General features: G+C 45.5%; 83 protein-coding genes, 19 tRNA genes, 1 rRNA gene, 1 pseudogene and 1 riboswitch (1 of these 105 only partly in view). Of the genes and pseudogenes, 83 read left to right on the top strand and 21 right to left on the bottom strand.

What is annotated here, in order from left to right:
• Positions 1-8: 8 nt before the first annotated feature.
• From P22_RS14105 to P22_RS14000, 22 genes are all read left to right on the top strand, one after another.
• A tRNA-Met gene (locus P22_RS14105) sits at positions 9-84 on the top strand.
• Positions 85-144: 60 nt separating this feature from the next.
• Positions 145-220, top strand: a tRNA-His gene (locus P22_RS14100).
• Between the two features lie 14 nt (positions 221-234).
• Positions 235-325, top strand: a tRNA-Ser gene (locus P22_RS14095).
• Between the two features lie 3 nt (positions 326-328).
• Positions 329-445: ribosomal RNA gene (rrf, locus tag P22_RS14090) — 5S ribosomal RNA — on the top strand.
• Positions 446-449: 4 nt separating this feature from the next.
• A tRNA-Asn gene (locus tag P22_RS14085) sits at positions 450-525 on the top strand.
• A gap of 1 nt (position 526) precedes the next feature.
• Positions 527-602 (top strand) — tRNA-Gln (locus P22_RS14080).
• A 4-nt stretch (positions 603-606) separates the two neighbouring features.
• Positions 607-682 (top strand) — tRNA-Lys (locus tag P22_RS14075).
• 3 nt (positions 683-685) lie between these two features.
• Positions 686-760, top strand: a tRNA-Glu gene (locus P22_RS14070).
• Positions 761-846: 86 nt separating this feature from the next.
• A tRNA-Val gene (locus tag P22_RS14065) sits at positions 847-922 on the top strand.
• Between the two features lie 17 nt (positions 923-939).
• Positions 940-1,015, top strand: a tRNA-Asp gene (locus P22_RS14060).
• A gap of 21 nt (positions 1,016-1,036) precedes the next feature.
• Positions 1,037-1,125, top strand: a tRNA-Ser gene (locus P22_RS14055).
• 6 nt (positions 1,126-1,131) lie between these two features.
• A tRNA-Ile gene (locus tag P22_RS14050) sits at positions 1,132-1,206 on the top strand.
• A 16-nt stretch (positions 1,207-1,222) separates the two neighbouring features.
• A tRNA-Phe gene (locus P22_RS14045) sits at positions 1,223-1,298 on the top strand.
• Between the two features lie 2 nt (positions 1,299-1,300).
• A tRNA-Thr gene (locus P22_RS14040) sits at positions 1,301-1,376 on the top strand.
• A gap of 12 nt (positions 1,377-1,388) precedes the next feature.
• Positions 1,389-1,473, top strand: a tRNA-Tyr gene (locus P22_RS14035).
• 8 nt (positions 1,474-1,481) lie between these two features.
• Positions 1,482-1,558: transfer RNA gene (locus tag P22_RS14030), tRNA-Met, on the top strand.
• Positions 1,559-1,567: 9 nt separating this feature from the next.
• Positions 1,568-1,641 (top strand) — tRNA-Gly (locus P22_RS14025).
• Positions 1,642-1,652: 11 nt separating this feature from the next.
• Positions 1,653-1,741 (top strand) — tRNA-Leu (locus tag P22_RS14020).
• Positions 1,742-1,754: 13 nt separating this feature from the next.
• Positions 1,755-1,837 (top strand) — tRNA-Leu (locus P22_RS14015).
• 3 nt (positions 1,838-1,840) lie between these two features.
• Positions 1,841-1,927, top strand: a tRNA-Leu gene (locus P22_RS14010).
• Between the two features lie 164 nt (positions 1,928-2,091).
• Positions 2,092-2,328 carry a hypothetical protein gene (locus P22_RS14005; RefSeq protein ID WP_054260873.1) on the top strand — a complete coding sequence of 79 codons (237 nt, stop codon included), beginning with the start codon at positions 2,092-2,094 and terminating at the stop codon, positions 2,326-2,328.
• 293 nt (positions 2,329-2,621) lie between these two features.
• Positions 2,622-2,834 (top strand): aspartyl-phosphate phosphatase Spo0E family protein, encoded by a 213-nt coding sequence (locus P22_RS14000; protein WP_054260872.1) that lies wholly within the window; start codon positions 2,622-2,624, stop codon positions 2,832-2,834.
• Between the two features lie 265 nt (positions 2,835-3,099).
• Here P22_RS14000 and P22_RS13995 read toward each other — a convergent pair whose 3' ends face one another.
• The gene (locus P22_RS13995) at positions 3,100-3,450 is read right to left on the bottom strand and encodes an ASCH domain-containing protein (RefSeq protein ID WP_054260871.1); all 351 of its coding nucleotides are present in this window, start codon (positions 3,448-3,450) and stop codon (positions 3,100-3,102) included.
• Positions 3,451-3,651: 201 nt separating this feature from the next.
• On the opposite strand from P22_RS13995, the gene P22_RS13990 reads away from it, so the two are divergent.
• Genes P22_RS13990 through P22_RS13975 form a run of 4 tightly spaced genes read left to right on the top strand, consistent with a single transcriptional unit; the run spans position 3,652 to position 7,548 of the window.
• On the top strand, positions 3,652-4,623 hold the full coding sequence (locus tag P22_RS13990) for an HlyD family secretion protein (RefSeq protein ID WP_054260870.1): 972 nt from the start codon (positions 3,652-3,654) through the stop codon (positions 4,621-4,623).
• Positions 4,620-5,525: an ABC transporter ATP-binding protein gene (locus P22_RS13985; protein WP_054260869.1), complete on the top strand. Its 906-nt coding sequence runs from the start codon at positions 4,620-4,622 to the stop codon at positions 5,523-5,525. Before P22_RS13990 ends, P22_RS13985 begins: the two co-directional genes overlap by 4 nt.
• Positions 5,522-6,427, top strand: coding sequence for an ABC transporter ATP-binding protein (locus P22_RS13980; protein WP_054260868.1), 906 nt, complete (start codon positions 5,522-5,524; stop codon positions 6,425-6,427). Before P22_RS13985 ends, P22_RS13980 begins: the two co-directional genes overlap by 4 nt.
• The gene (locus P22_RS13975) at positions 6,424-7,548 is read left to right on the top strand and encodes an ABC transporter permease (protein WP_054260867.1); all 1,125 of its coding nucleotides are present in this window, start codon (positions 6,424-6,426) and stop codon (positions 7,546-7,548) included. Before P22_RS13980 ends, P22_RS13975 begins: the two co-directional genes overlap by 4 nt.
• A gap of 59 nt (positions 7,549-7,607) precedes the next feature.
• Here the strand turns inward: P22_RS13975 and lepB are convergent, their stop codons facing one another.
• Entirely contained in the window at positions 7,608-8,171 is a 564-nt protein-coding gene (gene lepB, locus P22_RS13970; RefSeq protein ID WP_054260866.1) for a signal peptidase I, read from the bottom strand.
• A 433-nt stretch (positions 8,172-8,604) separates the two neighbouring features.
• Between lepB and P22_RS13965 the strand changes: the two genes are divergently transcribed.
• The 6 genes from P22_RS13965 (at position 8,605) to gluQRS (ending at position 13,806) form a co-directional block, all read left to right on the top strand.
• Positions 8,605-9,789: an aminotransferase-like domain-containing protein gene (locus P22_RS13965; RefSeq protein ID WP_054260865.1), complete on the top strand. Its 1,185-nt coding sequence runs from the start codon at positions 8,605-8,607 to the stop codon at positions 9,787-9,789.
• Between the two features lie 68 nt (positions 9,790-9,857).
• Entirely contained in the window at positions 9,858-10,574 is a 717-nt protein-coding gene (locus P22_RS13960) for an AzlC family ABC transporter permease (RefSeq protein ID WP_216598082.1), read from the top strand.
• Positions 10,561-10,905: a branched-chain amino acid transporter permease gene (locus P22_RS13955; protein ID WP_054260864.1), complete on the top strand. Its 345-nt coding sequence runs from the start codon at positions 10,561-10,563 to the stop codon at positions 10,903-10,905. The genes P22_RS13960 and P22_RS13955 overlap by 14 nt, the downstream gene beginning before the upstream one ends.
• A 97-nt stretch (positions 10,906-11,002) precedes the next feature.
• Positions 11,003-11,158: a hypothetical protein gene (locus P22_RS20600; protein WP_156318972.1), complete on the top strand. Its 156-nt coding sequence runs from the start codon at positions 11,003-11,005 to the stop codon at positions 11,156-11,158.
• Positions 11,159-11,438: 280 nt separating this feature from the next.
• Positions 11,439-12,827 carry an NAD(P)/FAD-dependent oxidoreductase gene (locus P22_RS13950; protein ID WP_054260863.1) on the top strand — a complete coding sequence of 463 codons (1,389 nt, stop codon included), beginning with the start codon at positions 11,439-11,441 and terminating at the stop codon, positions 12,825-12,827.
• 34 nt (positions 12,828-12,861) lie between these two features.
• On the top strand, positions 12,862-13,806 hold the full coding sequence (gene gluQRS / locus P22_RS13945; RefSeq protein WP_235814657.1) for a tRNA glutamyl-Q(34) synthetase GluQRS: 945 nt from the start codon (positions 12,862-12,864) through the stop codon (positions 13,804-13,806).
• 65 nt (positions 13,807-13,871) lie between these two features.
• On the opposite strand, the gene P22_RS13940 is transcribed toward gluQRS, so the two are convergent.
• Positions 13,872-14,417: an NADH peroxidase gene (locus tag P22_RS13940; RefSeq protein WP_054260861.1), complete on the bottom strand. Its 546-nt coding sequence runs from the start codon at positions 14,415-14,417 to the stop codon at positions 13,872-13,874.
• 430 nt (positions 14,418-14,847) lie between these two features.
• Here P22_RS13940 and P22_RS13935 point away from each other — a divergent pair, with 430 nt between their 5' ends.
• Together P22_RS13935 and P22_RS13930 are read left to right on the top strand one after the other, a co-directional pair.
• Positions 14,848-15,993 (top strand): ABC transporter substrate-binding protein, encoded by a 1,146-nt coding sequence (locus P22_RS13935; protein WP_054260860.1) that lies wholly within the window; start codon positions 14,848-14,850, stop codon positions 15,991-15,993.
• Between the two features lie 176 nt (positions 15,994-16,169).
• Complete coding sequence (locus P22_RS13930; protein ID WP_054260859.1) at positions 16,170-17,138, top strand: GntR family transcriptional regulator; 969 nt, start codon at positions 16,170-16,172, stop codon at positions 17,136-17,138.
• Positions 17,139-17,182: 44 nt separating this feature from the next.
• On the opposite strand, the gene P22_RS13925 is transcribed toward P22_RS13930, so the two are convergent.
• Positions 17,183-17,461 carry a hypothetical protein gene (locus P22_RS13925; RefSeq protein WP_054260858.1) on the bottom strand — a complete coding sequence of 93 codons (279 nt, stop codon included), beginning with the start codon at positions 17,459-17,461 and terminating at the stop codon, positions 17,183-17,185.
• A gap of 160 nt (positions 17,462-17,621) precedes the next feature.
• Between P22_RS13925 and cimA the strand changes: the two genes are divergently transcribed.
• Genes cimA through leuB form a run of 4 tightly spaced genes read left to right on the top strand, consistent with a single transcriptional unit; the run spans position 17,622 to position 22,104 of the window.
• Entirely contained in the window at positions 17,622-19,202 is a 1,581-nt protein-coding gene (gene cimA, locus P22_RS13920; RefSeq protein WP_054260857.1) for a citramalate synthase, read from the top strand.
• Between the two features lie 52 nt (positions 19,203-19,254).
• A complete protein-coding gene (gene leuC, locus P22_RS13915; protein WP_156318971.1) occupies positions 19,255-20,523 on the top strand; it encodes a 3-isopropylmalate dehydratase large subunit in 1,269 nt (422 codons plus the stop codon).
• Position 20,524: 1 nt separating this feature from the next.
• On the top strand, positions 20,525-21,031 hold the full coding sequence (gene leuD, locus P22_RS13910; RefSeq protein ID WP_054260856.1) for a 3-isopropylmalate dehydratase small subunit: 507 nt from the start codon (positions 20,525-20,527) through the stop codon (positions 21,029-21,031).
• Positions 21,031-22,104 carry a 3-isopropylmalate dehydrogenase gene (leuB, locus tag P22_RS13905; protein ID WP_054260855.1) on the top strand — a complete coding sequence of 358 codons (1,074 nt, stop codon included), beginning with the start codon at positions 21,031-21,033 and terminating at the stop codon, positions 22,102-22,104. Before leuD ends, leuB begins: the two co-directional genes overlap by 1 nt.
• A 126-nt stretch (positions 22,105-22,230) precedes the next feature.
• On the opposite strand, the gene P22_RS13900 is transcribed toward leuB, so the two are convergent.
• Positions 22,231-22,707 carry a hypothetical protein gene (locus tag P22_RS13900; RefSeq protein ID WP_054260854.1) on the bottom strand — a complete coding sequence of 159 codons (477 nt, stop codon included), beginning with the start codon at positions 22,705-22,707 and terminating at the stop codon, positions 22,231-22,233.
• Positions 22,708-23,125: 418 nt separating this feature from the next.
• Here P22_RS13900 and P22_RS13895 point away from each other — a divergent pair, with 418 nt between their 5' ends.
• From P22_RS13895 to deoC, 12 genes are all read left to right on the top strand, one after another.
• Entirely contained in the window at positions 23,126-24,499 is a 1,374-nt protein-coding gene (locus P22_RS13895; protein WP_054260853.1) for a hypothetical protein, read from the top strand.
• Positions 24,500-24,653: 154 nt separating this feature from the next.
• Entirely contained in the window at positions 24,654-24,887 is a 234-nt protein-coding gene (locus P22_RS13890; RefSeq protein ID WP_054260852.1) for a YkuS family protein, read from the top strand.
• Positions 24,888-25,221: 334 nt separating this feature from the next.
• Positions 25,222-26,409, top strand: a complete 1,188-nt coding sequence (locus P22_RS13885) for a M24 family metallopeptidase (RefSeq protein ID WP_054260851.1) — start codon at positions 25,222-25,224, stop codon at positions 26,407-26,409.
• Positions 26,410-26,513: 104 nt separating this feature from the next.
• Positions 26,514-26,696, top strand: a riboswitch (cobalamin riboswitch).
• A gap of 229 nt (positions 26,697-26,925) precedes the next feature.
• Entirely contained in the window at positions 26,926-28,050 is a 1,125-nt protein-coding gene (locus P22_RS13880) for a [Fe-Fe] hydrogenase large subunit C-terminal domain-containing protein (protein ID WP_054260850.1), read from the top strand.
• A 276-nt stretch (positions 28,051-28,326) separates the two neighbouring features.
• Positions 28,327-29,082 carry a MurR/RpiR family transcriptional regulator gene (locus tag P22_RS13875; RefSeq protein ID WP_054260849.1) on the top strand — a complete coding sequence of 252 codons (756 nt, stop codon included), beginning with the start codon at positions 28,327-28,329 and terminating at the stop codon, positions 29,080-29,082.
• Between the two features lie 149 nt (positions 29,083-29,231).
• The gene (locus P22_RS13870) at positions 29,232-30,089 is read left to right on the top strand and encodes a tagatose bisphosphate family class II aldolase (RefSeq protein ID WP_054260848.1); all 858 of its coding nucleotides are present in this window, start codon (positions 29,232-29,234) and stop codon (positions 30,087-30,089) included.
• Between the two features lie 17 nt (positions 30,090-30,106).
• Complete coding sequence (gene pfkB / locus P22_RS13865; protein WP_054260847.1) at positions 30,107-31,033, top strand: 1-phosphofructokinase; 927 nt, start codon at positions 30,107-30,109, stop codon at positions 31,031-31,033.
• Positions 31,030-32,412 carry a PTS fructose transporter subunit IIC gene (locus tag P22_RS13860; RefSeq protein ID WP_054260846.1) on the top strand — a complete coding sequence of 461 codons (1,383 nt, stop codon included), beginning with the start codon at positions 31,030-31,032 and terminating at the stop codon, positions 32,410-32,412. Before pfkB ends, P22_RS13860 begins: the two co-directional genes overlap by 4 nt.
• A complete protein-coding gene (locus tag P22_RS13855; RefSeq protein ID WP_054260845.1) occupies positions 32,412-32,852 on the top strand; it encodes a PTS sugar transporter subunit IIA in 441 nt (146 codons plus the stop codon). Before P22_RS13860 ends, P22_RS13855 begins: the two co-directional genes overlap by 1 nt.
• Positions 32,853-33,126: 274 nt before the next feature.
• Positions 33,127-34,080 (top strand): sugar-binding transcriptional regulator, encoded by a 954-nt coding sequence (locus P22_RS13850; RefSeq protein WP_054260844.1) that lies wholly within the window; start codon positions 33,127-33,129, stop codon positions 34,078-34,080.
• A gap of 314 nt (positions 34,081-34,394) precedes the next feature.
• Positions 34,395-35,444 (top strand): galactitol-1-phosphate 5-dehydrogenase, encoded by a 1,050-nt coding sequence (locus P22_RS13845; RefSeq protein WP_054260843.1) that lies wholly within the window; start codon positions 34,395-34,397, stop codon positions 35,442-35,444.
• A gap of 105 nt (positions 35,445-35,549) precedes the next feature.
• Positions 35,550-36,215 (top strand): deoxyribose-phosphate aldolase, encoded by a 666-nt coding sequence (deoC, locus tag P22_RS13840; RefSeq protein WP_373432680.1) that lies wholly within the window; start codon positions 35,550-35,552, stop codon positions 36,213-36,215.
• A gap of 169 nt (positions 36,216-36,384) precedes the next feature.
• Here deoC and P22_RS13835 read toward each other — a convergent pair whose 3' ends face one another.
• Together P22_RS13835 and P22_RS13830 are read right to left on the bottom strand one after the other, a co-directional pair.
• On the bottom strand, positions 36,385-37,815 hold the full coding sequence (locus P22_RS13835) for an MFS transporter (RefSeq protein ID WP_054260841.1): 1,431 nt from the start codon (positions 37,813-37,815) through the stop codon (positions 36,385-36,387).
• Between the two features lie 235 nt (positions 37,816-38,050).
• Complete coding sequence (locus P22_RS13830; protein ID WP_054260840.1) at positions 38,051-38,908, bottom strand: AraC family transcriptional regulator; 858 nt, start codon at positions 38,906-38,908, stop codon at positions 38,051-38,053.
• Between the two features lie 157 nt (positions 38,909-39,065).
• Here P22_RS13830 and P22_RS13825 point away from each other — a divergent pair, with 157 nt between their 5' ends.
• Entirely contained in the window at positions 39,066-40,253 is a 1,188-nt protein-coding gene (locus P22_RS13825) for an MFS transporter (protein ID WP_054260839.1), read from the top strand.
• A gap of 33 nt (positions 40,254-40,286) precedes the next feature.
• On the opposite strand, the gene P22_RS13820 is transcribed toward P22_RS13825, so the two are convergent.
• Positions 40,287-41,879 carry an oleate hydratase gene (locus P22_RS13820; protein WP_054260838.1) on the bottom strand — a complete coding sequence of 531 codons (1,593 nt, stop codon included), beginning with the start codon at positions 41,877-41,879 and terminating at the stop codon, positions 40,287-40,289.
• A 274-nt stretch (positions 41,880-42,153) separates the two neighbouring features.
• Between P22_RS13820 and P22_RS13815 the strand changes: the two genes are divergently transcribed.
• The 22 genes from P22_RS13815 to P22_RS13720 all read left to right on the top strand — a co-directional run bounded on the left by P22_RS13815 (position 42,154) and on the right by P22_RS13720 (position 60,871).
• Entirely contained in the window at positions 42,154-43,185 is a 1,032-nt protein-coding gene (locus P22_RS13815; protein WP_054260837.1) for an ROK family protein, read from the top strand.
• A 56-nt stretch (positions 43,186-43,241) separates the two neighbouring features.
• Positions 43,242-44,465, top strand: a complete 1,224-nt coding sequence (locus P22_RS13810) for an MFS transporter (protein ID WP_072169805.1) — start codon at positions 43,242-43,244, stop codon at positions 44,463-44,465.
• A 783-nt stretch (positions 44,466-45,248) separates the two neighbouring features.
• Positions 45,249-46,781, top strand: a complete 1,533-nt coding sequence (locus P22_RS13805) for a BglG family transcription antiterminator (RefSeq protein ID WP_054260836.1) — start codon at positions 45,249-45,251, stop codon at positions 46,779-46,781.
• 15 nt (positions 46,782-46,796) lie between these two features.
• Positions 46,797-47,252, top strand: coding sequence for a PTS sugar transporter subunit IIA (locus P22_RS20595; RefSeq protein WP_054260835.1), 456 nt, complete (start codon positions 46,797-46,799; stop codon positions 47,250-47,252).
• Between the two features lie 15 nt (positions 47,253-47,267).
• Entirely contained in the window at positions 47,268-47,579 is a 312-nt protein-coding gene (locus P22_RS20590; protein WP_054260834.1) for a PTS fructose transporter subunit IIB, read from the top strand.
• A 25-nt stretch (positions 47,580-47,604) separates the two neighbouring features.
• Positions 47,605-48,678 (top strand): PTS fructose transporter subunit IIC, encoded by a 1,074-nt coding sequence (locus P22_RS13790; RefSeq protein ID WP_054260833.1) that lies wholly within the window; start codon positions 47,605-47,607, stop codon positions 48,676-48,678.
• A 99-nt stretch (positions 48,679-48,777) separates the two neighbouring features.
• Positions 48,778-49,662, top strand: a complete 885-nt coding sequence (locus tag P22_RS13785; protein ID WP_054260832.1) for a ketose-bisphosphate aldolase — start codon at positions 48,778-48,780, stop codon at positions 49,660-49,662.
• Entirely contained in the window at positions 49,653-50,189 is a 537-nt protein-coding gene (locus P22_RS13780; RefSeq protein ID WP_054260831.1) for a D-lyxose/D-mannose family sugar isomerase, read from the top strand. The genes P22_RS13785 and P22_RS13780 overlap by 10 nt, the downstream gene beginning before the upstream one ends.
• Positions 50,190-50,303: 114 nt before the next feature.
• Positions 50,304-50,594 carry a cupin domain-containing protein gene (locus P22_RS20585; protein WP_216598081.1) on the top strand — a complete coding sequence of 97 codons (291 nt, stop codon included), beginning with the start codon at positions 50,304-50,306 and terminating at the stop codon, positions 50,592-50,594.
• A gap of 38 nt (positions 50,595-50,632) precedes the next feature.
• On the top strand, positions 50,633-50,794 hold the full coding sequence (locus P22_RS20580) for a hypothetical protein (RefSeq protein WP_156318968.1): 162 nt from the start codon (positions 50,633-50,635) through the stop codon (positions 50,792-50,794).
• Between the two features lie 265 nt (positions 50,795-51,059).
• The gene (locus tag P22_RS13770) at positions 51,060-53,009 is read left to right on the top strand and encodes a BglG family transcription antiterminator (RefSeq protein ID WP_235814655.1); all 1,950 of its coding nucleotides are present in this window, start codon (positions 51,060-51,062) and stop codon (positions 53,007-53,009) included.
• Between the two features lie 20 nt (positions 53,010-53,029).
• A complete protein-coding gene (locus P22_RS13765; RefSeq protein WP_054260828.1) occupies positions 53,030-53,485 on the top strand; it encodes a PTS sugar transporter subunit IIA in 456 nt (151 codons plus the stop codon).
• Positions 53,486-53,490: 5 nt separating this feature from the next.
• On the top strand, positions 53,491-53,778 hold the full coding sequence (locus tag P22_RS13760) for a PTS sugar transporter subunit IIB (protein ID WP_054260827.1): 288 nt from the start codon (positions 53,491-53,493) through the stop codon (positions 53,776-53,778).
• Positions 53,779-53,949: 171 nt separating this feature from the next.
• Positions 53,950-55,212, top strand: a complete 1,263-nt coding sequence (locus P22_RS13755; protein ID WP_054260826.1) for a PTS ascorbate transporter subunit IIC — start codon at positions 53,950-53,952, stop codon at positions 55,210-55,212.
• A gap of 54 nt (positions 55,213-55,266) precedes the next feature.
• Positions 55,267-55,881, top strand: a complete 615-nt coding sequence (locus tag P22_RS13750; RefSeq protein ID WP_156318967.1) for an SIS domain-containing protein — start codon at positions 55,267-55,269, stop codon at positions 55,879-55,881.
• 4 nt (positions 55,882-55,885) lie between these two features.
• The gene (dapA, locus tag P22_RS13745; RefSeq protein WP_054260824.1) at positions 55,886-56,776 is read left to right on the top strand and encodes a 4-hydroxy-tetrahydrodipicolinate synthase; all 891 of its coding nucleotides are present in this window, start codon (positions 55,886-55,888) and stop codon (positions 56,774-56,776) included.
• A 12-nt stretch (positions 56,777-56,788) separates the two neighbouring features.
• Positions 56,789-57,421, top strand: a complete 633-nt coding sequence (locus tag P22_RS13740) for a beta/alpha barrel domain-containing protein (protein WP_054260823.1) — start codon at positions 56,789-56,791, stop codon at positions 57,419-57,421.
• A 147-nt stretch (positions 57,422-57,568) separates the two neighbouring features.
• Complete coding sequence (locus tag P22_RS13735; RefSeq protein WP_082378501.1) at positions 57,569-58,297, top strand: AzlC family ABC transporter permease; 729 nt, start codon at positions 57,569-57,571, stop codon at positions 58,295-58,297.
• Positions 58,287-58,610 (top strand): AzlD domain-containing protein, encoded by a 324-nt coding sequence (locus P22_RS13730; RefSeq protein ID WP_054260822.1) that lies wholly within the window; start codon positions 58,287-58,289, stop codon positions 58,608-58,610. The genes P22_RS13735 and P22_RS13730 overlap by 11 nt, the downstream gene beginning before the upstream one ends.
• Before the next feature lie 35 nt (positions 58,611-58,645).
• A complete protein-coding gene (locus P22_RS20575) occupies positions 58,646-58,783 on the top strand; it encodes a hypothetical protein (protein ID WP_156318966.1) in 138 nt (45 codons plus the stop codon).
• Between the two features lie 112 nt (positions 58,784-58,895).
• Complete coding sequence (locus P22_RS13725) at positions 58,896-59,276, top strand: nuclear transport factor 2 family protein (RefSeq protein WP_054260821.1); 381 nt, start codon at positions 58,896-58,898, stop codon at positions 59,274-59,276.
• A gap of 158 nt (positions 59,277-59,434) precedes the next feature.
• Positions 59,435-60,871, top strand: coding sequence for an amino acid permease (locus tag P22_RS13720; RefSeq protein ID WP_054260820.1), 1,437 nt, complete (start codon positions 59,435-59,437; stop codon positions 60,869-60,871).
• 39 nt (positions 60,872-60,910) lie between these two features.
• Here the strand turns inward: P22_RS13720 and P22_RS13715 are convergent, their stop codons facing one another.
• The 3 genes from P22_RS13715 to P22_RS13700 all read right to left on the bottom strand — a co-directional run bounded on the left by P22_RS13715 (position 60,911) and on the right by P22_RS13700 (position 64,634).
• Complete coding sequence (locus tag P22_RS13715; protein ID WP_054260819.1) at positions 60,911-61,975, bottom strand: hypothetical protein; 1,065 nt, start codon at positions 61,973-61,975, stop codon at positions 60,911-60,913.
• A gap of 185 nt (positions 61,976-62,160) precedes the next feature.
• Positions 62,161-63,312, bottom strand: coding sequence for a glycerophosphodiester phosphodiesterase (locus P22_RS13705; RefSeq protein WP_054260817.1), 1,152 nt, complete (start codon positions 63,310-63,312; stop codon positions 62,161-62,163).
• A 422-nt stretch (positions 63,313-63,734) separates the two neighbouring features.
• A complete protein-coding gene (locus tag P22_RS13700) occupies positions 63,735-64,634 on the bottom strand; it encodes an epoxyqueuosine reductase (RefSeq protein ID WP_054260816.1) in 900 nt (299 codons plus the stop codon).
• Between the two features lie 349 nt (positions 64,635-64,983).
• Between P22_RS13700 and P22_RS13695 the strand changes: the two genes are divergently transcribed.
• Positions 64,984-65,451 (top strand): hypothetical protein, encoded by a 468-nt coding sequence (locus P22_RS13695; protein ID WP_156318963.1) that lies wholly within the window; start codon positions 64,984-64,986, stop codon positions 65,449-65,451.
• 116 nt (positions 65,452-65,567) lie between these two features.
• On the opposite strand, the gene ftsH is transcribed toward P22_RS13695, so the two are convergent.
• Positions 65,568-67,379: an ATP-dependent zinc metalloprotease FtsH gene (ftsH, locus tag P22_RS13690; protein WP_054260814.1), complete on the bottom strand. Its 1,812-nt coding sequence runs from the start codon at positions 67,377-67,379 to the stop codon at positions 65,568-65,570.
• 486 nt (positions 67,380-67,865) lie between these two features.
• On the opposite strand from ftsH, the gene P22_RS13685 reads away from it, so the two are divergent.
• A complete protein-coding gene (locus P22_RS13685) occupies positions 67,866-68,339 on the top strand; it encodes an HD domain-containing protein (RefSeq protein ID WP_054260813.1) in 474 nt (157 codons plus the stop codon).
• A 75-nt stretch (positions 68,340-68,414) separates the two neighbouring features.
• A pseudogene (locus tag P22_RS20125) lies at positions 68,415-68,600 on the top strand (BlaI/MecI/CopY family transcriptional regulator); the annotation flags it as partial.
• A 161-nt stretch (positions 68,601-68,761) separates the two neighbouring features.
• Here the strand turns inward: P22_RS20125 and P22_RS13680 are convergent.
• Positions 68,762-69,409: a trimeric intracellular cation channel family protein gene (locus tag P22_RS13680; protein ID WP_054260812.1), complete on the bottom strand. Its 648-nt coding sequence runs from the start codon at positions 69,407-69,409 to the stop codon at positions 68,762-68,764.
• Between the two features lie 323 nt (positions 69,410-69,732).
• Here P22_RS13680 and P22_RS13675 point away from each other — a divergent pair, with 323 nt between their 5' ends.
• From P22_RS13675 to P22_RS13665, 3 genes are all read left to right on the top strand, one after another.
• A complete protein-coding gene (locus P22_RS13675; RefSeq protein ID WP_235814654.1) occupies positions 69,733-70,443 on the top strand; it encodes a TetR/AcrR family transcriptional regulator in 711 nt (236 codons plus the stop codon).
• 148 nt (positions 70,444-70,591) lie between these two features.
• Complete coding sequence (locus P22_RS13670) at positions 70,592-71,071, top strand: Rossmann-fold NAD(P)-binding domain-containing protein (RefSeq protein WP_054260810.1); 480 nt, start codon at positions 70,592-70,594, stop codon at positions 71,069-71,071.
• Between the two features lie 160 nt (positions 71,072-71,231).
• On the top strand, positions 71,232-71,774 hold the full coding sequence (locus tag P22_RS13665; RefSeq protein ID WP_054260809.1) for a 3D domain-containing protein: 543 nt from the start codon (positions 71,232-71,234) through the stop codon (positions 71,772-71,774).
• Between the two features lie 355 nt (positions 71,775-72,129).
• Here the strand turns inward: P22_RS13665 and P22_RS13660 are convergent, their stop codons facing one another.
• Entirely contained in the window at positions 72,130-72,597 is a 468-nt protein-coding gene (locus tag P22_RS13660; RefSeq protein ID WP_082378497.1) for a cupin domain-containing protein, read from the bottom strand.
• A 224-nt stretch (positions 72,598-72,821) separates the two neighbouring features.
• On the opposite strand from P22_RS13660, the gene P22_RS13655 reads away from it, so the two are divergent.
• The 3 genes from P22_RS13655 to P22_RS13645 all read left to right on the top strand — a co-directional run bounded on the left by P22_RS13655 (position 72,822) and on the right by P22_RS13645 (position 75,082).
• Positions 72,822-73,082 (top strand): GlsB/YeaQ/YmgE family stress response membrane protein, encoded by a 261-nt coding sequence (locus tag P22_RS13655; protein WP_054260808.1) that lies wholly within the window; start codon positions 72,822-72,824, stop codon positions 73,080-73,082.
• Positions 73,083-73,858: 776 nt separating this feature from the next.
• On the top strand, positions 73,859-74,671 hold the full coding sequence (locus P22_RS13650; protein WP_054260807.1) for an amidohydrolase family protein: 813 nt from the start codon (positions 73,859-73,861) through the stop codon (positions 74,669-74,671).
• 78 nt (positions 74,672-74,749) lie between these two features.
• Positions 74,750-75,082, top strand: a complete 333-nt coding sequence (locus tag P22_RS13645; protein ID WP_216598080.1) for a nitrous oxide-stimulated promoter family protein — start codon at positions 74,750-74,752, stop codon at positions 75,080-75,082.
• 108 nt (positions 75,083-75,190) lie between these two features.
• On the opposite strand, the gene P22_RS13640 is transcribed toward P22_RS13645, so the two are convergent.
• Positions 75,191-75,892, bottom strand: coding sequence for a Bax inhibitor-1/YccA family protein (locus P22_RS13640; protein WP_054260805.1), 702 nt, complete (start codon positions 75,890-75,892; stop codon positions 75,191-75,193).
• A 355-nt stretch (positions 75,893-76,247) separates the two neighbouring features.
• Between P22_RS13640 and P22_RS13630 the strand changes: the two genes are divergently transcribed.
• On the top strand, positions 76,248-78,887 hold the full coding sequence (locus tag P22_RS13630; protein WP_054260803.1) for a phosphoenolpyruvate synthase: 2,640 nt from the start codon (positions 76,248-76,250) through the stop codon (positions 78,885-78,887).
• Between the two features lie 215 nt (positions 78,888-79,102).
• Here P22_RS13630 and P22_RS13625 read toward each other — a convergent pair whose 3' ends face one another.
• The 6 genes from P22_RS13625 to P22_RS13600 form a co-directional block, all read right to left on the bottom strand.
• On the bottom strand, positions 79,103-79,417 hold the full coding sequence (locus tag P22_RS13625; RefSeq protein WP_054260802.1) for a TrkA C-terminal domain-containing protein: 315 nt from the start codon (positions 79,415-79,417) through the stop codon (positions 79,103-79,105).
• Between the two features lie 107 nt (positions 79,418-79,524).
• Positions 79,525-82,626 carry an efflux RND transporter permease subunit gene (locus P22_RS13620; RefSeq protein ID WP_054260801.1) on the bottom strand — a complete coding sequence of 1,034 codons (3,102 nt, stop codon included), beginning with the start codon at positions 82,624-82,626 and terminating at the stop codon, positions 79,525-79,527.
• Positions 82,623-83,750 carry an efflux RND transporter periplasmic adaptor subunit gene (locus P22_RS13615; protein ID WP_054260800.1) on the bottom strand — a complete coding sequence of 376 codons (1,128 nt, stop codon included), beginning with the start codon at positions 83,748-83,750 and terminating at the stop codon, positions 82,623-82,625. Before P22_RS13615 ends, P22_RS13620 begins: the two co-directional genes overlap by 4 nt.
• Before the next feature lie 276 nt (positions 83,751-84,026).
• Positions 84,027-84,641 (bottom strand): TetR/AcrR family transcriptional regulator, encoded by a 615-nt coding sequence (locus P22_RS13610; RefSeq protein WP_054260799.1) that lies wholly within the window; start codon positions 84,639-84,641, stop codon positions 84,027-84,029.
• Positions 84,642-84,964: 323 nt separating this feature from the next.
• Positions 84,965-86,530, bottom strand: coding sequence for a DHA2 family efflux MFS transporter permease subunit (locus P22_RS13605; RefSeq protein WP_054260798.1), 1,566 nt, complete (start codon positions 86,528-86,530; stop codon positions 84,965-84,967).
• Positions 86,527-87,146: the 3' portion of an HlyD family secretion protein gene (locus P22_RS13600; RefSeq protein WP_054260797.1), read on the bottom strand. Its footprint extends 436 nt past the window's final position; only the last 620 of its 1,056 coding nucleotides appear in the window; its start codon lies off the right edge, out of view; its stop codon occupies positions 86,527-86,529. The genes P22_RS13605 and P22_RS13600 overlap by 4 nt, the downstream gene beginning before the upstream one ends.

Below are 87,146 nucleotides of genomic sequence, written 5' to 3'. Positions count from 1 at the left end.
TTGTTTATCGCGGGATGGAGCAGCTGGCAGCTCGTCGGGCTCATAACCCGAAGGTCGCAGGTTCAAGTCCTGCTCCCGCAACCATGCTAGTACAATGCCAAATGAGACTGTAGCCTCACTTGGCATTTCTAATCTTCATATATGGTGGCTGTGGTGAAGCGGTTAACACGGCGGATTGTGGCTCCGTTACCCGAGGGTTCGAATCCCTTCAGTCACCCCATTATTACTTTTTATGGAGCGATACTCAAGTGGCTGAAGAGGACGGTTTGCTAAATCGTTAGAGGGGGCAACCCCTGCCAGGGTTCAAATCCCTGTCGCTCCGCCATTATCCAGTGACGATAGCTGTGGGGTTCCACCTGTTCCCATACCGAACACAGTAGTTAAGCCCACATACGTCGAAAGTACTTGGCTGGAAACGGCCCGGGAGGATAGATAGTTGCTGGTTATATTCCTCGATAGCTCAGTTGGTAGAGCAATCGGCTGTTAACCGATCGGTCGTAGGTTCGAGTCCTACTCGAGGAGCCATAGGGGTGTAGCCAAGTCGGTAAGGCACGGGACTTTGACTCCCGCATGCGTTGGTTCGAGTCCAGCCACCCCTGCCATTATGATCCACTAGCTCAGTCGGTAGAGCACCTGACTTTTAATCAGGGTGTCCCGCGTTCGAGTCGCGGGTGGATCACCAAGCGGCCCGTTGGTCAAGCGGTTAAGACACCGCCCTTTCACGGCGGTATCGGGGGTTCGATTCCCCCACGGGTCACCATAAACAGAGAACCAGATTTTTAGGAGCGAAGCGACGCGAAAAACTGAGTGGAGCGTAGTGAAGAACCTCCTAATCATCTGTTAATTGGGCGATTAGCTCAGCTGGGAGAGCGCCTGCCTTACAAGCAGGATGTCGGCAGTTCGATCCTGTCATCGCCCACCATTTATATTTTTTGAAACGGCCCGGTGGTGTAGTGGTTAACATGCCGCCCTGTCACGGCGGAGATCGAGGGTTCAAGTCCCTTCCGGGTCGCCATTTTTGTATTGTTATATTGCAGGAGGAGTGTCCGAGCGGTTTAAGGAGCTGGTCTTGAAAACCAGTGATCCTGAAAGGGACCGTGAGTTCGAATCTCACCTCCTCCGCCATATCGCGGGCCTATAGCTCAGCGGTAGAGCAACCGGCTCATAACCGGTTGGTCCCTGGTTCGATCCCAGGTGGGCCCACCATAATATAGAATCCGATGCCTCGGTAGCTCAGTCGGTAGAGCAGAGGACTGAAAATCCTCGTGTCGACAGTTCGATTCTGTCCTGAGGCACCAGCGCTGGCGTAGCTCAATTGGTAGAGCAGCTGACTTGTAATCAGCAGGTTGGGGGTTCAATTCCTCTCGCCAGCTCCACATCTTTATAATGGAGGGATTCCCGAGTGGCTAAAGGGAGCAGACTGTAAATCTGCCGGCTCTGCCTTCGCTGGTTCGAATCCAGCTCCCTCCACCATAATTTACGGCGGCGTAGCTCAGTTGGCTAGAGCATGCGGTTCATACCCGCAGTGTCCGGGGTTCAAATCCCTGCGCCGCCACCAAAATAATCTGCGGGTGTAGCTCAATGGTAGAGCACTAGCCTTCCAAGCTAGCTACGAGGGTTCGATTCCCTTCACCCGCTCCATATATTGTTATGCCGGGGTGGTGGAACTGGCAGACACAAGGGACTTAAAATCCCTCGGGTGGTGACACCCGTACCGGTTCGATTCCGGTCCTCGGCACCAATCAATTTCATATGCGGGAGTGGCGGAATTGGCAGACGCACCAGACTTAGGATCTGGCGGGCAACCGTGGGGGTTCAAGTCCCTTCTCCCGCACCACACGCCGGAGTGACGTAATTGGCAGACGTAGCAGACTCAAAATCTGCCGGGGGCAACTCCGTGTCGGTTCGAGTCCGACCTCCGGCACCATTATGTATACGTAAAGACCGTAGCGATGGCTGCGGTTTTTTATTCATCTTTCTCATTCTTTTCGACCGGATTTTACCATTAGATTTTACTAAAGTTGAATCACACAGAAATAGTTGATGTATGATATAATGAAGTTATAGCAAACAGCAGAGGGAGGAGCCATTATGAAGCGGGCAACCTTTATACGCATTTTAAAAGGCATGAAGTTGGTTTCCAATAATGTAAGTGTTGTGGAAAACTTTAATAACAAAGCGCTGGTTACTGTCCGCGTTTCTGAGATGATTGGTGAGTCACATAAGCAAATCCGTTCTTTTCAGAAGGTACTTGCCCATTGTACTTATTACTGCATTCGTCCTGACGGTGATGGATTGACAATTACGTTAGAATTTCAATGGGAATGATGATACAGATCATAGAAAAAGGGCGAAAGCTCTTTTTTTTATGAATGCGCCGACAGCATAATTTGATGTTTTATTGGGATTTAGACTTTTATGCTTAATTTTATACTTATCTTGTCATCCTGGCGACAAGTTTTTTCAATGCGATATTCTCATCGTCTATATACGGCATAATTCCCGGATGCAGGGATAATTTCTGCAGATTATTCTTTATTCTAACAGTATAGGGAGAGGTCCTACAAGATGAGAAGGTTGATTGACAATATTTGTAAATAAAGATATAATGGATACTGTTATTGTTAAATAAAAAAGAAAGGATGATCGAAAGCAGCATGTTGTTTGATGAGATTGAGGAAGTACGTCGGGAAATGGTGAAAGCAGGAATGGAGAAAGGGTTGAGGCACCCTGATGTGTTAAGCGAAAGTCAGTATCTGGATAGTCTGATTGTTACATACTTAAAAGCGGCATTAGAAACTGCCTGCCACGGATTTTGCCCAACACAGGATTGATGCGCAGGCGGTTACAAATAAGGAAGGATGAATTCTTTATTGAAACAGTCATTTTTTGTGTGTTTGCATGATGCTAGGTGGAAAACAGGTTTTTGTTTAAGACTGTATGTTTCAAGGCGAATCAAGGGAGAGGAATCGTTTACAACGGATGGTTATATAACACAATAAAAGCCCGTGAGTAACATGTGATTACTCCGGGCTTTATTGCTGGCTGCACCGCTCCAAGACGATAGTATCATGGTGAATATTTTGGGTGATACAGAAATTATTCGTCAATAATTTCTGAAAAATAGATAACAGTAACCATGTCTTCCATGCTGATGGATTTTTGATACACCTTTTCAAAAAAGGCAACGAGTTCTTCTATAGAGCCAATTTCCGGATTTTGATGATCCAGGTCGTGGGTGGTTAGTTCGGAAATGGTTTTAGTGATGACTTTGTCAATAAATGCCGTATATAATTTGCGTTTCGATTGAAACGGCTTGCCGATTGTAATCCAGACAACCGAGTTTTCTAAATATACGTCACTTACATCTCCCAAACGGACAGTACAGTTTTTTTTGCGGTCAATCAGTAATTTTTTATGGTTGGGCGACTGAAAGTTAAGTGCAAACATAGTATTTCTCCTTTATGGTGAAATTTCAATAATTGGTAAGGCTATATTTTTATTATATGACATTTTTTCTGGTTTATCAAAGGGAATTGGAAAGTTGCTGCAATCTATAGACAGTAGTAAGGGGTACGTGGTATTATTTAATCAAACGATTAAATAATACCACGTAGTTGATAAAATCTTAGGATAGGGGATGCTTGAGGTATGAATCGAAAACTTATTGCCGGTGTCGCTATTCTGGCACTTTTGATCGGTATTGCCGGATATAAGCTGTTCAACAAAAAGGAATACGGGATAACGGCTACCGGAACTATTGAAGTAACCCGGGCGGATATTACTCCTAAGACCAGCGGTTATCTTACCGAACTGAATCTCAAAGAAGGGGACTGGCTTAAAGCCGGCGATGTGGTGGCACGGATTTCCCGTGACGATTTAAAAGCTCAGTTATTGCGCGACGAAGCCGCCTTGGATAAAGCCGAAGCGGAACTGAAAGATTTGGAAAAAGGAGCCCGCAATCAGGAACGAATGCAGGCAGAAGCCGATTTAGCCGCAGCGCAGTCGGTATTTGACAAAGCGAAAAATGACTTGACACGCTATACGGTTTTATATCGTCAGGGAGCTATTGCTGCTCAACAACTGGATAGCGTCCGGTCTGCTTATGAAGTGGCTTATAATTCGCTGATTGCTGCCGAGGCAAAAAAAAGTATCATTACCGAAGGCAACCGGCCGGATGAGATCCAGGCACAACGGGAAGAGGTAAAACGGACCAAAGCCATTGTGGAGGCCAGTAAGTCATTGCTGGCCGATACCGAGATCAGCAGCCCTTTATCCGGACTGGTTTTAACTAAAAATTTTGAGCAGGGCGAGTATATTAATGCCGGAGCGGCAATCGCAACCGTGGCAGACATGAATGACTGCTGGGTAAAGGTGTATATTCCTTCAACACAGCTGGCAGCCATCAAGGTAGGACAGGCGGCCGGCGTAAAAATTGATGCCTTTCCCGAGCAAGTATTTCCCGGAGTGATTAAAGAAATTAGTGACTCTGCCGAATTTAATCCCCGGCAGAGTATCACGCAGCGTGAACGGGCTAACCTGGTTTTTGCCGTGAAGGTCCGTATTGATAATTCGCAGGGGCTCCTGAAACCGGGTATGCCTGCCGATGTGGTCATACCATGATTGAATTAAGCAACGTCTCAAAGTCCTTTCAAAAGAGAACGGCTGTTTATAACTTGTCGCTTAAGGTGAACCGGGGGGATATTTTTGGGCTGGTTGGACCGGATGGCGCCGGAAAAACGACCGTGATTCGAATGATTACCGGTGTTTTAGCACCCACCGCAGGAAAGATTTTCGTTCTGGGACAGGAAAATCTGGGGCAAAGCAAGCCGTATATTGGCTATGTACCGCAGCGGTTTAGTTTATATGGCGATTTATCGGTGATGGAGAATATTAAACTGATGGGTGCGCTGTATGGCGCTTCAAGCAAACAGACAGTCGTTTTGGCGGAAGAGCTTCTGCGGATGACAAAATTAGCACCTTTCGCAAACCGTCTGGCAGCCAATTTGTCCGGAGGAATGAAGCAAAAACTGGCTTTAGCTGCCGGACTTATGCACCGGCCGCAATTGCTTTTTTTAGATGAACCGACAACCGGTGTTGATCCGGTGTCCCGCCGGGAGTTTTGGCAGGTATTGTACCGGCTGAATCAGGAAGGAACGACGATTTTTGTCTCTACGCCGTATATGGATGAAGCCGAGTTATGCACCCGCATTGCCTTTATGAATGAGGGGCAGATAACGGCTGCAGATACGCCGCAGGGACTGAAAGCTCAATATCCCTACCGGATTATTGAACTACGCGCTGCCAGTAAGGAAGTAAAAAAATATCTGACTGGAATCGACATTTACGATATTAATTCTTTTGGCGATAAATATCATATTGCGGTGGAAGACTATGCGGTTGCTGCAACAGCCATCCGGCAAAGGCTGGAACATGCCGGAGTTGCTATCGAAAGCTTGAAGGAGATCAAACCGATGCTGGAGGATGTGTTTGTCACTCTGGCTAGTAAAGGAGATTCGTTATGAACGCTGTAGTAACCCGCAATCTAACGAAGAAATTTGGGACTTTTACGGCAGTTGATGACCTGAATTTGGCCATAAGGACCGGCAGTATTTATGGCTTTTTGGGTCCGAATGGTTCGGGAAAATCGACAACCATCAAGATGCTCTGCGGTATTCTGGAACCGACGGCCGGTTATGGTGAGATTTTGGGAATGGATTTACGCCGGAACCGTGAGGCTGTCAAGAAACAGCTTGGGTACATGTCGCAGAAATTTAGTTTATATGACGATTTAACGGTGTGGGAAAATCTTACTTTTTATGCCGGCTTATATAGTCTGCCAGAAGCTGTCAAGCAAAAACGCGTGTATGAGATGCTTGATATGGCCGGCCTTCAGGAGCGTAAAAATGAACTGACCGCAAATTTGTCCGGCGGCTGGAAGCAGCGCCTGGCCTTGGGTTGTTCCATATTGCATAAGCCGTCCATTTTGTTTTTAGATGAGCCGACAGGCGGCGTTGATCCTAAGTCCCGGCGCCTGTTTTGGGATATTATCTATCAACTGGCAGTGGAAGGCACCACCATTATGGTCACAACCCATTTTATGGACGAAGCGGAACATTGTGACCGGATCGGTTTTATTTTTGAGGGCAATCTGATAGCCGACGACAGTCCACAGCGGCTCAAACAGGCAATTCCCGGCCTGCTGCTGGAAATACCGGCAGAAGACCCTATGAATTTTATGCGGCAATTGACCGATGCTAACCTGGCCTGTATGGATATGTATCCCTACGGCCTATCGGTTCATGTGCTGGTTGCCGAGGCGGATATTGGCCTATATAGAAACTATCCTTACACTGTAATTACACCCTCACTGGAAGATGTATTTGTGTATTACGTGCAATCAAGACGCAGGGGGATGGTGGAATGAAGCGACTCTGGGCCCTTTTGATCAAAGAGTTTATTCAAATGCGGCGCGACCGGATTACTTTTGCCATGATGGTGGGACTGCCGGTTATTCAGCTCTTGGTATTTGGTTTTGCGATAAACACGGATGTAAAGCATTTGTCCACTATCGTGTTTGATCAGTCGAGGCAGCAGGAAGGCCGGGATTTATTGGCTGAATTTACTGCCAGTGAATATTTTGACATTAACTATGTGGCCAGCAGCTATCAGCAAGTGAATGATGCGATTGAGGCGGGCAAGGCCAAAGTCGGTATTATCCTCCCGCCTGATTTCAGCCAAAACATAAATCATGGCCGCAGTGCCGCGGTACAGGTTATTGTCGATGCTTCGGATTCTATGTCCGCTTCTTCGGCAATTAGTACCGCACAAATGATCGGGCAGTTAAAATCGCAGGAAATCCTACTGAAAAAGCTGGAGAACAGTGGCATAAAAAAATTTGAGCAGCCTTATGATATCAGAATACGTCCCTGGTATAACCCCGATTTTGTGTCTGCTTTTTATATGGTACCGGGTATTTTGGGCACCATCCTTACCATGACGATGGTTATGATTACCTCGATGGCGATTGTCCGGGAACGGGAGCAGGGTACACTGGAACAACTGATTGTTACTCCGATGAGATCCTATGAATTGATGCTGGGAAAGATCATCCCTTATATTTTTGTAGGGTATGTGCAGGCGACTTTGTCGCTGATTATGGGAGTTTTAGTATTTGACCTGCCGCTGCAGGGCAGCATAGGGTTGTTGTATGCTCTAACCACCCTATTCATCATTGCTTCACTGGCCTTAGGGGTTTTAATTTCCACTGTAGCCAAAACACAAATGCAGGCGATGCAGATGTCTTTTTTTATCTTTTTGCCGAGTATACTGCTGTCGGGATTTATGTTTCCCCGGGAGGCTATGCCCAAACTTTTTTACTGGCTGGGCAATGTCCTGCCGTTAACCTTCTATCTGGAAATTATGCGCGGTATTGTTTTAAAAGGTATCGGGCTTGAATTTCTTTGGACTCAGACACTGGCATTGATCACCTTTATTGTCGTAGTGCTTACGCTTAGTATTATTAAGTTTCAAAAGAAGATGGCCTAGAATCAGAACAAAGCCCTGCAAACAGCTGATGAAGGCTGCTTGCAGGGCTTAGACCCATTTTATATTCCGAAAATCATAGTGCCGAGAATGTGGCTGCGGGGAATACTGCCGATTACCCGGCTGTCACTGCTGTTGTTGCGGTTGTCGCCCAGGACAAAGACATGGTCGTCCGGTATCTTAATTTGGCGGTCCGGCAGATTGCGCATCGGCTCTTTAATGTACGGTTCCTCCAGAAGAGTGCCGTTGCGGTAGATTTGCCCTTGCTTAAATTCCAGTACATCGCCGGGTTCGCCAATAATCCGCTTTACCCATACGGTATGTGACGGCTGTTTGCCGGTCAGGACATTGACCCAGTTCATCAGCGGATCGGTCAGGTCGTCACGCCAGCCTCGTTCGCGGAAAACCCGGCTGTCGATAGTTACAATTTCACCGTATTCCGGCATACGTCCCAGCGTATGCGAAAGTTTGGACAAAAAAATACGCTGACCGTCGTGCAAGGTCGGGTCCATTGACTGCCCAACGACGAGAGAAGGTTGAAACAGAAAAATGTTTATGAATAAGGCCAGAGCCAGGGCGATTATAATGCTGTAGATCCATTCGCCAATTTCGTTTAGTAACTGCATACATATCCTCCTGATAAAATCATCCAAAATTAGTCTATCATATAGGAACCAAGAGTTCAACTGATGTAATTGGGATGCAATGTGCCAAGGTGCCGGCCGGTGCCTAGCGTTACAACGGGTCACGACAGAGGTGAGGTTTGCTGCAGCACCATTTACCAGGGCGGCCGTCCAGCGGCTAGCGGGTATTGCAAAATACAAATACCGGGTGAAGTAAAAAGAACGCCTTTGGCTGCAGAGACGGAGGCGATTAGGACAGGTTAGGATTGCTTCCAGGGGGGACAGAGCGGTTCCTTTGTAGGTATCCAAAAATCTGAAAAACAGCCGGAATTGGATATTTACAGTACTCTCAGGGATGTGTATGATAGGAAAAATAAATGTAAAGCCTTAATGGCTTACAAAGTACATGGGTACGGATGAAGTGGAGTGATTGGTTATGACAGTGGCTTTTGCAAGGCGTATGGAGAAAATCAGGGCATCGGAAATACGGGAAATTTTAAAAATAACCCAACAGTGCGAAATGATTTCCTTTGCAGGGGGATTACCGGCCCCGGAATTGTTTCCGGTTGAGGAACTGAAACAGGTGGCCGTCAGAGTGCTGCAGGAAGCCGGCAGCAAAGCCCTGCAGTATTCCACCACGGAGGGTTATCCGCCATTACGCCGGCAGATAGCCGCACGGATAAACCGTAAATTTGGCACCGGAGTGGAGAGCGACAATATTCTCATTACCAGCGGTTCACAGCAGGCGCTGGATTTTTCCGGCAAGCTGTTTTTGGATGAAGGGGATGTGGTGCTGTGTGAAAGTCCGACATATCTTGCCGCACTCAGTGCCTTTAAAGCCTATCTCCCCCGTTTTATTGCCGTGCCGACCGATGAGGACGGTATGATCCCCGGAGCACTGGCGGAAATTTTGCGTACTACTCCCAGGGTAAAGTTGCTTTATGTAATTCCGGATTTTCAAAACCCTACCGGGCGTACCTGGTCGCTGGAGCGGCGCAAAGCTTTAATTGAACTGGTTAATCAGTATGAAATTCCGGTTATTGAGGATAATCCTTACGGCGAATTACGTTTTGAAAATGAGATATTGCCTTCCTTGAAATCACTGGACAGTAAAGGTCTGGTGATTTTCACCAGCACCTTTTCCAAAACGTTCTGTCCGGGAATGCGTATTGGCTGGATCGCTGCCGACAGGCGTTATATCGAGAAATATGTATTAATCAAGCAGGGGGCGGATTTGCATACATCTTCGATCAGTCAAATGGAATTATCGAGGTACTTGGATTTGTATGATTTTGAAGCCAATATTCAAAACATTATTACCGTCTACCGGCAGCGACGCAATGCCATGCTGGCGGCACTAGATGAGAACCTGGCCGGTATCATAAACTACACCCGGCCGCAGGGCGGTTTATTTCTGTGGGTGGAACTGCCAAAGCATATCACCGCCGTGAAGCTTTTGACAGAATGTTTAAAACGGCAGGTTGCCTTTGTGCCAGGTGACTCTTTCTTTCCCAATGGCGGGGTGGAACATACCCTGCGCTTAAATTATTCCAATATGCCGGAAGAGAAGATTCGTACCGGAATTATTCGGCTGGCCGACGCCGTTAAAGAGTATATGTAGAAAAATGCAGCGTGATTATTTATAATTAGGAGTAGTAGTGTGCTATGAAATGCAAGGGAGACCAGGATATGATGAATCGGTTAAAACAGCAGCTGGATATGGCTGCCTTACATGTAGCGGCGAAAGCGACCGCTCCTGTTTTTTTTGGCTACATGGCGATTGGCATCGCTTTTGGCCTACTGCTTAACAATGCGGGATATTCGTGGGTTATTGCCTTACTCATGAGTACCCTTGTTTACGCCGGGGCGGCACAGTTTATTGCCGTAGGCTTTTTTGTCAGCGACGCCAGTTTCCTAGAGATTGCCACAGTTACCTTTTTAGTCAATTTCCGGCATATGGTCTATGGCCTGTCGTTGTTCAGCCAATTCAACCTGACCGGCAGACTAAAGCCTTACATGATATTTTCCCTGACCGATGAGACGTATGCGTTGCTAACCGGTTTGAAAGAGCCGCAGGAAGTCGATAGGGGACGTTTTTATTTTTATATTTCATTGCTCAACCATTGCTATTGGATAGCAGGCAGCGTTATCGGTGCGGTAGCCGGCAGCTTTATGACGATAAATACCACAGGGCTGGATTTTTCTTTGACCGCCTTGTTTATTGTGTTGCTTTTTGAGCAGTTTACCAGTTACTCCACCAAAATTCCTTTTGCCATTGGCGGAGCTTGCGCCCTATTGTCTTTAGTGATTATCGGCAAAAGCAATATGCTGTTGGCGGCGATTATTTTGTCCATTGGTTTGTTATTAATTTTTAAAGGAAGGATTACGCAGCATGAGTCTGACTAATGTATTAGTGGCCATAGTGATTATAGCTTTCATCACTATGGTTACCCGTTATTTCCCCTTTTTGTTTTTTAGCGCCAAACAGCCGCCGGAGGTACTCCTATTTATCGGTAAATATATTCCTCCGGTGATTATCACGATTCTGGTATTGTATTGCCTGAAAGATATCCAGTGGGGGGGCATACCACACGGCCTTAACGAAGTGTTAGCCGTTATGGCCGTGCTGCTTCTGCATAGCTGGAAACGGAATCCCCTGCTTAGTATTTTTGGCCCAACAGTTTTGTATATGATTTTACTGCAAACCGGAGCAATGGAAAAGGTCTTCTTTTCCTAAGCGGCATTGCAAAAGACGACAACATTTGATAATAATTGCACCGGAGAAAAATTCACAAAGTCCGGCAAAGCATGGAAAAACAACCGGCATATGAGTTATGGGTTTTTTGCTGCAGCAGTTGGCCGGTGTCTCAGCCAATGATTTTGGGGTTGTGCTTTCCGGTCTAGTGAGGCAGTACCCGGAAGTGGATTCCTTAGATATTATGGATATAGAGGGCACTCAGGTTACCGGCAGCGTTTTGCGCCGACTTTGATCCCCGGGATGATGGGTAGGAGTGAAGCTGTGGTAAGTTATAAGCTGTTAAAAGAAGGAGCCATGGATTATGGATTCTTTTTTGCTTTGCAGGGGGAATAGCTCTCATGCATAGCCACGGACTTCCATGTTATAATAGAGAAGTATGAAAAACTGATTTTTATATCTGGATTGGCAATCCGTTAAAAATATAACCTGTCAAAAAAAGCTATACAAGCTTTTTAGGATACAGTATAATAACTTTTGGTTTGCTTATTGATGAGTGAAATGAGGGAAAACAAATGACTGCTAACTATGATGTAGCCATTATTGGCGGTGGACCGGCAGGTATCTTTGCGGCATATGAACTGACAAAAATGAAGCCGGATTTGCGCGTGGTCATGATTGAAGAAGGAAACGATATTTATACCCGGAAGTGTCCGATTGCGGAAAAGAAAGTGGCGAACTGTATTCACTGCAAGTCCTGCGGCATCATGCGCGGTTTTGGCGGTGCCGGGGCATTTTCCGATGGTAAGTATAATTTTACGACAGAGTTTGGCGGCTGGCTGAATGAATACCTGGCCGATCAAGAGGTATTGGCGTTAATTGATTATGTAGATGAAATCAATCTGCAGTATGGGGCTCCCGCCGAATACTTTTCCACTGAGCACAGCAGTATTGGGATAAAAGCTCTGGCTTATGATTTGCATTTGCTGAATGCTAAAGTAAGGCACCTGGGTACGGAAAATAACCTGCAGATATTAAAAACCATATATGAAGTGTTAAAAGACCGGGTTAGGTTAATTTTTAACCGTCATGTAGCGGCGATTTTGCCTGAAGGCAATCGCCAGGGGTTTACTCTTGAGCTAGAGAATGACCAGCCGGTATATTGCGACTATCTGATAGCCGCTCCCGGCAGAGCGGGGTCGGAATGGTTTTCCGGACAGTGCAAAGACTTAAAGCTGCCGTTGTTTAACAATCAGGTGGATGTCGGCGTGCGGGTGGAAATTCCGGCGGAGATTTTTCAGCATATTACGGATGAGGTTTATGAAGCGAAACTGGTATACCGGACTAAGCAATACGGTGATTTGGTCCGTACCTTCTGCATGAATCCCAAGGGATATGTGGTTGCTGAAAATACGGACGGCATTGTAACCGCTAACGGGCACAGCTACCGGGATGAAAAACTGCACAGTAAAAACACCAACTTTGCCTTGCTGGTAAGCAACCGCTTTACCGAACCGTTTAACGAGCCGCATCAGTATGGCAAACGGATTGCTTCTTTTTCCAATATGCTGGGCGGCGGTGTGCTGGTACAGCGATTTGGCGATTTGATAAAAGGCCGCCGGACCAATGAGCACCGTCTGGCACAAAGCTTTACCACGCCAACCCTGCAGGCCGTACCCGGTGATTTGAGCTTGGTGTTACCCAAACGTCATCTGGACAATATCATTGAAATGATTTATGCCCTGGATAAAATAGCACCGGGCATGGCCAATGATGATACGCTGCTGTATGGTGTGGAAGTGAAGTTTTATAGTTCGCGCCTGAAACTGACTTCGGAGCTGGAAACCGAAATTCCCAACATGTTTGCCATCGGGGACGGGGCTGGTGTAACCCGCGGCCTTTCGCAGGCCAGTGCCAGCGGTGTGCATGTGGCCAGAGCCATTATTAGCCGGTTGAGTAAATAAGGTTTGCTATGGATTTTCAAAGAGGGTGAATGCAGTGGGAAATACACTACGCGGACGGTTCGCTCCCAGTCCGACCGGCCATATGCATCTGGGCAATGCCTGGACGGCGCTGTTAGCCTGGCTTCAGGTGAGGTCGGCGGGCGGGACGATGGTGCTGCGGATGGAGGATCTGGATCCGGACCGGTCACGTCCTGCCTATGCTGCTGCGCTGCAGGTAGACCTTCGATGGCTGGGACTGGACTGGGATGAAGGACCGGATGCCGGTGGCGATTACGGACCCTACTGCCAAAGCGTCCGGTCGGAGTTTTACCAGGAAGCCTTTGAACGCCTGGCGGCAGCCGGGCGGACGTATCCTTGTTATTGTACCCGGGCTGAACTGGCAGCTGCTGCGCCCCATGCTTCCGACGGGGAGCAGCGCTATCCGGGAACCTGCCGCAACAGGAAAGTCAGCCGTACGGATCGTAAGCCGGCGATGCGCCTGCTGGTTCCTCCGGGCAGTATTTCCTATAGCGATTTATTATATGGGGAAATACAGCAGAATATTGAACAGTCTGTCGGGGATTTTGTCCTGCGGCGTTCGGACGGTGTTTACGCTTATCAACTGGCGGTGGTGGTTGATGATGCCGCCATGCATATTACGCATGTGCTAAGGGGCAACGATTTAATTGCTTCGACTCCGCGGCAGTTATTACTTTACCGGCTTTTGAGTCTTAAACAGCCGGTTTTCACCCATGTCCCCTTATTGCTTGGACAGGATGGTAGCCGGTTGTCAAAACGTCACGGGGATCTCTCTTTAACCATTTTAAGGCGCCGCGGCATTCGCCCGGAGCAGATTGTCGGTTATCTGGCCTGTCAGGCAGGACTTATCCCGGAATATAGTGCTGTTGAGGCAAAAGAGTTGATTGCTTGTTTTGATATCTCACGACTGGCGAAAAAACCGGTCGTTATCCCCGGGAATATTACGGAGATTTTAGCGTAAACGGGCATAAAAAGAGAGAACTGGCTATGGAAAAACCAGTTCTCTTTTTTATGTCAGACTGTCTCTTATTTGAAATATCTGTCCAATAATCCCTTGAAAGCTGCACCATGACGAGCTTCGTCCTTACACATTTCGTGTACGGTGTCATGGATGGCATCCAGATTGAGCTGTTTTGCTTTTTTCGCCAGATCCAGTTTACCCTGAGTGGCGCCGTATTCGGCTTCAACACGTAATTCAAGATTTTTCTTAGTGGAAGGGAAAACGACCTCACCCAGTAATTCGGCAAATTTTGCGGCATGTTCGGCCTCTTCAAAGGCAATGCGTTTATAAGCTTCCGCTACTTCCGGGAATCCTTCGCGGTCGGCCTGGCGGCTCATAGCGAGATACATGCCGACCTCTGTACATTCACCCATAAAGTTCATCTTGAGACCTTCGACGATCTCGGCGTCCACACCGGCAGCGACACCGATACGGTGTTCATCGGGCCAGGACAGACCTGCTGCCGATTTTTCAATGAATTTGGAGGCAGGAGCCTTACATTGCGGACAGGATTCCGGCGCAGAGTCTCCTTCATGAACATAACCACAGATAGAACATACAAATTTTTTCATTTAGATAATCTCTCCTTTTTAATAATAATTATTATTTAATGGCACAAATATATAATACAAATAAATAAAGGAAATGTCAAGACTAATTTTACCAAACTAGGGAAGTTTGCCATGGTAAAAGGGAATGACGTAAAAATTATGCTTGTTTTTGCCGTACATGGATATATATTTTCAAAGAAGAGATGGCGAAGCTGGATGAAATGCTAAGTACCGTGGACAAGGACTGTCTATAAGGATACAGTAAAACAGCCATACAAAAAATGCAGGAAATATGGAGCAAAATATTAAAAAAATATATACAATAGTCAAGCTTTATGGTAAAATCGAAGAAAGAAAAAATCATAGGTAAAAAGAAAAGCGATGACGCTGAGGGAAATGTATATTTCCCTTGGCGTTTTTTGTTTTTCGAAAATAATGAGGGAGGATATTTATGCTAAAAAAATTATTGTATGTGTCCCTGTTGGGGGCTGCGCTCCTGGTTTCCGGTTGCAGTGGTACCGACTCCAAAGAAATTAAAATCGGCGGCAATCTGGAAATGACAGGAAATACAGCAAGCTACGGGCAGTCCATGGCCAATGGTATCAAACTGGCTTTTAAAGAAGTGAATGCTGCAGGCGGTGTTTTGGGCAAACAGATTAGCTTTATTGTTGCCGATAACAAATCCGAACCTTCTGAATCGGCCAATGCGGTAACCAAATTGGTAACTCAGGATAAAGTAGCACTGGTACTTGGTGCCGGAGCCAGTTCCAATACCCTCGCTGGTGCACAGATCGCGGCAGACAATAAAGTGCCGTTTATCACTCCTTTCTCCACCAATCCCAAAGTAACGGTGGACAACGGGAAGGTAAATGAATACGCTTTCCGTACTTGTTTTATTGATCCTTTTCAGGGAACAGTTATGGCATCATTTGCAGCCGATACGTTAAAGGCTAAAACCGCTGCCGTATATATTGACAACAGTTCCGATTATTCCAAAGGCTTGGCTCAGTTCTTTGAAGAAAGTTTTACCAAAAAGGGCGGACAGATTATCTCCAAAGAAGCTTATTTGCAAAAAGACCAGGATTTTAAGGCTACTTTGACAAAAATAAAAGCAGCTAATCCGGATGTTGTATTCGTTCCCGGCTATTATGAGGAAGCAGGTAAAATTATAAAACAGGCGCGTGAACTGGGTATCACTGTACCGATTATCGGCGGTGACGGCTGGGATTCCACGAAATTAGCGGATATTGCCGGTGCCGAGGCATTGACTAATACCTTCTTCTCCAATCATTATGCGGCCGACGATAAGAGCCCCCGCATTGCAAAATTCATTGAAGCTTATAAAGCCGAATATGGTCAAATTCCGGATGCACCTGCTGTTCTGGGGTATGACGCAGCCTATATGGCCGTTGATGCGATTAAACGGGCTAACAGTGCCGACCCGGTTAAAATCAAAGATGCAATAGCGCAAATTAAAGATTTGGAACTGGTTACCGGTAAAATTACACTGGATGAAAACCACAATCCGGTGAAGAGCGCCGTAGTTATTGAAATGAAAGACGGTAAACAGACTTATAAAACAACCATTAACCCTTAATAAGGAATCAAGATGCTAGGGTGTAATGGAATTTAAAAATGCCGTACCTGGCTGCATGCCGGGACGGCATTTTCTATTTTGGGCATTGACGCTGCCCGGTGATCCTGGTATTATTGTAATAGAGTACTAGAAAACTAGTTATCTGATTATTATGGTTTATTCTAGGAGAATGGGCAATGATGGAGTTTCGAATAAATAAGGCTTCTGAATTTCCGATTTATCAGCAGCTGAAAGAACAAATTAAGTATTTTATTCTGGGGGCCGAACTGGCCCATGGTGACAGGCTGCCTTCGCCCAAGGATCTGGCGGCGGTGCTTTGCATCAACCGGAACACGGTTATCGCTGCGTATAAAGAGCTGGAGAGCGAAGGACTTATTGAGATGAAACATGGGCAGGGAACTTATGTGGCCGAAGAAATTCCCCGGATCCCTGATGTACAAAGACGGCAGGCGCTGCTTAATTTAGCGCAGGAAACCATTCAGCGTGCCCGGGAGCTGGGATTTAGTGCCGAGGACTTATTTACTGTTGTTTTCGGCCAGGCAATTCTGGGCTTTGATCAGCAGAACGGCTTTGATAAGATCGTATTTGTTGAATGCAACCGCCATGACATTGAATACTACAGTCAGGAACTGGAACGTGAGATTGGCATAGCGGTGGAAGGTTGTCTGCTGGCCGATTTAAACACCAGAGCGGGCAGCGAAGCCAGCGGAGGGTTCGGTTTTGCTGTTACCACCTTTAGTCATGTAGAAGCGGTAAAAAGTATTTTAGAACCTTACGGAAAAGAAGTGATTGCCGTAATGGCGGTACCGCAAATTAAGACGCTGTTCCAGATTGGACAGTTAGAGCAAGGCACTCGTGTCGGCCTGGTTTGTGCCACGGAAGAGGGGGCACAGCGGATGGAGACCTCCCTGAAATCAGCCGGACTGACCAATGTGGTGCTGCGGCACGCCGGCTTAAATCATGAACCGTCTTTGCGTGAGCTGCTGCAGTCTGTCGATGTGGTAGTCAGTTCACGGGCGGTGATTGACCGGATTCGTACGATGGTGCCGGAGAAAATCCGGGTGCTGGAATATATTAATGCCCTTGACCAGGCAGGAATCAGCATGATCAAGCAATACCTTGCACCCCAGGTTGTGCAGCCATAGACGGAGAAAAGACCAAAAACGGTAAAAGGCTTTTCCGGATTATTTCAGTCTTCTAATAAAAGGGGATCAAATAGTTCTTCATCTTTTTCCCATGATTTTACAATGGTGCAAGCCGTTCGATAATCAAAGCCCATTCCCATTAAATAACTCATAAGACCCACTTCGATTATTACGTGTTTGGGGTCGTATTCGTCCAGGTCTTTGATACCACGGGCTATAACCGGGCGGATTTGCAGCAGCAGTAAGTAGGCGCTGTTAAGCTGGCTGGTAGGTGTGACCGAAATAACGGTCGTCTGACGGGCGGACTTGAATAACCTTGGCATACGGATAGAAAGCCTCCTTTATTTGTCATTTATTATATTGTATGATGGTATAGTTTTTATGTGAACATCGAACGGTATAACGGAACAAGCGGGGATATTGTATAATAAACCATTAAAGCCGGTGTAGCGATATACACAGCGATTGGCAGGAGGTGAATGTATGTCCGATAAGACAATACATATATTTGACAGTACGCTGCGCGATGGGTCGCAGGCGCTGGGGATTTCCTTCAGTGTGAATGACAAACTGAAAATTGCGGCTAAGCTGGATGAAATCGGCGTGAGTTATATCGAAGCCGGCAATCCCGGTTCAAACCGCAAGGATCTGGAGTTTTTTGCTGCCGCCCGGAAGGAACTGAAATTAAAACATGCCAAACTTTGCGCTTTTGGCAGTACCCGCCGTCCCGGAATCCGGGCTGACGAGGATGTCAATCTTAAGGCGCTTGTCAGTTCGGGAACCATGGTCACGGCTATTTTCGGTAAGACCTGGGATTTCCATGTGACCGATATTATTAAAACCTCGCTGGAGGAAAACCTGTCCATGATCAGCGACAGTATCCGGTATCTAAAGTCGCTGGGCAAAGAAGTTATCTTTGATGCCGAACATTTTTTTGACGGCTACAAACATAATCAAAAGTATGCTTTAGAAGTGCTGCAGGCCGCACAGGAGGCAGGTGCCGACTGGCTGGTACTCTGCGACACCAATGGCGGTACGCTTCCCCTCGAGATGTATTCGATTGTTGGCGGTTTAGTCTCCCGATATCGATTTTCCAATCTGGGCATTCACTGTCATAATGATTCGGGAACAGGAGTTGCTAATTCCCTGCTGGCGGTCCAGGCCGGAGCCCGTCAGGTTCAGGGAACTTTCAACGGACTTGGCGAACGGTGCGGTAATGCCAATTTAAGCACCATTATTGCTGATTTGACGCTTAAGCTGGGATATTCGTGTATTCCCGCTGAAAAGCTGAAGCATATCACGGCGGCCTGCCGCTATATCAGCGAAGTCAGCAATGTCGTTCCATATGAGCGCGATCCCTATGTCGGTCATTGCGCGTTTGCCCATAAAGGCGGTATGCATATTGATGCTGTCAATAAAAATAGCACTTCTTTTGAGCATGTTCCCCCGGAAGCGGTGGGAAACGAACGGCGGATTTTATTATCCGAGGTATCCGGGCGCAGCACCCTGATGGCGATTATCCGCAGCATTGCCCCGCATATTACGCGGGATTCGGCGGAAACACAGCGTATTCTGGATAAGCTGAAAGATAAGGAATATCACGGCTATCAATTTGAAGGTGCGGAGCACAGTTTGGAATTGCTGGCCCGTAAAGAACTTGGGCTGTTTAAACATTCCTTTGAGCTTTTGGACTATAAAGTCATTATCGAAAAGGGCAATGGCAGCGGCAAGAGCCCGTCACTGGCCTTTATTAAAATCAGGGTGGACGATATGGTGGAAGAGGTCGGCGTATCGGACGAAATCGGTCCGGTTAATGCTCTCGACAAAGCGCTCCGGCGGGCACTGCATAAATTTTATGAATCCATTTCACAAATGCATTTATCTGACTATAAGGTCCGGGTCATTGACAGCGATAGTGCAACACAGGCCAAGGTACGGGTTATGATTGAATCCACCGACGGCGTGTCAAGCTGGTCGACGGTTGGCGTATCGACCAATATTATTGACGCCAGCCTGCAGGCGCTGATTGATTCCGTTGAATATAAATTATTAAATAAACAATAGCTTTTACGTGATGACGGTTTACCGGACGAGTAATGATAAGGGGGATTCATCCATGGGAAAACCAATGACAATGACTCAAAAGATTTTTGCGTCAGCTGCCGGACTTGACTATGTGGAGGCAGGACAACTGATCAGTGCCAAACTGGATTTGGTGCTGGGGAACGATGTCACCACACCGGTAGCTATTAAGGCGTTTAACGAAATGAAAGCCGCCACTGTTTTTGATAAAGATAAAGTGGCGCTGGTGCCGGACCATTTTACGCCGAACAAGGATATCAAGTCGGCAGAACACGCCAAAATGGTACGTGAGTTTGCTCATAAGCACGAAATTACCAATTATTTTGAAGTAGGGGAAATGGGCATCGAACACTGTCTGCTGCCGGAAAAAGGGCTGGCTATTCCTGGCGATGTTATTATCGGCGCGGACTCCCATACTTGTACTTACGGAGCCCTGGGCGCCTTTTCTACCGGTGTCGGCAGTACCGATATGGCCGGCGGCATGGCCACCGGGTATGCCTGGTTTAAAGTTCCCGATGCCATACAGTTTGTATTGAAAGGAAAACCATCCAAATGGGTAAGCGGCAAGGACGTCATCCTGCACATCATTGGCATGATCGGTGTTGACGGAGCGCTGTACCAGTCAATGGAGTTTAGCGGTGAAGGAGTAGCGGCGCTTTCACTGGATGACCGTTTTACCATTGCCAATATGGCCATTGAAGCCGGTGCCAAAAACGGCATTTTCCCGGTGGATGAAAAGACGCTGGAATACGTTAAGGGCCGTACCACCAGAACGCCAAGGATTTTTGCAGCCGATGCCGATGCCAAGTACAGCCGGGTAATTGAGATTGATCTGAGCACCTTAAAACCGACGGTCGCCTTTCCTCATTTACCGGAGAATACCCGGACGATTGATCAAGTCGGCGATGTAGCTATCGATCAGGTGGTAATCGGTTCTTGCACCAACGGACGTATGGATGATTTGCGCATTGCGGCTTCCATCCTAAAAGGCAAAAAAGTCAAAAAGGGTGTGCGGTTGATTATATTCCCCGGTACGCAGGACATTTTCATCCAGGCAATGGAAGAAGGTTTGGCGAAGATTTTTGTCGAAGCCGGCGGTGTGTTTAGTACCCCTACCTGCGGTCCCTGTCTGGGCGGCCATATGGGCATTTTAGCGGAAGGTGAACGGGCTTTGGCTACGACCAACCGGAATTTTGTCGGTCGAATGGGGCATCCCAACAGTGAAGTCTACCTGTCCAGCCCGGCGGTGGCGGCGGCTTCGGCGGTTGCCGGAAAAATAGTATCCCCAGAGGAGGTAATGTAAGATGAAAGCGGTGGGTGACGTTTTAAAATATGGTGATAATATTGATACCGATGTCATTATTCCGGCCCGGTATCTGAACTCTTCCGATCCGGCCGATTTGGCGAAACACTGCATGGAAGACCTGGATGTTGATTTTCTTAAAAAATTGAAAAAAGGAGATATTGTCGTCGGCGGACGTAATTTCGGCTGCGGTTCCTCCCGGGAACATGCTCCGATTTCCATTAAGGCCGCCGGTGTTTCCTGCGTAATCGCCAAAAGCTTTGCCCGTATTTTTTATCGTAATTCCATTAATATCGGGTTTCCTATTCTGGAATGCGAAGAAGCGGTTAATGATGCGGCAACCGGACATAAGCTGGAAGTGGATTTTAAAACAGGCGTAATAAAAAACCTTACGCTGGGCAAGGAGTATAAGTCCCAGCCTTTCCCGGAATTCATGATCAATATTATGGATAACGACGGTCTGGTTAACTGCGTAAGAGAGAATAAAGTGGCTTGGGGGAAAAATTAATGAAAGAATATGACATTGCCGTAATCCCCGGCGACGGTATTGGTGTGGAAGTAACTGCCGTAGCGCTTAAGGTCATGGAAAAAGTGGCGGCTAAACATGATGTAAAACTAAACTTCACCGAGGTGCTGGCAGGCGGCTGCGCTATTGACAAATACGGTGAACCCCTTCCGGCTGCAACGCTGGAAACCTGTCAGCATTCCGATGCCGTCCTGCTGGGGGCGGTAGGCGGTCCCAAGTGGGATAATCTTGGCGGCAATCAGCGTCCGGAAAAAGCTCTTTTAGGGCTGCGCAGCGGCCTTGGCCTGTATGCGAATCTGCGACCGGTAAAAATTTATGATGCCCTAAAGGGTGCTTCACCGCTGAAAGATTCGATTATCGCCCAGGGCGTGGACGTGCTGATCGTTCGGGAATTAACGGGCGGCATTTACTTTGGCGACCGCGGACGCACGACTGTGGACGGCTATGCTACCGCTTATGACAGTGAAGTGTACAATGAATTTGAAATTGCCCGGATTGCCAAAAATGCTTTTGAGGCTGCTCTTTTGCGCCGCAAAAAAGTTACGCTGGTCGATAAAGCCAACATCCTGGAGTCCTCCAGACTTTGGCGCGAAGTGGTTGTCAAAGTGGCGAAACATTATCCCACTGTCGAGTTAAACTATATGTATGTGGATAATGCGGCTATGCAGCTGGTTAAAAATCCGGCACAATTCGATGTTATTGTTACCAGCAATATGTTTGGCGATATTTTATCCGACGAAGCGTCCATGATTACCGGTTCCATCGGCATGCTGGCTTCCTCCAGCGTACGTGAGGACAGCTTTGGCATGTATGAGCCTATCCACGGCTCGGCACCTGATATTGCCGGACAGGATCTGGCAAACCCGCTGGCGCAAATTTTGTCGGCAGCCATGCTGTTTGAGTTTTCGCTCGGTCTAAGTGCTGCGGCCCGCGAGATTGAAACTGCCGTGGAAAGTGTATTGAAACGGGGCTATCGAACCGGTGATATCTGGACCCAGGGGACGGAAAAAGTGGGGACAAAACGGATGGGTGAACTGGTACTGGCAGCGTTATAAAAGAATATTGCGGGCAATTAACTTTTCTCCTCTTGGAGAGACAGGTTGAAGACAAATATGCACTTTACGCTTGGCGTAAAGTGCATATTTGTCTTCAACCTGAAATCCACAGATACCGGGATTTCTCTATGATCTATAAATTTTAAATTTATTTGTTTCGGGATGCCAATTATCTTCTCCTATGTAAATTTTGTCTGAAGAAATTCTTTGCCCATCCATAAACAGTTCAAATTGAACTTTTTTGCCATCGGCCACGTCAAAATCGAAACCGTCTACCCCGTTGGCAGTATTAAACCGAAACTCGATTTTATTCTTAAAAGGGTTGACCAGCTTAAATGTATCCTTCTTTTCTAATCGCGTTTTGTTGATGTCTGTAAATTGGCCGTTTGTTTGTATGATTCCTCTGAAGACATGTGTTCCTCCCTTGGCAGTTGTCCGGAGATGAATTCCATTCTTGTCCTGCCAAATAAAATAGCCCTGGTTTTTGGCCGCTTCCAATGCCCTTGGTTTACCGAAATCAGGAGACCATGACGCAGCAAAAACGCTTCCCGTAAATACCAGCATAAACAGTGCAACCATGACAAGAATAAAACTTTTCTTCATACTTCACCTAACCTTCCTCTTTGATGATTTCAGTTTAGAGGGAAATCATGACAAATTTATGACAGGTAAGGGAAAATGATCTCCGGTTGGTTATAAATTGGGGGTTAGCTGTGTAAAGCCTGCCGGGGAGGACAAACAGCCTGCGGGATTAAAATTTCGCAGGCTGTTTGTTATTACAATTAAAGGTCGGCAAGTCAAACTAAAACATTGATTTTTCATGCTGATAGGTATGGCACGTTGCTTTAAATTGTACTGAGCCGGATTATGAATAAACAAAATACATTTATTGTAAAAAATATAAAAATTTAGAAGGATAAACGTGTTTTTATAGAATCATATAAATAAGGAGGTTATTGTAATTTTTGTATGAAGATAATACGGACCAAATTAGGTCAGCAATTACAAAGGAGGCAAGAGCATGGATATTTCCAACCTTTCAAGTTGTATAGAGGATGTCAGAAAGGCGGTGCTTACCAATTTGCAGGCTCCGAATGCCCCGACCGATTACGATCAATTGCGGGGCCGGTTGGAAGCTGCAAAAGACAAATTTCCAGCCCTTTATAAAAATGCGGTGGTAGAACCTTTTAGCCAAACCCTGACTAAATTAGGGAGGAGCGGTTTTACGAGGATACTTTTAATGGACCGGCAACAGACCGGAATTGCCCGGCTAATGCTGGATATTGCCCAGGCCATTCTGGAACGGGGAGAAGAGTACAATAGTTTAGCTACGAGTGCATTTCAGGAAGTTGTCAGTGATTTATATGATGGTTTCTTAAGTGCCGAGGACCGGGTTGGGGTCAAAGCTCCTGATTTGAGTACAGTCCCGGCCCTTGTAAAGTGGGGGGCACCGGAGAATGGACCATATACGTGGCCGGTGGATGCCACTGCTTCTTTTGGTCTGGAAACGGCTATTGTAAGCATACCTCCTGTTCATGCGGAATCAGGGCTTTTGGCTTGGGCTTGTATTCCCCATGAAGTTTGCGGACATGATGTTCTCCACGCGGATATTGGATTGACCGATGAATTGGCAAATGCGGTTAAAAATACATTAATCCAAAATAACATTAGCGCCGATTTAGCTGAATATTGGTCGTCGCGGATTGATGAGACTGCCTCGGATGTTTTAGGCATTCTGAATCTAGGTCCTGCGGCGGCGATAGGCCTCATAGGGTATATCCGAGGGATGGATGCAGCCTATACCGGCAAGGCACAGCTGCGTAATGTAGGTCCAGCAGGAGATACTCATCCTGCCGATATTCTCAGGGGGTATTTGGGAGCCTATGCGACAGGCCTGCTCATTTTTGATCAGGCCAAAGAATGGGAAAGAGTCATTGAAGCCGAAACGAATAAAGACTTATCTGCCATCCAGTTGGCAGGAAAAGCTATTGACAACGAGATAGCAAAACAGTCGGCAAAAATTGTTGCCGGCACCATCATGCAAACTAAGCTGGAAAGCCTTGAAAATCATAGCCTTGATCAGATTCAAAATTGGAGAAATACAGATGAAGCCATTTCAGTTTACTTACGTACAATATTAAAAACTGCCGAATCATTGACCGAAGAATATAAATCAGGTTTCTACGCCGCCCACGTAGTTGCTGCCGCCGTTACCGAATCGCTTACCGGCGGGGCTGACATTGATACTATTTTCAAACGAATGGTTTCCCTGTTAAAAGTAATGCACGACACCAATCCTGCATGGGGACCATTATTGGTAAAGCATCCGGGCAATATTACGAGACATTTTCTTTATTATCCAACGAAAGAGATAGCTGCCGTCCGGAAAAATTAATGAGGTTTTTACAGCTCGGACTTACTTAGCAATTTCTTAAAATAAATCTAAATCTGTAAAAATCCAGCCCGGCGAATAGCGGGCTGGGATTTTTTTTACCATGAAGGGGAACTATATGACTAAACTGTAAGCAAACTAAAAGGGAGGCATTTTCGTGGCAAAGATAGTTGCTGTAGAAGATAATTTGTCAACCATTAAGCAGGCACTTAAAAACAAAGGATATACCGTAGTAAGTCCAAACAGTAAAGAGAATATTTTAGCGTGTGTCGTAATGGGGATGGATAGTAATCTTATGGATATTCAAAATACCGTGAATAAGGCCCCGGTGATTGATGCAGCCGGCATGACACCAGATCAAGTCGTGTCCCGTGTGGAGGCGCTTCACTGACGGCTGGAAGCCCAAAACTGAGTATTTATGACCGAGAAAGATAAAGAAAAAATGGCAGGTTAGCATAAAAAACCCGCTTCGGAAATCCGGAGCGGGTTTTTATGCTATGCAGTTCGGCTATATTCTTCAATAACTTAATTAAAACCGTAGTGAACTGTCCTCACTTACTGGGATTTTCATCCGCAGATGAGAAAATGGCCCCTTTAGGATAAGGGGGTTGTTTTTCTTTTCGATATATATAACTGCTTTTTGTAAAACAGAAAGTATAATGGTAAAATATTACTAGGGGTTTTTTGAAACTTTTTGTTGGAAAATCAGGAAAGGGCGTTGCAGCATGCAGTATACACCAAAAGAGGAACTGGACATAAGAATACAGCATTTTCAGGGAAAAATATCCAGGAAGGAAGTAGACGGAGCCATTATTTTATTAAACAGTGATTTATTTTATTTTACTGGAACGGTGCAAAGTTCGTTTTTGTATATACCGGCCAGTGGTGAGCCGGTACTCATGATAAAAAAGAGTTTACAGCGGGGAAAAGACGAATCGTCGCTGCAACAGATTGTTCCGGTTAAACATCCGCGCGAAATACCGGACATATTGGCGGCATTTGGTCATACGGTCTTTAAACGCATAGGACTGGAGCTGGATGTATTGCCGTTTAATCTTTATCTAACCTATAAAAAAATATTTCCGCAGGCAGAGCTGATTGATATTTCACCGGCCATTAAGGAAACCCGCGCTATAAAATCACCTTATGAACTGGAACTGCTCCGCAGCGCATTGTACGTCATGGACCAGGCCTTCCAAACCGTACCTTCCTTTTTACGGGAGGGCATGGCCGAGATTGAAGTTGCTGCTTTATTTGAAGCGGAATTGCGCAGGAGGGGTTATTCGGGATGTTGCAGAATGCGGGCTTTTAATCAGGAATTCTTCTATGGCAATGTGTGCAGCGGCAGCAGTGGCTTTGCGCCAAGTTATTTTGACGGACCGGTGGGTGGTTCGGGAGTGGCGGTGGCAAATCCTCAAGGGGCCGGATGGAAAAAAATAAACCGCAATGAACCGGTTTATCTGGATTACACCTGCATTATTCAAGGGTACACAGGTGACCAGTCCCGGATGTTCTGTATAGGCGAACTGACTCCCCGTATGACGAAGGCGTTTGCGGATGCCGTGAAGATTCAGGAGGAAGTAGTGAAAAGAATGAAACCGGGAATTCCGGCGGAGGAACCCTACTTGTTGGCTCTGACCCTGGCTGAAGAAATGGGTTATAAAGATTATTTCATGGGCTACAAACAAAATCAGGTGAAATTTCTCGGCCATGGCATTGGCGTGGAATTAGATGAGTGGCCTGTTTTTGCCAAGGGGATGAAAACTCCGGTCCAGCCGGGAATGACTTTTGCGCTGGAGCCTAAGTTTGTGTTCCCCGAAGGCGCCGTCGGTACGGAAAATAGCTTTGTCATGACAGAAAACGGGCCCGAATATTTAAGTATAACGCCTGAAGTCATTACCTATTTGCCCTGAGGAACGGCCGACAAAATGGCACTTAATACCTGGGTAGGGTGTATCTAAATAAGAACATATTGATGTTAAAGTCAAAGTCAGGAGAAAACTTTAATAATTTCATAATTTCAAACTACGTTATAGGTGCCCTTCAGGGCTTAATAGGGAAGTCCGGTGCAAAACCGGCACGGTCCCGCCACTGTAATGGGGAGCAAATCCAGGGTATGCCACTGGAATAATAATTCCGGGAAGGTTTGGAGGCACTATGATCCAGAGTCAGGAGAACTGCCTATAGGACAATCACCGTTTGACCTGCGATCGATGGGGAGGGGATTTGCGCAGTTTTTTCTGTGTTGTTCATCCCGGCATATGTCATTGTGCCGGGCTTTTTAGCTATACAGCGCCTTTCGTTGATGTGGGGCGCTGTTTGTGCATCCGGCGCGGGTACGGTTAGGAACAGAAGAGTAGAAACAGGATTTTTCTGTTTACGGCAGGGAAGGATATAGCAAGATGAGACAGTAAAGGAGTGTCAGCAGGATGATCACGTTTAGAGAGTTGTACAACAAAATAGTCGAAGAATCATGGCAGGAAGGAGCCAGCCGTGCGGAAGAATATGGAGCTGAGTTTGACAAAAGTCAGCTTAACTGTCTGTTTAATCCGGAAAAACATCCGGTAGCCGGTGAGATAGCGCAATGTATTCAAAAAAGCAGGGAAGGCAGCGTAAAGATTTCGAAAGATGTGCTAGCCTGCATGGAAACGCTTGCCGTGAAACAGGCTTTAGCTTATGTGCTGATTGCCCCTTCCTTTCTGGGACAATTTGACGAACAGGTGACACCGGGCATGCTGCGTAATGCCTTTAGAGAACTGGGTTTTGACGGTATGGTAGAGGTGGCTGTTTTTGCCGATATTCTCACGATAAAAGAAGCACTGGAGTTTGACAAAAATATTATTACCGAGAAAGACTATCAGTTGACCAGCTGCTGCTGCCCGATGTGGATCGGGATGATCCGCAGGGTGTACAGCGATTTGATGCCCCATGTCCCGGCAACCGTATCACCCATGATTGCGGCGGGCCGTACGGTTAAAATTCTGCACCCGGGGGCTGTAACCGTTTTTTTAGGTCCCTGCATCGCTAAAAAGAAGGAAGCGAGAGAACCGGATCTGAAAGGGGCGATTGACCATGTGCTGACCTTTCAGGAGGCAAAAGAATTGTTTGAACTGCTCCGGGTGGATTTAACAACTTACGCCGATCGTGAAAAAGAAAACTCGTCCAGGGCAGGGCGGATTTATGCCAGAGCCGGCGGTGTCAGCGATGCTGTTCAAAGTACGCTTCAGCGACTGAATCCGCACCGGAAGATTACCATTAAAACAAGAATGGCGGACGGGGTGGCCAACTGCAAAGAAATGATGAATGAATTGGTACAGGGAAAGGTAGCGGCCAACTTTTTTGAGGGAATGGGCTGCGGCGGCGGTTGTGTAGGAGGACCTAAAGTAATTCTTGATAAGGAAATGGCAAAAATCAACGTGAATGAATATGCGGGAAAAGCTATTTATAGGACCCCGATAGAGAATCCCTATGTCATTGAATTGTTGCATAGGCTGGGTTTTGATACACCGGAGAGTTTGCTGGAAGATAATGAGTTTTTTACCAGGAAATTTTAATTCATAGGGCTGTGCTTGATTGTATCAGGAGGTAACGGGAAGTACGGCTGCAGCCCATCAGCCAGTTGAGGTTTATCTATGCTTAAAGAGTCCATGCAAAGTGTAATGTATTAGATTTTGTAAAAAAATTGCGTAAATTTCCGGTATTTTGTAGGAGTCATTTACAGTCGCAGCGAAATAGTAACTCATCTTTCTATACTATAATAGAAAGCGGAAAGCTACTGCTACGTTTGTTAGGCAATTTACAAACAGATGGATGAGAAAGGGCTAGAGTAAATGATTATCAAAATAGAAGGGGACGTGCTGGAAAATCTATCGAAAACAGAACGGCAGATTGTGCAGTTTATTAATGAACATGAGCATGATCTGGCGAATATGTCTATTGTGGATATTGCTTTTGAAACTTTTTCTTCACCTTCTACCGTATCCAGAGCCATCCGGAAATGTGGGATTAACGGTTTTAACGAACTTAGGTACAAGCTGACCATGCCCGGCAAAAACAGAGAATTGATCAGTATCAATGAAATTATGAACAAATCCTTGATTGAAGCAACTGAAGTATTGCAACGAATTTCATTAACCAATGTATTGGCGGTAGTAAATGAAATCCGTGCAGCAAAAGACCAGAAGATATATATCTTTTCACGGGGACTTACCGAGCAGGTGGTAAAGGAATTCAGCCTTAAACTGGAGCTTTTGAATTATGATATTACCCAGACCGGTGATCCCAATATTATTGTGAACCTGAGCAAAAGATTGAGAAAAAATCAGCTGGTGATTATCGTTTCGCTGAACGGACAGACGCAGGAACTGATTGAAGCGGCGAAAAATGCCTATTTAACAGGAGCTAAAACCATCGTGATCTGTTGTTCGGATAAAAGCCCGCTGTTACAGTATGCATATCGTTATCTGGTGGGTTACCGCTATGAAAAAATATCGATTAAAGATTTTGAAGTAACATCAAGGGTGCCTTTGTTTATTATATCGAGAATTCTTGTTGATTATCTCGTCGAACAGGAAAACATGAAATAACCAAATCGACGATGTTGTATAGGATAAAAACGAATACTCCGTGTAAAAACGTGAAAATCGATTTGCGAAAAGCGAAAAGATTTTCATGTTTTTTTATTTTAAGATGAAAGTGTAAAAAGTAAAAATTAAAAAAGAAAAGAGGAATACGGATGAATCCACTTTTGTCGAGCAGGCAAATGCTTAAAGACGCGCAAACCTATCGATATGCGGTTCCGGCATTTAATATTCACAATATGGAAACCATGCAGGTGGTTGCCGATGTTGCCAAAGCCATGCATTCCCCCCTGATCATTGCGGTTACACCATCAACGCTTGACTACGCCCGCCCCAAATATATTGTAGCCATGGCATCAGCGGCTGCAGCCTATACGGATACACCGGTAGCCATCCATCTGGATCATTTTGAAGAGGTTGGCAAAATAAAGGAAGCCATTCAGGAAGGGTTCCGGTCCTGTATGATTGATGCCTCGAAAGAACCCTTTGAAAAAAATATTGAAATCGTAAAAGAAGTGGTTGCCTATGCGCACCGTTATGATGTGACGGTGGAAGCAGAATTGGGAAAGCTGGTAGGCGCGGAAGATGATTTGGTTGTAGCTGAGCAGGAGGCGGCCTATACCAATCCCGCCGATGCCGTGGATTTCGTAGCAGCTACCGGGATTGATTCTTTGGCGGTGGCGATTGGCACCGCGCATGGCCTGTATAGGGGAAAACCAAAGCTTGATTTCAACAGGCTCAGGGAAATACGGAAAAAGGTAGATATACCCCTGGTTTTGCACGGTGCTTCCGATGTGCCGGACGAATTGGTGGAAAAAGCAATTTCGTTGGGCATTTGTAAAGTTAACATTGCAACGGATTTGAAAATTCCGTTTTCGAATGCATTAAAAAACTTTTTTGCAGAAAATCCCCTGGCAAGTGATCCCAGAAAATATATGACACCAGGGAAAAAAGCGATGCAGGAAATTGTTGAGCATAAAATTCGTGTATGCAAAAGTCATAACAGGTATTGAAAGCATGGTGGGCAGGGATGATCTATACATTAACTACCAATCCGGCCATTGATATGAATTTAACCGGACAAGACATCAAAAGGAATCAGGTAAACCGCACAACCAATACGGTGTATTCACCTAATGGAAAAGGAATAAATGTGGCGCTGGTATTGCAGCATTTTGGCGTAGCAGCAACCGCTTTAGGCTTTTTCGGCGGATTTACCGGCCAATACATTATTGACCGGTTAGCGGAGCGCAATTTGCCGGTTAAACCTATTCGGGTAGACGATATTACGCGGGTTAATGTTTTTGTTAATGACGGCACGGATGAGTATAAATTTGTCAATAGCGGGTCTTTTGTTCCGGAAAGCAAACAAAGGGAGCTATTATTCCAATTGCAGAACCTCGGCGATTGTACATATCTGGTAATTAGCGGCAGCCTGCCGCGGGGTATTTCTGAAAAGTACTATGAAGAAATTTTACGCGTATGCCGGCACAAAGACATTCAAGTGATTTTGGACATTAGTTCAAAAAAACTAAAGGATTTATTACAATATCGGCCGCTGTTGATCAAACCCAACGATGAGGAGATACAAAACATATTTGGCCTGGATGTCCGCTCGGATGGCGAGGCTCTAACCGTAATGAAGCTTCTGAAACAGCAGGGGGCACAACATGTTTTGTTGACGTTAGGTGCCCGGGGCTCGTATTTTAGTGATGGCGAAGCTTTGTATTGGTGCAGTGCGCAGAAGGTAAAGTTATTGAGTTCCGCTTGTGCCGGAGATGCCGCACTGGGAGCATTTTTAAGCGAGTGGCTGGCAGGCGGGGAAATAGAAAATGCCTTAAAGAAATCGGCGGCTACAGGCGCCAATGTGGCTGAGAGTGAAGGCCTGGGAGACTTCTCATCCGTTTATAACTATATAAAAAATATAGTAGTGCGAAAGGTGGGCGAATTATCGTGAAAAAACTTTTGGCAGTTACAGGCTGTCCGACAGGAATTGCACATACCTTTATGGCGGCAGAAGCACTAAAATCTGCAGCCCAGGAAATGGGCGTGCAGATCAAGGTGGAAACCAATGGGGCAATCGGAGCGGAAGATGCGCTGACACCGGAGGAAATCAAAGAAGCCGATTGCATTATTGTTGCCTGCGATAAGAAAGTGGATATGGAACGCTTTAATGGCAAGCCTGTCATAGAAGTGCCGGTAGCACAGGGGATACGGAAAGCTAAGGAGCTTGTTCAAAAAGCGGTATCGGGGCAAGTTCCCGTTCGGAAAGGAGCCCTTAAAGACAGCGGTATAAAAATTAAGTTCGAGGAAAAAAGCGGGATTGGGCATGAAATCTATAAACATCTGATGAACGGTGTGTCCCATATGATTCCGTTTGTTGTGGCCGGCGGAGTGTTGATTGCCGTCTCCTTCTTATGGGGAATTTATTCGTTTGATCCCAATTCGCAGCAGTATAATCCAACGGCGGCGCTGTTAAAACAAGTGGGCGGATATTCTATGGGACTGATGGTTCCCATTCTTACCGCTTATATTGCCCAGTCCATTGCCGATCGTCCCGGCCTTGTTGCCGGTTTTGTGGCAGGAACAATTGCTGCTGCCACGGGTTCCGGTTTCCTTGGCGGGATTATCGGCGGATTTTTGGCAGGGTATGCCGCACTTTTTTTGATCAGATCGTTGTCTGGACTGTCTAAACAACTGGAAGGTCTTAAATCTATTTTTTTAGTGCCGTTGGTGAGTGTTGCCTTTGTGGGTACGATTATGTATCTGCTGGCGGGCCCTGTTGCTGCTATTAATAATTATATGATGCATTTTCTGGCGAATCTGCAGAATTCCAATCCGATACTATTAGGCATTGTCATTGGGTGTATGAGTGCCTTTGACATGGGGGGACCGGTGAATAAAGCAGCTTATGTTACAGGCACACTGCTGCTGGGACAGGGAAACTACTACTTTATGGCAGGTGTATCGGCAGCCTGCATTACACCGCCCATCCTTATCGCACTGACTACCACCTTATTTAAAAATAAGTTTACCAAGGATGAACGGGCCGCAGGTGCTGTTAACTATATTCTTGGTGCTACGCATATCACCGAAGGCGCTATTCCATTCGCCGCGAAATCCCCATTGACCGTTTTACCGATTTTGATGTTAGGCTCTTCCCTGTCCGCAGTTATGACCTATATGATGAAGATTCAGGTTCCGGCCCCTCATGGCGGGTTCTTGATTTTGGCACTTGTAGATAAGCCGATTGCCTGGGTATTTTGTATATTCACAGGATCTCTGATCGGTGCTTTGATCTATGGATTTACGAGAAAAAAGGTGGAAGACAACTGATGGAACTATTCAAAGAAGATACAATCTGTCTGGATTTAAAGGCGCAGAATAAAGCGGAAGTCATAGGAAAAATGGTTAATATGCTGGATAAAGCAGGGGTATTGAACGATAAGAAAGCCTATGAACTGGCTGTTTGGGCCAGAGAAGAAAAAACAACGACAGGGATTGGTTTTGGCATTGCGATTCCACACGCAAAAACCAATGCTGTTAAAGAACCAAGGGTAGCTATTGCAATTGTCAAGGATGGTGTAGATTATCAAAGTGAGGACGGCAGTCTGGCTTATTTAATTTTTATGATCGCGGCCTGTGATGGTGAAGATGATTTGCATTTAAGGGTTTTGGCCCGGCTATCACGCAAATTAATCGACCCGGTATTCCGCAGCAAATTGCTGCATGCCTCAGATAAACAGGAAATCATGATCTATTTGAAGCAAACGTGAAAAGAGATTTTTGTGGTACCCACAAAGGAGAATCAATACTGTCCGGAAAATCAAAGCAATAAGTAAATGAGTAATGGCAGGAAGAAATAAAGCTGCCAGCTATACATACTAAAGACTGCGGCAATGTTCGCAGTCTTTAGTAATTGCCCGATACTCCGGTCCGCTGCAGGATATTTTACAGTGGCAAAGGAAATAGTGTACAATAGAAATACATGGAGTTTGAAATAAGTATTTGTTTGATGAAATTTAATTTCATTCCGGGAAGAGGTATTGTATGTCGAACGATGAGTTTAAATTGCTGGTAAGAGTCACCAAAAAATATTACCTTTTAGACATGAAACAGGATGAAATTGCCCAAACAGAAAACATTTCAAAATCAACGGTTTCCAGACTTCTAGCCAAAGCCAAGGAGTTAGGCTATGTTAAAATAAACCTGGACTTTCCGGTGTTGGCAGTGGAAGCTTTGGAGAAAGAGTTAAAAGATATGTTTAACTTGAAACATATTTTTATCGCGGAGTCATTTTCCAAGGATGAAAGGCTGATATTATCCAGTGTTTCGGATGGCTTGTCCAGGTATCTGAATACAATCATTGCCGATGGCGATTTAATCGGTGTGTCCTGGGGCGAAACCATGACCTATATGTCGGAAAACTTAAAGCTTTCTCCAAAAAAAGGGGTAAAGATTGTCCAGCTAAACGGTGGCGTGGCCCGCAGAAATATATCGACACTAAGCGAACGGATTCTTATCAATTTTGCTGATAACTATAACGCGATGAGCTATTTTCTGAATGTCCCTTCGTTTGTGGATAATTCGGAGATTGCCAAAACCATTATGCAGGACTCCAAGATCAAAGAAGTATTGGATTTAGCTGAAGCCGCAGATACGGTGATTTTTGGTATCGGTTATATCAATAAACATTCTATTCTGGTCAGAGCGGGCTATTTTTCGGAAGAAGACTATGAAAACCTCCGGGCAGAAGGATTTGTCGGCGACATCTGTTCCCGCTATATCCGGGAAGACGGATCACATGCCACAGGCGAGCTGTATAATCGGGTCATTGGTATCAGCCTGGAGTCAATAACCAAAAAGGAAAATAGCATTGGAGTAGTCATTGGTGCGGAAAAAGCAAAAGTGACGCTGGCTGCTCTGAAAGGCGGTTATGTGAATTCGTTATTTACAGACGAGGTTACAGCACGGGAAATAGTCAGTCTGTATAAGCGGGAATAATCAGTGATGAACGGGCCAAGATCATAATGCAGAATCCAGGCAAGCCGGAGGCATCAGGTGTAATGTCTCCGGCTTATTTTTTATGGCGTTTATTATTACAAAATTACCTGTAAATCCAAACCATTTTACATTGACAAAAGGAAGGGTGAAGATTATAATGGGCTTGAAATTAATGCCGTGTTAATTGAAATTAATTTCAATTAACTGTTTGCGAAAGGAGATGAAAAATAATCATAGTGAAACGGCCAAAACGGAGTTGAAGAATAGCAAGTTGCAGAAAACGGTAAACTGCTCGGATAAAGGGGGATGATGTGATGAAAGCAGTCCGGCTGTTTGCGGTTAAGGACCTGAGAGTCATGGAAGTTGAAAAACCATGTCCAAAACCGGACGAGGTCTTATTAAAAATTCATGCGGTGGGCGTGTGTGGGTCCGATATACCGCGCATTAATAAGAAGGGGCCTCATGTATTGCCGATTATTCCCGGACATGAGTTCGCCGGTGAGGTTGTCGAGACAGGCAGTGCGGTTTCCGGGTGGAAGATTGCTGATAAGGCTGCTGTTGCGCCGTTGATTCCCTGCCATCAATGTGCCTGCTGCCAAGAAGGTTTGTATTCCCTATGCGAAGACTATAAGTATTACGGTTCAAGGAATAATGGGGCCTTTGCTGAGTATTTGGCTGTTAAGGCTGAAAATATGATCAAGCTTGATGAGAAAATTCCCTGTGACTGGGGAGCAACTATCGATCCTGCGGCTAATGCCATTCATGCTTTTTTACGGGGCGGTATTACTGATAAGGATACTCTGACCGTGTTTGGAATGGGCGGAATCGGCTTATTTGCCGTTCAATACGCTAAAGCTATTGGCATTACAGCCATCATTGCCGTTGACGTTAATGACCAAAAACTGGAGGCGGCCAAAGAATGCGGGGCCGATTATATAGTGAATGCCAGCAAAGAAGCTGTTGCCGCCAGGGTAAAAGAGCTTACGAATGGTGAGGGAACGTCTGCTGTTGTCGAAATGTCCGGATCGGCGGTCGCACAAATGCAGGCCGTAATGGTTGCCCGTAAAATGGGAAGGATTGTATATCTCGGCATCAGTAATTCCGAACTTACGTATTCCAAAGAGGCTGTGGATACCATTTTGCGAAGGCAACTCTCGGTTATCGGCAGCTGGAATTCTTTCTCCAGCCCGTTTCCCGGACGGGAATGGCGGGAAGCGGCTGGTTTTATGGCCCGGGGCCAGTTTAACCCGGATAAAATCATAACACACCGGTTAAGTCTTGATGAGATCCCGGAAACATTCCGGAAAATAGATGAAGAACCGTTCTATTTTAATAAAATTATCTTTTATCCTCATGGTACATAATTAACAATATATCCCAATTTGGAAAATACAAAAGCCTATGAAAAACCATTCGAAGAATATCTGCATCTGTATCAAGCATTGAAAACAGTATAAAAGAAAGAGGGAATCCGCGTGGTTACTCACATTAATAAATACATAGATCATACTTTGCTTAAGGCCGAAGCAACGGAAAGCCAAATCATAGCGCTGTGTAAAGAAGCCGAAAGCCATCATTTTATGTCAGTGTGTGTAAACCCCTATTGGGTAAAAAAGGCAGCGGAAAGTCTTGCCGGTTCTGATGTCAAGGTATGTACGGTTATTGGTTTTCCCTTGGGTGCTGCAGCGACTGAAATCAAAATGGCTGAAACAAAACAGGCGATCGAGGACGGGGCGGACGAAGTTGATATGGTCATCAATATCGGGGAATTGAAAGGCGGCAATAAGCGGGCCGTCCGGGAGGATATTCAGTCGGTCGTAGCATCGGCCGGGGGGCGGGCTCTTGTTAAAGTAATTATTGAAACCGCGTTGCTTACCGATGAAGAAAAAATCAGAGCCTGCGAGCTGGCAAAAGAGGCTGGTGCTGATTTTGTTAAAACTTCGACAGGATTTTCAACAGGCGGTGCCACAATAGCCGACGTAGCCTTGATGCGTAAAACAGTAGGCCCACAAGTGGGGGTCAAGGCCAGTGGCGGAGTAAAAAGCCGGGAAGATGCGCTCAAATTTATTGAGGCAGGGGCAACACGGCTTGGCTCTTCAAATGGTGTGGCTATCGTCGAAAGCCTAAAGCCATAAATTCCGGAACAGGCAAGTATCACCTGGGTAAGGCACCTCGGGCTCGGATGTGATGATGCCAGTCTTTCAGAGCTGTCAAAGGGATAAGACAAAGCTTTAATAAATAATTGAAAATTGACCCCAAAACGAACGAGGTGCCTTTTCTTCCTGCCGTAATTCAAACGGTAGATCACTGTTGCCGCCGCCGGCAACCCGTAGGGAAAATATTTACGTTCTGCTTTCCGCGTGACCAGCAGACGACAGCACCAAGCAGGCCAAGCATTGCCGCTACCAGATAGGTATTGTGCAAAGCGACGGGGAAACGGGCAGTACTGTTAAGATAGGAATATCTAGCCAGTTGAATACTGAACACAGCTCCGCTGACGGCGACTCCCATGACCTGCCCGATATTACGCATTAAGGCCAACATGCCCGAGGCGACTCCAATCTGGTTTTTAGGAACGCTTTCCATGATGGCATTGTTATTGGGTGCAAGAAATAAACCGGTACCGATTCCAACCAGGGCTAGGCCGGCAGCAATGGTCAAATAACTGAAATTTTCCGTGTAACTGAGAATCATGATGCCGGTGCAGATTACCGCCATTCCCAGGGAGGTTAACAGCCGTGAGCCGAGACGGTCGGAGAGCGTTCCGGCTACCGGTGAGGTCAGCAGCATGGTTAAAGGGAAAATACTCATCAAATAACCCGATATGTTTGCCGGTAATGCTAAAAAGGTTACCAGATAAAAGGGCATGAGAAAGGTGACCGAATACTGGGTGAGATAGTTAATCATAGCGGAAAAATTACTCGATAAAAAGACACGGTTACGGAAGAGGTTAAAATTAAACATGGGGTATTGGCATTTGATTTCAATGTAAGCGAATAGCAGCAAAGAAAAGGCTGCGGTGAAAAATAAGCCTAAAATGATGGACGAACTCCATCCCCAGGCCTGCCCGTGGCTTAAGGCAAGCAAAAAAGTGCTAAGAGCAATAAAAATAGTGACTGCCCCGCCGAAATCGAATTTTTGCGGTTTTTTAACTTTATGAGGTAATATTTTCCATGACCAAAAGGTGCCAAGAATGCCAATAGGAATATTAATGATGAATATGGATTGCCAACCGTAAGTTTGGACCAAAAAACCGCCCAAGGCCGGACCGGTCGCAAGACCAAGTGAGACAAACATGGCGTTAAGCCCAATAGCTTTGCCTCTTTCTGAAGGCGGGAAGGTATCGGCAATAATCGCCTGCACGACGGCTAAAATTGCCCCGGCCCCAAGGGCCTGCAGGGCGCGTGCGGCTATAAGCATCCAGATATTTACCGCAAGACTGTTAAACAGCGAGGCTATGGTAAAGACGGCAAAACCACTGACAAAAACCGGGCGGTGGCCATACATATCGCCAATTTTTCCGTAAGTTAGCAATAAACTGCTAATCAGCAGCAGATAAACCATTACGACCCATTCGACATTGTTAAGTGTTGTATGGAAGTAGGTGGTAATTTCCGGCATAGCAATATTCACTATACTGGCATCAAGTGTCGACATAAATACGCCGAGAATGGTAGTCGAATGAATCAGCCACTTACGCACAACCGGATTATCAGTAGCTAAATGACATAGCATAAAAACATCCTTCTCTCTATGATTGATAGGCAAATAACAACACATGCCCTATAGTATATGAATGGCCGCCCTTCATGTTCTACTTATCATAACGGAAGGAAATCCCCTACTAATCAAGCTGATGAGGGCATAGCCTTTAAAAGCAAACAAATATCCCCGCTTTCCTTAATGAGGGCTGGCGGTTTCTAAGCAAAGTCGCTAAAGAAAAATAAAATAAGCCGGAGATTTGGACAGGTTAGCTAAGGGTATTTTCTTTTTGTACGGCTGAGGGTGAGATATTTTTATACTTTCTGAACAGACGGCTAAAATAATTGCTGTCGTTAAAGCCGATCGTCAGGGCAATTTCGCTGATAGGATAATGCTGCTGCAATAATTTTACCGCCGCTTCAATGCGCAAATGATTTACATATTCAATGGGCGGCATGCCGGTAATGCTTTTAAACAGCCGGCACAAATGATAAGGGCTCATATTCGCCATGGCGGCAAGTTCTTTAAGCGTGATTCTCTGGTCATAATGTTCTTCGATATAGGTTAATACCGGACGCAGCCGATGGTGCCGCCTGTTTTTAATCTCACCCTGGACCGGGACGGCATGATGCCGCAGGAGTAAAACAAGTATGCGGTACAGACCGGCTTTAATCCACAGCTCATAACCCGGACTTTTTTGCTCATATTCCCGGATCAGGTCCAGAAACTGATTGGTGATGTTGTCATCATGGATCTTATTTTGAAAACGGAGGCGGTTTTGCAGCAAGGGGGTCATATATTTGGTCTGACATAAATCTTCTTTAGAACTTAGAAGGAAGGCAAGATCAATAATGATATAAAACTCGACAAGATGGTTACAGCAGTTCTCGACATAATGCATGTCATTGCAATGGATAACAATCAGATCACCTGCAGCCACAGGAAGGGGCTGGGAATTGCAGTGGATGACGGCAGTTCCCTTCTCTATATAGAAAATCATGAATTCCTCATGCCAATGCTTCTTTAAAATAGGTCCTGGCGCATGATATTCCATGCGCCTTATTTTTATGGGAAAGTCCTTTTTAATTTCCTGATCAATCATTTGGCCATTGCCGGCAATAATCATGATACATTCTCCTTAAAAATATCAATATCATGCTAAAACAAAACAATATCATTCATGAAATAATTCTGCTTATCTATTATAATGATATAGGATGATATGTTTTTGATCAATATTATCCTACTATAACAGTGGTAGACAGAAATTGGGAGTGAGTGGATTGTTTCGTGCTGTAAAAAGTGTTCCATATTCCATCTGGTTGATTACATGCGCACATGCCGTGACGGATTTATCATCAGGTGCATTATTTGTGGCCTTGCCTTTTTTTAAAGTGAAATTTGGTTTAAGTTATGCGGAATTAACGGCTATCGTGCTTTTGCAAAACCTGACTTCTTCCGTCAGCCAGCCGATCTTCGGTTATTTAAGCGACCGGAAATCGCGGCCATGGTGGATTCCTCTGGGGTGTTTTATAAGCGGGGCGATGTTGTTGGGTTCCCTGCTGGTACCGTCTTATTCATTGGTATTGCTGTGTACGGCGGTCAGCGGGCTCGGCAGTGCTGTTTTTCATCCTGAAGGGGCAAAAATGGTCAATTGGCTTAGTGGCAGGTCCAAGGGCAAGGGGGCCAGTTTATTTGCCGCCGGCGGCAATATAGGGTTTGCCCTGGGGTCTTTGTTTTTGGGAGCCCTGCTGGCAGGAGATACGGCTATTCTTTATCTGTTTGCGCTGCCTAACGTCGCGATCGGCATTTTGCTGCTTTGGACTTTGGACCGGTTTAGCCGTCTGCCGCAGCAAAAAGAAAACGGCACAGGAAAAGCCGAAATTGCAGTTAGTCTGAACCTGCCGCTGCTGGCTCTGCTCGGAATGGTGCTTACACGGGCGACGGTCAATTCCGGGATCAGCACCTTTGTCCCTTTGTATTATACCTCGTTTCTGCATGGCAGTTCTGCTTATGGCGCCTCTTTATTGACGGTCTATTTAGCTGCCGGGGCTGCAGGTACGCTGCTGGGGGGACCGTTAAGCGACCGTTATGGCAGCAAAAAAGTTATGTTATACTCGATTTTACCGGTTGCCGCACTATTGTATCTTTTTAAAATACTGGGCGGTGTTTGGACATTTATCCTTTTAGCGATTATCAGTATTTTGCTGGCGGCCACCTTTACCAGCAGCCTGGTGATGGCGCAGAAAATGATGCCGGGCAATATCGGCATGGCTTCGGGGCTAACGCTGGGATTCAGTATTGGTTTGGGGGCCATGGGAGTTCTGGCGCTTGGCCATGTTGCGGACAGTGCGGGGCTGTCCTGGGTGTTTAGTCTGCTGGCTGTTTTGCCGGTAATCGGTTTTCTGCTTACCCTATTTGTACGGGAGCCCGAAGATCTTCCGGAAAAACATCCTGTTCCCGAAGTCTGAATAAAAGCAGTTTACTTGCCGGGATGTTGTCACTTAACGATAGGAGGCAGTTAATGCCTTCAACAGGACGCGGATATCATACTGATAAGGACTTACGGGGATAACCTTTTTATTCAGCCCAAGCAGGGAATAAACAGCGATCCTGGCAGTTCGGACGGAATACTCCTCCGTAAATACCATATCCTCCGGCACTTCCGCAAACTGGCCGATGAAAGCAAGGTTGGTTGACCCTTTGGGCACGATTTCCGGCCGGTCCCCTTTGGCACGGGGTTGGAACATGGAAATAATATAAGGCAGCATACAGGGGATTACGTTAACTACGGTTTCCATAATTTCCTGTATTTCTTCTGTAAAATCCAGATGGTGCAGGAGTTCAATAAGAATTTCCCTTCCGGTGCAGTCGCGCATCGGTTTTTCTACATAATTGCCCTTTCGACCGGTATACAGGCCATATCCCCAGAAAATGGTAATATCCTCCGGCTGGGTTTTAAAGTGGGGCTGGGCCGCCACTACAATGGACATAAGCCAGTTAGAATCCCGAAAGGTCATCAAAGCGCCGCTGCCCGGCTTATTACGTGAAAACTTTTCAATCATTTTGAGCAGTTTATTACCTTTCAGGGTAACCGTAAAGGATTCCCAGTTGGTTTCTTCGGGGTTGCCGAAAAATTTCCTCGGATTCCCCAGGCCGGCTTTTTTGGCAGCGATTTTCTCCCAGAGCACACCTGAAATAGGATTCTCCACAGCCAGTGCCGCAGGAGTATTCAGACTGCCTAAGCGGGAATTATCCGTCATACAGCCATTGGTCACAATGCATAAATCATCTTGGTTTAGTTGGAGAATACCCGGTTTCCCCTCCGTTTCATAGCGTATGGCCGTGACGGTGATGCCCTCGCCCTTTTTAAAATCCAGATCGGTTACGGTGCAGGTCAAGTTAAAGTCGACATGAAACCGTTCCAGGTAGGCCTTTAAGGGCAGGATGATAGATTCATACTGGTTATACCGCGTTCTTGTTACTCCCTCCAGTGTATGGATCCGGGAGTATTCAAAAATCATCCGCTGCATATAGCGTTTGAACTCAATTAGACTGGACCATGTTTGGAAGGCGAAGGTTGTCTGCCACATGTACCAAAAGTTTGTTTCGAAAAAGTGCGGTGTTTTGATAAACCAGTCGGAAATCCGGAGGTTGTCCAGTTTTTCTTCAGGGATAACCATCAGCCTAAACAGCGCCATACGGTCGGCGTCGTTAAAACCCATAGATAAAACATCAATCACTTCATGATCTTTATTAATCAGTCTGGCATTGGCATGCGTGGGATGGGTCCGGTCAAAAGCCAGAATTTCGTCGGTTACGCTCATGTTTTCAAAATCCAGGGAAGGGATAGAGGAAAGCAGTTCCCATAAATTTTCGTAAGTTTCCTCGTTGAGCATTCTCCCGCCACGGGCGACAAAGCCGGTCGTGGCGTTTCCCGCAGCATCGTTGCTGCCCCCTAAGACCGGCATTCCTTCCAAGATATGAATATTTTTACCGGGAAAGGCACAGTCTCTGACAAGATAAGCCGCACCCGCCAGAGAACCTAAGCCGCCTCCAACAAAATAGATTTGTGTGTTTTCATATGTTTTTTCCACTGTAGGATACCTCCATGATTTATTCAATTATATATATAGAATAGAGTTGCCCAAAGAAAGGTTAGATTATGATAATATTGGCGAGTGATGAGGAGTAGGTTAAAAGCTGCATTCTGGGTCGATAACAATTCCCCAAAGGCTTTGTCATAGAGAACGAGGTTTTTTTTTGTCCATTTCCGGATATTGGAAATATAACTGTTGACAAGAAATAAAATAACATGGTAGTATTAATAATACTTTTAATAAGTGGTATTGAAAATTGAGGGGGTATGGTATGCTTCCAATAGTGAATAATACGATGAGAGTAAAGCAGGTCAATGTTGAACTTGTTAAAACTGCTTTGAAAGCTTTGAAATTTGGGACTAAATCAACTATAGCTAATGCAACAGGGTTAAGTGTAGCAACTTGCGGCAACATTCTAAATGAGCTTTTGGAACGTGGCGAGGTTATAGAAACTGATTTAGAGCAGTCTAGTGGCGGACGCCCGGCACGACGGTTTATGTATAACGCAAATTATTCTTATATTGCTTGTATTTATGTGAGTAATGAGGGAGGAGTCTATAGAACAGTTTATGCTGTTACCAATTTAACCGGTGAGACTATTGAAAAAAACTCTTCGGAAGTAGAAATGATTAACTATGAAGCCATAGATAACCTAATTGAAAAACTAATTTACAGATACGAAAATATCAAGGCTATTGGTATTGGCATACCAGGGATTGTACATAAAGGGGTAATTGGTGCCGGTGATATTAAAGAGTTGGTAAATATTCCATTGGCTGCCCGGTTAAAAGCTAAATATAATCTACAAATTACCGTTGAGAATGATGTGAACTTAACCGCCTATGGTTTCTACCAAAAACAGCACCATGAGGAAGATAAAACGGTTGCGGTTGTCATGTTTCCCCAGGGCAACTGTTCGGGTGCAGGTATCATTGTCGACGGGCGAATTATCAGGGGCAATACAAACTTTGCGGGCGAAGTGTCCTATTTGCCATTGGATTATTCCCGTGAAGAGCAAGTCAAGCAAACCAAAAATCCGGAGGCTTTCTTCCCTCTTATAGTGAAAACAATTGCTTCTATTATCGCTGTCATTAATCCGGCAACAATCGTAGTAACAGGAGGCTTAATCCGATTCGATATGCTGGAGGGGATTTCCAAGGGCTGCGAGACGATCATACCTCATGAACATATGCCACAGATTCTTATTGAAGAGAATATGCAGGAGGATTATATCAATGGCTTGATTTCGATTACTTTGGAAAGTCTGACCTGTGATATTCAACTGATAGAAAAAAGGCTGTAAGAAATTCTACTGTAATGAGAGTTAGATATTTTAATTCAGGATGGGTAGGGGGTTACATGAATAAAATGAGTAAGACTCTTCCGGTTCAGCCTGCTTTGAGCAAAAACGGGTCTACATTGCGCTTAGATGACTGTCCGGTTTCTAAGCATCCAGTACCGGGGCTTTGGGAACAAATGTCCACACGGGCAGCCTTTTTTATTGCCGGGTTCGGAATTTCGGCATGGGCTCCCCTGGTTCCCTATGCGAAGGAGCGCCTTGGAGTTGATGAGGCTGCTCTGGGACTTCTGTTGCTGTGCCTGGGGGCCGGTTCGATTATGATCATGCCTTTCGCCGGTGCGCTGGCAGCGCGCTTTGGCTGCCGTCTGATGATTTGGGTTGCCAGCCTGTTTATATGTATTTCTTTACCCTTTCTTACCATCGCTGCAAGCGTTCCCGCAACCGTGATTGTGCTGCTGATTTTTGGTGCTGCAATTGGCATGGTTGATGTGGTGGTCAATATCCAGGCCGTAATTGTCGAAAAAGCCAGTGGCAGGGCAATGATGTCCGGATTTCATGGGCTGTGGAGTGTTGGCGGTTTTGCTGGGGCAGGTAGTATGAGTGGCCTTCTTGGGGTTGGAGTATCACCATTAATGGCAGTACTATGTATCGTAGTAATAATTGCAGGCCTTTTGTTGTTTTTTGGACGGTACTTGCTGCCCTACGGGAGTGAAGAAAAGAATGGATCATTGTTTGTTCTTCCTAAGGGAATCGTCCTTTTCATAGGCTTTTTATGTTTCATAGTCTTTCTGGCAGAAGGATCCATGCTGGATTGGAGCGCTGTATTTTTGACCTCGCTGCGCGGGGTTGAGTTTTCTCATGCAGGACTTGGCTATTCTTTATTTTCAGTTGCGATGATGATCGGCAGATTAACCGGTGATCGCGTTGTTTCCAAATTCGGCGGAAAGAAGGTGGTTCTTTTTGGAGGAATAGGCGCGGCCTTAGGGATTGCCGTTGCCATAGTCATTCCAACCTGGACCGCAGCGCTTATTGGTTTTGGGCTGCTCGGGCTGGGATCGTCCAATATTGTGCCGGTACTGTATTCCGCACTAGGCCGGCAGAAACTCATGCCGGCAAACTTGGCAGTATCAGCTGTCTCTACCCTTGGCTATTCCGGTGTTTTGGCGGGACCGGCGCTTATCGGACTGATTGCCCATACCACGAATCTCTCCTTCGCTTTTTTGGTTGTCGCCGCAATGCTGCTCATCGTGGCAACCAGTTCGCATGTCGCGGCGGAATCATAACGGCTGCAAGTTCGGCAACTCACTTGCGTGTATCGAAAGAAAACCAAGCGCTGAAGTCACAACATGAGCGTAGCGCTTGGTTTTTATAGTTATTTTTTTAACAGCTTCCTTAGAAGATATGTCAGACGGGCAAAGCAAGGATCATATCAAACCATTGGGAACCGCCGTGGGCTGAGGCTGAGATTCCGTTATTGATGTAACTGAAAGATTCATAGTACGGGACCAGGCTTTTCTTAAAGGTCAATACGAAATGAATTTTGCCCGCGAGGTGGCCAGTAAAATCATATTTATGGATGACGGCGTTATTCTCAGCGAAGGTTCGCCGCAGCAGGTCTTTGCAACGGATAATATCAGAATATAATCATTTACGGCTCAGTTTGGACAACGATAAAAAGTACGAATACTATTTTCCGGGCTTTCAGAGTTTTACTCTGAAAGCTTTTTTTTGGAAAGGAAAGAGCTGCTGCCCGCATGCTGAACGAATCCGGAAAGCAGCTCGTATGTTTACGCCATGAGAGGAGATGGGGACCTTATCTGTCTTCTCCTTAATTCATTCCCAAGGAAGTATTGGCTTCCTGCCGAAGTTCCCTGGATAATTTTCATCATGAATTTATGCTAATTCATTTCGCTGTGTTTTGTAAGCTGGTTTATCTTTTTTCTTTCTACCATATACAGTTTTTATCAAGGCTGAAGTACTAGAATGTCTGTTTTTTGTGGACATCGTTTAGTATTTTCGTAATTATCAGATTTTGTTATGATGAATTCGACAAGGAGGATACCGAAGTGGAGGGTTTGACAAAGCGAGAAAAAGAAATTCTGCTCATTTTAGCAAAAGCAACAGAGTATGTATCGGCTGATTCTATCGCAGGGCAGCTAAATGTATCAAAGAAAACGATATATCGTAATCTTCACTCACTGGAACAAAAATTGTCCGAGAAGAACGTGTTATCCAAGCAACCGGGAAAGGGCTACAAGGTACGGCAGGTTGAATTTATTCATACTTTTGCCGATACTCTTCCGGAGCATGGACTGCTTGACATGAGTCTTGCCGAACGCAGGCAGCATCTTCTAACCTTTTTGCTTTTGCAGGCGCCGAAAAACACCTCGATTAACCAATTGTCCGATTTATACTACCTCAGTAGCGCTTCTATTGTAAATGATTTAAATATTATTGAAGGTGCGTTACGGGAATATCAGTTGGCACTCATACGTTCGCGGCAGGGAACACATGTGGAGGGAACGGAAGAAAATATTCGTAAGATGCTCATGAAATTATTGAGCGATTCTCTTGAACATGGTGACTATTTAACGGCGGAATCGGTTTCCGATGATTTGCACCAAAAAACATATGCTGGTCTTTACAAAGGATTTTCTAGTAAAGATATTTACTTTGTAAAGCAGATTCTGTCAGAGGGGGAGGTCATTCTCAAAGGTAATATCAAAGAACCGTATTATATTAATATCTTTACTCATGTATTGATTTTGATTAAAAGATTGACCAATCGGACGCATTATGAAACAACAAAACCACCTAAGGGAAGCTTCAAAAATCAAACGGCGTATTTGGCGGCACGCAGAATGATGGAACACATAGCAGGTTATGTAAATAAAAAAGTACCGGAAATTGAAATTTTTTATATTTATCGTTATCTTATTTCTTCCGGCATAGAAAATGGCGCTCCCCGTGAGATTGTGATTACTGAATCCCCGGAAAAAGAGTTCGTATGGTGGCTCATAGCCCATGTATCGAAAAAGGTCTACGTTGACTTTACGCAGGACTTGAATTTACAGCAGAGCCTGTTTTTGCACATCCAGCCGCTCACCAAGCGCCTTGCCTATGATATTTCTATAGCCAATCCGCTTTTGGAAGATATAAAGAAAGAATTTCCAGCTATATTTGGCGCAGTCCGGCAAAGTGTTCACGAACAGGAAATCATGCCGAATTTTCAATCGCTGACCGATGATGAAATAGGATACATCACAGTGTACTTTCAGGCGTCACTGGAAAATCAGATGCAAAGGCAACGGGTACTTATTGTCTGCTCCAGCGGTGCAGGAACCTCGCATCTTTTAGGTGCACGTGTCAAACGGGCATTTTCTGACTGGGAGATTGTCGATATCGTATCGGCAAACCGTCTGGCTGCCATCAGGGATATGGATGCGATTGATTTTATATTAACCACGGTGCATTTGGAACCACAGGAGGTTCCGTGCATTTTGGTGAGTGCGCTGTTTAGCGAATTAGACATTTTAAAAGTGAAAAATGTTTTGCTGAATGAACATAAGCCGAAACTGCAGAATGTACTTTCAATTTAACAAGGAGTGGACATCATGGGACTGGAAAAAATTTTGAATGAAAACTTGATCAATCTTGACTTGCAGGCGAAAAACAAGGATGAAGCCATCCGGGAATTAACGGCCATGCTTCAAAGGGAAGGAAAGCTCAGCGATGCGGGACAGTTTATCAGGGATGTCTATAAACGGGAAGCAGAAGGTCGGACTGGTTTGGGAAACCATATTGCAATCCCCCATGGCAAGTCAATGGCCGTACTATCGACAGCCGTTGCGATTGGCAGAACTTCGCATGCACTGGAATGGGAGAGCCTCGATGATAAACCGGTACATTTCATCATTCTCTTTGCCGTACGCAATGTGGATGAAACTACGGTGCACCTCAAACTGTTGGCAAAAGTGGCGGCAGCGTTGGCCGATGAGGATAACTTGCAAAAGTTATTGCGATCGAATGATAAAAAAGAAGTCATAAAAACCATGTCAAAAGAGGAGTAAGAAAGGTGGAGTATTATGAAAATTGTAGGAGTGGCAGCCTGTGTAGCAGGAATAGCGCATACGTATATCGCTAAAGAAAAGCTAATTAAGGCCGCAGAAAAAGCAGGACACCAGATTCACATGGAAACCCAGGGACAGATTGGTACGGAAGATGAATTGACGCCGGAAAGCATTAAAGATGCGGATGTGGTTGTGTTGGCTATTGACGTATCCATTAAAAACAGAGACCGTTTTAAAGGGAAAAAAGTGATAGAGGTCCCTACGGAGGTAGTTATTCATTCGCCCAGTGGTTTAATCAAGCAAATCGAAAAAGTGGTTGCTGGTTAGTAAATTTACATTGGAGGTGTAAATCATGGATTTACAAATCAGAAGACATATCATGACGGCGATTTCCTATTTGATCCCTTTTGTATGCTGTGCCGGTATGTTGATGGTGGCCGGAAATATCTTCGGAGGTCAATTTATTAAGGATTTCAGTGGAAACATCCGTATTGCTGATGTGTTGCTGCAATTAGGGGCTGACGGTTTAGGCTTGCTGCCGGTATTTATCGCTACTTTTCTTGCGTATTCCATTGCGGAACGTTCAGGTATTGTGCCGGGGTTTCTGCTGGGAGTTATCTGCAAACAGTATGGTTATGGCTTTTTAGGTGGCTTATTAGCCGGTTTTCTGGTTGGCTATATGGTGAACTGGTTAAAGAAAGTAATAAAAGTTCCCAACTGGGCAGAAGGGCTGGTACCTCAATTAATTCTACCGTTTTGTTCGACTCTCACTATTGCGTTGGTGATGAAGTACATTGTCGGTATTCCCATCATTGAGCTACAACAAGGTATAAATAACTTGCTTACCAGCTTGCAAGGCGGTTCGGTCATTTTGCTGGGTATTGTAGTTGGCATACTTTCGGCTGTCGACTATGGCGGGCCGATTAACAAAGTCGTATTCGTATTCACGCTTAATCTTTTGGCCGAAGGCGTAGGGACACCGATAGCCGCACTTATATCCGCCTCGATGATTGCACCTTTGGGTTTAACAATAGGTTACTTTTTAAGCATACTGCTGAAACGGGACTTGTATTCCAAAGATGAAGTCAACTCTCTGAAAACAGCATTTCTTATGGGATGCTGCCAGATTACGGAAGGATCCTATCCCATCATCTTGAATGATTTACTGCGCATTACAATATGTACGGCTGTTGGTGCAGCAGTTAATGGTGCTTTAGTCTTCTATTGGGATTGTTCTTCTAAAATTCCCTGGGGTGGCTTTTTTACGCTGCCGGGTCAGAATCATCCGGAATTATGGACATTAAGCCTGCTGATAGGATCATTAGTATTTGCCATACTTTGCGTATTCTTAAAAAGAAAGCCTGCTCAAGAAGCAGAGAATGAGGAAAAAGAATTAGACCTGTCCAGCCTTAAGATTTCTGGCTGAGAGGAATGATAATAATTAAAAGTGTATTTGATATTCTGTATTTTGTATTACATATGGTATCACTAGAGGCTGTGTATATTCAATTGGGAGGGTGTCTATATGTTAGTTACGATGCAAGAATTACTGAAAGTAGCGCAAAAAGAAAAGTTTGCCGTGGGAGCATTTAATGTTTCGTCCAGCGCTTTGCTGAAAGCGGTTGCCGATGAAGCGGAAGCCGCCAACTCGCCGGCTATTATTGCCATCCATCCAGATGAATTGAAGTTTATTACGGATGAATTTATGGCCTATGTGTTGGAACGCGTGGAGAAAAGTCCGGTACCGTTTGTCGTGCATCTGGATCACGGCAGTTCTTTTGAAGATATCATCCATGCCATTCAGGTAGGATTTAACTCGGTTATGATTGATGGATCGTGTCTTTCTTATGAAGAAAATATCGTGCTGACCCGGAAAGTCGTGGAAACCGCTCATGCGGTCAATGTGGCGGTTGAAGGGGAACTGGGGACTATCGGAAATACCGGAACTTCCATAGAAGGCGGCGTTAGCAAAATTACGTATACCGATCCGGTACAAGCGAAAGATTTTGTTGAAAAAACCGGAGTGGATTCTCTGGCGGTTGCGATCGGAACGGCACATGGAATTTATCCTAAAGGAGTAGCACCCGAATTACAAATGAATATCTTGCAGGAAATAACAGCGAAACTGGATGTGCCGATTGTCCTGCACGGCGGGTCCGCTAACCCGGATAGAGAAATTGCCGAGGCAGTAAAACTTGGTGTACAAAAAATTAACATTTCCAGTGACATTAAATTTGCTTTTTATCAAGAATGCCGAAGAGTTTTGTCAGAACAAAAATGGTGGGAACCGAACCAGATTTATCCTACCTGTCTCGAAGCAACGAAAAAAGTAGTTCGCTTCAAGATGAATTTATTTGATTCCATTGGTAAAGCAGACTGCTATGTAAGGAGGGGAAATAAGTGCTTGTAGATGATAAGCTAAGAGATGAAGTGGAAGGCATGTTTGAAAAAGCACACATTGTGTTAACTAATAAGGAAAAAAGAAAAATGGAATACACCGATTTTGGCATGGGCAATGTGTATGAAGAAGGCATGGAAATTGTTATTTATATCAATACGGACCGGTATTGCGCCAAAGATCTGGTGTTATTACCGCATCAAACCTGTCTGGAACACCGGCATCCAACGCGACCGGATGGAACACCGGGCAAGATGGAAACCTTTCGGTGCCGGTATGGAAAAGTATTTCTCTATGTAGAAGGAGAAGCAACGGAAGCGATTCAAGGTAAAGTTCCGGAAAAAAATAAGCAATGGTATACGGTAATGCATGAAATCGTACTCAATCCTGGGGAACAATATACCATTCAGCCCAATACACGCCATTGGTTTCAGGCTGGAGCTGAAGGAGCCATTGTAAGTGAATTCTCTTCCCCTAGCGATGATGCAACTGATATTTATACTAATCCGTATATGAAACGCACACCGGCTGACCGTTAGGCCTATGAGAGGGATCTGATGTTTGGTTGTAGGAGGAGCTTAGCGTGTATCCTTTAAAATTTGAACCTATTTATAAAGAACTGATCTGGGGAGGGCAGGCCCTGGCAAGGCTGTTTGGCAGAAAACTGCCCTCCCCGCAGGTCGGGGAAAGCTGGGAAATCAGTACATCCACAGGGGATGAGCCGCATCAGCAACGGAAGCTGGCGCGGGAAAACCCTGCAGGAAGGCATCGAACAGCAGCCGGAAAGCATGTTAGGCAAAGCCTGTGCGGAAGCCTGGTATGTAGTACAGGCGGAGCCGGGAGCGGAAATCATCTACGGACTGGCCGCAGCGGTCAGCCGGGAGGAACTTTTACAGGCGGTTGCCGGCGGGAAAATGGAAGCCGTAGTGCGCCGTGGCAGGTAACCCAAGGGACACGGGACTACCCGGAAGGCTGCTTTCTGGTGTACTGCGTTTTACGGGGAAAGGGACAGGTGACGGGTAATGGAGTGGGGACTCCGGTGCAGGCCGGTGACACGGTTTTAGTACCGGCAGGCTTGGAAGCGGTCGACCTTAGGGGGGAGCTTGATTTGCTGCGGATTTGGCAAAAAGCAGAGGGCTATTGATCCTGACAGGTGTTGCAGTTGGTTTTACAAAAAGAGAACAGGGACATGCTATTGTTCCTGAATAAAAGATGGAACTATTGAACAAGTCGATTTTCATCGATATAGGCAATAGTTCCATTTTTTTTGTCGAATAAATTTGTAAAAAGGCGGTCAGGCATGGAAATTTGCAGGTCTTAATATATACTTCCGCAGGCTGCGGAAGTTAAATGTCTAGGTGAAATCCTGAGATGACCATATAATGAACTTGTAGCAAGCGAGGTGTAAAGTGTTGGAGATTCAAAACAAAAGGGTTTTAAAAATACTCGAACTGTTTGATACGGAAAAAAAAGTACTTGATAGTGCCAGTATGGCGGCTTTAATTGGTGTGAGTTCAAGAACGATCCGCAATGATATTAAAGAGTGCAATGCCCTGCTTAAGGGACAGGGAGCGGAAATCCGGCCGGAACCCGGTGTCGGGTATATGATGAAAATCCATGATGAGGATCGTTATGCGGCGTTTAGAAAGGTACAGGGTGGAGAAGGCGGGAAAGTCTGGCTAAAGAACCCTATCATTCCTTCTGATCACAATGACAGGATTTCCTTTATTATAGCGGAAATTCTGCTGAACTCTTTACACCAGAGGGGCGTCACGGAGTCGGAGTTGGCTGATGAACTCTTCATTAGTCTTTCGACATTAAAGAAATACATGAAAGACATCAAAAAAAGCTTGCGCCGGTTCAGTATGGAAATTACAACTGACCGCATAAAGGGTATTGGCATTAAAGGAGATGAAGCCCAAATCCGTTATTGTATGTCGGAATATATTTTTAACAGCAACGAATTAGTCGATTTGACCCAAAACGGGTTTTACCGCCATGTCTTTTCACTGGAGGAAATTAATAAAGTACAACAAATTATGCTTGAGGTTATTCAAAAATACAATATCCCCCTGACCGATATTGCTTTCAAGAATTTATTGGTGCACCTTATGATTACGCTGAAACGGGCAGACAGTAAAAATACGACAGAATACAGCCGCGAAGAGATGACCAATTTAGAAGAATCAGCCTACTTTGCCGTAGCGCAGGAAGTGATAGCTGTGATTTTGAACCGGCTACATATTAATATCACCAATGAGGTTTATTATTTGACACAACATTTTATATCCAGCAAGAAACTGGATCATGAAGAAGATACGCAGGTTAAACGGGAATACCGGATACTGGTTGACAGTATTTTGACAAAAATTCAAGCGGATATTGGAATTGATTTGTCGGAAGATGAAGAATTAATTTCCGGATTAATGATCCATTTAGGAGCGGCCGTTAACCGCTTAAAATTTAATATGAATATTCGCAATGAGATTCTGGCTCCTATTAAAAAAAATTACCCGTTGGCCTTTGAGATGGCGGTGATTGCCAGTGAAGTACTGGCAAAACAGGAAAAACTGCAAACCAATGAAAACGAAATGGGTTTTCTGGCCATTCATTTCGGCGCAGCCATGGAACGGTACAAGGGTAATGCAAAGGCGGCGATGACAGCAATCATCGCCTGCGGAACCGGTCTCTCCACCGCGATGTTTGTGAAGAGTAAATTGCAAAGAAAATTTGGCAGGCAGCTGCAGATTGTGAAGGTCAGTCCGCTTTATGAAATAACAGAAGAATCAGTTAACAATGTTGATTTTATCTTTACGACCGTTCCAATCCGGGGAATCCAGTCAGAAAAGATTATCCAGGTGGAGCCGATTTTGACGAAAGAGGATCTTGGCAGAATAGAAACAATCATTATGGGAAAAGGAGCAGAATATCATGAGCATTTTTTTCGCAAAGATTTATTTTTCCCAAAGTTAAAAGCAAATACCAGGATGGACGTCCTGGAAAAATTGACGGATGTGATGCTGAAAAAGGGATATATCGATCAAATCGGAAAAAAATCGGTATTTGTGAGAGAAAAGATGGCGTCAACGGAACTGGGAAGTTTGATTGCCATTCCCCATGCGCTGGAAAATCATGGCGAAGAAGCGGTCATTGCTGTGGCTGTACTGGAAAAGCCGATTCATTGGGATAAAGAAAAGGTACAGGTTGTGTTTCTCCTGAGTATTCCGAAAAGTAAATGCCGGGCATGGGAACCGGTTTTTGAGAGATTATACCGGCATTTTATCAGCGACTTTGGTATACATACGTTGATTAAAAATCCAAAATTTGAAGTGTTGATGGAAAAACTAGAACAATACTAGAAGAGGGAGCTAAACACAGGATGTTAGAAGATTTAACCAGCGAAGAACTTGTCTGCCTGAATATCGATGCAAAAGACTGGGAAGATGCAATCCGTAAAGCTGCAGGCGTATTGCTAAAAAATGGAAAAATTAAACCATCCTACATTGAGGCGATCATAGAGACGGTTAAAGAAAGCGGACCGTATATTGTCATCACGAAACATGTTGCCCTGCCGCATGCACGGTCTGAGGCCGGTGCACTTAAAAGCGCCATCGGAATTGCGACACTTAAACAGCCGGTTGCCTTTGGGAACAGGGAAAACGACCCGGTCAAATATTTGTTTTGCCTGAGTGCCAGGGATAGTGACAGTCATATCAGCGCTTTAGCAGATTTGATGGCGCTATTGGAGCGCAAAGATTTTTATGAATTGCTGGATCATACGACAGAAGCGTTTGAGGTCATTCAATATATTAAAAATTTACAAAAAGAAGGGTGAAGAAAATGTCATTTAAAGGATTGGTTGCCTGCCGGGCAGGCGTAGGATCAAGTCTGATGCTGAAGATTAAATTAAATCAGGTGATCACTGAAAACAAACTGCCGATTACCATTGAGCACGGCTCGCTTGATTCCATAGTGGGCTTTAACGGCGGAATCATCATTACGTTGAGCGATGTTGCCAAAGAATTGGAAGCAAAGAATTTGCCACAGAAAATCATTGGTATTGACAATATTATGAACAAGGCGGAAATTCTGGCCAAATTGAATGCTTTTCTGGCCGAGGCCAGGTAGGACTGGAAGAACACCTGTGCTAGAAGAAAATTGGTTTGTAACAGCCGGATGCCGGCCTGGGAGTAAGCTTGTTAAGTGTAACAGCTTTTGAAGGCTGCTAATTTACAAAAGGTAAATAAAATTAGAAAGGTATGTTAATAAAAAGTTTTCATAATGTGGGAGGCAGAAGTCATGGACTTTATCGTTAGTTTATTGAGTAATCCGGCGATGATGCTGGGTTTGGTCGCTCTTATTGGATTGCTTGCGCAGAAAAAATCGGGAACAGAGGTATTTACCGGAGCAGCTAAGACAGCTATTGGTTTTCTGATTTTTGGTATTGGGGCCGGAACGATGACCGGAGCATTAAAAAATTTCAATGAAATGTTTCAGAAGGGGTTCCATATCTCGGGTGTCATTACATCACCGGAAGCGGCTACCGCTCTGGCCCAAGGTACATATGGCTTTGTAACGTCATCCATCTTGATTTCGGGATTCATTATGAACCTTGTGTTTGCACGCATTACAAGATTTAAAAATGTTTTTTTTACTGGCGGGCATAGCTTGTTTTTTGCCTGTGTATTGGGTCTGATTTTAAAATTTTATGGTTTTAGTGACACTGTTGCGATTCTGACAGGCGGTATTATTTTAGGCTTCTGCTCTGCTTTTTTACCACAGCTTTGTCAGCCGTTTATGCGTAAGATGACCGGCCATGATGAGCAGGCCATCGGCCATTTCAACATGCTGGGTTATGCTTTATCCGGTTATATTGGCAAATTGTTCTTTGCCAAATGGGGTGATCAAACTACAGAAGATATTAAATTTCCGGCATGGCTGTCCTTTTTCCGCGACTTTTTGATGGGCTGCGCAGTGGTAATGTTGTTATTGTTTTATAGTTCGGCTTTGGCAGCAGGTCCGCAGATTGTTTCGAAATTGGCCGGATCGACACATTGGCTGGTATTTCCGGCATTGCAGGCGCTTTGGTTTACAGCCGGAATGTCGGTTCTGATGACAGGTGTGCGGATGTTCTTAGGTGAAATTACGGCGGCATTTGTTGCTATTTCGGAAAAATTTATCCCCGGCTCCCGTCCGGCTTTGGATGTGCCGACCGTATTCCCCTACGCGCCGACGGCGGTCATCGTCGGGTTTCTTTGCTCTTATGCGGCAGGTTTGATTGCCATCGTCACAATGGTCGTTTTTAAATTCCCGGTTGTCATTATTCCGGCTGCACATATCTGCTTCTTCTCCGGCGGTACGGCAGGCGTTTTTGGCAATGCCTATGGCGGCTGGAGAGGAGCCATGCTTGGTTCCTTTGTCGTTGGGTTATTGCTGGCTTTCCTTCCTTGTGTATTATATCCGTTATTTGGCGAGATGGGAGTGCTGGGGTCAACCTTCCCGAATGTTGATTATAATATTGTCGGGATGATCCTCAATAATATACTGGGTAGTTTTCATTAAATTGTGTTCAATATAAAAATACGCGTGAAAGCAGGTTGTTTTAAGGGGGTAGGTATGATGACTGGAAGCGGTAAGGAAGCGCTGCAGAAGTATGTGATGATTTCTATGAATGAGGTTGACACGTTTATTAAGCGGCTGGATATAGAAAGTATTGAAGCGGTTAAACAATTAATAATCGATGCTGAGAAAAATAAAAATCGCGTTCACGTAACAGGGATAGGAAAGCCTGGGCATGTGGCAGGGTATATCGCCGCTTTATTATCATCAACGGGAACGGCAGCGTATGAATTGGATGGAACGGAAGCGGTTCACGGATCTTCGGGACAGGTTGCTGCCGGGGATGTGGTTATTGTCATCAGTAACAGCGGTGAGACAAATGAACTGCGGGTTACCGTAAACGCATTGAAGAATAACGGCGCTAAGATTATTGCCGTAACAGGCAACAAAGAGTCCTGGCTGGCAAGACAGGGAGATGCGACCTTGTTTGCCGGCGTGACTCAGGAAGGCGACGCGCTTAATAAGCCGCCGCGTACATCGATTTTAACCGAAATCATTGTGCTGCAATGTTTGAGTGTGCTGCTGCAATACGAAAAAAATTTGGATGTGAAACAATATGTGAAATGGCATCCGGCCGGAGCCATTGGGAAGTCAATATGCGAAGGAATGTGAGAGTATGAAGGTAAAAGGCATGATTACGGCGATGGTGACTCCGTTTGACGGACAGCAACGCATCAATCGGCAGGCAACAAAGCAGCTGGTAGATAAACTCATCCTGAAGGGTGTAGATGGAATTTTCATTTTAGGAACTAATGGAGAATTTCATGTGATGACCGATGATGAAAAGGTGGAATTTGCTCAAGTCGTTGTTAAAGCAGTTGACAAACGTGTACCTGTTTATGCAGGGACCGGCGGCAACAGTACAACGCAGGTAGTTGAATTATCTAAACGTATGGAAACAACAGGAGTGGATGCTTTATCCGTTATCACTCCATTTTTGGTGCCGATAAAACAGAGCGAGTTAGTAGAGCATTACAAACGGATTGCTGCCAATGTGAATTTACCGGTGCTGCTCTATAACATTCCTAAGAATACGGGGATTAATATAGAGCCGGAGAGTGTGCAGGAATTAGCCAAAGTGGATAATATTATCGGTATTAAGGATAGCAGCGGGGATATTCACAACCTGGAAGCTTATGTTCATTTGAGCCGGGGAATGAATTTTAGCGTTTTATCGGGCTCGGATTCACTGATACTGAAAGCGCTTCAAGCAGGTGCGGCCGGTGCCATTGCAGCCACCAGTAACTTATTGGCGGATATTGATATTGCCATCTACCGCTATTTTATGGAGGGAAACTTGGAGAGTGCGCAAAAAAAACAGGGCGAAATCGAAGCCTTGCGGGCAGTTTTAAAGCTGGGGACAGTTCCGTCGATGATTAAGCGGGCTGTGACTTTGGCGGGTATTGATGTGGGGGCAGCACGTTATCCTGTGAGTAAAACAACACCGGAAATTGATGAAAAAATTAAAAAAATGCTGGCATATTATCAGCTCCGGCATTCGGGATAAGGGGGTATTGGCATGTTAAAACCCAGTATATTGAACCATATTGAAGCGACAGGAGCGATGGCGATTGTCAGAACCGAGACGGTTGAGCGGGGGATTGAAATTGCGGAAGGCTGTCTGGCTGGCGGTGTGGATGTTATGGAGATCAGTTATACACTGCCGAATGCCAGCGACGTAATTCGTGCCTTAATCGAGACATTCGGGGATAAACTGATTGCCGGAGCAGGAACGGTATTGGACGGAGAAACAGCCCGCCTGGCCATTATTGCCGGCGCCAAATTTGTGATTGCACCAAACTTTAGCAAGGAAGTGGCGCGCGTATGTAATCGATATATGATTCCGTATATGCCGGGATGCACCTCCGTTACGGAAGCCGTTAAAGCGTTGGAAGCAGGTGCTTCTATGATCAAAGCCTTTCCCATTTCTAATTTTTATGGGCCAAAGCTGATTAGTATATTCAAGACACCGATACCGTACATGCCGATTTTGGCAAGCGGTGGAGTTACCGTTGCTAATATTCCGGAATGGATACGTGCGGGTTGTGAATGTCTTGGTGTTGGTGGTTTACTGATGAAAGGTACTAAGGAAGAAATCATGGAAAATGCAAAACAGATTCGTATGCAAATTGATAAGACGAGAAAAAAATAGTACGGTTTTGATGAGCTATTTGGATATATCCATTCTGGGGAAACGATATTAATATCCAATTTTATTATTGTCGACAGCAAATTGGATATTTACGCTGTTTTTTATTTTCGCTAAGATTGTAGGAAGGAACAAAATGAGGTGGCGAAAATGGAGAACGGATGGAATATTGATAAACCGGAGAGCCTAGCGTGGGCTGATGTGATGCAGGGAATTCTCGAAAGTATACCCATATTGCTTGGCGTAATACCTTTTGGAATAGCCTGTGGCATAATGGGCTTGAGTGCAGGGTTGACCGCACTGGAAGTTGTACTCATGTCTATGCTGGTTTTTGCCGGGGCGTCCCAGTTTGTTAGTATCACTATGCTGGCGCAGGGAGTTACGAATGCGGGATTGATTGCGTTAACCACGCTGTTAATTAATTTGCGGCATTTGCTGATGGGAGCATCGCTTGCGCCATATATCAATAAGCTGCCTGCTGCATTGCAGGCATTGCTGGCTTTCGGTTTGGTCGACGAAACGTACGCCATTACCATTACCAAGTCACAGCGGGATGGATATAAGCCAGGATATCAACTAGGCAGTAATCTTACGGCTTATTGTTTTTGGGTGTTCTCCACGATCATCGGGGCGGTATTAAGTAGTTATATTGCCGATCCCTTAGCGTGGGGGCTGGATTTTGCTATGCCGGTAACTTTTCTGGCATTGTTGGTTCCAAGGATTCTCGATAGAAAGGGTTTTTCGGTATTTTGCGTTTCGGCTCTTGCGGCCGTACTGGGCACTGCATTTTTACCTGGGAAATGGTATATCATCATCGCCTGTCTGGTAGCGGGTTTGGTCGGAGGTTTGCTGGAAGCAGGTGAAAACGATGCGGCCTGATATGGTTATCCTTATTCTTGCTATGGCAGCAGTAACCTACTTTACCCGAGCCGGAGCTTTTGCCATACTTCATCGTACCGGGATTCCCGTATGGCTCGAAAGATGGTTAAAACATATACCCACCGCAGTGTTGACGGCCTTAATTATGCCGGCCCTGTTGTTGCCTAGGGGTGTCATTGATATAAGCTGGCAAAATCATTATCTGATGGCGGGCCTTTTGGCAGCCTATGTGGCTTTCAAGACCAACAATGCGTTGCTGACTATGGCATGGGGGATGTCTGCCATGTTTATTATGCGCTGGAGCGGATTTTAGTGTTAGAATGAAATAAAGCCAAGGAGGATTGCGCCATGTCCATTTTTCCGGAGCCAATACTAAAGTTGCCGGAAGCGGATATCCCATTACAGGGAATACGGGCATATCTATCTCAGGGAGATAACCACCAGATAAAAAAGCATCTGCTGCTGAAGGAAGAAACTCCTGCCTGATTTGCTGGATTTGGCAGGAGTTTTGTGTATTTTATGGAAAATAAAGTAATAATCATATGTTGGTGGAAGATGATCATAGGGTAATCATTAAAAGACGAAGAAGGTGTTAACCGTGGAGCGTCAAACAGCGTATCAGCTAATACTGGCTTATAATGAAGCTTGGGTTAATAATGATGCAGAAAGCGTATTGGCTTGTCTTACTGACGAGTGTGTTATTATCGAATCCCACGGACCGACCTATAGGGGTAAGAAAAATGTAAAAAGGTGGTTGGATGAATGGCTTGCAGAAAAAAGTACGGTGGATAAATGGGAGATTTTATCGTTTACCTATGAAGATAACCGTGCTTTTTACGAATGGGATTTTGCCTGTACTGTTAAAGGCACAGCATATCACTTAAGAGGAGTCAGCAAGGTTGTTTTTCGTGCAGGAAAAATGGAAAGAATTCATGAATATCGCATGACCCGGCCTGCCTATGAGGTTTTTACTAAATAACAGAACTGGTTCATCAATATCTTAATGGGTGAGAAGCGAAAGAACCGTCCCTGAATAACCTTTAGAAAAGTGGAGATACTAAATTGAACGGGTTGCAGTAAGTACAATGTCTACGCTTATAGAATGAGAGATAATAGGGTTCTACCAGGGAGGATGAAATGGATAAGGGATTATCAGCATGGCAGTTGACCATGATGGCACTGGGAACAGTTTTTGGCGGTTCCTTTTTTCTAGGTTCAGCCGTAACCGTTAAAACTGCGGGGCCGGCTATTGTACTTGCCTATCTATTAGCCGGGGTACTGGTTTATATTATTTTGTTTTCCCTATCGGAAATGACCGTAGCCGATCCGGCACCGGGTTCGTTTCGTACTTTTGCTCAAAGAATTTATGGGGAGGGGGTAGGTTTCGTAGTAGGCTGGGTGTATTGGACAGGCCTTGTTCTGGCCATGTCCAGCGAAGCGACGGCTGCCGCCATCCTGCTAAAGACCTGGCTGCCGGGGATTTCCATCGCCATTGCCGGATCAGCTATTATTATTACCGTCACCTTACTGAACTTACTTGGCGCTGAACACTTGAGCAAGCTGGAAAGCGGCTTGGCAGTGGTGAAAGTTTTCTCCATTATCGGCTTTATCCTGTTGGCTTTCAGCCTGATAGGAGGTTTTGTACAAGGGGTACCTGCAATTGGAATATCCGTTCTTGCAGCAGAACCTTGGCTTCCGGCAGGGCTTGGCGGGCTGGCCGGCAGTATGCTCATTGTCGTGTTGACCTTTGCCGGTTTTGAAATCATCGGCTTGGCGGCACCTGAGAGCAGTAACCCCAGGCGGACGGTCCCCCGGGCTATCCGTTATACCGTCGGGGCTTTAGTCGGATTGTATCTGCTGGCTTTTCTATCCCTGTTGCTGCTGATCCCCACTACGGCACTGTCAGAAAATGAAAGCCCCCTGGTGGCTGCTTTGGCAAGATGGGGGCTGACCTGGGCGGGAACCGTTATGAATGTTGTACTGATCATTGCGATCCTATCGACTATGCTTGCGGCCATGTTTGGCCTTGGACGGATGGTCCGGTCGCTGGCAACCGACGGGCATGCACCCTTATGGATTAAGGATGAAGGAAACATCCCTCGCCGCGGGATTTTATTTTCCGGTGCAGGCATGCTTGCCGGTATGACCCTGGGGTTTGTGCTGCCTCAAACGGTATACCTCTTTCTTATCAGCTCCGGCGGTTTTTCGCTGCTATTTTCTTATAGCGTTATCCTGGCCACCCACTATAAGTTCCGCAAAGCCTGCGGCTGTCCGCCGGCAGGACAGTGCCAGCTGCCCGGATACCCCTATACATCCTGGCTGGCTATTGTGAGTTGCGGCGCTGTTATCGTAAGTATGCCGCTTGTCCCCGGACAAGGAGCCGGACTGCTGGCAGGTTTGATACTGGTGGCTCTCTATACCGCAGTTTTCTTTGTCCGGACCCGGCTTGGTAAAACGGCTAAGGCTCAGCAGAATATGCAAGCATCGGCGGTGTTGAGACCGCAGTTTGAAATGGCGGAAGAGTTGCAGCCCAAAACCGGGGAAGACAATGAACACAAGGGACCGGAGCCCTGACTCGCATGGCAGCCTGAGCTGTAAAGCCTCAACCCGATATTATCGTTTCGGTTTCGGAGCCGTTGTTTTGCCTTCCTTTGGTTTAGCCGAGGAGAGGCTAATCCTTGGTTTAATCGTCTTTGGCTTAGGTAACGGTGTCGCACCGGATTTTTTAATAGCGGACTTTTTATCCGTTGATTTAACCTTTTCCGATGGAATGGATGATGGTTCGACATTAGGTTTTACGTGAACTGGCGGCGTATTATCCGGCTCACTGGCAGGCTTATATATTGGAGGCTTAATTTGGATTGCGTTAGCCAGGGCTGCCCGTTCCTGTAAGCGCGGATTGCCTGTCAGCAAAGCTACCTGCGAATGTGGATGGGCCCGTACCATTTCGAAATAGGAGGCAATCAGTGCATCATAATCATTAGTTAAGTCGAGCCACGGCAGTGTTTCCGGCGATTTTTTTTGAGTACCGTCAGCTAAATAAACGATGCTGTGATCAGTAATTTTTATTCCTTCCATTATATTACCCAGCTTGGCATATTGCAGAATTTCCGTTTTGATGTTGCCATGAGCTTTTTGTGTATTTGATTTATCAATTTCCTTTAATATTGTGGATAATATGATGATTTTAAATTTAGTTATCTCATTAAATTCCCATGAGTCAATTTTTGGACAGTCCGTTAAAGTTTGCATATCAGGGATAAGCAAGCAGTAATCCTCCGTTACCTGGTAGGCTGCAGAGATTAAATTAGCTTGCAAGTCTATCTCATATACAGCGTTTTTAAAATAGTCTTCTTTGTCCATTTTAAAGAGAAATCCGGTTTGTTTGATCACACTTAGTACTCTTTGGGCGGATGATTCCAGCATGTCCTGTTGAGATTTAGACAGGTCATTTCTTAAAAAACGTACTAAGCTGATGAAGCAATGATAATCATTACGCAACTGGTCTTGTAGTTCCCGTCCGTTGTCGTTTAATTCTTCCCAGCGGTAATCACCGGTCATGGACATGATGATCCTTGAGAAATTCCAGCGTGCAATTTCAGAATATCCCATGAGGGTATGTAATAAATTCTTTATTGTTGAAGCTTTCAAATTCATCATCTGGATTATAGTTTGCAAATCCTTACTCTCCTTTCCGGCAGTTATATATTTTCATAATTATACTCCTTGAATATTTAATTATCGTTTTAAAATAAAAAAACTCAAAACAAAATAGAATAAATAAAAACAGCAGCATGGTCTCTATATCGGGACCATACTGCTGTTTTCCTTTAACCATGCGGTGAACTACATTGCAGATCAATTTATTCCGCCGAATCTCCGCCTTTATGTAGTTTTTTGCCTTCTCCTGCAGCAATGCCGGTATCGGTGTGATAGGGGCTGTGGCTGTTGATTGTCGGTTCCGCCACGGGAATGCCTCTCTGAATAAGAAGCTCGCGAAGAATCCAGGGTTTATCGGTAATGAGGCCGTCGACGCCCATGTCAATCAGCATGTTCATTTTATCAGGACTATTTACCGTCCAGGGCACCACTTTCATACCCAGCTCATGGGCTTCGCTGACTAATTCATTGGACAGTTCCTCCCAATAAGGAGATACGACATCGGCCCCAATGGCCTTGGCCGCTTTCACATAATCGCCTTTGAAATCATCAATATCAAGACCGGCCATCCACGGGGAAGCTCCCGGTTCGCCGACCTGGCGGCAGACGCTGTCGCGGCCCCAGGATGGCTGCTCGCAGGTCAAAGCTACCAGGGTGATCTTAGGGTCTAACTTATTTATTTCTTTCAGCGTTCTCCAGTCGAAAGACTGAACCATGACTCGATTTTCCATGTGATATTTTTTTACAATTTCATAAACCTTTTTGGCAAACACAGCGGGAGCCGGATTGTTTTTCGCTTCGGCAAATGCGGGATCGGGATAGGATTTTGTTTCAATATTAAACATGACCTTGTCATTCCCATAGGCAGCTGCTAACTCGAATACTTCTTCCAGTGTGGGCATTTTGGTTCCGGGGACGGCTATTTGGGTTTTACCATGACTTTCGTAATAATCGCCGGCGGCCGGATTCATGGTTCCCAGATCAAATTGCTTAACCTGGGCCAGTGTCATGGTCCGGATATCATATTTGCCGGATTCGACGTATTTCCCGTCAGGACCTTTGGCTAAATGTTTGTTCATAGACGAATTGTGGCTAATCACAATTCGACCGTCCCTGGTCATTTGCATATCCATTTCCAAAGTGGTTACCCCTAATTCCATAGCATAGGCAAAGGAAATTAGCGTGTTTTCCGGGCGGGCGTCCCGTCCGCCGCGATGTGCTTCCAGATCGAAGATTTGGGGAAGAGGTTTGGCATACGTAACGCGAATATCATTCATAGTAGCCCCCGATACCAATAGGGTAGTTGTTAAACCTGCCATGATAAAACATTTCAAGAATCTCCCTGCCTTATTCATACAAATCCCCCTTGTAAGTCATTCTATGTAATTCGGAATGATTTTATTATATATTGGAAAATAAAGGGATTTGTTAACGTCATATTATGATTAGATTAAATGTATAATCACAAAAATCAGATCATATTTCTACCGTTTTTTTCAATTCTGAAATTACCTTATCTTTTGGTAAGGAAGGTACGGTAGCACCGCCAATGATTATTTCTTGAGCAAGCCGTCTCCCGGATCCTGCAGCTTACCAATGGATTGAAAAGGGTAAATTACGATTCTAATCGCTTTACATTCTTGTATATTACTGTTTATTTATTTGATCTAATGCCCATTTGGCAACCTGTCGCACGTTATCGTGGGGATCTGCAAGGGCCTGGTGGAAATATGTCTGGTATTTCAGTAAATTCTCATTAGCCATAGCCCGTATGGCATTATATTTCCAGTGTGCTATATCCTGCTTGCCAAGATACCAGAAAACGGGGCTGGATTTTTTCCAGATAGGTTGCCTCGTCCATGGAAAATACGGCTTCGAGAGTGAGCAAATCCGGCAGAGGGAAGGGATCAGGAAAATAGCCGCTGTTTCCCTGCCAGGTTTTCCTGTTTACCGGGCAGACGTTTTGACAGATATCACAGCCATATAGCCAAGTTCCCATTTTAGGCAGTACGTTTTCCGGCGGAAAAAAACCGGGTGTAAACGACAGGTAGGCAATGCAGTTAGTCGCGTCCATGGTTAACGGTGCCGACAAGGCATCAGTGGGACAGGCTTTAACGCACTTAGCGCAGCCTTCCGGACAGGAATAGCGGGTGCTATCGTTAGGCGTTTCGTAGTCCAGCGGTTTGTCGATAACCCAAGTGTCAATCCAGTTCCAGGACCCGTGATCCGTATACACGAAGTTGTTGTTACGGAATTTTCCGAGTCCGGCACGAACCGCTGACCAGCGGGCCGGTACCACATTCTGGGCTGTCCGGAACCCAAGCTCCTGTAAGAACTGTTCAAAGGCAACGTAACCGGCATGTTCCTTAGCATAAGGTAATCTGCCGTCAACCAGGTAGGTCCTGCCGATCAGACGGTCCAGGCCATCAGGTATCCTGTATTTATCATACCGTCGCAGGCAGACAATAATGGATTGTGCCCAATCGATATTTTCTTTCGGGTCAACTAATCTTCTTAAACGGTTGTAAAACCGGCCTGAATGCGGAAACAGGTTGCTTCGCGTGTCAAGTTGAGTCAAAAATTCATGGAATTTTACGGCTGCAATGATCCCGCAGGAGTCGTAGCCTAACGCTTTTGCCTTGGCCTTAATTTTCGCTTCGGTACTTTCCGTTTTCATAACCCCCTTGCTATTTTTAATAGAGGTAACTACACCAAAGTACTTTAAGAACGGGGAGAATCGATCTGATAATTAGCATCTTGCAACTCGAACATTATTAAAGGAGTTTAGCTTATCAGCAGGAATTTCCTGCTAAATTATGGTATTAATTTGAAAGGAGTTTTCCAGGCCATTTGAGAAATAACGAAACCGTTGTCAAGATACCTGACTGGATCACTGCAAAACAAACTGCTGCGCAAAGCCGGCGGTACGGTTAAGAATTTTTGGGAAAAGTACGATAAATAAGCTAGAGATGCTAAATTTTTGGAAAGAAAGTGGGGATTGTATGGATTTGCAGGGAGTTTCGGCAATGGTGAAAAATCAGACTGCCTATGATGGGGGACAGAGCCAGTCTTCTGCGGAAACAGACAGCAGCAGTGGCGGCTGGAAGTATATGACTGTCAAAGAGGGCGGTCGAGTATATACTTATTTGGTGATCGGTAAAAATATGAGAGTTTTGATTGGTGAGAGTTCTGAGGAAACGGATAATAAAGACAAGAAATCGGCAGACGGAAAAGATAATGCTGCCGGCGGAGCGGAGCAGGCAAATACGTCCGCCGGTAATGACTTTTCAGGCAGCGCGGACAGTTTTGCCATAAACGGGCAAAAAGAAAAAAATGGTGTCAAAACTGATTTCCTTATGGATACCAGCATGTTTGCGTTAACAGGTTATTATCAGGAAAAAATGCGGGAAACCATCAAACAGTTAAGCAATTCGATTGGCGATGGTTCGAAAGGGGCCGTAACTGTCGATATCGAAGAGCAAGCGGGAAAATAAAAACAGGATACCAGTCTTTCCGTCTATTTTTCGAAACGATGTGTGTAGCCTGGCAATCAGAGTGGATTGATTGCCAAGAAGCGAAAGAACCGTCCCTTTGGCGCGGGTCCAGGATGTTATGATTGCATAGAGTGCACCATAGCTGACAGCTGGTCGCCGGAAATTGCCTCCTTATCTTTAAGAAAGCGAGCGACTTCATGCAGCACCGGCAGATGTTCGGTTAAAATGGTTAGAGCGGTTTTTTGCGCTTCCGCCACCAGCCGTTGAATTTCCTCGTCAATATTGGCAACCGTAACCGGGCTTAAATCTTCCCGGCTTACAATTGCACTTTGCAGGTAAGCGCCGGTGATGGCGGCATAACGGACCGGCCCCAGTTTTTGTGACATACCAAACTCTGTGACCATCCGCCGCGCCATTTCCGTAGCCCGTTCTAAGTCATTGGCTGCTCCGGTGGAGGCTTCCTGAAAAATGAGCAGCTCCGCAGCCCGTCCTCCCAGCATGACGGCCATCCGGGCCTTAAGCTCATTCTCACCGATTAAGTACCGGTCTTCTTCCGGCATTTGCATGGTATATCCCAGTGCGCCTTTGGCCGTGGGAATGATGCTGATTTTATGGACCGGGTCTGTCCCGGGAAGGTAGTAAGCAATAAGCGCATGACCGACTTCATGATACGAAACCTTAGTCCGGATATCCTCGGAAAGAGGGGTTTTCCGCTGCAATCCGGCCACCACCCGCTCAATGGCCAGATCAAAATCCGCCATGGAAAGAAGCGAGGCACCCCGCCGGATTGCCAGCAGGGAAGCTTCATTAGCAATATTCGCCAGCTCGGCTCCGGAAAAACCTGCCGTTATTTTTGCCAGCCGTTCAATATCGACATCACTGTCCAGCGGCATCTGGCGGGTATGAATGCGAAGAATTTCAAGCCGGCCGGGTTCCGTAGGCAGGGTGACCTGAATCTGGCGGTCGAAGCGTCCGGGCCGTATGAGCGCCGGGTCCAGAATCTCCGGACGGTTGGTTGCCGCCATAATAACTACACCGGAGTTAGGTTTAAAACCATCCATCTCGGCCAGCAGCTGATTCAGGGTATTTTCCTGTTCGCTATGTCCTCCGATTCGCCCTGCACTGGTACGGGCCTGCCCAATAGCGTCAATTTCATCAATAAAGATAATGCAGGGTGCTTTTTTCTGGGCCTGCTGGAACAGGTCGCGTACCCTGGCAGCGCCAACTCCAACAAACATTTCTACAAAACTGGAGCCGGTCAGAAAGAAAAAAGGAACTCCCGCTTCTCCCGCGGTTGCTTTGGCTAACAAGGTTTTCCCCGTCCCGGGTGATCCGGCCAGCAGGACTCCTTTAGGGAGCCGGGCCCCCATCCGGCTGAATTTTTCCGGGTTTTTCAGATACTCGATGATTTCCCGCAGTTCCACTTCCGCTTCGCCTGCACCGCCGACATCACTGAATTTAACACCAATCATTTCACCTTGAATCTCATGGGCCTTGCTTTTGCCCAGGGACATGGCACTTGGACCGCCTCCCATGCGTTTAAACAGAAAATACCATATCAGCAGCAGCGGCAGCAGCGGCATCAGCCACCCCAGCAAAGTGGAAAACAAGCCCTGGGTGGCTGCCTGTGCCGAAAAATCTACCCCGGCAGCCGCCAGGCGGTTAATTAATTCAGGATCATTAACCGACACGGTATTGCCCATGGTTTCTTTTTGTCCCTCAGCAGCTTTCAAAGTAAAAATGATACGGTCGCCGTTTAGAACAACCTTGCTTATCCTATTTTCATTTAAATTTTGTAAAAAGGTACTATAACTCACTTCCGTTTCGCGGATAATAAACGGTTTGTAAACAAGATCGTTAAAAATCCAGGTGACCAGCAGGGCGATGATAAAAAACCAGGTGGAAAAATTTCGTTGCTTTTTGTCCATGCTATCCTTCCTCATATGCTTATACCTTTTCTTCGTGGTTATTATCATTACCATTTATCCTGAATTTATTATAGCGGGAGACTGCCGGACGGCGGCAGAAGTGGCCTGGTTTTTAGAATGAGTATGCTGCAGGATTTTTTATGATTGGAAAGAAATAAAGGCTTTTAAAGAGGAACGGTAATGAGGTGTTCTTGACAATATTTTATAAACTACATATAGGAGAGAAAAGCTGAAATAACCCTTGATCCGGTCTGGAGATGTTATATTGAAGGTAGCCAAAATTATTCTGGGAAGATCCGTATGTAACGCAATTGGAAGTAAACATAACAAGTGTTGACGGTGACTATGCCACCGTTGGAAGAGGAAAAGAGCAAACTGAGATTTATTTAAAGTAAGGGACTGGTATAATATTCTCAGGAATCAATAGATTCAATACTTTATCAGTAGGGGAGAGTGGTTTGTTTGAATAGTGTAGCAGGCAGCATAATGAATCAGCTGATAGCCTACTTTCAGGGAGATGTCAGAAGGATCAATCACGCACTTAAGGTGTATGGCTTGGCAAAAAGCATTGCGGAAATGGAGAAACTGCCGGCGGCAACACAGGAAGTTCTGGAAGCGGCAGCTATCTTGCATGATATCGGCATTAAAAACAGCGAACAAAAATACAACTCTGCTGCCGGCACCTACCAGGAACTCGAAGGTCCGCCGGTAGCAAAAGCTTTGCTACGGGAACTCAATCTGCCGGTAGAGATCATTGATCGAGTCTGTTTTCTCATCGGGCATCATCATACCTATTCAAAGATTGAAGGTGTGGATTTTCAAATATTGGTTGAGGCAGATTTTTTGGTCAATATTTTTGAAGACGGCATAAAGAAGGAACAGATAAAAGTCATACGGGATAAATACTTTAAGACTGCTGCGGGAAAAGCCTTGTTGGACAGTATGTACCTTAATGATTAATAGGTAAATAAGAAAAGATCAGCTCACCCGGCTACTGATAAAGGCCGGGCGGGCTGAGCGTTTAATAAGGATGGCCGGACATACATTTATTACCCTCTTGTTGCCGAAAATGATTGTGTAAAAGCAGAAAGCCAGTTTTTTTTAGAAAAGGTATTTTCCGGTTCGCTAAATGTGATGTTTGCTAATTTTCTTGAGGAGAAAAATTTATCAGCTGCCGAAATAGAGAAATTAAAACGTATCCTTGAGCAAAAGCAAAAATAAAGGATGAGCAGGCAGGCCGGAAAATAGATTACATGTCAACGGTAGCCGGCATGATGGGTATGGATGATTATTCTATTGGGGTAAACAGGCCTTTATTTATCCGGATAGTATGACTGCAGCCTGATCCCATCTAGGCCGTGCTTTGCGGATAAATTATAAAATTAACTACCCAATTTCCGGTTACCGGATACCGGCTTTTCCGAATCTATGCCAAGAACCGGAAAGTTCCATCCATATTTAATGCAGCAGAGCCGCAGGCCTGTTGTGACTCCAAAGCAAAGATATAAAGGAATAGAACCGGCAAAGTACATCTGGGAATAATAAAGGACCATGGCCCCCATGATGGTAGTGATTGCATAAACCTCCTGACGGAATACATAGGGAATTTCCTTGACCAGCACGTCGCGGATAACGCTTCCGCCGATTCCTGTAATGACGGCAACGGTAGTTATAATAAATACAGAATCCAGGTTGTGTTGAATCGCCAGCTTGGCGCTGGTAGCCGTAAAGGCGCCTAGACCGATGGCATCGAATATTTGAATCGTATGTTTATATTGCTCTAACCAGCGGTAGGTGAAAAAAACCCCGATAGTCACCACCGAACTAATAATGAAAAAAGTAGGGTCCCGAAATGTCAACGGCGGCGTATTGCCAATAATAACATCCCTCAATACTCCACCGCCGATCGCTGTTGTTATGGCCAATACTAATACGCCGAAGACATCTAACCGTTTTTGTATCCCGGTTAATGCACCGGAAACGGCAAAAGCCACTATTCCCATAATCTCAAACACATTCCACGCTGTCATGTTTTTTTCTGCCTCTCCTCGCATATCCTCTTACATTCCTTCGCTATTTTATCATAAATTTCAACAAAATGCTGCCGAAAAAGAAAAAACAGTTGTTATGTCCAATATGGCAAGAAATTCAGGTAAATAGAATAAATAAACCGAGAGTGGGGAAACGGATTCCCCCAGGTCTGACCTTCCGAAAGGACAATAAGGAGGGCGGTTAATCCCAGTCCAAATGAGAGTATCCCCTGCCAGTCCGTTGTCGTGGGAGTATCCGTATCTTCTAAACCAATAACTGCAAAAGGTACAGCTACGAAAAATAAATATTTCAGAGGGAGCTCGTGATAGTTGTCCTTGACGGTTACCAAAATATTCCTTATAATTTGAATAAGTCAGTTCATGGAGTGATCGTTATGGCGCGGCCGCAAAAAGACCCTAAAATACGCATCAATGAAATTTTAGATGCTGTCGAACCTTTATTTTATGCTAAGGGTTATCATGAAACCAGTATTGCTGATATTGTAACAAGCATGGGTGTAGCGCATGGAACGATATATTACTATTTCAAATCGAAAGAGGAAATATTAGAAGCATTGATTGACCGTCAGCTTTTGATTTTTTTATCAGAAGTAAAAATGATCCTGCGGACTGATCATATTTCTCCTCTCCAAAAGATTCAGGTAATCATACAGAGCCTTTTAAAGAATCTATATCGCAATGACGGATTATTGTTTGAATTTCTATATAATGAACGTACTATTCATTTTTTGGACAAGCTATCCCGGCAGGGAAGAGAATTAACGAAACCTTTGTTTTTGGAGATTATTGAGGCGGGAATACAAAAAAAGTATTTTCAAATCAGTAGGCCGCAAGCTGCAGTCAATCTCATTCAGGCTATCATAGATTCTTTAATTAAAGCGATTTATGCTAAAATGCAGGAAGATTTACTGGCAGATCAATTTACATTAGCAGAAGAGCTTATTGAGCATGTATTGGGAGTAGAACAGGGAGCAATAAATATCCATCAAATGAAATCAATAGCTGTTCAATAATTGTGGAGCGTTTCTTTTTTTAGCTAATTATTTGACTCGAATCAAATAATCGGAAATATGGTTTAGAAGTTCCAATATCTCTAAACAGCTATAAAATGCCGGGAAATCAAGCATGGACCCAGGATTGATAGCGGGGAGGAACCGGAAGATGAAATTGATAGCCTATGAAATTGAAGAGGATGAAGTCAAATATTTTAAAGAAATTGCAGCAAACTTGATTATAGAAATTGTTTATACGGAAAAAACGTTAAACGATAAAACGATAGAAATGGCCCGGGGCTGTGACGGAGTTAGTATTCTTGGCCAGAGTAAAATTGATTCTGCCATCATGGATCAATTAAAGGCTCTTAATATCCATTATCTTTCTACCAGAACCATTCGTTATGATCATATTGATATGGACTATGCAAAACGGATAGGGATAAAAGTAGCTTATTCGAGTTATGATTCAAAGGCTGTTGCAGAATTTGTTAGAGGTTCCGATAGTTTGAAAAAGCAGCAGGATACCGATATGTTTTTGTATGCTGATGCAGTGGTAAGAAATATGGTTATTAGTAGTGTATATGCCCTGGTTTCATTCGTAAATAGAGGAGATAATAATAATCCGGCTAGTTTATATTGTAAATAGCCGGATTATTATTTGGATAATATAGAAACGGCAGTAAGAGATGCGCCGTTTAATGCTTTTTCAGGCTTATCACAACTGAGAAAATTTATCCATTGATACGGATTCCACTTACCGCTATAATGATACCAAGCCTCAATATATCCTTTGAAGGAGTGATAGGATGAGACTAAAATTGATTCTTGGTACGATTATACTGATCCTGGTTCTTGGTACTACCTACCAAATAACCAATTATCAAAAGCAAGCAGGCGAAGCGAAAATAACACAACTGACATCCGAGGCCCAAGTGAATCAGCAAAAGGTTGAGGACTTGCAAAAAGATATAGCCGTTCTAAGGCGTGAACTGGCGATCCAGAGGGAAGTCTACCCAACCAGCCGTGGTGGGAGGCGGGTGGCTCGCTACATAGACGGCGCACAAGTGACCTGGTATAACGACAAAGGGAAAACAGCATCAGGCACAACAGCCACCTCGGGCAGAACGGTAGCCGTTGATCCCAACTTGGTTCCGCTAGGGTCGGAGGTGGAAATTGTCATGCCTGACGGCAGGGTGTTCCAGCGTATTGCAGAAGATACCGGAGGAGCGGTCAAGGGTAAAGTGTTTGATGTTCATATAGATGCTTCAGACGAAGAATTATATGAGTTAGGCCGTACTCATGGGGTGAGAGTCTTTGTTCTTGATCCATCGCGGTATCCGAGCTTCTGAACGTGCCGAAATTACATAAACTGGACGCATCAATAACCGTATGTAACAGAAAAACAATCAACAAGCTTGTTCAACTGCTAAACACCGGGAATTGATATTTCCAGTACTTGTGTAGCATTAACCGGCCTGCATCTTTTCAGATGAGGCCGGTTTTTGGTTATATACACTGTTACAATCGCTGGCATCTTTGACAAGACATTGGCAAGGGTTGGTCTAAAATAAGTAGTAATTGAGCCGGAGGGTAATATGTGAAACCAGGGTCATTGGTATTATACAACTTCTACTTTCTTTTTTCTCAGGCTGTCGATAAAGTTCGCGCCTACGTCCAAATTGCTTTGTACCAGCTCCGGCGGTGTCAAAATTCGCAGCCGTTCTCCAGTCCCTGGATCGTATGGGGGATCCCTTCAGGGAAAAACCAAAGATCACCGACGAAGATATCGCCGATGAAATTACGTCCATCCTGGTCCACTGCAGTTACACGGGCACTGCCGTCCAGTACATAAGCCCATTCCGTTTGGGAATGCCAGTGCATTTCCCGCACGCCACCCGGTGTCAACGCCATATTTACGCCCGCCAGAGTTGTTGGGACCGGCAGCTCCCGGATGGTCACTTCCCGCGACCATCCGCCGTGATTTAAAGTCATATGGGCATCGGAAAAAGAGAATTTCAAGTTGGGAATTAAGCCGGCATCAGTTTCCGGCCGGATGAACATATCAGGATTTTCAAGGTCCCGCGCAATGTTGCGCGGACCGAGGTCGAGGGCTCCGGCACCATCGCCCCGGATGGGTTGCGGTATGTCCTTACACCAAGACCGTTTAGTCATAGTCCATTCTCCTTTTACATAATATATTATATCTTATGTATATTATATCTTATGTAAAAAATAGAAGAGTGGCCAATAACGGTAATGAAAGAGTGCATTGATGACCGGAATTCTGGAAGAATATTCTCGAAAGAGGTATAGAGGATAGAATGAGCGTCCCTATGTCCGGAGTTTTTTGTTTATATTTTTATTTTTTGGGAATACTACAACCGGAGGTGAAAACAATGCTCTGGTTTCTATTGATTGGCATCATATCCGGCTGGCTTGCAGGAAAAATATCGCGCGGCGGAGGCTTTGGTATTTGGGGCGATCTTATAACAGGGGTCATAGGTTCATACATTGGAGGGTTCTTATTTAACCTGATGGGATTCACAGCGTATAGCACGATCGGTGCAATTATTGCAAGCACGATCGGCGCTATTGTATTTCTATGGGTGATACGTTTGTTTCGTCCTGTGGCATCTGCCGCACAAAAGAAAGATTAATTTACATGCGTTCCATTCTTCTTTTAAAGGTTATTTTATTTCCCGGTAGCTCGGCTGCCGGGTTTTTTATGGTTAGATAGCAATTTACTTAGGAAAATGCTATCTATTTTAGGCAAATCTCTGCTGTTTTGATTGAACTAGGCTATATTACAAATCCAGGAGAACGGCAATTGCAAACACCTGATTACCAGCCGCTTTAACCTTAAGCTTAATTGGAGAATATTATATATTAAGATATTATGTTAATGGAGGGTGGCAGGGAAAAGCGTGAACAGTGATGATCCGTTAAATCATTCATCTTGTCTGGACGTGTTGGTAGCTCTAATATTATTCATGGAATCAATGGGTGAACAATCAATATCTGTTAAAACGCTGAAGGCAGTGTTAAATCATTATAATATTGTAGAATAAATGAAAGGAAATTCCCAATAATCATTTTTCCCAATAGGATTGACATAGTGGTAGTGTGTTCATTATGCTGGCCAGTAGGCAGGAGGCAGAAGTTTTAATTTAAGATAAACTTCTGCCTCCTGCTATTTAAATTAATTCCCACTTTGAACCATAGCGACTCCCTTAGTGTGTTCATCAAAAATATAAAAATTTTTATGTTTTAGGCGGTCTTTGTGCTGGTGGCAGGGAGATGACGTTTGATACCACTTCTCATTGGCAGTATACAATGGTATGATAAAGGTATAGATATGTTACTTTCCATAAACAGGTTGCATACAATGTAGAATAGAAATATAAGAAAACATGTAAGGAAGGACTAATGCCCAATGAAGATTATTGATGCCCACATCCACTTCTGCCGGGACCCCTACTTTGACCAGATTGCAGAAGTAGCAGGCCATAAAAATACCGGTGCGCATCTAAAGGCGCAATATGCTGCGCATAACATTGTTCATGGTGTGGTCATGGGTAACGGGGGGCTGCAGTTGAACGAACACCATTACCCTGACTATCTTAGCTATTGTATCGGGCTGGATAGTACCTGCTTTAATAAGGAAGAGGCGGTACAGCAAGCTTATTTGGTAGAAAAACATCTGCAAAGAAAAAATTGTGTAGGCATTAAGCTATATCCGGGCTACAATCATTTTTATATTTACGATCCGGTGATTGACCCATTTTATCAGTTGGCCATGCAGTATAAAAAACCGGTAGCCGTTCATACCGGGCTGACAGCCACCAGAAGTGCCTTGCTGAAATACAGCCATCCTATGGTCTTGGATGAGGCGGCGGTACGCTATCCGGCAGTTCAGTTTGTTATGTGCCATATTGGTAATCCCTGGCTGGTAGACGCTATCGCGGTCATTGAAAAAAATGAAAACGTAGCTGCCGATCTTTCGGGAATTTTGGAAGGCCGAATTGACAACATGCCGGATTTTTTTCAAAGAAAGCATGGCTATATTGACTTTTTAAAAGTATGGCTGGAATATTTGGACAACTATGACCGTCTGATGTATGGGACCGATTGGCCGCTGGCTAATATCGCCAATTATATTGAGTTTGCTGAGCATATTATTCCTGAAAAGTATTACGATAAAGTGTTTTTTGATAATGCCAACAGGATTTATGATCTGGGACTTTGACAAGTGATATTATCTTGTATAAATGTTGAAGCTCAAGAAGGCTTGAGAGATATGTTGGGACAAGCAGGAGGGAAGAAATTGAAAAATAACAGAATCCTAAGGGAACAAGTTTGTATAGAAAAGATGATTCTCCTGTATTGTAAGGGGGTTCATCAAACCGATGACGGACTATGTGTGGAATGCCGCCGTTTGTTTGGATATGCCCGGCAAAGACTGGAACGCTGTATTTTTTCTCAGGATAAGCCCGTCTGCGCCAAGTGTCCGGTTCATTGCTACCAGAAAACGATGAGACAAAACATTGTTCTTGTGATGCGTTATGCAGGACCACGCATGCTTTATAAACATCCAATATTAGCTCTGCGGCATCTGATTGATTCCATTCGAAGCAGGAAAAGATATGTAGCCGGGTAATTTTTGGAGAGGTGCTACGTTAAATAGACATATTCACCAAAGAGAAAACTCCTGCCGGATTTTTCATGATCTGGCAGGAGTTTAACCGTTTGTATCCACCGCAACCGGTTAGCGCCGTTTGCCGAAGATGCGCAGAAGATAGAGGAACAGATTAATAAAATCAAGATATAAAGTAAGCGCGCCAAGCACGGCAAACTTGCCGGCAGTCTCTTCGTCTTCCAGGCTATAAGCCATTTCTTTCAGGCGTTGGGTATCATAAGCGGTCAACCCGACAAAAATCAGGACGCCGGCATAGGTTAGCACCCACAGCAATGCGGAGCTTTGCAAGAACATGTTGACCAGAGAAGCAATGATGAGACCAATTAAGGCCATAAAGAGAATACTGCCCCACTTGCTTAAATCAGCTTTGGTTACATAGCCATATGCGGTCATCGCGCCAAAGGTGCCGGCAGTGATGAAAAAGACGGTGGCAATGGAGCCCTGCGTGTAAAGCAAAAAGATGGATGCCAGAGTTAGCCCGTTCAATACCGAATAGGTAAAAAATAAAAAACTGGCTGCTGTTGCGCTGAGAGACTGTATCGAACGGCTCAGAACAAAAACAATGCCCACATTCGCTAAAAGCAATCCGTAGAAAGCCAGCTTATTGCCAAAGATCGTACTGAGCAGGAACGGTGAGTGGGCAGTATAATACGCAAATATTCCTGTTGCTAAAAGACCGGAGGTCATCCAGCCGTAGACCTGCATGAAAAAGCTTTGTACAAGTGCTATCGTTTTACTATTACCTGCATACGGGGAAGGGGTATTTTGCATTTCTGTCAGCAACTCCTTTAACTATCATTATGGATAATTTTACTATACTACAGAGCAGCCATTCTTGCAATGACGTTAATCTTCCGTCCAGCTATCATGTATGATTTGTCAAAAGAGATAAATCAAATCAAAGTCCAGTAAATGTTGCATGATAGCGATGCCATTGAAGGTAATCATACCAAATGTCGTCATAATATAGGAGAAGGAAAGGTATGTAAACAGTCAATCGGGCAAATCCTATGGGATGATATTTCATTGCTTGGAAATGAAGGCTTTACCGCTAAACAGGCAGAAAATCTCGAAACCAGCGTCAGATTATTCTTAGACGGGGCGAAAGGACGGGGAGAAAACGTTGATGGCCAATTATGTAATGTTTTTCAATGAAATCGGTCATGCCCATTTGCCGCTTGTCGGCGGCAAGGGTGCCAATTTAGGAGAAATGACTCGGGCTGGTTTTCCTGTCCCCGGTGGTTTTTGTGTTACTACCCATGCTTATAAAGACTTTATTGCAACAAGTCCGGAAATGAATAGTTTGCTGGCCGGGCTTGTCACTATAGAGCCGGCTAAATTAAGCCAACTGCGAGAGTTGGGTGAACGTATTCGTGCCCACCTGGAACAATTACCGGTTCCCGATCAAATTAGCGATGTAATTATTCAGGCCTGGACTAAACAAGGGGCGGATGCTGCCTATGCAATCCGTTCCAGTGCAACAGCCGAAGATCTGCCAAACGCATCTTTTGCCGGACAACAGGATACTTACCTAAACATCAGAGGCCGGGAGGAAGTTCTGCAGCATGTCCGAAAATGCTGGGCATCTTTATTTACGGACCGTGCCATTGCTTACCGGGCTAAAAACGGCTTCGACCACCGAAAAGTGTATATATCCATAGTTGTACAACAGATGGTCAATCCCGATGTTTCCGGAATCATGTTTACCGCCGACCCGGTGAACGGAAACCGGACAGTGGTTTCCATAGATGCCAGTTTTGGCTTAGGAGAAGCTCTGGTATCCGGCCTAGTATCCGCCGATCTGTACAAAGTAAAGGATGATACCATTATCAGCAAAAAGATATCGCAAAAGAAACTGGCTATATATGCTCTACCTGACGGCGGCACAATAACCAGGGAGCTTTCTCCGGAACAACAGGAGAGGCAGGTACTATCCGATCAGCAAATCAACGACTTAGCCGCTTTTGGGAAAAAAATCGAGCAGCATTATGGCAAACCGCAGGATATAGAGTTTTGTATGGCAGACGGTAAGTTTTTTTTCGTTCAGAGCCGTCCCATTACCACGTTATATCCCCTGCCGGATATTCCCCAGCAGCCATTGCGGGTGCTGTTATCTTTCGGGCACGTGCAAATGGCGACCGATGCGATGAAACCATTAGGTTTATCTGTACTTAGAACCCTATTTCCCGCCGGTATTTTTAAAGTGGCAGGGGGGAGAATCTTTGTCGATCTTACCGATATACTTCATTATAAAATTGCACGCTTAATTTTTCCCAAACTATTAACGATTGCCGATGAAGCCATGAGCCGTGCCGTTGATGCGATTGTTAAGCGTCCAGAGTTTCTTGCCGTTCACGAATCGGCAGGGAACACGACTCTCGCTTCTCTGCGAAAAATGGTGGTACCGGTTCTCCGCAAGGCCTGGACCACTCTTCGTACCGGGAATCCGAAAGTTGCCAGATCCCAAACTGAAAACTTCATACGGCAAAGAATAGAACAAGCCAGACAATTACTCGACAGGGAGCAGGGCGCCGAACGTATAGCAGCAGTTCAACTGCAGTTGAATACCTTGCTCCGTGATATTGTGAATAACGTGATACCCTACGTTATCCCCGGGATTATCGCTAATGCGTTGCTGAAAAAAATTCTTATGCGTAAATTCAAAGATGCATCCGAATTAAATAGACTGAATAAATCCCTTCCCGGTAATGTTACCAGTGAAATGGGGCTGGAGCTGGGTGACCTGGCCGATAAGCTGCGGGACCTCCCAGAGGTCCAGGAGTACCTGAAGACAGCCGGCGATCAAAGCTTTTATTCGGGACTTGACCAAATTCCCGGCGGAAAAAGCTTTAAACTTGCTTTTGTATCTTTTATTGATAAATACGGCATGCGATGTCCCGGTGAAATTGACCTAACAAATCCTCGCTGGCATGAGGCGCCAACACAATTGGTATCGGCGCTTATCAGTCATATACGGAGTTTACAGCCTGGTGAACACCGAAAACGCTTTGCCGAAGGAGAAAAGGCTGCGGAAGCAGCCGCCCTTAACATTATGGACGCAGCAGAAGGAAGCTGCTTCAAAAGGAAGATCATTAGCCGCTTAATTACTGTATTCCGTAATCTAGGGGGAATGAGAGAACACCACAAGTACTTGCTTGTCAGGATTATGGGTGAGTGTAAAAAAGCGATAATAGCGGAAGCCGATGAACTTGTAAAAAAAGGGATCCTTGTACAAGCGGAAGATGTCTATTTCTTGAACCTGGAAGAGCTCATTCACTTGTTGGAAGGTAATTTGGCGGGCAAAACTTCAGACATGATTGCCGAACGAAAGGAACAGTATCAATGGCACCAGCGCCTAAAACCACCGCGCGTCATGACCAGTGAAGGGGAGACAGTGGTTATTCCCGCGAGGAAAGACAATCTTCCTGAAGGCACACTTATCGGCAGTCCGGTTTCCGCAGGAGTAGCCGAAGGGATAGCGCGGGTTATTCTCAGGCCGGAGAATGCTATTCTAAATAAAGGCGAGATTCTTGTGGCCCCACATACCGACCCTGGCTGGACCCCTTTATTTCAGTCGGCAGTCGCCATAATCACTGAGGTGGGAGGATTGATGACCCACGGGGCAGTCATAGCACGGGAATACGGTATTCCGGCAGTGGTAGGGGTCGAGGATGCAACATCGCTTATTAAAGATGGGCAAAAGATACGTGTGGATGGCGTTCAAGGGTATGTATTGCTAGTAGACGATGAAAAGAGTGCGCAGTAACGACAATCATGGATTTAAACCGGATTTCCCCCGTTTCTGACATGGATCATTTTTTGAAGGTAGAGGTAGGCATCTCTGCGTCGGCAATGCCGGCAGTGGGTAACGGGATATACTCCTAAGCTGGGAATGTGATTATCGCCGGAAGAAAGAGGTTAATTGAACCGGAATATGATTAATAGGATGTTGTAGAACTTATAGCAGACAGATTTATCTATTTATTGAGAAGGCAAGGTTGCTAATCTTTGTAACTCTCGAATGGATGAAGGCTGGCCAATCACAATCAGCGTATCACTGGGATGCAGCCGTTCTCTGTGTATGGCAATAAAGAGAAATCTGTTGTTACGGTTGATAGCGACAGGCAGTAGACTCAGATCCGCCTTAGTCCAGGCTTGCTGCAGAGTTTGCCCTGCAAGCGCTGATTCTGCGCAGACAGGTATTTCTGCCACGTCAATAGGAAAGGCCCCGGTATGGTCAAGTTTTTGCAGCAGGCATCCTTTTTTCAGGTCATGCTGGACAATATGGGGTTGCAAATGATTCACCTTACTTTCGCTGGATAAGGTATGAGCTGACCTTCCATTGCTTCAAAATACCTTCAAAGACTAGTGTTGAAGCGCGTTTTAGTTGAAATCAAGATTATTTAAACCGAATGGTTGGTAGTGCTGGTATTTGAAGAATTTTGCCTATCTATATTGGGCTGTGCTTTATACCAGGCGGCATACATGACCGGCAGTACCACCAGGGTTAAGACGGTGGCACCCATTAACCCCGCCGCAATGGCGACGGCCATCGGACCCCAGAAAATACTTGAGATCAGAGGGATCATTCCTAAAATTGCCGCCGCCGCTGTCAGAAGAATGGGCCGCAGCCGGATGACGGTGGCATCGATAATGGCGTCCCAGAGGGGTTCGCCGGCTTCCAGCAATTGATCAATCTGGTCCATTAGTATCACGGTATTGCGCATAATGATCCCAGCTAAAGCCAAAATGCCCAACTGTACGACAAAACCCATGGGGCTGTTGGTAAGAACCAGTCCGACAGCTACGCCGATAATGCCCAGCGGCGCCGTAAGCAGCGTCAAAATCATTTTGGGAATGTTTTGCAATTGTATCATTAAAAAAATCATAATCGCAACGATCATCGCCGGTACCGGCTGCATCATGAAATTTACGGCTTTGATGCTGTCTTCTTTGCCGCCGTCATACTCAATGCTGTAGCCGAACGGCAAACTTGCGCGCAGTTCAGCCAAATTGTTGTATACTTGTTCCGCCACGTCATCTCCGGTTACATCCTGAGAATTCAATTCCGCCTGTATCCAGATCATCGGCTTTAAATCACGCCGGTAAATCAAACCGTCCTCAGTCTCGAAACTGATGGTGGCAATCTGATCCAGCGGGACATATTTTCCATTGCCAATCGGAATATTGAAATCTTTTAGATAAACGGGGTCATTTCTGTCCTGAGCAGCAAAACGGAGTACCATATTGACCGTTTTGTCGTTTTCCCTGAATTGGGTAATGTCCGCTCCTGACTGCTGCATCTGCAGCGCAGTCGCCAGCGCCTGCGAGGTAATTCCCAACTTCCGGACTTTATCCTGGTCTATGGCTAAATGCATAATCTTGCTTTTTTCGCTCCATTTTAAGTTTACATTCCGGGTATGGGGATTGGCGGCCATCACTGTCCGTACTTGTTCGGCAATATCCCGCACCTTATCCACATCGTAGCCTTTTACCCGCAGCATTACCGGATAGTCGGACGACGGTCCGTTGTTGATTACCTTGGTGTGGAACTGCACGTTGGGAAATTCGTTGATTAATAGTTCGCGATATTTCGTCTGCAGTTCGTCCCGGGCTTTGGCATCTTTGGCCACAATAATAAACTCGGAAAAATTCGGTTTGTTGGAGGTCGGGTCGAAACTTAACACAAAACGGGGAGCGCCTTCGCCTACGTGATAGGTATAATAGGAAATTTGCGGATCGCCTGCTAATTTTTGCGCAAACTGACGGGCAATGGCGTCCGAATTTTTAATGGAAGAACCCTCCGGCAGTTCCAGTTGAATAATCAGTTCCGGACGGGTGGAAGCGGGAAAGAATTGTTGTTTAACCAATCCCAATAAACCGATGGCGGCGATAAAAACAGCTGCAGTGGCAACCAATACGGTCTTTTTGTGGGTCAGGCACCAGACTAAAAGCTGGCGGAACTTTTGATAGAATTTCGTATCATAGGGATCATGCTCGGTTTCACCGTCACCTTTCGGTTTAATTTTGATAAACAAATATCCTAACAGCGGGGTGGCGGTTCCGGCAACCAGCCAGGAGGTGAGTAAAGCGATGGTGACAACCGTAAAGATGCTGACACAGTATTCTGAAGCGGTCCCGACGGCAAAACCGACCGGGATGAAGCCGGCGCAGGTTACCAGTTCGCCGGTTAAGCGGGGATAGGCCGTGGAAGTATAGGCAAAGCAGGCGGCATTAAAGCGGCTCCAGCCTTGCTCCAGCTTAACGGCCATGGCTTCAATGGTAATAATCGCGTCATCTACTAACAAACCCAGCGCGATAATGAGCGCACCCAGGGAGATGCGGTGTAAATCAATGCCAAACAGATTCATGAAGGTGAATACGATCGCGATAACCAGCGGAATACATAACGCCACGATAATGCCGGAGCGCACACCCAGACTGGCAAAACTTACAATCAGGACAATAACGATGGCTTCGAACAGTGATTCTACGAATTCATCAATGGAACTTTCCACCACCTTGGGCTGATTGACGGTCTGGTGAATCTCCAGGCCGGCGGGCAATTCTTTTTTTACCTGTTCGATCGTTTTCGCTATATTTTCCCCTAAAACCAGTACGTTGCCGCCTGGTTCCATCGCCAGGGAAATGCCGATGCCGGGTTCGCCGTTATAATAAAACCTGGGATCGGAGGGCTCGCTGTAGGAACGGGTAATGGTAGCGATATCGCCTAGGCGGAAGGTGCGTCCATTGGCCTGAATAGGAGTATTCTGAATGTCCTCCAGGTTTTCAAACATGCCGGTAATTCTCAAATAAATATTATCGGTTGCTGTTTCCAGCATACCCGACGCCGACATGGCATTTTGCGCCTGCAGGGTGGTTGTGATTAAATTGGGATCAATTCCAAGTTGGGCTAACTTGTTATTTTCAATTTCAATATAAATTTTTTCGGTTTGTACTCCGAGCAGGTTCACTTTTTTTACACTGGGAACTCCCAGTAACATCCGCCGGATTTTTTCCGCTTTTTCGCGCATGTCTTCATAGGTATAGCCATCACCGGTTAGAGTAAACACCACACCATACACCTCATCAAACCGGTCATTAAACTGCGGCGTGGTAACACCGGAGGGAAAAGTGCCGGCTATGTCGCCGACCATATTACGCACTTCCAGCCACTTGCTGCGTACGTCCTTTTGCAGCACAGTGTCTTTTAGATGAACGTAAATCACCGTGTTTCCCGGAGTGGAGTAGCTTTTTAAATAATCAAGCCCTGGCAGGTCCTGTAATTTCTTTTCGATTTTGTCGGTAACCTGCTCTTCCATCTGTTTGGCTGTGGCTCCCGGCCAGGTGGCGGTGACAATCATTTGTTTGATGGTAAAGTCAGGGTCTTCCATGCGGCCGAGGTTTTTATAAGAGATAATACCGGCGATAAAAAAGAGAACAATAAAGAAATAAATAAATTGTTTATGCTTAAGGGACCATTCGGTCAAATTAAATCCTTTCATAGCGATTCACCGCCGATGTTCACCTGCTGCCCTTCGGTCAGTTTATGTACCCCGGCAATGACGATCCGCTCACCCTGACGCAGGCCGCTGATTACCTGAATGGTATTGTCATTACCGTAATTGCCGGTCTGAATGGAGCGCAGGGTTACAGTTCCGTCTGTGACTACCCAAACAGCGGGTGTGGTATTTCCGGTTTGATAGACAGCGGCTACGGGAATGCTTATAACCTGTTGCGCCGTGTTGTCTGCTATAGCTACGGTAGCGGTCATGCCTAACTTCATCTCGGGCGGCGGGTTGAGCAGACTGATTCGTACTTTAAACGTCCGGGTGGTTTGATCGGCCATCGGGGAAATTTCTCTTACCCTGCCGTCCACTGTTACATTGGGTAAAGCCCAGAAAGAAACCTGCATTCTTTCCACCTTGCGCAGTTCTTCGATACGGTTTTCCGGCACACTGATTTCCACCTCCCGTTCGCCATCCTGCACGACGGTAACGATCACTTGCCCGGCGCTGACTACCTGCCCGATTTCGGCCGAGATGCCGGATACAACGCCCGGTTTATCGGCCTTTAACAGGGTGTAATCCAATTGATTGGCACCTTGCGCATACTGGGCCTGGGTTTGCCGTACCCCGGCCACGGCTACTTTATAAGCATTAAGGTACTGGTCATATTGGGATTGGCTGATAGCACCGCCTTCCAATAGTTCACGGTAACGTTTGAGATCACTCTCCGCTAGCTGCAGCTTTGATTCGGCCGAATCTACCTGGGCGGAGTAGTTATTTACCGTTTGTACAACGTCCTTGGCATCAATTTGCATGAGTACGTCGCCGGTTTGGACGGTACTGCCCAGTTGTACGTTTCTTTTTACAATTTTACCGTTTACTTGAAAGGCGAGCTGGCTTTCATAGCGCCCGCGTACTTCGCCGGAGTAGGTATATCCCTGAGAGACGCCCGAGGCGCCGGCAACGGTGGTGCGTACCACCGGAATTTCTTTAAGAACTGCCTGAGGATGATTATGCTCTTTCCAGAGCACACCGCCGAGAATGCATAATCCGGCGATTGCTGCTAAAGTCAAATACAATTTTTTTCTGGCAATGTTAGCTGACCCAAAAGGTAATTGCATGGTTTCACTCCTTAATCATGTTGATGTCGTGTAGGAATCAGACGCAAGCAAAGTCTGTTCATAAGATCTTGTGTGAACCCCTTGTCCGGGCATTTCTGCGTTAATGCAAATTTACATTCCTCCTTTCGTTAATCAGAGTTGTGCTCCGGTGGCAGGGGTTTTTTCAAGCAATTAATTAAATGCATTTAATTAATTTACCTGAAAAAACCGCTCAATCCAAATTTTTATGGAAAAGCGGGTTTCAGGCAATGATTCTATTATGTTTAAATTGTACGCTTACAGCGAGATATGGATATTTCCCTCTTGTATGCCTACCGTCTTTTCGACGAGAGATTCCGCCATTCGCAGACGCAGAGACAAGAGTTCTTCGGGTAGCTTCTCATAGAGAGCATCAATTAGAAACTCCATAATAAGCAGGATAAAGCTCAGCGCGGTCTGCGGATGGGAGACGTTAAAGTCATGACGGCTTCTGCCTTCCTCAATGATGTTCAGCCCCAAAGGAGTGAGCATGAGCTCGACGCCGCGGACCAGTTTATTTTTTATATGCAGATTCTGCTCATGATATACAGTGTTAAGCAGTTCCTCGCCGTGAGAACGAACATTTTTCATTACGGTACTGATCATAAATCCCAACTTTTCAGCTGGTGAAGCATTGGAACAAGCCATGTCTCTAATCTCAGAAAGGAATAACGCTACCTGACGGTTAAGCAGTGCTTCCAGGATTTCCTCTTTGGACTTAAAATAGTAATAAAACATTCCCTGTGTAACGCCCATTTCTTTCGCAATGTCACTTACGGTTGTTCCGAAATACCCCTTAACGGTAAATAAATGCTCCGCTGTATTTAAAATCTCGGTAATCCGGATTTGAGGATCTTGCGTAGGTCTGGCCATAATGCACCTCAATTATTTAAATATGTTTAAATTATAAATCCTGATAGAAAATTTTTCAAGGATTAATTTTCCATATTATTTAAAACAAAGGCCAAGGACGGAGGTGAAAACACCTGTCTTTGGCCTTTAATAAATCAGGTTGCCGGTAATATGCTGCCGTTGAGACTTCCTATAGCTCGGAGACATATTAACAATCTGAAGAGTTCCCGGCGGTATAGGAAGGTTCTTTTTCTCGCAACGACCAATAACCACTAAGGTGGAGGATGGCCGGTCTACGGGCAGTCATAATCGGTCAGCAGGCATTCCGGCAGAGGGATGCTGCTTCAATGGGAGGTTAGCGGTTTTTCCTTTTTTTGCGGTTTATTAGCCGGCATAAATAAAGCGGCAACTCCCAGAACGACTAACAGAACAGCTACAAAGTTGTAAGCATCGCGGTAGGCGAGGATGCTGGCCTGATGAAGCAGTTCCTGATAGATTTTTCCCATAGCTGTTGTGGATGCCAGAGAGGCAGGTACTCCCAGATTCGTCACCGTCTGTGTGTAGGTTTCGATTGCCTGCTGGTAACCGGCAGCAGCCGTTGTCAAATGCTGTACCAGATAGGATTGCTCGATTTGCTGACTGTGAATCAGTTTATTGGTTACCAGTGCGATGCCCATACTTCCTCCCAGGTTGCGCGTAAGGGAAATAATCGCCGAAGCGTTGCTGCTATGCTGCGGAGGAATTTTTGAAAAGGCGAGTGTGCTGGCTGGTACAAACAAAAAGGGTAACCCGAGAGTCTGCAAAATGCGTACACATACGAAGGTGGTATAATCCGTCTGCGGGGTGATAAGGCCGGTAGCCCACATGCCAAAGGCGTTAACCAGCATACCAAAAGAAATTAAATACTTTGCCGGAACCGCATTGACAAGCCTGCCGACCACCGGCATCATACAAAGAACAACGATCCCCGCCGGGGACAGGAGAAGTCCGGATAATGTGGCATCATACCCGAAGTTGGCCTGGACCATCATCGGCAGCAGCGTGGTGCTGCCATATAAAGCAAAACCGACAAAGAACATCATGACACAAGGCATACCGAAACTGGGTATTTTAAAAAGTTTCAGCTCGACCACAGGATTCTTTTGCTGTAGCAGCCAATAAATTGCCAATATCAGGCTGACGGCGGATATAACGGCAAAGAATAAGATAAAAGAACTGTCAAACCAATCTTCCTGCTGTCCCTTATCTAATACAATTTGCAGCGCCCCGAGGCCGAGGGCAATCAAGCCAAGGCCGATATAATCAATGGAGCCGATATTCTTCTTTTGCGCACTGGGCGGGTCTTGCACAAGAATTTTGACCAGAAAAGCCGCTAACAGGCCGACAGGGACATTCATGAAAAAAATCCAGCGCCAGTTGTAATTATCGGTTATATAGCCGCCCAGAGTCGGCCCCAGTATCGGAGCTAATACTGTCGTGATGCCCGTGATCGCAAATGCCATTCCCAACTTTTCAGGGGGAAAACTATCCTTAATAATGGCCTGCTGGGCCGGCTGCAGTCCACCGCCGGCCAGGCCCTGCAATAATCTGAATACAATCAGCATGGGAAGAGATGTGGAAATACCGCATAGAAAGGAAGTTAAGGTAAAGCCTGCTATGCAGAAGATAAAGAAATTTTTCCGTCCCATAAGAGCGGACAGCCAGCCGGACAATGGTAAAACAATGCCGTTGGATACAAGATAAGAGGTGAGAACCCAGGTGCTTTCCTCCGAGCTTGCCCCCAGTGAACCCGAAATATGCGAAAGCGCTACGTTGGCAATCGTTGTATCAAGTACTTCCATAAAGGCTGCAAGGCTGACGGCGATGGATACCCAAAGCGGGTTTATTGGCTTTGAAGCCGATTCATTCATAGGGGTGATCCTGCACTTTCCGTATAAACCGTTGGTATGACTGACATACCGGGCCCCAGAGGCAGAGCCGGATCAGGCGGATTGTCAAATACAATTTTTACGGGAACACGCTGTACAGTTTTGACAAAATTGCCGGTAGCATTTTCTGCCGGAAAGAGTGAAAAATAAGATCCCGTTCCCGCCTGGAAACTATCTACTTTGCCGTGTAATTTGATGCCGGGGAAGGCGTCAATACGAATATCCACAGGCTGCCCGGCACGCATATGATCCAACTGCGTTTCTTTGAAATTAGCGACGACCCATAATTCTGTTCCGACCAGTGTTGCCAGTTGCTGTCCTGCCTGGACATAGTTGCCGGTTTCCACACTGCGTTTGGTAATCCGGCCATCTATAGGGGCAATTATTTTCGTATTGTCCAGATCGGCTTCAGCTTGTGCTAAATCTGCTTCGGCCTGCTTTACCTGGGCTAAAAGCTGATCACCGGTTTCCCTGGCTGATGCAATTACACTGGGTGCTGTCTGGGAGGACCGAAGGTTGGCCTGCAGTTTTTCCAAAGTGGAACGGTCTGCTTTCTCGGTTGCAATTGCCTGATCCAGCTGTTGGCGGGAACAGGCGC

The organism is Propionispora sp. 2/2-37 (genome assembly GCF_001298735.1).
In the GTDB taxonomy this organism is placed as follows: Bacteria; Bacillota; Negativicutes; order Propionisporales; family Propionisporaceae; genus Propionispora.
Note: the sequence above shows the minus strand (reverse complement) of the source record. Positions and strands in the feature narration are given on the sequence as shown.

Coding starts and splice junctions, on each gene's coding strand:
- P22_RS14005 (WP_054260873.1), top strand. CDS start 2,092: ATGAAGCGGGCAACCTTTATACGCATTTTAAAAGGCATGAAGTTGGTT.
- P22_RS13995 (WP_054260871.1), bottom strand. CDS start 3,450: ATGTTTGCACTTAACTTTCAGTCGCCCAACCATAAAAAATTACTGATT.
- P22_RS13990 (WP_054260870.1), top strand. CDS start 3,652: ATGAATCGAAAACTTATTGCCGGTGTCGCTATTCTGGCACTTTTGATC.
- P22_RS13985 (WP_054260869.1), top strand. CDS start 4,620: ATGATTGAATTAAGCAACGTCTCAAAGTCCTTTCAAAAGAGAACGGCT.
- P22_RS13980 (WP_054260868.1), top strand. CDS start 5,522: ATGAACGCTGTAGTAACCCGCAATCTAACGAAGAAATTTGGGACTTTT.
- P22_RS13975 (WP_054260867.1), top strand. CDS start 6,424: ATGAAGCGACTCTGGGCCCTTTTGATCAAAGAGTTTATTCAAATGCGG.
- lepB (WP_054260866.1), bottom strand. CDS start 8,171: ATGCAGTTACTAAACGAAATTGGCGAATGGATCTACAGCATTATAATC.
- P22_RS13965 (WP_054260865.1), top strand. CDS start 8,605: ATGACAGTGGCTTTTGCAAGGCGTATGGAGAAAATCAGGGCATCGGAA.
- P22_RS13960 (WP_216598082.1), top strand. CDS start 9,858: ATGATGAATCGGTTAAAACAGCAGCTGGATATGGCTGCCTTACATGTA.
- P22_RS13955 (WP_054260864.1), top strand. CDS start 10,561: ATGAGTCTGACTAATGTATTAGTGGCCATAGTGATTATAGCTTTCATC.
- P22_RS20600 (WP_156318972.1), top strand. CDS start 11,003: ATGGGTTTTTTGCTGCAGCAGTTGGCCGGTGTCTCAGCCAATGATTTT.
- P22_RS13950 (WP_054260863.1), top strand. CDS start 11,439: ATGACTGCTAACTATGATGTAGCCATTATTGGCGGTGGACCGGCAGGT.
- P22_RS13940 (WP_054260861.1), bottom strand. CDS start 14,417: ATGAAAAAATTTGTATGTTCTATCTGTGGTTATGTTCATGAAGGAGAC.
- P22_RS13935 (WP_054260860.1), top strand. CDS start 14,848: ATGCTAAAAAAATTATTGTATGTGTCCCTGTTGGGGGCTGCGCTCCTG.
- P22_RS13930 (WP_054260859.1), top strand. CDS start 16,170: ATGATGGAGTTTCGAATAAATAAGGCTTCTGAATTTCCGATTTATCAG.
- P22_RS13925 (WP_054260858.1), bottom strand. CDS start 17,461: ATGCCAAGGTTATTCAAGTCCGCCCGTCAGACGACCGTTATTTCGGTC.
- cimA (WP_054260857.1), top strand. CDS start 17,622: ATGTCCGATAAGACAATACATATATTTGACAGTACGCTGCGCGATGGG.
- leuC (WP_156318971.1), top strand. CDS start 19,255: ATGGGAAAACCAATGACAATGACTCAAAAGATTTTTGCGTCAGCTGCC.
- leuD (WP_054260856.1), top strand. CDS start 20,525: ATGAAAGCGGTGGGTGACGTTTTAAAATATGGTGATAATATTGATACC.
- leuB (WP_054260855.1), top strand. CDS start 21,031: ATGAAAGAATATGACATTGCCGTAATCCCCGGCGACGGTATTGGTGTG.
- P22_RS13900 (WP_054260854.1), bottom strand. CDS start 22,707: ATGAAGAAAAGTTTTATTCTTGTCATGGTTGCACTGTTTATGCTGGTA.
- P22_RS13895 (WP_054260853.1), top strand. CDS start 23,126: ATGGATATTTCCAACCTTTCAAGTTGTATAGAGGATGTCAGAAAGGCG.
- P22_RS13885 (WP_054260851.1), top strand. CDS start 25,222: ATGCAGTATACACCAAAAGAGGAACTGGACATAAGAATACAGCATTTT.
- P22_RS13880 (WP_054260850.1), top strand. CDS start 26,926: ATGATCACGTTTAGAGAGTTGTACAACAAAATAGTCGAAGAATCATGG.
- P22_RS13875 (WP_054260849.1), top strand. CDS start 28,327: ATGATTATCAAAATAGAAGGGGACGTGCTGGAAAATCTATCGAAAACA.
- P22_RS13870 (WP_054260848.1), top strand. CDS start 29,232: ATGAATCCACTTTTGTCGAGCAGGCAAATGCTTAAAGACGCGCAAACC.
- pfkB (WP_054260847.1), top strand. CDS start 30,107: ATGATCTATACATTAACTACCAATCCGGCCATTGATATGAATTTAACC.
- P22_RS13855 (WP_054260845.1), top strand. CDS start 32,412: ATGGAACTATTCAAAGAAGATACAATCTGTCTGGATTTAAAGGCGCAG.
- P22_RS13850 (WP_054260844.1), top strand. CDS start 33,127: ATGTCGAACGATGAGTTTAAATTGCTGGTAAGAGTCACCAAAAAATAT.
- P22_RS13845 (WP_054260843.1), top strand. CDS start 34,395: ATGAAAGCAGTCCGGCTGTTTGCGGTTAAGGACCTGAGAGTCATGGAA.
- P22_RS13835 (WP_054260841.1), bottom strand. CDS start 37,815: ATGCTATGTCATTTAGCTACTGATAATCCGGTTGTGCGTAAGTGGCTG.
- P22_RS13830 (WP_054260840.1), bottom strand. CDS start 38,908: ATGATTATTGCCGGCAATGGCCAAATGATTGATCAGGAAATTAAAAAG.
- P22_RS13815 (WP_054260837.1), top strand. CDS start 42,154: ATGCTTCCAATAGTGAATAATACGATGAGAGTAAAGCAGGTCAATGTT.
- P22_RS13810 (WP_072169805.1), top strand. CDS start 43,242: ATGAATAAAATGAGTAAGACTCTTCCGGTTCAGCCTGCTTTGAGCAAA.
- P22_RS20595 (WP_054260835.1), top strand. CDS start 46,797: ATGGGACTGGAAAAAATTTTGAATGAAAACTTGATCAATCTTGACTTG.
- P22_RS20590 (WP_054260834.1), top strand. CDS start 47,268: ATGAAAATTGTAGGAGTGGCAGCCTGTGTAGCAGGAATAGCGCATACG.
- P22_RS13790 (WP_054260833.1), top strand. CDS start 47,605: ATGGATTTACAAATCAGAAGACATATCATGACGGCGATTTCCTATTTG.
- P22_RS13785 (WP_054260832.1), top strand. CDS start 48,778: ATGTTAGTTACGATGCAAGAATTACTGAAAGTAGCGCAAAAAGAAAAG.
- P22_RS13765 (WP_054260828.1), top strand. CDS start 53,030: ATGTTAGAAGATTTAACCAGCGAAGAACTTGTCTGCCTGAATATCGAT.
- P22_RS13760 (WP_054260827.1), top strand. CDS start 53,491: ATGTCATTTAAAGGATTGGTTGCCTGCCGGGCAGGCGTAGGATCAAGT.
- P22_RS13755 (WP_054260826.1), top strand. CDS start 53,950: ATGGACTTTATCGTTAGTTTATTGAGTAATCCGGCGATGATGCTGGGT.
- P22_RS13750 (WP_156318967.1), top strand. CDS start 55,267: ATGATGACTGGAAGCGGTAAGGAAGCGCTGCAGAAGTATGTGATGATT.
- dapA (WP_054260824.1), top strand. CDS start 55,886: ATGAAGGTAAAAGGCATGATTACGGCGATGGTGACTCCGTTTGACGGA.
- P22_RS13740 (WP_054260823.1), top strand. CDS start 56,789: ATGTTAAAACCCAGTATATTGAACCATATTGAAGCGACAGGAGCGATG.
- P22_RS13735 (WP_082378501.1), top strand. CDS start 57,569: ATGGAGAACGGATGGAATATTGATAAACCGGAGAGCCTAGCGTGGGCT.
- P22_RS13730 (WP_054260822.1), top strand. CDS start 58,287: ATGCGGCCTGATATGGTTATCCTTATTCTTGCTATGGCAGCAGTAACC.
- P22_RS20575 (WP_156318966.1), top strand. CDS start 58,646: ATGTCCATTTTTCCGGAGCCAATACTAAAGTTGCCGGAAGCGGATATC.
- P22_RS13720 (WP_054260820.1), top strand. CDS start 59,435: ATGGATAAGGGATTATCAGCATGGCAGTTGACCATGATGGCACTGGGA.
- P22_RS13705 (WP_054260817.1), bottom strand. CDS start 63,312: ATGAATAAGGCAGGGAGATTCTTGAAATGTTTTATCATGGCAGGTTTA.
- P22_RS13700 (WP_054260816.1), bottom strand. CDS start 64,634: ATGAAAACGGAAAGTACCGAAGCGAAAATTAAGGCCAAGGCAAAAGCG.
- P22_RS13695 (WP_156318963.1), top strand. CDS start 64,984: ATGGTGAAAAATCAGACTGCCTATGATGGGGGACAGAGCCAGTCTTCT.
- ftsH (WP_054260814.1), bottom strand. CDS start 67,379: ATGGACAAAAAGCAACGAAATTTTTCCACCTGGTTTTTTATCATCGCC.
- P22_RS13685 (WP_054260813.1), top strand. CDS start 67,866: ATGAATCAGCTGATAGCCTACTTTCAGGGAGATGTCAGAAGGATCAAT.
- P22_RS13680 (WP_054260812.1), bottom strand. CDS start 69,409: ATGACAGCGTGGAATGTGTTTGAGATTATGGGAATAGTGGCTTTTGCC.
- P22_RS13670 (WP_054260810.1), top strand. CDS start 70,592: ATGAAATTGATAGCCTATGAAATTGAAGAGGATGAAGTCAAATATTTT.
- P22_RS13665 (WP_054260809.1), top strand. CDS start 71,232: ATGAGACTAAAATTGATTCTTGGTACGATTATACTGATCCTGGTTCTT.
- P22_RS13660 (WP_082378497.1), bottom strand. CDS start 72,597: ATGACTAAACGGTCTTGGTGTAAGGACATACCGCAACCCATCCGGGGC.
- P22_RS13655 (WP_054260808.1), top strand. CDS start 72,822: ATGCTCTGGTTTCTATTGATTGGCATCATATCCGGCTGGCTTGCAGGA.
- P22_RS13650 (WP_054260807.1), top strand. CDS start 73,859: ATGAAGATTATTGATGCCCACATCCACTTCTGCCGGGACCCCTACTTT.
- P22_RS13640 (WP_054260805.1), bottom strand. CDS start 75,892: ATGCAAAATACCCCTTCCCCGTATGCAGGTAATAGTAAAACGATAGCA.
- P22_RS13630 (WP_054260803.1), top strand. CDS start 76,248: ATGGCCAATTATGTAATGTTTTTCAATGAAATCGGTCATGCCCATTTG.
- P22_RS13620 (WP_054260801.1), bottom strand. CDS start 82,626: ATGAAAGGATTTAATTTGACCGAATGGTCCCTTAAGCATAAACAATTT.
- P22_RS13615 (WP_054260800.1), bottom strand. CDS start 83,750: ATGCAATTACCTTTTGGGTCAGCTAACATTGCCAGAAAAAAATTGTAT.
- P22_RS13610 (WP_054260799.1), bottom strand. CDS start 84,641: ATGGCCAGACCTACGCAAGATCCTCAAATCCGGATTACCGAGATTTTA.
- P22_RS13605 (WP_054260798.1), bottom strand. CDS start 86,530: ATGAATGAATCGGCTTCAAAGCCAATAAACCCGCTTTGGGTATCCATC.